This window comes from Burkholderia sp. 10_S31, assembly GCF_056930375.1.
Genome location: NZ_JBXOWK010000001.1, coordinates 510,075 through 625,417 on the forward strand (window position 1 = coordinate 510,075; position 115,343 = coordinate 625,417).

95 protein-coding genes and 2 pseudogenes (2 of these 97 cut by a window edge) are annotated in these 115,343 nt (G+C 65.4%); 44 read left to right on the forward strand and 53 right to left on the reverse strand.

Features of this window, described 5'->3' with window-relative positions:
* The 6 genes from cynR to AC1Z3W_RS02390 all read right to left on the reverse strand — a co-directional run.
* On the reverse strand, positions 1-354 hold the 5' end (the start) of the coding sequence (gene cynR, locus AC1Z3W_RS02365; RefSeq protein ID WP_242431812.1) for a transcriptional regulator CynR. The gene continues 594 nt to the left of window position 1, outside the view; only the first 354 of its 948 coding nucleotides appear in the window; its start codon is at positions 352-354; its stop codon lies off the left edge, out of view.
* 230 nt (positions 355-584) lie between these two features.
* On the reverse strand, positions 585-1,997 hold the full coding sequence (locus AC1Z3W_RS02370; protein ID WP_483506856.1) for an efflux transporter outer membrane subunit: 1,413 nt from the start codon (positions 1,995-1,997) through the stop codon (positions 585-587).
* A complete protein-coding gene (locus tag AC1Z3W_RS02375; RefSeq protein WP_057926273.1) occupies positions 1,991-2,890 on the reverse strand; it encodes an efflux RND transporter periplasmic adaptor subunit in 900 nt (299 codons plus the stop codon). Before AC1Z3W_RS02375 ends, AC1Z3W_RS02370 begins: the two co-directional genes overlap by 7 nt.
* A gap of 2 nt (positions 2,891-2,892) precedes the next feature.
* Complete coding sequence (locus tag AC1Z3W_RS02380) at positions 2,893-3,117, reverse strand: DUF1656 domain-containing protein (protein ID WP_057926274.1); 225 nt, start codon at positions 3,115-3,117, stop codon at positions 2,893-2,895.
* The gene (locus AC1Z3W_RS02385) at positions 3,114-5,180 is read right to left on the reverse strand and encodes an FUSC family protein (protein ID WP_483506858.1); all 2,067 of its coding nucleotides are present in this window, start codon (positions 5,178-5,180) and stop codon (positions 3,114-3,116) included. The genes AC1Z3W_RS02380 and AC1Z3W_RS02385 overlap by 4 nt, the downstream gene beginning before the upstream one ends.
* 497 nt (positions 5,181-5,677) lie before the next feature.
* Complete coding sequence (locus AC1Z3W_RS02390) at positions 5,678-8,044, reverse strand: DNA polymerase II (protein WP_124833982.1); 2,367 nt, start codon at positions 8,042-8,044, stop codon at positions 5,678-5,680.
* A 202-nt stretch (positions 8,045-8,246) separates the two neighbouring features.
* On the opposite strand from AC1Z3W_RS02390, the gene AC1Z3W_RS02395 reads away from it, so the two are divergent.
* Both AC1Z3W_RS02395 and AC1Z3W_RS02400 read left to right on the forward strand, forming a co-directional pair.
* The gene (locus AC1Z3W_RS02395) at positions 8,247-8,834 is read left to right on the forward strand and encodes a TetR/AcrR family transcriptional regulator (protein ID WP_057926276.1); all 588 of its coding nucleotides are present in this window, start codon (positions 8,247-8,249) and stop codon (positions 8,832-8,834) included.
* A gap of 82 nt (positions 8,835-8,916) precedes the next feature.
* On the forward strand, positions 8,917-9,657 hold the full coding sequence (locus AC1Z3W_RS02400; RefSeq protein WP_173938491.1) for an SDR family NAD(P)-dependent oxidoreductase: 741 nt from the start codon (positions 8,917-8,919) through the stop codon (positions 9,655-9,657).
* An 86-nt stretch (positions 9,658-9,743) separates the two neighbouring features.
* On the opposite strand, the gene AC1Z3W_RS02405 is transcribed toward AC1Z3W_RS02400, so the two are convergent.
* Entirely contained in the window at positions 9,744-11,390 is a 1,647-nt protein-coding gene (locus tag AC1Z3W_RS02405) for an EAL domain-containing protein (protein WP_124833981.1), read from the reverse strand.
* Between AC1Z3W_RS02405 and AC1Z3W_RS02410 the strand changes: the two genes are divergently transcribed.
* Entirely contained in the window at positions 11,376-11,741 is a 366-nt protein-coding gene (locus tag AC1Z3W_RS02410) for a hypothetical protein (RefSeq protein WP_162492266.1), read from the forward strand. The two genes, AC1Z3W_RS02405 and AC1Z3W_RS02410, sit on opposite strands and share 15 nt — an antisense overlap.
* 57 nt (positions 11,742-11,798) lie before the next feature.
* Here the strand turns inward: AC1Z3W_RS02410 and AC1Z3W_RS02415 are convergent, their stop codons facing one another.
* Positions 11,799-12,104: a hypothetical protein gene (locus AC1Z3W_RS02415; RefSeq protein ID WP_057926278.1), complete on the reverse strand. Its 306-nt coding sequence runs from the start codon at positions 12,102-12,104 to the stop codon at positions 11,799-11,801.
* Between the two features lie 521 nt (positions 12,105-12,625).
* Here AC1Z3W_RS02415 and AC1Z3W_RS02420 point away from each other — a divergent pair.
* The gene (locus AC1Z3W_RS02420) at positions 12,626-12,907 is read left to right on the forward strand and encodes a hypothetical protein (protein ID WP_057926441.1); all 282 of its coding nucleotides are present in this window, start codon (positions 12,626-12,628) and stop codon (positions 12,905-12,907) included.
* Positions 12,908-13,278: 371 nt separating this feature from the next.
* Here AC1Z3W_RS02420 and AC1Z3W_RS02425 read toward each other — a convergent pair whose 3' ends face one another.
* Positions 13,279-13,713, reverse strand: a complete 435-nt coding sequence (locus AC1Z3W_RS02425; protein WP_124833979.1) for an HAD family hydrolase — start codon at positions 13,711-13,713, stop codon at positions 13,279-13,281.
* 324 nt (positions 13,714-14,037) lie between these two features.
* Positions 14,038-15,396, reverse strand: coding sequence for an NAD(P)/FAD-dependent oxidoreductase (locus AC1Z3W_RS02430; protein WP_483506861.1), 1,359 nt, complete (start codon positions 15,394-15,396; stop codon positions 14,038-14,040).
* Between the two features lie 100 nt (positions 15,397-15,496).
* On the opposite strand from AC1Z3W_RS02430, the gene AC1Z3W_RS02435 reads away from it, so the two are divergent.
* Positions 15,497-16,450: a LysR family transcriptional regulator gene (locus AC1Z3W_RS02435; RefSeq protein WP_057926282.1), complete on the forward strand. Its 954-nt coding sequence runs from the start codon at positions 15,497-15,499 to the stop codon at positions 16,448-16,450.
* Between the two features lie 39 nt (positions 16,451-16,489).
* Here AC1Z3W_RS02435 and AC1Z3W_RS02440 read toward each other — a convergent pair whose 3' ends face one another.
* Positions 16,490-16,687, reverse strand: a complete 198-nt coding sequence (locus AC1Z3W_RS02440) for a hypothetical protein (RefSeq protein ID WP_082664682.1) — start codon at positions 16,685-16,687, stop codon at positions 16,490-16,492.
* Positions 16,688-16,879: 192 nt separating this feature from the next.
* Here AC1Z3W_RS02440 and AC1Z3W_RS02445 point away from each other — a divergent pair, with 192 nt between their 5' ends.
* Entirely contained in the window at positions 16,880-17,785 is a 906-nt protein-coding gene (locus AC1Z3W_RS02445; RefSeq protein ID WP_483506863.1) for an AraC family transcriptional regulator, read from the forward strand.
* 283 nt (positions 17,786-18,068) lie between these two features.
* Positions 18,069-18,962: an NAD(P)H-binding protein gene (locus AC1Z3W_RS02450; RefSeq protein WP_483506865.1), complete on the forward strand. Its 894-nt coding sequence runs from the start codon at positions 18,069-18,071 to the stop codon at positions 18,960-18,962.
* An 82-nt stretch (positions 18,963-19,044) separates the two neighbouring features.
* Here the strand turns inward: AC1Z3W_RS02450 and tssE are convergent, their stop codons facing one another.
* From tssE to tssK, 6 genes are all read right to left on the reverse strand, one after another.
* Complete coding sequence (tssE, locus tag AC1Z3W_RS02455; RefSeq protein WP_057926284.1) at positions 19,045-19,470, reverse strand: type VI secretion system baseplate subunit TssE; 426 nt, start codon at positions 19,468-19,470, stop codon at positions 19,045-19,047.
* Between the two features lie 15 nt (positions 19,471-19,485).
* Positions 19,486-22,209: a type VI secretion system ATPase TssH gene (gene tssH, locus AC1Z3W_RS02460; protein WP_483506867.1), complete on the reverse strand. Its 2,724-nt coding sequence runs from the start codon at positions 22,207-22,209 to the stop codon at positions 19,486-19,488.
* Positions 22,210-22,345: 136 nt separating this feature from the next.
* Positions 22,346-22,831, reverse strand: coding sequence for an Hcp family type VI secretion system effector (locus AC1Z3W_RS02465; protein ID WP_006494514.1), 486 nt, complete (start codon positions 22,829-22,831; stop codon positions 22,346-22,348).
* A 108-nt stretch (positions 22,832-22,939) separates the two neighbouring features.
* A complete protein-coding gene (locus tag AC1Z3W_RS02470; protein WP_244104887.1) occupies positions 22,940-24,661 on the reverse strand; it encodes an OmpA family protein in 1,722 nt (573 codons plus the stop codon).
* Entirely contained in the window at positions 24,658-25,389 is a 732-nt protein-coding gene (locus tag AC1Z3W_RS02475) for a DotU family type IV/VI secretion system protein (protein WP_124833972.1), read from the reverse strand. The genes AC1Z3W_RS02470 and AC1Z3W_RS02475 overlap by 4 nt, the downstream gene beginning before the upstream one ends.
* The gene (gene tssK, locus AC1Z3W_RS02480; RefSeq protein WP_483506869.1) at positions 25,386-26,738 is read right to left on the reverse strand and encodes a type VI secretion system baseplate subunit TssK; all 1,353 of its coding nucleotides are present in this window, start codon (positions 26,736-26,738) and stop codon (positions 25,386-25,388) included. The genes AC1Z3W_RS02475 and tssK overlap by 4 nt, the downstream gene beginning before the upstream one ends.
* A 598-nt stretch (positions 26,739-27,336) precedes the next feature.
* Between tssK and tssB the strand changes: the two genes are divergently transcribed.
* From tssB to tssJ, 15 genes are all read left to right on the forward strand, one after another.
* The gene (tssB, locus tag AC1Z3W_RS02485; RefSeq protein WP_124833970.1) at positions 27,337-27,849 is read left to right on the forward strand and encodes a type VI secretion system contractile sheath small subunit; all 513 of its coding nucleotides are present in this window, start codon (positions 27,337-27,339) and stop codon (positions 27,847-27,849) included.
* A gap of 73 nt (positions 27,850-27,922) precedes the next feature.
* Positions 27,923-29,455, forward strand: coding sequence for a type VI secretion system contractile sheath large subunit (gene tssC / locus AC1Z3W_RS02490; protein WP_483506871.1), 1,533 nt, complete (start codon positions 27,923-27,925; stop codon positions 29,453-29,455).
* Positions 29,456-29,538: 83 nt separating this feature from the next.
* Positions 29,539-32,007, forward strand: a complete 2,469-nt coding sequence (locus tag AC1Z3W_RS02495; RefSeq protein ID WP_483506873.1) for a type VI secretion system Vgr family protein — start codon at positions 29,539-29,541, stop codon at positions 32,005-32,007.
* Positions 32,008-32,037: 30 nt separating this feature from the next.
* The gene (locus tag AC1Z3W_RS02500; RefSeq protein ID WP_483506875.1) at positions 32,038-33,828 is read left to right on the forward strand and encodes an esterase/lipase family protein; all 1,791 of its coding nucleotides are present in this window, start codon (positions 32,038-32,040) and stop codon (positions 33,826-33,828) included.
* The gene (locus AC1Z3W_RS02505; RefSeq protein WP_483506877.1) at positions 33,825-34,727 is read left to right on the forward strand and encodes a T6SS immunity protein Tli4 family protein; all 903 of its coding nucleotides are present in this window, start codon (positions 33,825-33,827) and stop codon (positions 34,725-34,727) included. The genes AC1Z3W_RS02500 and AC1Z3W_RS02505 overlap by 4 nt, the downstream gene beginning before the upstream one ends.
* A gap of 205 nt (positions 34,728-34,932) precedes the next feature.
* The gene (locus AC1Z3W_RS02510; RefSeq protein ID WP_483506879.1) at positions 34,933-35,832 is read left to right on the forward strand and encodes a T6SS immunity protein Tli4 family protein; all 900 of its coding nucleotides are present in this window, start codon (positions 34,933-34,935) and stop codon (positions 35,830-35,832) included.
* A gap of 205 nt (positions 35,833-36,037) precedes the next feature.
* Positions 36,038-36,937 carry a T6SS immunity protein Tli4 family protein gene (locus AC1Z3W_RS02515; protein ID WP_483506881.1) on the forward strand — a complete coding sequence of 300 codons (900 nt, stop codon included), beginning with the start codon at positions 36,038-36,040 and terminating at the stop codon, positions 36,935-36,937.
* 515 nt (positions 36,938-37,452) lie between these two features.
* Positions 37,453-38,529, forward strand: coding sequence for a T6SS immunity protein Tli4 family protein (locus AC1Z3W_RS02520; protein ID WP_483506883.1), 1,077 nt, complete (start codon positions 37,453-37,455; stop codon positions 38,527-38,529).
* A gap of 10 nt (positions 38,530-38,539) precedes the next feature.
* Positions 38,540-39,793, forward strand: coding sequence for a hypothetical protein (locus AC1Z3W_RS02525; protein ID WP_483506885.1), 1,254 nt, complete (start codon positions 38,540-38,542; stop codon positions 39,791-39,793).
* 84 nt (positions 39,794-39,877) lie between these two features.
* The gene (locus AC1Z3W_RS02530) at positions 39,878-40,168 is read left to right on the forward strand and encodes a PAAR domain-containing protein (RefSeq protein WP_082664669.1); all 291 of its coding nucleotides are present in this window, start codon (positions 39,878-39,880) and stop codon (positions 40,166-40,168) included.
* A 99-nt stretch (positions 40,169-40,267) separates the two neighbouring features.
* Positions 40,268-44,047 carry an ImcF-related family protein gene (locus AC1Z3W_RS02535; protein ID WP_483506887.1) on the forward strand — a complete coding sequence of 1,260 codons (3,780 nt, stop codon included), beginning with the start codon at positions 40,268-40,270 and terminating at the stop codon, positions 44,045-44,047.
* A gap of 8 nt (positions 44,048-44,055) precedes the next feature.
* Positions 44,056-45,636, forward strand: coding sequence for a type VI secretion system protein TssA (tssA, locus tag AC1Z3W_RS02540; protein ID WP_483506889.1), 1,581 nt, complete (start codon positions 44,056-44,058; stop codon positions 45,634-45,636).
* A gap of 9 nt (positions 45,637-45,645) precedes the next feature.
* Complete coding sequence (tssF, locus tag AC1Z3W_RS02545; RefSeq protein WP_057926297.1) at positions 45,646-47,460, forward strand: type VI secretion system baseplate subunit TssF; 1,815 nt, start codon at positions 45,646-45,648, stop codon at positions 47,458-47,460.
* Positions 47,424-48,566: a type VI secretion system baseplate subunit TssG gene (gene tssG / locus AC1Z3W_RS02550; protein WP_483506891.1), complete on the forward strand. Its 1,143-nt coding sequence runs from the start codon at positions 47,424-47,426 to the stop codon at positions 48,564-48,566. Before tssF ends, tssG begins: the two co-directional genes overlap by 37 nt.
* A gap of 143 nt (positions 48,567-48,709) precedes the next feature.
* Positions 48,710-49,237, forward strand: coding sequence for a type VI secretion system lipoprotein TssJ (tssJ, locus tag AC1Z3W_RS02555; RefSeq protein WP_483506893.1), 528 nt, complete (start codon positions 48,710-48,712; stop codon positions 49,235-49,237).
* Between the two features lie 157 nt (positions 49,238-49,394).
* On the opposite strand, the gene AC1Z3W_RS02560 is transcribed toward tssJ, so the two are convergent.
* Together AC1Z3W_RS02560 and AC1Z3W_RS02565 are read right to left on the reverse strand one after the other, a co-directional pair.
* A complete protein-coding gene (locus AC1Z3W_RS02560; protein WP_057926299.1) occupies positions 49,395-50,603 on the reverse strand; it encodes a benzoate/H(+) symporter BenE family transporter in 1,209 nt (402 codons plus the stop codon).
* Positions 50,604-50,826: 223 nt separating this feature from the next.
* On the reverse strand, positions 50,827-51,852 hold the full coding sequence (locus tag AC1Z3W_RS02565; protein WP_483506896.1) for a fatty acid desaturase: 1,026 nt from the start codon (positions 51,850-51,852) through the stop codon (positions 50,827-50,829).
* 296 nt (positions 51,853-52,148) lie between these two features.
* Between AC1Z3W_RS02565 and AC1Z3W_RS02570 the strand changes: the two genes are divergently transcribed.
* Positions 52,149-52,973, forward strand: coding sequence for a phosphate/phosphite/phosphonate ABC transporter substrate-binding protein (locus AC1Z3W_RS02570; protein WP_483506898.1), 825 nt, complete (start codon positions 52,149-52,151; stop codon positions 52,971-52,973).
* A 40-nt stretch (positions 52,974-53,013) separates the two neighbouring features.
* Here the strand turns inward: AC1Z3W_RS02570 and dbpA are convergent, their stop codons facing one another.
* The 5 genes from dbpA to AC1Z3W_RS02595 form a co-directional block, all read right to left on the reverse strand.
* Positions 53,014-54,411 carry an ATP-dependent RNA helicase DbpA gene (dbpA, locus tag AC1Z3W_RS02575; protein WP_057926302.1) on the reverse strand — a complete coding sequence of 466 codons (1,398 nt, stop codon included), beginning with the start codon at positions 54,409-54,411 and terminating at the stop codon, positions 53,014-53,016.
* On the reverse strand, positions 54,408-54,605 hold the full coding sequence (locus AC1Z3W_RS02580; protein ID WP_057926444.1) for a hypothetical protein: 198 nt from the start codon (positions 54,603-54,605) through the stop codon (positions 54,408-54,410). The genes dbpA and AC1Z3W_RS02580 overlap by 4 nt, the downstream gene beginning before the upstream one ends.
* A gap of 420 nt (positions 54,606-55,025) precedes the next feature.
* Complete coding sequence (gene mqo / locus AC1Z3W_RS02585) at positions 55,026-56,687, reverse strand: malate dehydrogenase (quinone) (RefSeq protein WP_483506900.1); 1,662 nt, start codon at positions 56,685-56,687, stop codon at positions 55,026-55,028.
* A 583-nt stretch (positions 56,688-57,270) separates the two neighbouring features.
* Entirely contained in the window at positions 57,271-57,600 is a 330-nt protein-coding gene (locus AC1Z3W_RS02590) for a hypothetical protein (RefSeq protein WP_057926445.1), read from the reverse strand.
* A 61-nt stretch (positions 57,601-57,661) separates the two neighbouring features.
* Positions 57,662-58,150 carry an Lrp/AsnC family transcriptional regulator gene (locus AC1Z3W_RS02595; protein ID WP_057926304.1) on the reverse strand — a complete coding sequence of 163 codons (489 nt, stop codon included), beginning with the start codon at positions 58,148-58,150 and terminating at the stop codon, positions 57,662-57,664.
* Between the two features lie 125 nt (positions 58,151-58,275).
* On the opposite strand from AC1Z3W_RS02595, the gene AC1Z3W_RS02600 reads away from it, so the two are divergent.
* The gene (locus AC1Z3W_RS02600) at positions 58,276-59,313 is read left to right on the forward strand and encodes a histone deacetylase family protein (RefSeq protein WP_057926305.1); all 1,038 of its coding nucleotides are present in this window, start codon (positions 58,276-58,278) and stop codon (positions 59,311-59,313) included.
* A 70-nt stretch (positions 59,314-59,383) separates the two neighbouring features.
* Positions 59,384-60,529: a branched-chain amino acid ABC transporter substrate-binding protein gene (locus tag AC1Z3W_RS02605; protein WP_175825946.1), complete on the forward strand. Its 1,146-nt coding sequence runs from the start codon at positions 59,384-59,386 to the stop codon at positions 60,527-60,529.
* Positions 60,530-60,582: 53 nt separating this feature from the next.
* Here AC1Z3W_RS02605 and AC1Z3W_RS02610 read toward each other — a convergent pair whose 3' ends face one another.
* Positions 60,583-61,458, reverse strand: coding sequence for a mechanosensitive ion channel family protein (locus AC1Z3W_RS02610; protein ID WP_057926307.1), 876 nt, complete (start codon positions 61,456-61,458; stop codon positions 60,583-60,585).
* Between the two features lie 329 nt (positions 61,459-61,787).
* Between AC1Z3W_RS02610 and AC1Z3W_RS02615 the strand changes: the two genes are divergently transcribed.
* Both AC1Z3W_RS02615 and AC1Z3W_RS02620 read left to right on the forward strand, forming a co-directional pair.
* Positions 61,788-63,158 (forward strand): M23 family metallopeptidase, encoded by a 1,371-nt coding sequence (locus AC1Z3W_RS02615; RefSeq protein ID WP_124833960.1) that lies wholly within the window; start codon positions 61,788-61,790, stop codon positions 63,156-63,158.
* A 208-nt stretch (positions 63,159-63,366) separates the two neighbouring features.
* Entirely contained in the window at positions 63,367-63,888 is a 522-nt protein-coding gene (locus tag AC1Z3W_RS02620; protein WP_057926309.1) for an RrF2 family transcriptional regulator, read from the forward strand.
* An 85-nt stretch (positions 63,889-63,973) separates the two neighbouring features.
* Here AC1Z3W_RS02620 and AC1Z3W_RS02625 read toward each other — a convergent pair whose 3' ends face one another.
* The 4 genes from AC1Z3W_RS02625 to AC1Z3W_RS02640 all read right to left on the reverse strand — a co-directional run bounded on the left by AC1Z3W_RS02625 (position 63,974) and on the right by AC1Z3W_RS02640 (position 67,814).
* Entirely contained in the window at positions 63,974-65,179 is a 1,206-nt protein-coding gene (locus AC1Z3W_RS02625) for an NAD(P)/FAD-dependent oxidoreductase (RefSeq protein WP_483506903.1), read from the reverse strand.
* A gap of 357 nt (positions 65,180-65,536) precedes the next feature.
* The gene (locus tag AC1Z3W_RS02630) at positions 65,537-66,277 is read right to left on the reverse strand and encodes a fucose-binding lectin II (RefSeq protein ID WP_057926446.1); all 741 of its coding nucleotides are present in this window, start codon (positions 66,275-66,277) and stop codon (positions 65,537-65,539) included.
* Between the two features lie 192 nt (positions 66,278-66,469).
* On the reverse strand, positions 66,470-67,294 hold the full coding sequence (locus tag AC1Z3W_RS02635) for a fucose-binding lectin II (protein ID WP_124833959.1): 825 nt from the start codon (positions 67,292-67,294) through the stop codon (positions 66,470-66,472).
* 130 nt (positions 67,295-67,424) lie between these two features.
* The gene (locus tag AC1Z3W_RS02640) at positions 67,425-67,814 is read right to left on the reverse strand and encodes a fucose-binding lectin II (protein WP_057926312.1); all 390 of its coding nucleotides are present in this window, start codon (positions 67,812-67,814) and stop codon (positions 67,425-67,427) included.
* 678 nt (positions 67,815-68,492) lie between these two features.
* Here AC1Z3W_RS02640 and AC1Z3W_RS02645 point away from each other — a divergent pair.
* Positions 68,493-68,897: a hypothetical protein gene (locus AC1Z3W_RS02645; protein ID WP_057926447.1), complete on the forward strand. Its 405-nt coding sequence runs from the start codon at positions 68,493-68,495 to the stop codon at positions 68,895-68,897.
* A gap of 191 nt (positions 68,898-69,088) precedes the next feature.
* Here the strand turns inward: AC1Z3W_RS02645 and AC1Z3W_RS02650 are convergent, their stop codons facing one another.
* The 4 genes from AC1Z3W_RS02650 to AC1Z3W_RS02665 all read right to left on the reverse strand — a co-directional run bounded on the left by AC1Z3W_RS02650 (position 69,089) and on the right by AC1Z3W_RS02665 (position 72,337).
* Positions 69,089-69,409 carry an XRE family transcriptional regulator gene (locus tag AC1Z3W_RS02650; protein ID WP_175825942.1) on the reverse strand — a complete coding sequence of 107 codons (321 nt, stop codon included), beginning with the start codon at positions 69,407-69,409 and terminating at the stop codon, positions 69,089-69,091.
* Positions 69,406-69,744: a SymE family type I addiction module toxin gene (locus tag AC1Z3W_RS02655; protein ID WP_057926314.1), complete on the reverse strand. Its 339-nt coding sequence runs from the start codon at positions 69,742-69,744 to the stop codon at positions 69,406-69,408. The genes AC1Z3W_RS02650 and AC1Z3W_RS02655 overlap by 4 nt, the downstream gene beginning before the upstream one ends.
* 500 nt (positions 69,745-70,244) lie before the next feature.
* Complete coding sequence (locus tag AC1Z3W_RS02660) at positions 70,245-71,054, reverse strand: TlpA family protein disulfide reductase (RefSeq protein WP_057926315.1); 810 nt, start codon at positions 71,052-71,054, stop codon at positions 70,245-70,247.
* A gap of 299 nt (positions 71,055-71,353) precedes the next feature.
* Complete coding sequence (locus AC1Z3W_RS02665; protein WP_483506905.1) at positions 71,354-72,337, reverse strand: hypothetical protein; 984 nt, start codon at positions 72,335-72,337, stop codon at positions 71,354-71,356.
* Positions 72,338-72,635: 298 nt separating this feature from the next.
* Here AC1Z3W_RS02665 and AC1Z3W_RS02670 point away from each other — a divergent pair, with 298 nt between their 5' ends.
* Entirely contained in the window at positions 72,636-72,935 is a 300-nt protein-coding gene (locus AC1Z3W_RS02670) for an ArsR/SmtB family transcription factor (RefSeq protein ID WP_057926317.1), read from the forward strand.
* Between the two features lie 20 nt (positions 72,936-72,955).
* Complete coding sequence (locus AC1Z3W_RS02675) at positions 72,956-74,308, forward strand: pyridoxal phosphate-dependent decarboxylase family protein (protein WP_124833955.1); 1,353 nt, start codon at positions 72,956-72,958, stop codon at positions 74,306-74,308.
* Positions 74,309-74,360: 52 nt separating this feature from the next.
* Here AC1Z3W_RS02675 and AC1Z3W_RS02680 read toward each other — a convergent pair whose 3' ends face one another.
* A complete protein-coding gene (locus AC1Z3W_RS02680; protein ID WP_124834004.1) occupies positions 74,361-75,284 on the reverse strand; it encodes a LysR family transcriptional regulator in 924 nt (307 codons plus the stop codon).
* Between the two features lie 94 nt (positions 75,285-75,378).
* Between AC1Z3W_RS02680 and AC1Z3W_RS02685 the strand changes: the two genes are divergently transcribed.
* The 3 genes from AC1Z3W_RS02685 (at position 75,379) to AC1Z3W_RS02695 (ending at position 78,161) form a co-directional block, all read left to right on the forward strand.
* The gene (locus AC1Z3W_RS02685; protein ID WP_057926448.1) at positions 75,379-76,602 is read left to right on the forward strand and encodes a Zn-dependent hydrolase; all 1,224 of its coding nucleotides are present in this window, start codon (positions 75,379-75,381) and stop codon (positions 76,600-76,602) included.
* Positions 76,603-76,740: 138 nt separating this feature from the next.
* Positions 76,741-77,208: a cupin domain-containing protein gene (locus AC1Z3W_RS02690; RefSeq protein WP_057926320.1), complete on the forward strand. Its 468-nt coding sequence runs from the start codon at positions 76,741-76,743 to the stop codon at positions 77,206-77,208.
* Between the two features lie 131 nt (positions 77,209-77,339).
* Positions 77,340-78,161: an SDR family NAD(P)-dependent oxidoreductase gene (locus AC1Z3W_RS02695; RefSeq protein WP_483506908.1), complete on the forward strand. Its 822-nt coding sequence runs from the start codon at positions 77,340-77,342 to the stop codon at positions 78,159-78,161.
* Between the two features lie 69 nt (positions 78,162-78,230).
* On the opposite strand, the gene AC1Z3W_RS02700 is transcribed toward AC1Z3W_RS02695, so the two are convergent.
* The 4 genes from AC1Z3W_RS02700 to AC1Z3W_RS02715 form a co-directional block, all read right to left on the reverse strand.
* Positions 78,231-78,590, reverse strand: a complete 360-nt coding sequence (locus AC1Z3W_RS02700) for a TetR-like C-terminal domain-containing protein (protein WP_057926322.1) — start codon at positions 78,588-78,590, stop codon at positions 78,231-78,233.
* 46 nt (positions 78,591-78,636) lie between these two features.
* Complete coding sequence (gene surE / locus AC1Z3W_RS02705) at positions 78,637-79,416, reverse strand: 5'/3'-nucleotidase SurE (RefSeq protein ID WP_057926323.1); 780 nt, start codon at positions 79,414-79,416, stop codon at positions 78,637-78,639.
* Between the two features lie 188 nt (positions 79,417-79,604).
* Positions 79,605-79,907: an AzlD family protein gene (locus tag AC1Z3W_RS02710; RefSeq protein WP_082664671.1), complete on the reverse strand. Its 303-nt coding sequence runs from the start codon at positions 79,905-79,907 to the stop codon at positions 79,605-79,607.
* Entirely contained in the window at positions 79,897-80,634 is a 738-nt protein-coding gene (locus AC1Z3W_RS02715; protein ID WP_175825940.1) for an AzlC family ABC transporter permease, read from the reverse strand. Before AC1Z3W_RS02715 ends, AC1Z3W_RS02710 begins: the two co-directional genes overlap by 11 nt.
* 124 nt (positions 80,635-80,758) lie before the next feature.
* Between AC1Z3W_RS02715 and AC1Z3W_RS02720 the strand changes: the two genes are divergently transcribed.
* Positions 80,759-81,217, forward strand: a complete 459-nt coding sequence (locus AC1Z3W_RS02720) for an Lrp/AsnC family transcriptional regulator (protein WP_006486309.1) — start codon at positions 80,759-80,761, stop codon at positions 81,215-81,217.
* Positions 81,218-81,433: 216 nt separating this feature from the next.
* Positions 81,434-82,003, forward strand: a complete 570-nt coding sequence (locus AC1Z3W_RS02725; protein WP_057926325.1) for a hypothetical protein — start codon at positions 81,434-81,436, stop codon at positions 82,001-82,003.
* Between the two features lie 80 nt (positions 82,004-82,083).
* Here AC1Z3W_RS02725 and AC1Z3W_RS02730 read toward each other — a convergent pair whose 3' ends face one another.
* The 7 genes and pseudogenes from AC1Z3W_RS02730 to AC1Z3W_RS02760 all read right to left on the reverse strand — a co-directional run.
* Positions 82,084-84,921 (reverse strand): nitrate reductase, encoded by a 2,838-nt coding sequence (locus AC1Z3W_RS02730; protein ID WP_057926326.1) that lies wholly within the window; start codon positions 84,919-84,921, stop codon positions 82,084-82,086.
* Positions 84,918-85,316, reverse strand: a complete 399-nt coding sequence (locus AC1Z3W_RS02735) for a nitrite reductase (NAD(P)H) small subunit (protein WP_057926327.1) — start codon at positions 85,314-85,316, stop codon at positions 84,918-84,920. The genes AC1Z3W_RS02730 and AC1Z3W_RS02735 overlap by 4 nt, the downstream gene beginning before the upstream one ends.
* Positions 85,317-85,348: 32 nt before the next feature.
* Positions 85,349-87,799 (reverse strand): nitrite reductase large subunit NirB, encoded by a 2,451-nt coding sequence (gene nirB, locus AC1Z3W_RS02740; protein ID WP_483506917.1) that lies wholly within the window; start codon positions 87,797-87,799, stop codon positions 85,349-85,351.
* A 316-nt stretch (positions 87,800-88,115) separates the two neighbouring features.
* Positions 88,116-89,516 carry an MFS transporter gene (locus tag AC1Z3W_RS02745; protein WP_124833949.1) on the reverse strand — a complete coding sequence of 467 codons (1,401 nt, stop codon included), beginning with the start codon at positions 89,514-89,516 and terminating at the stop codon, positions 88,116-88,118.
* Between the two features lie 551 nt (positions 89,517-90,067).
* Positions 90,068-90,862 (reverse strand): hypothetical protein, encoded by a 795-nt coding sequence (locus AC1Z3W_RS02750; RefSeq protein ID WP_483507823.1) that lies wholly within the window; start codon positions 90,860-90,862, stop codon positions 90,068-90,070.
* A gap of 72 nt (positions 90,863-90,934) precedes the next feature.
* A complete protein-coding gene (locus AC1Z3W_RS02755; RefSeq protein ID WP_057926330.1) occupies positions 90,935-91,267 on the reverse strand; it encodes a DUF2322 family protein in 333 nt (110 codons plus the stop codon).
* 191 nt (positions 91,268-91,458) lie between these two features.
* Positions 91,459-91,719 (reverse strand): annotated as a pseudogene (locus AC1Z3W_RS02760) (flavin reductase family protein); the annotation flags it as partial.
* Positions 91,720-91,830: 111 nt separating this feature from the next.
* Between AC1Z3W_RS02760 and AC1Z3W_RS02765 the strand changes: the two are divergent.
* Together AC1Z3W_RS02765 and AC1Z3W_RS02770 are read left to right on the forward strand one after the other, a co-directional pair.
* Positions 91,831-92,157 carry a thioredoxin family protein gene (locus AC1Z3W_RS02765; protein WP_057926332.1) on the forward strand — a complete coding sequence of 109 codons (327 nt, stop codon included), beginning with the start codon at positions 91,831-91,833 and terminating at the stop codon, positions 92,155-92,157.
* A gap of 10 nt (positions 92,158-92,167) precedes the next feature.
* Positions 92,168-92,587, forward strand: a complete 420-nt coding sequence (locus AC1Z3W_RS02770) for a secondary thiamine-phosphate synthase enzyme YjbQ (RefSeq protein ID WP_057926333.1) — start codon at positions 92,168-92,170, stop codon at positions 92,585-92,587.
* Between the two features lie 54 nt (positions 92,588-92,641).
* Here AC1Z3W_RS02770 and atsR read toward each other — a convergent pair whose 3' ends face one another.
* The 3 genes from atsR to AC1Z3W_RS02785 are packed head-to-tail and all read right to left on the reverse strand — an operon-like array spanning position 92,642 to position 95,901.
* Positions 92,642-94,453 carry a hybrid sensor histidine kinase/response regulator AtsR gene (atsR, locus tag AC1Z3W_RS02775; protein ID WP_483506920.1) on the reverse strand — a complete coding sequence of 604 codons (1,812 nt, stop codon included), beginning with the start codon at positions 94,451-94,453 and terminating at the stop codon, positions 92,642-92,644.
* Positions 94,454-94,462: 9 nt separating this feature from the next.
* Complete coding sequence (locus AC1Z3W_RS02780) at positions 94,463-94,963, reverse strand: putative pterin-binding protein (protein WP_057926335.1); 501 nt, start codon at positions 94,961-94,963, stop codon at positions 94,463-94,465.
* A gap of 53 nt (positions 94,964-95,016) precedes the next feature.
* The gene (locus tag AC1Z3W_RS02785; protein ID WP_124833946.1) at positions 95,017-95,901 is read right to left on the reverse strand and encodes a response regulator; all 885 of its coding nucleotides are present in this window, start codon (positions 95,899-95,901) and stop codon (positions 95,017-95,019) included.
* 615 nt (positions 95,902-96,516) lie between these two features.
* Here AC1Z3W_RS02785 and AC1Z3W_RS02790 point away from each other — a divergent pair.
* The 6 genes and pseudogenes from AC1Z3W_RS02790 to AC1Z3W_RS02815 form a co-directional block, all read left to right on the forward strand.
* A pseudogene (locus AC1Z3W_RS02790) lies at positions 96,517-96,813 on the forward strand (hypothetical protein); the annotation flags it as partial.
* Between the two features lie 138 nt (positions 96,814-96,951).
* Positions 96,952-99,993 carry an ATP-binding protein gene (locus AC1Z3W_RS02795; RefSeq protein ID WP_082664672.1) on the forward strand — a complete coding sequence of 1,014 codons (3,042 nt, stop codon included), beginning with the start codon at positions 96,952-96,954 and terminating at the stop codon, positions 99,991-99,993.
* Positions 99,994-100,111: 118 nt separating this feature from the next.
* The gene (locus AC1Z3W_RS02800; RefSeq protein ID WP_244104882.1) at positions 100,112-100,297 is read left to right on the forward strand and encodes a hypothetical protein; all 186 of its coding nucleotides are present in this window, start codon (positions 100,112-100,114) and stop codon (positions 100,295-100,297) included.
* A 436-nt stretch (positions 100,298-100,733) separates the two neighbouring features.
* On the forward strand, positions 100,734-101,408 hold the full coding sequence (locus AC1Z3W_RS02805; RefSeq protein WP_057926340.1) for a response regulator: 675 nt from the start codon (positions 100,734-100,736) through the stop codon (positions 101,406-101,408).
* Positions 101,409-101,564: 156 nt separating this feature from the next.
* Complete coding sequence (locus AC1Z3W_RS02810; RefSeq protein ID WP_483506923.1) at positions 101,565-104,603, forward strand: ATP-binding protein; 3,039 nt, start codon at positions 101,565-101,567, stop codon at positions 104,601-104,603.
* A gap of 273 nt (positions 104,604-104,876) precedes the next feature.
* On the forward strand, positions 104,877-105,242 hold the full coding sequence (locus tag AC1Z3W_RS02815) for a fimbrial protein (RefSeq protein ID WP_260428284.1): 366 nt from the start codon (positions 104,877-104,879) through the stop codon (positions 105,240-105,242).
* Between the two features lie 292 nt (positions 105,243-105,534).
* Here the strand turns inward: AC1Z3W_RS02815 and AC1Z3W_RS02820 are convergent, their stop codons facing one another.
* The 4 genes from AC1Z3W_RS02820 to AC1Z3W_RS02835 all read right to left on the reverse strand — a co-directional run bounded on the left by AC1Z3W_RS02820 (position 105,535) and on the right by AC1Z3W_RS02835 (position 112,662).
* Complete coding sequence (locus tag AC1Z3W_RS02820) at positions 105,535-105,828, reverse strand: ESPR-type extended signal peptide-containing protein (protein WP_057926342.1); 294 nt, start codon at positions 105,826-105,828, stop codon at positions 105,535-105,537.
* Positions 105,829-106,005: 177 nt separating this feature from the next.
* The gene (locus tag AC1Z3W_RS02825) at positions 106,006-109,443 is read right to left on the reverse strand and encodes a GLUG motif-containing protein (protein WP_483506925.1); all 3,438 of its coding nucleotides are present in this window, start codon (positions 109,441-109,443) and stop codon (positions 106,006-106,008) included.
* Positions 109,444-109,615: 172 nt separating this feature from the next.
* Complete coding sequence (locus AC1Z3W_RS02830) at positions 109,616-111,268, reverse strand: ShlB/FhaC/HecB family hemolysin secretion/activation protein (RefSeq protein WP_260428283.1); 1,653 nt, start codon at positions 111,266-111,268, stop codon at positions 109,616-109,618.
* Positions 111,269-111,645: 377 nt separating this feature from the next.
* Positions 111,646-112,662, reverse strand: a complete 1,017-nt coding sequence (locus AC1Z3W_RS02835) for a 1-aminocyclopropane-1-carboxylate deaminase (protein ID WP_057926345.1) — start codon at positions 112,660-112,662, stop codon at positions 111,646-111,648.
* Between the two features lie 192 nt (positions 112,663-112,854).
* Here AC1Z3W_RS02835 and AC1Z3W_RS02840 point away from each other — a divergent pair, with 192 nt between their 5' ends.
* A complete protein-coding gene (locus tag AC1Z3W_RS02840; RefSeq protein ID WP_057926346.1) occupies positions 112,855-113,355 on the forward strand; it encodes an Lrp/AsnC family transcriptional regulator in 501 nt (166 codons plus the stop codon).
* Positions 113,356-113,771: 416 nt separating this feature from the next.
* Here the strand turns inward: AC1Z3W_RS02840 and mdeB are convergent, their stop codons facing one another.
* Positions 113,772-115,343, reverse strand: partial view of an alpha-ketoglutarate dehydrogenase gene (gene mdeB, locus AC1Z3W_RS02845; RefSeq protein ID WP_057926347.1) — the 3' portion only. It continues 1,167 nt past the right edge of the window; the window shows 1,572 of its 2,739 coding nt (coding positions 1,168-2,739); its start codon lies beyond the right edge, outside the window; it ends in the stop codon at positions 113,772-113,774.

Genomic DNA, 115,343 nt, shown 5'->3' on the forward strand with positions numbered 1-115,343 from the left:
CTCGATCACGGGCGCGACGAGATACTCGGTGAAGGTCGGCGTGAAGCCGATCCGCAGTTGCCCGCGCGACAGGTCGTGCACGTCGTGCAGCGCGCGCTGCGCGGTGAGCAGGTCGTTGTGCGCGCGGCGCGCGTATTCGAGGTAGACGCTGCCGAAATCGGTGAGCTGGACCACGCGGCCGCTGCGGTCGAACAACTGCGCACCGAGCTCGTCCTCGAGCTGGCGCACCTTCTGCGACAGTGCCGACTGCGACACGCTGAGCGCTTCGGCGGCCCGTGTGAAATTGCGATGCTCGTCGATCGCCAGCAGGTAGCTGATGTTGCGAAGCAGGGGGCTGCGTTGGGTGAACTTCATCTTCCGCGGATTGAGTCGCTGGTCACGTGGATCGGGCATCGCGTCATTATGCGCCGGTTGCGGCGCGGTGATGCGAGGCGGTGCGTTGCGCTGCCGGGTACCGCCGCGCGCGACGCCGCCGGTGCCGGGCGCATCCGCCGCCCCGGCGCGCGGATGCCCGGCCGCGGCGGTGGCATGGCGGCCCGCATCGGCCGTCGCCGGCCGTTCGATCGTCAGGTCGTCGGAGGCGCTCATTGCCAGCCGCCTCCGAGTGCCAGGAAGGTCGCGATCTGGCCGTTGTTCACGTCCTGCCGCGCGGCCGCGACGGCCGTTTCGGCCGCCAGCCACGTGCGCTGCGCGTCGAGCGCCGCGAGCCCGCCGACCCGGCCGCCGCGCCGCAGTTCTTCGGTCCGTTCCATCACGTCGCGTGCCGCGTCGCGCGACGCCTCGAGGCGTTGCAGCCGGTCGAGCGCGCCGGCGTAGGTGTCGAGCGACGTCTCGGTTTCGCGCAGCGCGGTGAGCACCGTCGAATCGAAATGCGCGAGGCTCGCGCGGCTGTCGGCCTGCGCGGCTTCGATGCGATCGCGGATCGCACTGCGGTGCAGGTCCCACGTGATCATCGGGCCGACCGCGAAGCGGTTCGTCAGCGGCGTGAAGAACGCGGCGGCGCCGCCGGTCGAACCGATGCTCGCGCCGAGCTTGATGTCCGGATACAGCGCGGCCGTTTCGACGCCGATGCGAGCGGTCGATGCGGCGAGCCGGCGCTCGGCCGCGCGCACGTCGGGGCGGCGCTTCAGCAGCGCGCGCCCGTCGCCGGACGGAATCGGTGTCGACAGTTCGAGCGGCTTGCTGCACGACAGCAGCGCGCGATCGTAGTTTTCCGGCGGTTGCCCGGTGAGCGTCGCGAGACGGAACGCCGCGTTCAGCCGGCGCGCCCGCAACGGCGCGAGCTGTGCGCGGCTGTTCTCGATGCCGCCCTGGTCGCGCTGCTGCTCGAAGGTCGGCGCGCGGCCGTTCGCGATGAGCTGGCGCGTCAGCGCGAGGCGCTGCTGCTGGACCGCGATCGAGCGCTGCAGCACATCGATCTGGTTGCCTGCATTGCACAGGTCCGAATACGCGCGAGCGACTTCGGCGGCGACGTTCACGCGCACGAGATCGCGCGCGGCGGCGACAACCTCGTTGTCCGCGGACGCCGCCTCGATCCCGCGCCGGATCCCGCCGAACAGGTCGAGGTCGTAGCTCATCGTGAATCCGATGTTGTAGATCTCGTGCCGCGGCGGCTCGACATGCGACAGCACCGATGCCGCGGACTGCTGCGTGTAGTTCGTCGATGCGTCGAAGCCTGCGCTCGGCTCGCGCGCGGTACGCGTCGCCGCGAGCAGCGCATTGCTGCGTTCGAGGTTCGCTTGCGCGGCGCGCAGGTCGACGTTGCTGGCCAGCGCCTTTTCGACGAGGCCGTCGAGCACCGGATCGTTGTAGAGGCGCCACCAGTGATCGGGTAGCGGATCGTTCGACGCGACAGATGCGCCCGCAACGAACGCGCCGTTGGCGGCCGGTGCGTTCGCGAGCGCATTCGACGGCACGCGATAGTCGGGGCCGACCGCCGCGCAGGCGGCGAGCGCGATGCACAGCGCGGCGACGGCAGGCGTGCGCAGGCTCACCATGGCAGGCTCCGGCGCACCGTGACGTCGCCGGCACGCGCGTGAATCTCGACCGATGCGGTCTGCCCCGGCACGAGCCGCACGCCGGGCGGCACCGAGTCGATCACGACGCGCACCGGGATGCGCTGCGCGAGTCGCACCCACGTGAATGCGGGGTTCACGTTTGCGAGCTGCGCATCGCCGCCCGCGCGCTCGCGGTCCTCGACACCGCCGGCGATGCTCTGCACATGGCCGCGGATTTCGCTCGCGACGCCCATCAGATAGATGCTGGCGGGATCGCCGACATGAATCGCCGGCAGCTTGGTTTCCTCGAAGTAGCCTTCGACGCGCAGCGACGTGTCGTTCACGAGCGCCATCGCGCCCTTGCCGGCGTTCAGGTACACGCCGGGCAGCAGCCCGACATTGGTCACCGTGCCGTCGATCGGCGCGCGCACGAGCGTGCGTTCCAGGTTCAGCGCGGCGAGGTCGCGTGCCGAGCGTGCCTGCGCGAGCGCGGCGCGCAGCTTCTCGACGCGCGTCGTGCCCTGCTGCGTCGATTCCTCGGCAACGACGTCCGGCATCGCGCGATTGCGGCGGTCCTCGCGAATCGCTTCGTCGAGTTCGGCCTGCTCGCTCGCAAGGTTCGCGTCGGCCTGCTCGAGTGCGATCCGGTAGCGCGACGGGTCGATCACGAGCAGCACCTGGCCCTTCGTTACTTTCTGGTTGTCGTGGACGCGCACGTCGGTGACGAGGCCGCTCACGTCGGGCGCGATCGGCACCACGTCCGCGCGCACCTTGCCGTCGCGGGTGAGCGGTTCGATCTGGTAGCGCACCCATAGGCCGTAGATCGCGCCGAGGATGCCGAGAATGATTGCGGCCGTCAGCACGGTACGTAACAGGGGGATGATTCGCTTCATGGTCAGGAGAGGAGGCGATACGGAAAATACGCGTCGGCGAGGCGGGCGATGCCCCACCACAGCAGGAAGAAGGTCGCCAGCTCGAGCAGCGCGGGTTGCCACAGCAGTACGCGCAGCGGCAGGCGCAGCAGCACGCCGCGCAACAGGAACGTGACGGCCAGCGCGACGACGGCCCACGCGAGCGCGGACGGCATGTAGATGCCGAAGATGTGGATTTCCTCGATCATCGCGTCGTTCCTCCGACGAGCTGCACATGCGGGAACAGGTTGCAGCGCATGCCGACCAGCGCGAGCAGCGTGGCGTCGTCGCGGCCGCTGGTGTTGCGCGCGGCCGCGCCGATCGCACGGTTCAGCGCACGCATCAGCGAGGCGGTGGCCGGAATCGGGTGATGCGCGTCGGCGCGGGCGCGATACAGGTTCGACACTGCCTCGAGCGCGGCTTCGATCGCGACGCGCGTCTGCGCATCGCCCTTGTCGAGGCCTTCGCGCACCTGGATGATGTTGCGGCCGATGCGCAGGTCGCTCAGCCCGTCGACCGCATGCAGCGCATCGCCCTGATTCGCGAACGCCATGCGCGCGGCGACCTGGCCGAGCCGGTCGACCGCGCGTGCGGTCCACGTGGGCGCGTCGAGCGGGCGGTGCGGATCGGCCATCTGCGCGAGATCGGCCCAGTTCTGGCGCACGATCCGGTAGGCGGTCCAGCGCGTGCTGGCCGAGCGGAAGAGTTTGGTCACGACGAGCGTCGTGACGATGCCGCCGACCTGTGCGAGCCCCGTATTGAGGAACAGCGCGAAATCGGCCTGGAAACGATCGAGAAAACCCATGGCGACGATGAAGCAGGAGAACATCGGGAGTGCGCGCGCGGTACGCGCGGGATCGGCCTGGATGTAGCCCATCCAGATGAAGGCCGGTGCGAGCGTCAGGATCAGCATCCCGGCGCCGTCGACGCGCGGCAGGATCACGAACAGGTACAGCGCCGCGAGCGGAAAGGTGACGAGTGTCGACACGAGGTAGCGGCCGATCACCGGTGCGGGATCGTCCTGCGCCGCGAACGAGCAGGTGACGAGCGCGGCGAACGCGGCGGTCGCCGCGCCGTTGGGCCAGGCGAGCAGGATCCACACCGCGCAGTAGATGATGATCGCCGTGGTCGTCGCGGCGCCGGCGAGCAGCGCGAGCCCGTGATCGCGCGCGAGCTTGAAGCGGCGCGTGCCGTCGGCGGGCGGCAGGTGGCGCTCGAGTTCGGCGTCGCTTTCCGCGAAGGTGCGCACGAGCCCGCGCGCCGCGTGGAGCGTGTCGATGAAATCGGCGGTGCGATCGAACAGGTTCGCGGCGAGCAGCGACGTCCAGGTCGGGTCGAGCAGGCGCTCGGCCGCCAGCGCGCGGCACCGCGCGGCGAGACCGACGTCGAGCGCTTCGCCCACGTCCTGTGATGCATGCAGGTCGTCGATCACGGCATCGACGAGCGCTGTGGTTTCCGCATCGACCGCGTTCAGCGAGCGCAGCTGGTCGAGCCGGTTCGCGGCGGCCGACGCGATCGACAGCAGCGCGGCGAGACGGTGCTGCAGCGCCGTGACCGTGTCGCGCGTCGCGAGCGCGAAGCGCTGGTCGAACGGCAGCGTCGTCGCGATCATCCCGAGCTCGGTAACGTCGGCCGCGAGCTTGCGGCGATGCTCGTGTTCGAGCCGCGTGTGGTGCGTGCCGAACGCCTCGGCCGTCCAGCGGCACGCATCGCCGAGAAACGACAGCGCGCGCTCGTGAATCACCGGCCGGCTGTTCGCGGGTTTCAGCAGCATGTGCGTGATCGTCACGCACAGGATCGCCACCGTCATTTCCTCGACGCGCGACACCGCGGTGATGAAGATGTTGGTTGGATCGTCGAGATACGGAAAGCAGATCACGGCCGAGCTGAACGCGGCCATCTGGAACAGGAACGCGCGCGGCGTGCGGTCGAGCACCGCGAGATAGATGCAGAAGCCGATCCACAGCGCGAGGCACAGCACCAGCAGCACCGGCGAGTTCTGCAGGTTTGGGGCGACCGCGACCGTCACGATCGCGCCCGCGGCGATGCCCGCGAGCCGGTAGATCGTCTTCGGGCGGAACGCGCCGGCCATCGGCTGCGCGGTCACGTAGACGGTCAGCAGCGCCCACCACGGACGCGGGAAGCTGACCGCGAACGAGATCAGCAGCACAAGCGCGGCGGCGATAAAAGTGCTGATCGAGAAAAGGAGCTTTCTCGGATCGATGGAGAATGGATCGCGCGGCCGTAGCGGCGCGACGGTGGCTTGCGACACGTCGGTTTCCTTGGGCGAGACAGGCGGAGAGTGTTGCTGCGGCTGCGTTACGGCGTCGGAGGCGGCGTGCCGCACATCATGTCGTGCAGCGCCGGTTTGCGGCATGCGCCGCGGCGAAGGGAGACGGGAAGTGCGGGAGCGGGAGACCGCACGAAAAGGAGGGTTGTTGCAGGCATTTGAAGCACGGCTTGCGCGCCTTTTCCTTTTTATTCAAGCGCATGGCGACACGCATCGGCGAGCGCGAATGCCACGAAAACTCGGTTGCGAAGGATCAGGGTTTCATTCGATTGCGATGGACGAAATTGTGCGCCGCGGCGCGCGCGGCGTCCAAGTCGGATTTCCGACCGGGTCGATCGGTTTTACTTATCGCTCGGCGCGCGGGCCCGCATGAATACCGATCGTGCGGCGCGTTGCCCGAAGGGAGCGGGCGGGGGATGCGGTTGCGAGTGCAACCGTATGACGAAATCGGCGGACATGATGTCGCCGCGCCGTCGGTCTCAGAACAATTGCCCTTGCCCCGAGATCACGCGTTCGAAATCGTCGCGCAGGAACGGCAGGATCGCGTCGGCGACCGGCTGCAACTGACGGCTTACGTAGAACGCATAGTCGATCGGCGAGCGCATCGTCTCGAGCGGCTCCGGGCCGGCCGTCGTCATCACGTAGCTGATCCAGCCGCCGCGCTGGTACTGCAGCGGCCGGCCGTGCGCGTGGTTGAATTCGTCGGCGATTCGCGCGGCACGCACATGCGGCGGCACGTTGCGCTGATATTCGCTCAAGGGCCGGCGCACGCGCTTGCGATAGATCAGTTGCGCATCGTATTCGCCGGCGAGCGTGCGGCGCACGTAGTCGCGGATGAAGTCCTGGTACGGCTCGCGCTTGAACACGCGCCGGTAGAGTTCGCGCTGGAATGCCTGGGCGAGCGGGGTCCAGTCGGTGCGCACCGTTTCGAGCCCCTTGAATACGAGGTCCTCACCGCCGTTCGCCGCGCGTGCGAGGCCCGCGTAGCGCTTCTTGCTGCCTTCTTCCGCGCCGCGCACGGTCGGCATCAGGAAGCGGCGGTAGTGCCGCTCGTATTGCAGTTCGAGCGCGCTTTCCAGCCCGAAGCGATCGCGCAGATGCGCTTGCCACCAGCGGTTCACGTGCTCGACGAGCGCGCGGCCCTTCGCGGCGGCTGCATCGTCGTCGTGCTCATGCCCGAGCCACACGAAGGTCGAATCGGTGTCGCCGTAGATGACTTCGTAGCCCTGCGCCTCGATCAGCTCGCGCGTGCGATGCATGATCTCGTGGCCGCGCATCGTGATCGACGATGCGAGGCGCGGATCGAAGAACCGGCAGCCCGTCGAGCCGAGCACGCCGTAGAACGAATTCATGATGATCTTCAGCGCTTGCGACAGCGGTGCGTTGCGCTGGCGCTTCGCTTCGTCGCGGCCTTCCGACACGCGCCGCACGATGTCGGGCAGGCAATGCGCGGTGCGCGAGAAGCGCGCGCCGAGAAAGCCGGGCACCGACGCGTCGTCGCCCGGATGCGCGAGCCCCTCGATCAGCCCGGCCGGATCGATCAGGAACGTGCGGATGATCGACGGATAGAGGCTCTTGTAGTCGAACACGAGCACGGAGTCATACAGCCCGGGCCGCGAATCCATTACGAAGCCGCCCGGGCTGTTCTGGCCCGTCACGTCGCCGAGGTTCGGCGCGACGTAGCCGAGCCGGTGCATGCGCGGCAGGTACAGGTGCGTGAACGCGGCGACCGAGCCGCCGGTGCGATCGGCCGCGAGGCCCGTGACGGTCGCACGTTCGAGCGCGAAGGACAGCAGGTCGGCCTTGTCGAAGATGCGCGTGACGAGCTCGCAGTCCTTCAGGTTGTAGTGCGCGAGCGCGGGCTTGTCGTGATCGAAGCGTCGCTGGATCTCGTCCATCCGCTGATACGGATTGTCGATCGACTTGCCTTCGCCGAGCAGCGACTGCGACACGTATTCGAGGCTGAACGACGGGAACGTCCACGTCGCCGATTTCAGCATGTCGATGCCGTCGAGGATCAGCCGGCCGGCCGCGCCCGCGAAGAAGTGATCGGGCTGCTGGCCGTGCGCGCGCCACTCGAGCACGCTGCCGCCGCGCCCGAGCTTCAGCGGCACGCCGTATTGCTCCGCATGCGCATGCAGGATGCGCAGGTCGAACTGCACGAGGTTCCAGCCGATCACCGCATCGGGATCGTGCGCGTCGAACCAGTCGTTGAGCCGCGCGAGCATCTCGGCGCGGCTGTCGCAGTAGTCGAGGCGGAAGTCGGCGGCCGGCGCGTCGCCGTTCGGCGGGCCGAGCATGTAGACCTGCCGCTGTCCGCAGCCTTCGAGCGCGATCGAGTACAGCTCGCCGTGGATGCTCGTCTCGATGTCGAGCGACACGCAGCGCAGCGTCGGGCGATAGCCGGTCGCGGGTTTCAGTTCGCCGTCGGTCAGCGTGTCGTCGCGGCCGGCCATGCCGCGAAACAGCACGGGCGCGGTGATGAAGCGCTCCATCGTGTAGCGGTCGGGCGGCTGGATGTCGGCTTCGTAGACGTCGACGCCAGCCGTGGCGAGGCGTTTCTGGAGCCCCGACAGATGGCGGTAGCGGCGGCAGTAGAGGCCGACGACGGCGCGCTGGCGGAAGTCGCGCAGCGCGAGCGGGCGCAACTCGGCATCGCGCTCGCCGGCCAGCGCGCGTTCGGCGAGCGCCTGCTGTTCGGCCGGAATGAACGCGACGGCTTCCTGCGGGCGCAACCGCACGCGGCGCGGACCGTGTTCGGTTGCCAGCCAGAACTCGATCTCGATGCCGGATGCGGTGTCCCGCCAGTGGCGGGTGAGAATGAAACCCTGCTCGAACGCCGTCAAAACGCTTGCTCGTGTGGATGCCCAGGCGGCGGATTTTAGCGCCTCTCGCGCGGTGCCGCGCGTCGAAGGATAAATGGGGGCGGAGCGTGCCGTCGCGCCACTCTACAACGCGCAAGGTGCCCGTTCCCGCAACCGGACAGGCCGTCGAGCCGTTGTCGACCATGTTATTGACTGATCTGTCCATAACAACTATCCTGCTGCCATGGTGAGACCACGTGAATTCGATCGGGACGAGGCACTGGAGCGCGCGCTGCGCGTGTTCTGGGAGAAGGGCTATGCCGGTACGTCCACGGACGACCTGCTCGGTGCGATGAACATCGGCCGGCAGAGTCTGTACAACGCGTTCGGCGACAAGCGCAAGCTGTACGTCGAAGCGCTCGAACGCTATCAGTCGGAAAGCGTGTCGGGCCATGTCGCGCGGCTGGCCGCGCCGGCATCGGCACTGGCGGGCATCGAGGCATTGCTGCTTGGCGTGATCGCGGGTGACGTGGCGGAGCGCATGCTCGGCTGCATGGGTGTCAATTCGATTTGCGAATTCGGCGCCGCCGACCCGGAGCTCGTCGAATTGCGCGAGAAGGCCGGCGCGATGCTGATGAAGCGGCTCGTTGCGCGGGTGCGCGAAGGGCAGGAAGCGGGCGAGATCGACCGCTCGATCGAAGCGCGCGAAGCAGCCGGCTTCGTGCTGACGATGATGCAGGGTATCCAGCTTGCTGCGCGTGCCGGCACACGGCCGCAGGCATTGCGGACGACGGCCGAATTCGCGGCAGAGCGGCTCCGCGCACGCAGCTAGGCGGAAGCTGAACGCGCCGGCGCATCGGCCGGCGCGTTTTTTTTGTTTGTTATTGACTGATCAGTCCATAAAGGAGCGAATCATGACGAAGCCTTCAGGTGCGGCACCCAGGGTAGCAATCGTATTCGGCGGTGCGCGCGGAATCGGCGCGGGTATCGCGCGCAGGCTTGCGGCCGACGGCGCGGACGTGGCGTTCACCTACGTGTCGGCACCCGAGCGTGCGCAGGAGACGGCAGCCGCCATCGAGGCCGGCGGCGGGAACGCGCTGGCGATTCGCGCCGACAGCGCGAGCGCGGACGAGATCCGCCAGGCCGTCGCGCAGACGGTCGAGCGCTTCGGTCGGCTCGACATCGTCGTGGTCAACGCGGGGATCCTGAAGATGGGCGACGTATCGGAAGTCAGCGTCGACGATCTCGACCGGATGCTGGCCGTCAACGTACGCGGCGTGTTCCTCGCCGTTCAGGCCGCTGCGGCGCATCTGACGCGAGGCGGACGCATCGTCACGATCGGCAGCAATGCCGCCGTGCGCAGCGGCTATCCGGGCTCGAGCGTCTATTCGATGACGAAGGCCGCGGTGGCCGTGATGGTGAAAGGCATCGCGGTCGATCTCGCGCCGCGCGGCATCACGATCAACAACGTGCAGCCGGGGCCGGTCGGGACGGACATGACGGCCGATCTGCTGGATCACGTCCGGCCGCTCATTCCACTCGGGCGTGCCGGCAGTCCGGACGAGATTGCTGCGCTCGTGGCATGGCTCGCGAGTGCCGAATCGGCCTACATGACAGGCTCCAGCCTGACGATCGACGGCGGGATGGCACTGTAGTGCGATGCGGCGGCACGTCGTCGATCGTGACGATGCACGACGATGCATGCGCGCCGAACGGTCGGCGCCGCCGCGCCGGCCTGCGCCTAAGCCGGCATCGGCACGAATTCCCGCCTCAGGTTTTCCGGCCGCTGTGGCCGCTGGTACAGGTAGCCCTGCGCATACTGGATCCCGACCGCATGCAGCGCGCGATGCTGCTCTTCCGTCTCCACGCCCTCGGCAATGATCTTCAGATCGTAGTGGTGCGCGAGCGCCGCAATCCCTTCGATCAGCCTTGCATTGCAGGTCGTCAGCTGCGAGATGAACTGGCGATCGATCTTGACGTAGTCGAACGGAAAGCGCGACAGCATGTCGAGATTGCTGTGATGCGTGCCGAAGTCGTCGATTGCGAACTTCGCGCCCTTCGTCCGCAGTGCGGCGAACATTTCAGTGGTGCGCGCATTCTTTTCGAGCAGGATGCGTTCGGTCACTTCGAGCACCAGCGTGAAGCCCGGCGGCAGCTGTCGGATCGAGTCTTCGACGACGGACACGAAGTGCGCGCGCTCGAGATCCTTCGGCGCGACGTTGATCGCGATGCGCAGCGGCATCGACGGCGTGAGTGCGGTCAGCTCCGACACGGCTGTCCGCAGCACGAATTCGGTCACCTTCGGCAGGATCGAACTCGATTCGATCTGCGGGACGAACACGGCCGGGCTGATGGCTCCCCATTTCGGGTGGTGCCAGCGCAGCAGCGCCTCGACGCCCACGGTCCGGCGCGTTTCGACGTCGACGATCGGCTGGTACACGACGTGGAACTCGCCGCGCTTCAGCGCATTGCGAACGGCCTTCAGCAACAGCCGGCGCGGCGCCATCGCAAGCAGGTACGCGGCCACGACGAGGCCGTTCATCAGCAGCGCGATCGTCACACAGATCAGCAGATAGTGCCGCTGCACCTGCGATACGTAGGATTCCGACGAGGTGACGGAAACCGTGAACGGCCAGGTGCCGGAAGCGAACGCGCTGCCCGCCGTCGGGGCCGCGCCGAATGGCGGCACGAACGTGCCATGCTGATCGATGCCGCCCGCACCCTTGATCGACAGCGTCGCCGTTTCCGCACCGAAGCGGGCACCGTGCGCGAGCATGTCCGCGACATAGTCGCCTTCGACCAGATAAAGGACGCCTGATTCGGATGCGGTCGCGCGAAATGCCGCCAGCACCGGCACGCGATGCTGAAACGGCGTCTGCCGAAGCAGCGTGATGGCCGTCATCCCCGGTTCGGGCGCGTGCAGGTACGCGTCGAGCGGGACATCGATCGGGCCCAGCGCCGACGAGCAGGTGACGCGCCCGTGGTTGGCCAGCGCGACGGCCCGAAGATAGCGCAGGTGAGTGCCTACTTCCGCGAGCGTCCTGAAGATCGTCGTGCAGGGCCGCCCGACCAGCGCGTTCAATTCCGCCGGGTGCCGCGAGCGGATTCCGTCGAGGATGCGGTCGACCGAGATCACGATGTCGCTTGCGACGACGCGTTCGTGCTGGGCAACCGATTCGCGCGCGAGGCGATCGGCAACGACGAACGCCAGCACGAGCACGAGCACGCAGATGGTCAGGGCAATCGAGAAGACAATGTGCGGCCACACGCCACTGCGCTGGAATGCGGGCTTCGGGCCCGGCGCGGGTGTGGACGTTCCTCGGGTCGCGCTTGTTGTTGTACGCATGGGAATGCAGATCGAACCGGTCGATGGATGGGCGCGAAGCATTCATCGTGCCTGGCCGGGGCACAACGGCGCGCGCCGATATCGGGACGCAAATCGATTCTACGCTTGCGCCACGCATGCCAAGGCATTGCGACGGGGGTACCGGCCTCGACGCGCATCGCTATGCATATAGACGCCACGCCCCGAAAAAAACCCGGCCGCATCAGTGTGCGGCCGGGACAGAAGACACCGTCTCTTGGCACGAGGATGGTGCGCGGCAAGTATAAGACGCGGCGCGCGATTACGAAACATGGATATTCAACAAACGGTGAAATCTTGCAATTGATGCTCAACAAGAAATATTTGCGTGGCACGTCACCTCTGGCGATTCAGGTGCCGGATCGTCATGAATGAGGCCACAACCCGCGTGGTGCGATTTCTTCAGCGCGAGCAGGCGGGGCCATCCGTGCTTCAGAAATCGTTTCGCATCTTGTGGAGCAGGTCGCGGGGCGATTGATGCGTGTCCACGGCGGTGAGGATGTCGGTCAGGAACCACGGCAGGTTCAATTGCGTGTCCGAATCGCCGACGCACACGCGGATCGGCGGGGCCTTCGACGCCGCACGGGCGCCGGGCGCCGTGCCGGTGGAGGCGGACGTGGAGGACGGTACGCAATTCCTCGCTTGCTGCGGAACCGGCGACGTGGTGCTGCCGGCGACCGCCGGCAAGCTGGCGGCGGCAAGCACGATCAGGATGGCGAAAGGGGCGGCGCGTTTCATGAGACTCTCCGGCGATGCACGTTCGACACCGCCGGCGAACCCGAGTTCGAGATCGTCGACGGCTGCCGGTGTTCCTGAGCCACGACGTGGACTGGACGCAGGTGCTCCTGATCGGCATGACGTTGGTGTTCCTGATCGCGATCATGATCGAGTTCGCGATCGCGACGAAGCGCGGCCAGCGCGCGCGGTTTCGCTGGAAGGAAAGCGGTCGAGCGGAACGGGGAGAAGGGCGACGCCGCGACCGACACGATCGAACGCGGTGCGTGACAAACCTCACGCGCCGGATCGATCGTTCAAACGTCAAGAATCGTTCGGATCGCCCGTGAGAGGCTTGCGATGTGGAATTCGCTCATTTATCGTGCCGCCACGACGGCGCCGACACGGCGCGTCGAGCCAGATCGCAAGGAGCATTCGTCATTACCGCATTCAATCGTCGCACGCATATTCGTGCCTTTCTCGTGGCATCGGTCGCCTGTCTCAACCTGTCACAGCCTGCGTCGGCTGCCTATACGGAATCGTGGATGAGCGATCACGACGTCAAGGCGTACGCGCAGCAGGTCAAGCATCCGCCCGTGGCGGCGAACCGTGCGACGACCGCGAAGCCGGGGCAGCATGCCGTTCGTTCGCCGTCGAAGGCGCCGGCCGCGGCGCATGCCGACGCGAAACCTGTGTCGAAGGCACACGCGGCGCCCGCGAAGGCCCGCAAGGTTCAACATGCGGCCGGCGCCGATCCGAAGGTGCACCCCGCAGCGAAACCGAAGGCCGTGCGGGCGGCACGCACGAGCGCGGCAATCCCGCATTGACGCGGCACGCCGTGGTGCGTCACCGATACCCGTAACAGTGCGTCAACCCCGCGTAGTCGTGGAAATGACTCGCCGGTGCGATCTTCCCGCCGTCGCATGCGGGCTGGAAATTCATCTCGCGTTCGTTGTACAGCATGCGAGCAGCAGGCAGACGAGGGCGGTGGCGGTGCGAGTAGGGCGTGTCATCGTGGCTTGAAGCGGGCGGGACGACGCAGGAAGGGCGTCGTTGCGTCCCCGGGGCGGGATCGGTCGAGCCCGGAGTGCTGCAAGCAGCATTGACGGCGGAATATCAGGATTCGGTCGGGTGATCGTCGGCATCGCGCCGGATCGCGACCGGCCGGCACATGCCGGCCCGTATGCAGATGCTCAGGTCAGTGCACGCCAGCCGATGCGATCGATCGCACCGTGTCGGTGATGCGCACGCAACGCGACAGGCCGAACGTCTCGGCTTCGCGACGTTCCGGTTCGCTGCTCGCGACGGCCACGGCGCGCTCGGGCGGCACGCCAAGCGCCTGCAGCGCAACGTCGAACGGATGCTGGTTTGCTACGGAGTCCTGCTGATGGGCGTCGGTCACGACGACCGAGAAGCGATCGAGGTTTGCACGGCCGAACTGGCCTTCGAACATGTCGCTGAGCCGGGCGGCCGGCAGCGTCGTGACGAGACCGAGTCGATATCCTTGCTCCGACGCACTGTCGAGCCACTGGATGATCGCATCGCGCTGGTTGCGCGATTCGTGCGAATCCGGTGTCGCTTCGATCTGCGCGAATGCGGCGTCGAGACGGGTGACGATGGCTTCGATGACCACGGTGATTCCTCTCCTGAGACGTGACGGTCCGTTCGCGGACGGGAATGCCCTACACCTTAGCGTCGATCCGGAATATGCGACCAATTAATATTTATATCCGACCCATACGATTCGACTAATTAATCGGGTGGCAAGCCATGGCTGGCGGGGAGATGCGCGATGCGATGTTTTCCACATGATCTGCATCGTGTCGATGGTCTTCAATGTGGTGCACCAAACGTGCGCACGCCATGAATGCACCGGACGTGTGCATCCGAAAAAAACGGCGTATCGGGCGATGCGCACCCGATACGCCGTCTTGCGATGCCGCGTGCGAACCGGCGATCAGTGCAGCTTGATCGACGGCTGGTTGCGGCTTTGCAGCCAGTGACTCAGCGACTGGAACAGCGCGCGCTTGAGGCCGTACACGCTGAACAGATGCTTGCGGTACAGGAACTTGTACAGCCCGATCGCGGCGAGCCCGTCGACGATCAGCGAGCGCGAACGCACGCCGAGGTCGGCCTGATACACGGCGCCGGCCCGGCCGAGCGACACGACGGTGCCCGCGTCGCGGAACGTGAAGCCCGCCACCGGCTTGTCGGCGAGGCGCCGCGCGAGCGCATCGCCCAGATACACGGCCTGCTGGTGCGCGACCTGCGCGCGCGGCGGCAGGAAGCGGCCCGCATCGGCCGACGGGCACGCGGCGCAGTCGCCGAACGCATACACGTGCGGATCGTCGGGCGTCTGCAGCGTATCGGTCACGATCACCTGGTTCGACCGGTTGAGCGCGATGTCGCCGAGTTCCCGCAGGATCGCGGGGCCCGCGACGCCGGCCGCCCAGATCGTGATGTCGCTCGCGAGCCGCTCGCCGGTCGCGGTCGTGATCGCGTCGGCGCCGACTTCAGCGACGCGCGTGTCCGTCAGCACGTCGACGTTCAGCGTGCGCAATTGCGCGTGCATCTTGGCCGACAGCCTTTCGTCGAGCGCCGGCAGGATGCGCGGGCCGCCTTCGATCAGCCGGATGTGCACGTCGCGTGCGGACACCAGCGCCTTGAAGCGATACGTCGTCAGCTGCTGGATCGCGTGGCGCAGCGCCGCGGCCAGTTCGACACCCGTCGCGCCCGCGCCGATCACGTTGATGCAGATCGGTGCCGCGCGCCGCGCCGGCTGCTGCTCGGCCAGGTGGTTCGCCTTCGTGCAGGCGGCGAGGAACTTGCGGCGGAAATCCTCGGCCTGGTCGAGGTTCTCGAGCGGCAACGCGTGGCGCGCGGCGCCCGGCACGTTGAAGAAGTTCGTCACGCTGCCGACCGCCAGCACGAGATCGTCGTAGCCGAGCTCGCGCTGCGGCAGGATCTCGGTGCCGTCCGCGTCCTGCACCGCGGCGATCGTCGCCGCGCGTGCCGCGCGATCGACCCGCTGCAGCGCGCCCTGCACGAAGCGGAAGCCGTGGCGCTTCGCCTGCGCCGCGTACTCGATCGTGTGCGAGGCCGGATCGCGATGGCCGGATGCGGCTTCGTGCAGGAGCGGCTTCCAGAAGTGCGTCGGGTAGCGGTCGACGAGCACCACTTCGGCTTGCCCGCGGCGGCCGACCGTGTCGCCGAGGCGCGTGGCGAGCTGCAGGCCGCCGGCGCCGCCGCCGACGATCACGATGCGCGGCACGCGCGGTGCGCGATCCGTTGCAAGGGTAGGCGTGATGTTGTCCATGTTGTGGCTCCCGCTGATGACGATTCGGATGACATTGCTCAGGAACCGACGATATAGTTTTGCACCTGCTCAAACAATTTAATGTTTATAAGCGACTCATATGTATTCACTTATAGGAAAGACCGCAACGTTCCGGCAGCTGAAGGCGCTGGACATGATTGCGCGGCTCGGCAGCGTGTCGCGCGCGGCCGAGGAGCTGAACCTGACGCAGCCGGCCGTGTCGCTGCAGGTTCGCCTGCTCGAGGAGGCGGTGGGCGCCGCGCTGCTGCAGCGGGTGGGGCGCGGCGTGCAGCTCACCGCGGCCGGTGAAATCGTGTCGCGCTATGCGCGCGAGATCCTGCATCTGTGGAGCGAGGCCGGCGACGAAGTGGCCGCGCTGACGGGCGATCTCGGCGGCACGCTGCGGATCGGCGCGATCACGACGGCCGAATACCTGATCCCGCCGCTGCTGGTGAAATTCACCGCGACGCGCCCGCACGTGAAGACGTATTTCAAGGTCGGCAATCGCGACGACATCATCCGCATGCTCGCGACGCATGAAATCGATCTCGCGGTGATGGGCAGCGCGCCGAAGGAACTGCGCACGCATGCGGTCGAGTTCGCGAAGCATCCGATGGTGTTCGTCGCGGCGCCCGGCCATCCGCTGATGCAGCGCAAGCGCGTCGCGCTGAAGGATCTCGAATCAGCGCACCTGCTCGTGCGCGAACGCGGCGCGGGCACGCGCTCGACGGTCGAGAGCCTGTTCAAGACGGCCGGCTACCGCTTCCATGTGGGCTCCGAACTGTCGAGCAACGAGGCGATCAAGCAGATGGCCGAAGCGGGGCTCGGCGTTGCGTTCCTGTCGTTGCACGCGTGTGCACTCGAGCTGCGCGCGGGGCTGCTCGGGCAACTGCCGTTTCCGGGCAATCCGATCGTGCGCGAGTGGTACGTGATCACGCTCGCCGATAGGCGGATCTCGCAGGTGACGGGGCTGTTTCGCGACTTCCTGATCAAGCAGGGCGCGCCGGTGATCGACGGCGCGACGGTCGCGCCGCACGAACGCCGGCGTAAGTAGGCGGATGAGGGCGGCATGTGCGTGCCGTGCGTTCGACGGTTAAACGATCCCGAAGTCGTCGTTGCTGTCGGGGATCGACGCGAGCAGCCGTTCGAGGCTGTACCAGCCGATCCTGCGCAGGCACCACGCGGCGACGGTGGTCCGGTCGGTGCGGTGAGTGGGGCGGGCAGGACGGCGGTCGGCGCGGGACGGTGAAGTGGGGGTGAACGCTGCACGTCGCGGGCAGTAATGGGGCATGACGGTCTCCGTAGGTGTCGGATGAGGCCATCGTAAGCGGCACGGTGCCCGGCGGCGCACACGCAAGGATGGGCCTGAGCAGAAACGGATGATCTTTTTCTGCCCGGCGCGGGCATGGCCGTGCAAGCCCGGCAAGCGGCCGGAAAAAGCGTCACAATGCGCGTTCGACACCTGATCTGGTGGAGGGAAACGATGAGCGATCCGATTCTCGCGGCGCCGACCGACAACGGCGTGCCCGTCAGCCTGCGCTCCAGCCGCGGGCTCGGCTGGCGCGGCTTCGGTGCGTCGCTGCTGGAGATTCGCGCGGGCACGTACCGGATCCCGGCCGCCGAGCATCACCGCATCGGCGTGCATATCGGCTCGCCCGTGCGTGCGGATTGCGTGTGCGACGGCGAACGCGTGTCGCGCATCCAGGCGCACGGTGACGTCGACGTGATTCCCGCCGGCCTGCCGGGGCAGTGGACCGACAGCGCCGACTGCCGGATTCTCCACATCGCGCTCAACGACGCGTTCGTGCGGCGCACGTTCGACCAGCTCGAGCTGAAGCCGGCGCAGGCGCAGATCCGCCGCCGGCTGCAGGTGCGCGATCCGCGGCTGCAGCACATCGCGTGGGCGATGGCCGCCGAACTCGAAGCGGAAGACGCGTCGGATCCGCTCTATGCGGAGAGCCTGTGCACGGCGCTCGTCGCGCGGCTGGTCGACAGCCAGCCGGCGTTCCGCGAGCGCCGGCGTATGTTGGCTCCGAAGGCGGCGGCGCGCGTGATCGACTATGTCGAGGCGAACCTCGAGCGCCGCATGACGCTGGCCGAACTCGCGGCGCTCGTGTCGATCAGCGTGCCGCATTTCAAGGTGCTGTTTCGCGAGACGCTCGGGATGCCGGTGCATCAGTACGTGGTGCGGCGCCGGGTCGAGCGCGCGAAGGCGTTGTTGCTCGAAGGGCGACTCAGCATCAGCCAGATTGCGCTTGAGGCGGGTTTCGCGCACCAGAGCCATATGGCGAACTGGATGAATCGCGTGCTGGGGGTGACGCCGACGGAGATCGCGCGGGCGCGCGCGCGGGGTGGGTTGAGGCTCGCTTCCGGCGGTGAGGACCGTTGATCGACCGTCACGCGAGACCGGTTCTCCGTGCAGGACGCCGAGACGAGTCTACTCCCCGTCAGGCGTAGGACTGCTCCAGCTTGGCCAGCAACACCAGGTTAGTCTCCGGTCCAGGACGGTTGTCCAGCGGCCTGTTGGAGAAGTGCCGGGTCCTGCCACGCAGCGGACATCGTCGACCATCTCCAAAGCCGTCATCCGTTCCTGTCCGGGGCATCCGTCCGTGCGCGCCACGTTGGCGGCGAGCGCCGACAATCGCTTCACCTTCATTCCCCAGGAGCGAATCGTGTTCGTGATTTTCGGAGCATCAGGCAACGTCGGCTTGTCGACCGTGACGACCCTGCGCTACGCAGGCCACCCCGTGCGCGCGGTGCTGCGCGACCCACGCCGGCGCGATCGCTTCGCGCAACTCGGCTGCGACGTCGCGATTGCCGACCTGACCGACGCACGCTCGGTCGCCGCGGCGATCGACGGCGCGCAAGCCGTGCAGATGCTGTGTCCGGTGCCCGTTGCCGACAGCGACCCGGCCGCGACGATGGAGCGGACGATCGACATCGTGACCGACGCGCTCGCCGCGAATCCGCCGCCGGTGCTGCTCGCGCTGTCGGACTACGGCGCGGAACGCGACGGCAACACAGGCATCACGCGGCTCTTTCATCGTCTTGAAGAAAGCCTGAAGGCGGTGCCGGCGCAGCTCACGCTATTGCGCTCGGCCGAGCATCTGCAGAACTGGACGCGCATCCTGCCGGTCGCGCTCGCAACCGGCACGCTGCCGAGTTTTCATCATCCGCTCGACAAGATGTTTCCGACGGTCTGGGCGCCCGATGTGGGTGTTGCGGCGGCGCGGTTGCTGCTCGATCGGACTGAATTCGGTAACGGACCGCGTATTGTCAGCATCGAAGGACCGCAGCGCGTGAGCGTGAGGGACATCGCGGAGATGCTCGGCGTGGCGGCTGATCGCCAGATCGTCGCGCGTGAACTGCCGCGCGATGCATGGACTGCGACGCTGTTACGCGCAGGGCTCAGCGAGCGTCATGCGCAACTGATCGTTGATTTGTACGACGTGCACAACGCGGGGCAGATCGATGTGGAGGACGGCGTGTCGGAGCGTGTGTATGGCGTGACGGCACCGGAGGAGGCGCTCGCTGTGCCGGTGCGCGAGCAGGCGGCGTCGGTGTGATGCGAGCAGCAGCTATCCGGGGTTGATGTTGATGGACCGGGTTGGCAAGTTACGAAACCCGGTCTGGACTTCAGGGCGCACTTTAACCGTGCCCCGAAGTCCTGCGTTTCAACCACATGCGCCCGGGCGGCTCGAAGTACGTACCGAATCGCACGAGTCCGGCCTTCTTCAGATGGCACGTCATTTCAAAACTCACCAGCACGCCAGGATCGTCGTTTTCGAGGATGTCGACGTCGATGGAGCGGATGCGCGGCTCATATTTCAGGAGCGTCGCCTCCATCTGCTGCTTGAGCATGTGGGCTGACGCGGGCAGCGCCTTGTAGATGTTCGTCAGATCCGGCAGACCATAGTCCGGCAGGTGTTTCAGCGCGCCGGCACGCGAGTTCAGGATGCGCTGCACATTTTGCTGGATGCTCATGCACTCGAGTGTCCGGTCGTCGTAAGTATCGAGCGGCTCACCACTGATCTGACCGAGCAGCGTGTCATGGAGAGAGGGGCGCGCCTGCATGATCCTGGCCTCCCGTTACGCGGTAGCGAGTGTCGGTTCCTTCGTGCCCACCGCGACGTTGCTCCGATCGACGAAATCGATCGTTAGGTTCCCCTCGGCCGAACTCGACAGCACGATCTTTTCGGGTGGGGCACCGGTGGCCATGCGCGCAAGCAGTTCGCGCGACACGCTCGGCAGGATTCGCTGATTGAGGAACGCATCGACGTTGCGCGCACCGGACTCGCGCGCGAGACAAAGCTCGGCCATCGCGTCGATCAACGACTCGTCGCACGCCAGCTCGACGTCGTGTTGCCGGCGCAGGCGATCGGCGACCTTCGACAGCTTGAGCCGCACGATCGACGCGAGTGCGGCGGCGTCGAGCGGCCGATAGACGAGCGACTGGAAGCGCGCGAGCAGGGCCGGCTGGAAGTGCGCCGCAAGCTGCGGGTGGATCGACTCGAGCAACGCCGCCTGAGCAATCTCCGGATCGTCGGCGGTCATCTCGTCAATCCGTGCGCTGCCGAGATTGGACGTCATCAGGATCACGCAATTGCGGAAGTCGATCTCGCGCCCTTCGCCGTCGCGCATCATGCCGCGGTCGAACACCTGATAGAACATGTCGAGCACGTCGCGGTGGGCCTTTTCGACTTCATCGAGCAGCACGACACCGTACGGCCGCTGCCGCACGGCTTCGGTCAGGATGCCTCCGCGGCCGTAGCCGACATAACCGGGCGGCGAACCTTTAAGTTGCGACACCGTGTGTGCTTCCTGATATTCCGACATGTTGATCGTCGTGAGCGCGGCCTCGCCGCCGAACAGCAGGTCGGCCAGGGCCAGCGCCGTTTCGGTCTTGCCGACACCCGATGGTCCTGCGAGCAGAAAGACACCGAGTGGCGCATGTTCATTCTTGAGGCCTGCCTTCGCGGTGCGCAGGCTCTCGGCGAGCGCAGCCAGCGCGTCGCCTTGTGCGACCACGCGCCGGGCCAGCTGCTGTTCGAGATTCAGCAGGCTCACCAGTTCGTCTTCGACGAGATTGCCGACCGGCACACCCGTCCATTCCGCAACGACACGTGCGATGGCTGCCGCATCGACATCGACAGAGATCAACGGCGCCTTGCCTTGCCGGTCGGCCAGTCGGCGTTTGATATCGTCGAGCGGGCCGTGGCTGGCCGCCGAGCGGTCTTCGGCGATTTCGGCGCGATACTGGTGAACGAGGCGGACCAGCTCGAGTTCGGTGACATGGTGCGCCTGCAAGCCCGTCAGGATGTTCCGCGCCTCGGACAGTGCGCTCTCCAGCGCCGCGCGCCGAGGCGCAGCGTCGTCGATACCGGCCTGCGCGTCCGCGTCGAGCGTCGCCTGTTCGAGTTCGAGAGCGGAGACCGCGGCGCGCGCGCGCTGCAGTTCCGCGGGCGGCGATTCGAGTCCCATTCGCACCCGCGCGGCAGCGGTATCGATCAGGTCGACTGCCTTGTCCGGCAGTTGCCGCGCGGGGATATAGCGTCGCGAGAGTTTCACCGCCGCGATGAGCGCGTCATCCCGAATGTGCACGTTGTGATATTCCGCATAGCGACTCTTCAGGCCTCGCAACATCAGGCACGCCGCATCGTCGTCGGGTTCGCCGACCTTGATGATCTGGAAGCGGCGCTCGAGCGCGGCGTCGCGCTCGAAGAATTCCTTGTACTCCGACCAGGTAGTTGCCGCGATCGTACGCAGTTCGCCACGTGCGAGCGCCGGCTTGAGCAGGTTGGCAGCATCGGCGCCGCCGGCGGCGTTGCCCGCTCCGATCAATATGTGCGCCTCGTCGATGAAGAGCAGGATCGGCTCGGGCGAAGACTGGACCTCGTCGATGACGTTCTTCAAGCGTTGCTCGAACTCCCCCTTCACGCCGGCGCCGGCCTGCAGCAGGCCCAAATCGAGTGTCAGGATGCGCACGTCACGAATCACGTTCGGGACGCTTTCCTCGGCGACGCGCAGCGCGAGGCCTTCGACGAGCGCGGTCTTGCCGACGCCCGGTTCGCCGACGAGAATCGGATTGTTCTTGCGCCGACGCGCGAGCACGTCGACCATCTGCTGGATTTCACGATCGCGGCCGAACACCGGATCGATGGTGCCGCGTCGAGCCTTGTCGGTCAGGTCGATCGTGAAGCGGGAAAGGGCGTCGCCGTCGATGGTTTGCCGGGGCGCGAGCGTTGCTGCCACGACGGGCGGGGCCGATGCTGGCGTCTGATCGGCTACGGGAGCGATCGGATGGTCACCCGCTCCGGCTTCGATATCCTCCGGACGCAAGCTTTCGCACGAACGATGGGCAAGGCGCGGCAGGACGCGCTGGATCTGCGTGCTGCTGACGGACAGCAGAGGCCAGGCGTTCTCTGCACGCAATACATGGGGACGATCGACGATCGCCTGCAGCAGATCGCCGGACCTGATGGCCGCGTCGTCGGTGTTGGACGCTGCACGGAGCCATGCGTCTTGCAGCATGGTTGCCAGTTGCGGAGAGAGGGCCGGCTTGCCCCGAAGGTTGCGCGGAAGATGCTCGATCGAGGCGAGCAGCGCATCCCAGACGGTGTCGATGTCGATACCGTAATGCCCCAGAATTGCAGGGATGTCTCCGTCACCGGCTTCGATCAGTTTCAGCAGCCAGTGCTCGACGGTGATCTCGTCCGCGAGACGCGTCTGGCATAAGCTCACGGCCGCTTCGAGCGCCTTCGCGCAGTGCGGATTGAGTCGACGGAGCAGGTGGGTCGTGTCGCGCGGAATCATGTCGAGGTCTGAAGAAGGAAGGGGCGAGGCACAGTCATGGACCGAACTCGGTCTCGAGGACAGGAAGGGCAGCCTGAACCGGCCAGGCTGTCAAAGGAACCGCGCGAGGAGCCGGCGGTTCGACCATCGATCGGTATCAGGACCGCTCGTTCCAGGTGTCCTTGTGGATAATGTTGCCGTCCTTGTACGACCAAGTGATCGTTTCGTAGCGAAGCTCCACGTTTTCGAGGTGGTTGTGCTTCTCGTAGTCCGGGTTCTTGATGTCATGCATGACCGGATTTACGGCGACGATCTTCACGTTGTCGAGCTTCGTGTTGAAGTACTCCTTCTCCTTGCCCGCGTCGTCGATCTTGTACCACTTGATCTCGACCGACTTGAGCGTCTGGCCGCTCGTCACGGCCTTGTACAGGTACGGCGTCGAGGCGTCGGTTTCCTTCGTCAACGTGATCGGCTTGTGGACGCGCGTGCCCGTCAGCTTGCCGGTGTTGCCGTCGGTCGGGATATGCACGCCGTGGTCGAACGCGACGAGTTCGACGCTGCCTTCGCGGTCCTGAACCGTCACCGAACCCTTGATGTCGGCGCCGCCGTCGTCCTTGAGCCACATATAAGCCGGAATTGCCATTGCCTTACTCCTTTTTATTTCACTGTACGCACTACTAAACTAGCCAGGAGCGCGCCCCTGAGCTTGAGAATCCCGAAGCGAGTTGCTTTGGGGGCTAAACCTGGATCGCTACTTTCCCGTGTCCGGTACCAGGGTAATTTCCACGCGACGGTTTCGTGCGCGACCGTCGGGTGTGTCGTTGCTCGAAAGCGGGCGCGTCATGCCGTAGCCTTGAATCGCGAACCGGGTCGCAGAAATGCCGGATGCGTCGACCAGCCAGTCGCGCACGGCTTCCGCGCGCGCGGTTGACAGCTTCAGATTGCTGTCCGGATTGCCCACGTTGTCGGTGTAGCCCGCGACGAGGATGCGTTTATCGGGATGCGCGTTGATCATGTCGAGTGCGCCGACCATGGCACGGTTCGACCCCGGCTTCAGCAGTGCCTTGCCGCTGTCGAACAGTGACATGCTGTCGAGCGAGACGACGGCAGGCGGGGGCGGAGGCGGCTCGTAAGATGCGATCGCGTTGTTCAGCACCGGCATCAGCTGCGCGCCCCGATACATGCCGAACGACAAGCGCAGCGGAACACCGGTGCGTGCGTAGCGGTCGAGTTGATCCCGATCGGCCACGAGGGCGTGTAGCGCGTCGCGCTTCGCGGCGTCGTGCTTTGCCGGGATCGTCGAATAGCGGCCGAGATCGGCGGCGATACGATCCAGCAGCGCTTCGTTGTTCCTGGCTGCGCCCCAGAAGGCAACGGCGGCGGCGCAGGCGAGCAGCGCGAATGCATGGCCCACAGAGGCCTGACGAGGAGACATCCAGTATCGCCGCGGCATCGCTTCGATCAGCGACTGCGGGAGCGGCCAAGGCGTCGGCGAGGCGGCGGAGACCGTACGTGCCACGCACGTCTGCATTTCGACATCGCGTTCCCACAGGTTTCCGGACGCACTTGCCGGACCGCAGTCGATCCAGCCGGCGCCGAACTGCGCCCACGGCGCCGCCAGCAGTCGTCGGTCCGTCAGTGCGCCGAGAACGACGCGCTGCGTCCAGCCGACGATGGAGGCCAGTGAGGCGGCGCGTGTTGCGGCGATGCGATCGCCGGCCGCGCGTTGAACCTCGTTTTCCGCTGCGCGGACCACGGATTCGAAACGTTCGCCACCCGCCAGGCGCGCGGCCGACGACACGCCGTACCACACCGGCGTCGAGAGGTCGACAGGGCCGGTGGTGAGCCGCTGGTAGACCGCGACGTAACCGGGTAGTCGCGTACCCAGCATGCGGGCGGCATCGGCGACGGCCTGCCGTACGGCACGCAAGTTCTGCGTCAGCGTGTCGGTTTCCGCGTGCAACGCAGGCGCGACGGACAGCACGACGCCGTCCGGCGCCCGCCCGTCGCGCCACTGCCTGACCGCAACGGCCAGGCGCGGCAGATCCTGTGGGCGATCGACGCGCAGCCAGATGCCGCCGTCGCCGAGGTGCACGTGCCGGGCCTCTCCCGCACGGTCGAACAGTGCGGGCAGACCATCGCCGGTCACCAGCACGAGCGGCATGCGCGTGCGCAGCTTGACCGGAATGTCAGCCGTCGCCGTGCCCAGCGCGGTCAGCACATGCGCGCTCTGGCTACGCGCGCGGCCAAGCCTGCACGTACACCACACCATTAGCGCGAGCGCGACAATCCCGGCGATGGCGGAAAGTGTCCAGGCGACGCCGGAACCGAGTGGAAGCACCAGCCAGATCACGGCGAGCACCAGCACAGTTGCGAATGCGACCATGAACCGGGATGGATACCCGAGCCCTTCGTGGCCACGATCGGGCGGCCGTTTCGATTCTGCAGAGAGAGCAGGCAGGTCGGATTTCACGGGCGAATGGCCTTTGTCGCCACAAGGTGTGCGAGCTGCCCGTCGAGTATGGTCGACCAGACGCCCCATACGATCGTGGCGGCGATGCACGCGAGTCCGGCGATCGCCCATGGAGACAGCCGGTGGAACCAGTCGGACACGCGCCGTTCGACGCGATCCGCGATGAATGGCCGATCCGGGGCAGGGCGCAGCGCTTCCAGTCTGGCGTTCAACGACGCGATCAGCGCAGCCCGCTTGGCTTCACCGTCACGGGCGTACCGGCCCACGAATCCCATCCCGAGGATGGCCGAGTAGCACTCGAGCAACGCGACGGGCGGCGCTGGTTCGCGCATGCGCGCGTCGATCCGCTCGAATACGCGTTCACCGGCTTCGTGCAGGTTGAACTGCTCCACCTGCAGCGGCTCGCGCTCCCATGCGGCCCGGGATTCGCCGGGCAGGTGCCGCAGCGCTGCCTCGTCGAGCAGCCCGCACTGCGCAATCAGTACCTCGTTGCGCACGTCGTCCGGAAAGCCCCGGTGCTGCAGGGCACTCGAGAACTGTTCGACAAGCTGCTTGCACCGGATCCGCAATGCGACCGCGTCCTGAGCCCGTCCGCCCGAGGCGAGCGTCGTCACAAGCAGCGCGGTGTCGCGCAGCAGATCGCGCATCCCGTCGCCGGGCGGGCTGATGGCGCCCGTCGCGTTCGGCATCAGCGCCGTGTCGTTTCGGTTGGAAGTCAGGGCATTCATGAATGCAACACGGCGTAAAGTTCGAGCGAGGCGTCGGGTACCGACGCGGGCAGGTAGATCTGGCAGGCTCGCGCGGCGAGCATCTTCGCGTGCACGGCACTGGACGCGTCCAGTGCGAAATACTGATTGTCCAGACGCACGGGGATCGCGCCCGGCACGCGCTGGACGGCCTTGAGCGGGACGCCCAGCAGAGCCGAATTGATGATGTGTTCGACGTCGTCGGGAGCGCCGATCTTGCAAAGCCGTGGAAACTGTTCGACCAGCTCGAACGCGGGCATCGGCGCGTTGACCGACAGATACCAGTCGGCGGCATCCGCGACGATCCGTTCGTCGAGGAACTGGCCGGTCCAGGTGGTCGGCCCCTTGCGGGTGAGGCCGATCGACACGACCCGCGACGGAATGATGGCGTCGAGCAGATTGCGGATCAGCGATTCCAGTCTCGCGAACACCTCGTCGGCTCGCGCATGGTCGTACGCTGGAATGTCGGTGAGCTGCGCTTCGGTCGAGAACGTCATCAGTGCGCTCGTCAACTGCGCGAGTGTCGTGTACAGATGCTCGGGAGGGCGACCCGGATGCGCGGCGAACAGTCGCAACTGCGGCCAGGCCGTGTGGATACAATGCAGCAGCCAGAAGAGTTGCACGTCGGCCACGCCGTATTCCGCGACCTCGGCGATGCGTTCGCTACGACGCGTACCGAGCGCGAGCGTCTTGGCGTGCAGGATGTCTGCCAGACGATTGATCCGCTCGATGTGCAGTGGATGGCCGCCGAGCGTGAGGCACGGCGGCACGAATTGTCGATCGACCTGGAACTGGCCGCCAGATCCGCGCGTCAGTCGCGCGATCGCACAGACCGTGTCGTCGGCGTGCGACTCGAAGTCGAAAACCAGCCGCACTGCACGCCGTTCGACGGCGATTTCGGCGTCGCCGGTTCCGTTCAGGTCCGCGACCTTGACGAATTCACGGTAAGCGCGCCGTGGGCGAGCGAGCGACGTCTCGTCGAAACGGCAGTTGCTGCCATTCGCATCCGGCAACGCGAGCGCGGCGAACACAACGACGCTCTGCATGTCCGCTGGCACGCCTTGCGTCAGATCGCGCGCAGACGGCAGCGTATCGGCGACGGTCGTATCGATCGGCGTGCCGTCCGGAAAACACAGCCTCAGGCGGGCGAGTTTCAGGCGCCCTGTCGACAGCGCCTCTTCGTCGATCTCTACTCCAAGCGTTCCCCACGGCTGCGCCATAGCCGCGCAGGCGTACTGACGTAGCGCAAATTCAGCCCATCTATCCTGTTGCTGAAAATGCTGCTGCGTCAGGATGAGGCCCTCGTGCCATAGCGGCTTCGCGATTCGCATGGTCTCTCGTGTGGTGTGTCTGTTCGTTATTCGGTCCAAGGGCGTAACCTATACATGACATTTTTTGCAATGTACAACCAATTTTGGAAAATCCAACTAGTTTGGTTTACTAATTTGAAATCCGGGAAATGTGAACAAATGAGACGCTTCGTCGGGCGATTATTTTTGGGATATATGGTTTTTGATGAATTTGCGTGTCGCTGGAAAGGGTGACGTGTGAATAGTGGGGAAGGCGACGGTGGCCCGCCTGATAGGGGATTGGGGCGAACGTGAATGAATTGAGGTGGCGTCTTTCGGGGCTGGCATGTCAATCATCTCGAAAATAATCGATGTCTTTCGAATTTGTTAATTGTTTCGGGATGTTTGCGATTTTTTGCATTTGGTGATTGTGGTTTTTGAGCGACGCGCTTTGACTGTCCAAGCGTTTGCCGTGTATAAGTCCCATGCGATTCAGTCATACGAGCGGAGGCCATGCGATGAAATATCGATCGAGACATCCTGCGCATTGAATCCCGTGCGTGATGTATCGACGAGGCCATCGTGTTGAATACGCCGTGCTCCTGCCCAACGCTTGACCACCACTAAATAAGGATTGCAAATGGATAGCTTCCAGAGGGAAATTCCAAAGAGCCGTGTCTCGATTACGCTGGATTTGCATACGGGCGGGGCCCAGAAGAAGGTCGAGTTGCCGTTGAAGCTGCTCGTCGCGGGCGACTTCAGCGCGGGCCGTGAACAGGCGCCGCTGGCCGAACGCAAGAAGGTCAATATCGACAAGAACAACTTCGATGCAGTCCTGGCCGACTACGCGCCGGATCTCAAGATTGCTGCGGAGAACACCCTGACCGGCGACGGCTCGGAACTGCCCGTCAATCTCTCGTTCCGCTCGATGAAGGATTTCGAGCCCGAGCAGGTTGCTCGCCAGATTCCCGAGCTGCAAGCGATGCTGGCGATGCGCAATCTGTTGCGCGACCTCAAGTCGAATCTGCTCGACAACGTCATGTTCCGCCGTGAGTTCGAGAAGATCCTGAAGGACCAGCGCCTCTCCGACAAGCTGCGTGGCGAACTGGGGCAAATCGCGACGGCCACCCTGCAACAGGAAGGCCGTGCGTGAGCGCGGCCGGCCCAAGACGGCCGTCACCGCCTCCCGCAACCAGGCAGCCATACCAAACGTGACTGAGAGACACATGAACCAGAATGAATCGCGCCAGGGCGCTACGGAAACGATGGTGCTCGAAAACGACAGCGTCTACGCCACGCTGTGCAACAAGATCAACCTGAAGCCGGTCGCCGAGGCGCGGCCGCTGGAAGCATTCCGCGACAACGACGCATTGTCGGAGGCATCGGCCGACGAACGGGTCGCGCGCGGCATGGACGCGCTGCTCAACCTGATCGCGAAGGAAAGCAAGCCGGTCGACCGGCTCGACAAGTCGCTGCTCGATTTTTACATCGGGCAGCTTGACCGGCAGATCGGCCGCCAGCTCGACGCGGTCATGCATGCTCCGGATTTCCAGGCGCTCGAAGGTCGCTGGCGAGGCCTGAAGATGCTCGTGTCGCGCACGGACTTCCGCAAGAACGCTCGAATCGAGGTGCTGGATGTATCGAAGGATGCGCTGCAGCGCGACTTCGAGGACTCGCCGGAGCTGATTCAGAGCGGCCTGTATCGTCTCACGTACATTGAGGAATACGACACGCCGGGCGGACAGCCCATCAGCGCGATGATCAGCGATTTCGAATTCGCGAACTCGCCGATGGATGTCGCGCTGCTGCGCAATATTTCGAAGGTTGCGGCGGCGGCGCACATGCCGTTCATCGGCTCGGTGGGCGCAGCGTTCTTCGGCAAGCATTCGATGGAGGAAGTCGCGTCCATCCAGGACATCGGCAACTACTTCGATCGTGCCGAGTACATCAAGTGGAAGAGTTTCCGAGACACCGACGATGCGCGCTATGTTGGCCTGACGATGCCACGCGTGCTCGGCCGCCTGCCGTACGGCAAGGATACGACGCCGGTGCGTGCGTTCAACTACGAAGAGGCGGTGAAGGGCCCGGACCACGACAAGTATCTGTGGGTCAACGCGTCGTTCGCGTTCGCGGCCAACATGGTGCGCAGCTTCGTCAGCAACGGCTGGTGCGTGCAGATTCGTGGCCCGCAGGCAGGCGGCAAGGTGGAAGACCTGCCGGTTCACCTGTATGACCTCGGTACCGGTGTGCAGCCGAAGATTCCGACCGAAGTGCTGATTCCGGAAACGCGCGAGTTCGAGTTCGCGAATCTCGGCTTCATTCCGCTGTCGTTCTACAAGAACCACGACTTCGCATGCTTCTTCTCGGCCAGCTCGACGCAAAAGCCGGCGTTGTACGAGACGAAGGAGGCGACGGCCAATAGCCGCATCAACGCGCGCTTGCCGTACATCTTCCTGCTGTCGCGCATCGCGCACTACCTGAAGCTGATTCAGCGCGAGAACATCGGCACGACCAAGGACCGGCGTCTGCTCGAACTCGAGCTGAACAACTGGATCAAGGGGCTTGTGACCGAGATGAAGGATCCGGGCGACGAGCTGCAGGCGTCGCACCCGCTGCGCGAGGCGAAGGTGACGGTCGAGGACATCGAGGACAACCCGGGCTTTTTCCGCATCAAGCTCTTCATCATCCCGCACTTCCAGGTCGAGGGCATGGACATCGGCTTGTCGCTCGTGTCGCAGATGCCGAAGGCCAAGGGCTGATCCGACGTTTCATGCATGACCCGCCGGGGCGCCGATGGCTGCTCCGGCGGCACCGTTGTGTTCGTGCACCTGAGAGAAAAACCATGTCGATGATCCTGCCGTCGCAGGCTTATGAATTGAAGCTGGCGCCGCACCCGGCGCCGACGTCCGTGCTGCGGTTTACGGGCCGGGACGCCGTGAGCGAGTTGTACCGCTACGACATCGAATTCACGAGCCCGATGGCGGGTATTCCAATGGATCAAGTGGTCGGCCGCCCCGCGAAATTCATCGTCGCACCGGTCGATCCGAACCTGGACTATCTGCGCAGAATGTTTGGCGAGAACGCCGGGCAATTCAGTACGATGTCGCCGGCATATACGATCCACGGCGTCATCACGCAGTTCGACGAGTTCGGCAGTTCGGCCGATCAGACCCACTATCGGGTGCGGCTCGAGCCGAAGCTCGCCAACCTGAACCGAGGCGCGACGAGCCGGCTGTTCCAGAAGCAGTCCGTCGAGGAGATCGTGACCGACACGCTGCGCCATTACGGCTACCGGGCCGGGGTCGACTTCCTGTTTCAGCTGCGCGGCGAATACAAGCGGCGCGAGTACATCACCCAGTATCACGAAACGACATTTGTCTTTATCCAGCGTATTTGTGCGGAGGAAGGGATCTGGTTCCGCTGGGAGCAGAAGAAGGATCACGCGGTGCTCGTGTTTGGCGACGATCTGGATGCCTACGCACGCAAGCAACGCACCGTGTCGTACCGGCGAGACGGCGGGCTCGAGAGTGCCGGCGCGGACGCAATCAAGACGCTCGAGAAGCGGACGCGGCGTGTACCTGAAGCCGTGCGTCTGCACGACTACAACCATCGGCAGGCCGGTGTGTCGCTGCTGGTCGAGGAAAACGCCGCGCGCGACGACACGACGACGAGCGGCATTGATTACTGTTGGGGCGAGCATTACGAGACGCCGGAAGAGGGTAAAGGTGTGGCCCGCCGGCGTCACCAGGAGCATCTCGCAGCGCAGATCGCGTTCAAGGGCACGGGCAATCCGTTCTGGCTCGAAGCGGGTGAAGTCATGCGGATCGAGCCGAACCTGGCCGACGCGAAGCATGGGATCTTCATCACCGCGGTGGAGTCGCAGGGCGGGCGCGATCAGTCGTATTGGATGACCTTTGAGGGGGTTCCGTCTGATCGTGTGTGGCGCACGCCGATCGATACCATCAAGCGACCGGCCATCGACGGCATTTTGCCCGCGCGCATTACATCCCCCGGTGATTACAAGTATGCGTATCTGACCGAGCAGGGCTGGTATGTGATCAAGCTGCCGTTCGATCTCGATGAATGGAGCCCGGGTGGGACAAGCCGGCCCGTGCGGTTCGCGAAGCCGTATAGCGGTGACAACTACGGGCATCACTTTCCGCTAATCGATGGGGCGGAGGTGGCCGTTGTTTTCACGCAAGGTCATCCGGATCGGCCTGTGATCATCGGGGCGATGCATGACAGCCTGCATCCTGATCTCGTCACCAGTCAGAACCATACCCGGAATCTGATCCGCACCGCCGCGCAGAACGAACTGCGGATGGAGGATAAGGAAGGTGTCGAGCACGTTCATCTGACGACGCCGTTTCAGACCAGTGAGCTCAATCTGGGGCACGTGGTTGACGGTGAATGCGAGGAACGTGGGCGTGGCGCGGAGCTCCGAACGGACGGCCACGTCGCCATTCGCGGTGCAAAAGGCGTTCTAGTCACGGCAGAGGCCCAACCGGCAGGCAATGGTCAACAGCTCGCGATGGAGCGTGCGCAGGGATTACTCGATCTGGCGCTTCAGCAAATGCGTGGGCTCGGAGAGGCCGCGCAAACCGCGCAGGCCGTGGCGGCCGACTACGACCGCCAGCGCGTGTTGCTTGACGAGACGTTGAAAGAACTCAAGAAGGCAGGGGTTCTCGTGAGCGCCCCGGACGGCATGGGCCTCACATCCGGAACGGATCTGCAACTCACCGCGAACGACAATTTGATTGCCACTACCGGCGGGAATGCCGATTTCGGCGTCATGAAGCGGTTTACCGTGTCAGCCGGTGACCTCGTATCGATCTTCGCGCAGAAATTTGGCTTGAAGCTCTTTGCCGCCAGGGGAAAAGTTGAGATCCAGGCACAAAGTGACGACATGCACCTGATGTCCGACAAGGACATGCGAATGACGAGCGCGAACGGGCGGGTCATGATCGAGGCGAAAGAGGAGTTGCTCCTCAAGTGTGGTGGATCGTACGTCCGCATCGCTCCGACGGGCATTGAGGACGGCACGCGTGGCAATCGCACGATCAAGTCGGCCGCGTTCAGTCGGCAGGGGCCGAGTTCGCTCGCCGAAACGATGAATACGTGGAAGCACGCGAAGTTTGACGATTCCTATGTCGTGCGAAACCCGTCCACCGGCGAGCCGCTGACCAATGTGCAGGCCGAGATCAAGCGGGACGACGGTAGTGTGCTCAAGGTGTTGACGGACGAGCTCGGTAAGACGCCGCAACAGAAGAGTCTCTTCACCGAGCATGTTCGCATTCGGCTGCTGGACTGAATTCACCGACCTATTTTTCGGAGCAACATCATGACAGATGCTACATCCGTTTTGCATCATAGCGTGGTCGACGAAAACGGAGACCAGTACAGCATCGCGACACTGACTTCCACGGAAGATCAGCGCGAAAAAATAGTGCTTGCCAAGCCTTACGTGATCCCGATTCTCTTTCTGCCCGGGATCATGGGAACGAACCTGCGCAAGACGGTTGGCAAGGCCAGCGTCTGGCGACCGCCCAACAAGGATCCGCGCGGCGCGGCCGATCTGATCGGACAGTTGTTCAGCTACCTGTTCAAGAGTACAAACGAACGTGCCGGCGATCTGGTGACCAACTCGGTAGAGATCGATCCCAGCGGGCCTATCGATGCTGGCGAGAGCGGCCTGCCGAAGAATGTGCTGGTCGCTCGTGGTTGGGGCGCCCTGATGCGCTCCAGCTATCACCCGTTCATGGCAAAGCTTCAACATCTACTGAACGATCTGTCTCGGTACGACTTTCAGCGTTGCGAGGCCGATCTCCGGAAATGGGCCGCTGAAGCTGGGCAGGACGCGCCGACCGAATGGGGCGCTAAAGAAGGCGATGCCCTTACGCGTGAAGAGATCCTGCATGCGGCCAACTATCAGTTCGATGTCTGGGCAGGAGGATACAACTGGCTGCAAAGCAACCGGGACTCCGGCGCTGCCATCAAGGAGCTCATTGAGCAAACCATCCTGCCGTTCTACAACGAAGGCAAGAGCGTCATCGTGAAGGACACGCCGGATGGCAAGGGCGGATCAAACTGTACCAACGAGCGCCCGGCCCCAAGCCGGCCCATGGCGGAGAAGGTGATCATCGTGACTCATTCGATGGGCGGGCTCGTCAGTCGCGCGCTTACCGAGCTGCATCAATGTGACAAGGTGCTGGGCGTCTCGCATGGCGTGCAGCCGGCGACTGGCGCGCCCGCTACTTATAAGCGCATGCGGTCCGGTTTTGAAGGCGCGGAGCAAGTGTTCCTCGGGCGCAATGCGGCCGATGTCGTGGCGATTCTTTCTCAATCACCGGGCGGGCTGGAACTGCTGCCTACAGCGGATTACAACGACGGTAAGCCTTGGCTTAAGGTGCGTGATAAGGAGACGGGTAAAGAGCTTCTTGCGCTGCCGCAGAATGGCGATCCTTATAACGAGATTTATTGCTCGCCTGCGTGGTATGGGTTGGTGCCGGAGGGGAATTTGGGGCTGGTGAATCCCATGGAGAAGAAGGCGCGGTCGCAATCGACGGGTAGTTCCAAGTCTGAGGACGAGACATTACGTAACGATTTGAATAAGGTCGTCGCGAAAGTCCGCAAATTTCATTCAGACATTCAAATTCGTTATAAATCTCCGACTTATGTGCATTATGGCGCACAGGGCAGACGCGAGAGAGAGAAGGATTCGGGTGGCCTCTTCGGCACCGGGATGTTAGCGAGCAATAACCGTTTCAGTTGGGGCGAGGTGTCATGGGAGGGGCGCGGTGTGGACGGTCTTGAAGCAGTCGGAGTGGCTATTGCGAGTGATGATGGAAATGGCACGCTCAAAACTACCTCGGGCATCAAGTTGACCATTGGCGAACCCGACTGCCCTGGAGACGGCACCGTGCCAGTGTATTCCGGCGAAGCGCCAGGCAAAGCAGGTATTGCGATGAGTTTTGCCCACGGACAGGGCTATCCAGGCAAGTCCAATGAGCATTTCGGTTACGACCATCAAGGCAGCTATGGCGATGAGCATGGGCGGCCGCTGTACGCCACCATGTATGCCATCGTCAAGATCGCCCAGCAAGCACACTGGCATAAGAAGGAGTCTTCATGAGGCAAGGTTGGAAAACACGAGCAATTGGGCGGCATCTTGTAGATGTACCCGATGAAGCGGCAGTTGTCGAAGCGTATAAATACAACAACGTGAAAATTGAGCTGTTGCCGAAGATAACAACGCAAGCGCGCTTTGACGATCAGATATCCCGAAAAGAGCGGGAGCTTCGCGAGGCCAAGCATATTTCGCGAGGAAATATGTTTGTCGAACGGGTGCCACACGCCAATGGCTCTGTTACTTTGATATCGTGGAGCGACCCGGACTTGGACTACGAGTACTATCGATTCGACACTTACTTTCGGGCAGGCTCAAATAGCCTATTGTATTCTGGAGAGGTGTCGCCGGACCGCGAAGCTACGGCGCTGGCGTTACGGCAGGAACTGTCACGCGAATGGCACGAAATTCCATCCGGCGAACTGCCGGAAGGTATCGGCTTTGTGGCAGGCGATACCATCTTGGTAGACAAGGACTTCAACCGCGAAAGCTGGGAATTGAACATTCGGCTGCCCAATAGACCCGATGTCTGGTTCCGACTAACCGCCTACGCGCAAAAGAGCGTTGGGCCCGGCCTGCGCACGCGAGCGGGCGGCATTTTGCCAGCATTGCTCGGGACAGTGGCGGGGGTTGGGCAACTGCGCAACCGAGCCCGGCCGGTTGGCCCGATAGAAGCCGACGAGATTCTGGTGGCCGGCACGCAGGACGGAAAGCGGACCTACGGCTTCAAATGGGAAGCGCCTGGCAAAGCGTATTCATTGGCCGAACCCAATCTGAACGCATCGCTGCGTGTCGGCGAGAGCGCATACCTCACGAACAAGGAATCGTTCGCCAACGACAGCGAGGCACTCGAGCTATGGGATGGCGTCGTGGACTCGATTCGGCTGCGTCCGGGGGCGGTATGAAAATGTTGTCTCGCCGCGAAGTTTTGATGGCGCTTCTTGTCACGCCGGTTGTCACGATGTTTCCTCGCGTCTCGGTGGGCGCACCTCGCATGATGACAGTGAACGAGGCGATGCGTTACTTGTGCGATGAGGTATTTCCGTCTCCGCGTCAGAAACAAAGCGAATCGCATTGCGCTTCCGAGCACCGACCCAAGACGGAAGTGGTATGAAACAAGACTGGAAAACGCGTGCTATCGGACGGCATCTGGTGGATGTACCTAATGAGGCGACAACCGTTGAGTCATACAAATACAACGAGGTAAAGATTGAGTTGCTGCCTGCGATCCAGACGTTGACGAGCTTTGACGACCTGATAGCCCGGAAAGAAAAGGTGCTTCGTATGACGAAGCATATTTCAAACGGCAGTTTGTTTGTTGATCGAGTACTGCACGCCAACGATTCAGTGACGTTGATCTCGTGGAATCGCCCGACGAACGACATACAGTACTTCTTTGACACCTACATTCGTGCAGACTCAAGAAGCTTGAAGTATTCGGGAACGGTGTCGCCGGACCGCAAAGCGACGGCGTTGGCGTTACGGCAGGAACTGTCACGCGAATGGCACGAAATTCCATCCGGTGAACTGCCGGAAGGTATCGGCTTTGTGGCAGGCGATACCATCTTGGTCGACAAGGATTTCAACCGCGAAAGCTGGGAATTGAATATTCGATTGCCTAATAGACCCGATGTCTGGTTCCGACTAACCGCCTATGCGCAAAAGAGTGTTGGGCCCAGCCTGCGCGCGCGCGCGGGTGGCATTTTGCCAGCATTGCTCGGGACAGTGGCGGGGGTTGGACAACTGCGCAACAGGGTTCGGCCGGTTGGTCCGATCGAAGCCGACGAGATTCTAGTGGCTGGCACGCAGGACGGAAAGCGGACCTACGGCTTCAAATGGGAAGCGCCTGGCAAAGCGTATTCATTGGCCGAACCCAATCTGAACGCATCGCTGCGTGTCGGCGAGAGCGCATACCTCACGAACAAGGAATCGTTCGCCAACGACAGCGAGGCACTCGAGCTATGGGATGGCGTCGTGGACTCGATTCGGCTGCGTCCGGGGGCGGTATGAAAATGTTGTCTCGCCGCGAAGTTTTGATGGCGCTTCTTGTCACGCCGGTTGTCACGATGTTTCCTCGCATCTCGGCGGGCGTACCTCGCATGATGACAGTGAACGAGGCGATGCGTTTTTTGTGCGATGAGGTGTTTCCGTCGCCGTGTCAGAAGCAAAGCGAATTGTATTGCGCTTCCGAGCGCCGACACAAGACAGGAGTGGTATGAAGCAAGACTGGAAAACATGCGCTATCGGACGGCATCTGGTGGATGTGCCTAATGAGGCGACAACCGTCGAGTCATACAAATACAACGGAGTAAGGATTGAGTTGCTGCCTTCGATTACGACGCAGGCAATGTTCAATAACATGGTTTCGCAAAGAGAGAAGGACCTTCGAGCTGCGAAGCACGTCACGCGCGGCAACCTGTTTGTCGAGCGAGTACCGCACGACACTGGCTCAGTGACGTTGATCTCATGGAGTCGCCCGACGGGAGAAATACTTTATCTCTTCGACACTTACTTTCAGGTAGGCTCAAAATACATGTTGTATTCAGGGGAGGTTTCGCCAGACCGCAAGACGGTCGCGTTGGCTACGGGCCAAAAACTTTCCGGCGAATGGCACGAAATCCCGTCCGGGGTGTTGCCGGAAGGGATGGGCTTCGTGGCGGGCGACGCTATCTTGGTAGCGAAACGCTTCAACCTTGAAAGCTGGGAGTTGAACATTCGACTGCCGGACAAGCCCGATGTTTGGTTCCGGTTGACGGCCTACGCGCAGGAACGAGTAGGCCTAGGCTTGCGTGCCCGGGCGGGCGGTGTTTTGCCCGCATTGCTCGGGACGGTGGCAGGTGTAGGCCAGTTGCGCAACCGAGTCCGGCCGGTCGGGCCGATCGAAGCCGACGAGATTCTGGTGGCCGGCACGCAGGACGGAAAGCGGACCTACGGCTTCAAATGGGAAGCGCCCGGCAAGGCGTATTCGCTGGCCGAACCCAATCTGAACGCATCGCTGCGTGTCGGCGAGAGCGCATACCTCACGAACAAGGAATCGTTCGCCAACGACGGCGAGGCGCTCGAGCTATGGGATGGCGTCGTGGACTCGATTCGGCTGCGTCCGGGGGCGGTATGAAAACGCTGTCTCGGCGGAAAGTTTTGACGACGCTTCTTGCCATACCGGTTGCGACGATGCTTCCTCGCATCTCGTTAGGCGCACCGCGCGTGCTGACGGTGAATGAGGCGATGCGTTACTTATGCGATGAGGTGTTTCCGTCGCCGCGTCAGAAGCAAAGCGAATTGCATTGTGCTTCCAATTGCTTGCACAAGAAGGGGGTGGTATGAAGCAAGACGTGAAAACGATGCGTCATCGGGCAGCATCTGGTTAACGTGCCCGTAGAAACGAAATCTATTCGTCTATGACCGTGAGGGCCAGTATTCGGCGTGTAATTAATCCCGCCAAGTAAACAGCGACGGTACGATTCATTTCCGGTCGGGTCGTGCGCCGGCAATCTATGCAAGATCTTGCGTAGCTTTCGAATGAGTTGAATATGAGGGTGTATGTAACCCGCTACCGTGCCGAATGTTCGCTCCCCGCGCAATTGCGCGGTTGGTAAGCAACGTCAAGGGCACGTCCATGGAATACATAGCATGTTGAAATCAGGCTGGTTGATCTGTGCATTATTGCTGGCGGCGTGCGGTGCTAAGAAATCGGCGCTCACGGAGCAAGAGAAGAAGGCGGTAATAGGAGCGACAACGGATATCAAGTCACGCTGTATTGGACGTTACCTGATTGATTTTCCAGCCAGCGCACAGCCGATCGGCGATGCTAAGTTTGATGACGTGAGGGTCAATGCGAAAGCTATGTCATTGGAGCAATTCAAGCACGACATGCTTGCACTCGAAGCAGAATTGAAAGCAACTCACAGCACGCTTGGATATCAATTTTTCTTCGATGCCGGCACGGTGGGCGGGATGGAACATACCAAGTATTTTATTTCACTTGGCGATCCTGGGGCATCCAACGATGCAAGGCGTGTGATCGAGGCCTACAGATGGGATCGAGGTTATCAGCTCAGCTTGAAGATTCAAGCCGTGGACTGGACCAATTCAAAATTCAAAGATGCATCAATTGTGAAGAGTGGCCCCGTTAAGACCAACGTACCTGAAAAAAAGCAGCTTGCTTTCGACCTGATAACGAAACTTCAGGGGCGTCCCGAAGACGAGATTCCGACGGAGCCTGGAACATGCTTCGTCGGGGGATTCATGCCGGGCAAGGCAATTTCAGAAAAAGAAGAGGTTTCGACTAGCTACGTACTCGCGGACAAGGCGGATGTGTCATTCACTTGGGACAGTTTCGCCGGTTTGCAGGCGACCAGCACATTGCTGCCTCGCATACGGAGTACGGACGTCCAGGATGCGTTGAAGACGGCCCAGGGACGTGTGATTCGATCCGGGAGTATCGAACTGCCCAGTGGCATGAAAGTGGACGAGGCGTTGATATCGTCACTTACGCAGGTGAATGTGCAGGGAAGTCATGGCTCGCTGGAAACGAATTACCAGGGTAGCCCGCAAGCGCCTTACATCGTTTTCGACATGCTAACCGCGAGTCCGAATTTTCTGGCACAGGCCGATACAGTCAAACGATCCTCACTCACGGAGGGGGAGGCCCTAGCCTTGTGGGATGCGGTGTCTCGTAGCCTTCGGCCTCGTCCCAATGCTTTTTGAGAAATGATCGATGCCTATTGACTTCGACAAACTGCCACCAGAGAAACCAGTACCGGACCGCCCTCCGTCGCGCCTCGTCTGGACGATTGTGTTTTTCGTCATCGTGCTTGCTGGCATATTCGCGGTGCTGCTTCTCTGGCCCAAAGGCGAATCGACGCAATCCCTCTGGTTCCGGATATGCATCACGGTGTATCCCGTTGGCGTTGCGACCTTCGTCGTGTTACGGCGCTATAGCGTTTTCGAGGGACGACGTTTGGACGCGATCGCATGGAACGAAGCTCGAGAGAAATACCTGAATCGCGTGTTCGAGGAGGCCAGCCATCCGCTTGCGCTGGTTGCCGCGGCATACCGATTCACGAGCGACGCGAAAGAAGACGCGTTCGACAAACTGCTGGGTGGTTCAATCAAACTCGAACCGCGAATCGCGCTGAAACACGATGCGCCGCCTGTGAATGCGCGCTGGTTTGATCAACCCGAAACGGACGAGGATGGCAATCGGTTCAATAGTGACGACGAGCGGCGGCGCCACGTGCGCGAGTGGGTATTCGGTGCGTTGATCAGTGATGTTGCCGATGCCATCCGCGCGTTGCCGTCGGAGTTGAAACTGGCGATTCAGTTGGTATTACCCGGCGTTGCGAACCTGGATGAGGCTTTAGCGTCGTGGGACAAGCAATGGGCGAAATCCAATCTCCAGCCATTGAAAGTCGAGGTCCTGCCCGATCCGCCCGACTTGATGGCCCTCGACGCGTGGCTGGATCGAATCAACCAGACGCGTGATCAGGAAGCGCGCCTGCTCGTCTTCGTGCGGTTGAATCCGGTTCTTCAAACGCTTCCGCCGGACGGTAGCGCGGAAGCCGGTGTCGCGCTACTCGTGGTGCCGGAACCAATGCAGCGTCGATTCAAGATTGACTCGATTGCAAGGCTGCATCGGCCAAATGACACCGACAACTGTCCGGCGGATGTTGCCCTTGCACGCGCATTGCGCTGGGGGCGTATGGAACCCTCTGCTTTGAGTCGTATTTGGCAGTGCGCCCTTGACCCAGCCGCGACAAACGCAGTGACAGCCGCAGCGGTCAAGGCGGGTATCGCCGCGAAGGTGGCAAACATCGACTACATGGTGGGGCACGCAGGTGAAGTCGCGTCCTGGCTTGGCGCAGCTTGCGCAGCCAAGGCGGTTGCTCGGGATGGCACGCCCCAGCTTCTGGCAACGACCGGGAAGACGGGGGTTTGCTTCTCTGTTTTGCGGAATGGCGATCCGCAATGACCGAGGCCCGAGCGGGTTTCTGTCTCTACATCCTCACATAGTCGCGCAATGCACAACTTATCTCTGAATTGGGGAACGCAGATCATGGTCAGGCGGTACGACATTCTGAAAGGCGACAAGACAACGTCGAATGGCATTGTCCTGGGCGGCGATTCGAACGACAGAATCGGGAATCGCGAACAGGCTTACGAGCGTGATGATGTCTGGTGTCCCGCATGTGATACGACGGGGCACATCGTATGCGACGGCCCTCGCTTCTCGATGAAGGGCCCTGACGGCAGAGAAGGTGCCCTGAGCGATGATCTGTGCGTATGCAAGTGCGATCCACTGCCGCGCTTGCTTCCCTCGCAATACGCCTCCTATGTCGATGTCTGAGCGTAAGCGTCCTAACCGATCGAACATTGGCCAGGACCACTGCCAACGAAATGCGGAGCGGCATTCATCCGGTCAATCTCGATTCAATTTCTATTCCAAATGCGCAAGTTCCGGATCGACACACTAAGCATCGTCATAGCGGTTATCCTGCCTGGATTGCTGGTCTGGTTCGCCGGCGATACCTGGGTGGGCCTGTACTCGGTCGGAAAGCGTGCCGGATGGATCGTCGTGCTTTGCATCGTATTCGTCGTGCTGTTCCTATGGAATAGCTTCGATTCGTCATCTCGCCCGGCGGTAGCAGCACGGCGTCTTCTGCATTGGGTCAAGAAACAGACAAGCTCGTCATCCGAGCGGCGCGATACGGGAACTCCTGATGGCGGCACACGCGTTGCGGCTTTACGTAGCCGTCTTCGCGACCGCCACGGTTGGCGCTGGCGCTATCGCGAACGATGGGTGCTCGTTGCCGGCGACGTACCGTTGGTGAAACGCCTGGCACCGGGTCTCGTCGACGCGGGATACCTGATCATCGGCGATACAGTCCTGCTGTACGCCAAGCAAACCCGCGACACGCTCGACACCGAATGGCTCGACCAGATCCGCCGCCTACGCCGCCGTCGCCCGGTCGATGCAATCGTCGCAGTCACACGCAACCGCAATTCTGTCGATGCCCCGTTCGACACCGACAATCTTTCCCAGCGACTCGCGCGCCACGCGCGCGCGCTGCGCTGGTCCGCGCCGGTCTATCTGCTCAATGCGACGGATTTCGGCAGCGAGGCGTCGAGTCCCGACGAGGCGATCGGCTTCACGTGGTCCAACGCGCGCGTCAGCGCCGAGGCGATCGACGCGTCGCTGCAAGCCCTCACCGACAACCTGGCGGATGCCGGTGTCGTGCGCCTGACGAAGGACGCAAACGACCGCTACCCCGCCGAACTGTCGCAGCATATTTCGAACATCGGAAGTGCACTGTCTGGCCTGGTGCTGCAAACCTCGCAGTCACGTATCCGGCGGCACGCAGTCCACGGCCTTCTGTTCGCACCGCTATTCAAGGAACGGGAACTGACGTCGCCGCAGGCACCCGCCGGCGCGAGCGACGACGAACCGCCGGTCGGCCCGCGACACCGCACGATATGGCAAACCGTCGCCGAACACAGTCGCAAGATCCACGGCCGCCGAGTGGGCTTCTCGTTGTCGACCGCGGCCGCGTGGTTCACAACCGGCCTGATCGGCTGCTGGATCGCCGGCACGATGCTTTCCGGTTTCGTCAACCGTGCAACGATCCGGAGCACCGCGGACACGATCGCGACTCTCTCCACCGTGCAGGACAGCACGCAGGCCTTGCAGGCCCTGAACACTCTGGATCGCCAGATCGACACGCTCGAAGTCCATCAGCGCGAAGGCGCGCCCTGGGCATCGCGATTCGGCCTGAATCGCGACGGCGTACTGCTCGACGCCTTGTGGCCGAGCTATGCCCTCGCGGCGAACCGCATCCTCGTCGCCCCCATTCGCCAGAAGCTCGAAGCGCGTCTGCAGCAGCTTGCATCCCTGTCCGACGCTCAGATTGCCGACGGCGGCAACGCACAGATCCAGGCCGCCTACGACACGCTCAAGGCCTACCTGATGCTCGCGAAGCCGGAGCGTGCCGTGGCTGCGTTTTTGACGCCGCAGCTTGCCGCGACGGCCGTACCCGCGCGTCCGTCCAATTCGTCCTTGTCGCCGGGCGCCTGGGAAGACCTGCGTCTGCACGCCATCGCGTTCTTCGCAAACCATCTCGGCCAGGCCCCCGCTTCAAATGCTGCCGCGTTCGCGATCACACCGGATGGCAACCTGATTGCGTCAGCCCGCCAAACGGTGATTGGTGTGCGGGGCATCCAGAACTCCAGGGATGCGCTCTACCAGCAGATCATCGATGAGGCGACCCCGAAGTATCCGCCGGTCTCTCTCGCGACGCTGCTCGGCGACACGACGAGTCGAGGCCTGTTCAATACGACCGCGACCGTTCCCGGCGTTTTCACGCGTGCGGCCTGGGAGGAGCGGATCTCGAAGGCGATCGAGGACGTCAGCGCACAGCGTGACGTGTCGGGCGACTGGGTGCTGCGCCCGGAAGGTAGTCCCCGTGGAGAATCCGACACCAACGCCGGCAACCCGCCCCCGTCGACATTGAAAGCCGAATTGCGTCAGCGCTACTTCGATGACTACGCGCGTACGTGGGCACTGTTCCTGAACAGCGTGCGCTGGCAATCCGCGCCAACGCTGTCAGCTACGGCCGACCAGCTGACGCTGCTGGGCGACTCGCAACGCTCGCCGCTCGTTGCGCTGATGAACGCGATCGTCTACCAGGCAGGCGCGGGTGCGAATGCGCAGTCGCTCTCCGCGAGTCTGATCAACAAGGCGCAACAACTGGTCGGCGCCGACGAGAAGGATCCGTCGAAGCAGGCTCAGCCGCAGCTTGCGCCGCTTGCGTCAGCCTTTGGCCCGATCCTGCGCCTGACCGGTAGCGACCTGGTGTCCGGCGCGCCGGCCAACGGCAAGGCCGCCGCTCAACTGGCCGCGACCGGCGACCTCAGTCTCGCACGCTATCTCGAGCGGGTCACGGCGATGCGTCTGAAGGCATCGCAGATCGTCTCCGGTGCCGATCCGGACGCGATCGCGCGGCTGGCCGCTCAGTCGGTTCTGCAGGGCAAGACGTCCGATATCTCGGATAGCCGCGACTACGCGAGCCGTGTGGCCGCGAGCCTGGGCGAACGGTGGGCAGGCTTCGGCGCGCTGTTTCGGGCACCGTTCGATCAGGCGTGGCAGGTCGTCGTGCAGCCTGCCGCGTCGAGCCTGAACGAAATCTGGCGGACGGCGATCCTGGCCGACTGGAACAAGTCGTTCGGCGGCCGATATCCGTTCTCGGACGCCGACAACGACGCGTCGCTGCCCGAGATGGCGCGCTTCATGCGGCCCGACAATGGCGTGATCGCCCAGTTCGTTGCAACGCAGCTCGCCGGCGTGATTGAGCGGCAGGGCGACCGGTGGGTCGTCGCGCAAGGGGCCGACCAAGGCGCGCTTACGATCGATCCGGTTTTCCTGAGCGGCCTGAACAAGCTCACGCGGCTCTCGACCGTGCTGTTCCCGTCCGGAGATGCGCGTGTGCGATACGAAATGCAGGCAGTGCCGACGCCGGGCGTCACTGACATGAAATTTGTGCTCTCCGGGCGCGAACTGCGCTATTTCAACCAAAAGCAGGAATGGGTGCCGTTCGAGTGGCCGGGCCAGGCGCTCGAGAACCTGTCGCATATCGAATGGCAGACGGAGAAGGGCGGGTTGCGCACGGCGCTCGACGCGCAGGGGCGCTTCGGCCTGATCCGGTTGCTGGAGCGTGCGAAGGTCGCGCAGCAGGACAACGCACGTTACTTGCTGACCTGGATGCCGGACACGAGCCAGGGCATTCCGCTGAAGGTGCAATTGCGCAGCGAGGCGGGCGCCGGGCCGCTCGACGTACTCCAGTTGCGCAACTTTGCGCTACCGGCGCGGATTTTCGTGACCGGGGCGGCGAGTACCGGGTCGAAGGTGTCGACGGCCAGTCCGCCGCCGTTGCCTGCTGCGGCAATCGCAGCGGCAAAGCATGCAGCGGTGCCGCTGCCGCCGGGGCTTCCGGGTGCGATGTCGTTGCAGGATGAGCCGCTGCCGGCGACGCCGGACCCGGCGCCTCGTCGAACCGCCGCGGTGGACTCGCCTCCGGCGGACGCGCAGCCGGCTACGTCCGGCATGAAGTCGCTCAGGGCCAATCCGGGGATGACAGTGTCGTCGCTGGCGACGACTTCGATGTCCGCCGACGCGTCCTCCCAACCGTTCGGACACGCCCTCCGGTTGCTGGGCGACGCATTTGCGTTTTGAGACCTGCGATGACACTTGCCAATTTCGTAAAGACACTCGTCGGCGGTCCACGCATCGATTCGCTGCAGGAAGCGCGCCGGAATACCTGGGCGGCATGGCTTGCCCCGATACCGGGGGAGCACGCGCATGGCCGCGATCCCGGCTACGAGGATGCATTCTTCGAACTGAAGGACGAAGCGACAAAGCTGTCCGGAATCGACGACGGACTGATCACCCGCGCATGCGAACAGCTTCTCAAGGAAACCGGCAAGGATCTGCGTCTGGTCGGTTACTACGCATTTGCGCGGCTGCGTCAGGAGGGTCCCGCCGGGTTCGCCGACGGCCTTGAACTGGCCGCTTCACTGGTCGACCGGTTCGGCGAGACCCTGCTGCCTGCCCGGGCCGAGGCAAAGCGGGCGGCGCTGGAAATGCTGTCGACCGCGCGAATGATCGAGACGCTGGACAGCCGCGGAGACTTCGCACCCTTGGATCTCGAGCGCGCGATGGCGGCGCTCGACGTGCTCGTCACCCGCACGGCTGCGTGGCCCGACGCCGCCCGTCCGAACCTGCATCCGCTTGCTTCCCGCTTCGGGAACAAGGATGAGCCGGTGCGCAACGTGAGCCCGGACATGGCGATGCCGCAGACGTCAGCTTCGACAAGTGCCTCGATCGGATCGATTGCATCGGCGCGCGACCTGCTCGATCAGGTCCGCGCGATGTCGACATGGCTTCGCGATCAGGAAAACGGCTATTTGCCGTCAGTGCGTATCGCACGCAGCGTTCGTTGGGACACCTTGCACGATGTGCCGCCGTCGGATGCCGCGTTGCACACGCGGCTGACACCGCCGCGCGCCGAGTTGCGCCAGCAGATGAAGCGGCTCGTGCTGCAGAAGCAGTGGCACGAACTGCTCGAGCGCGTCGAAGGTGCATTCATGGAAGGCGTGAATCATCTTTGGTTCGACCTGCAGTACTTCCAGCACGTCGCGCTCGATCACGTCGGAGCGCCCTACCACACGTGGGGCGAATTGCTGCGCGCGGACTTTGCGTGGTTTCTCGAGCGATTGCCGGGCATCGAGCGCCTCTCGTTCAGTGACGGCACGCCATTCTCCGACGACACGACGCTCGAGTGGATCGCCCGGCACGCCGTCGTGCGCGACCTCGAAGCGGGCGAGACCGTGGCGCCGCTGCCCGTGTCCGCGGATAGCGACGGCGATGCCGGCGACTGGCCGGAAATCGAGGCTCAGGCTCGCGAGCTGGTTGCGCGCGACGGCGTCGAGGCGGCGTTCGCATGGCTCGATGCGCTGCCCGGCATGAAGACCGAGCGTCACCGTTTCCTGCAGCGGCTCGTGATGGCGCGCCTGGCCGATCATGCCGGTCGACCCGATACGGCCCTCGCGCTGCTGGCCGAACTCGACACGTCGTCGCGCTCGCTGCCGGTGATGCGCTGGGAGCCCGCGCTGGCGTTCGAGGTCAAGCAGCAACTCGTGCGAGCGTTGAAGGCGACGAGCAACCGCAAGGATGCCGACAAACCGATGCTCGCGCGCCGCATCGGCGAACTGCAGGCGGAACTTACCGTGCTCGACCCGGCTCGAGCGCTGACTCTTTCGTAACGAGAATCCATGGCAAACGACGATCCCATCCTGCGCTACTACGAAGCGGAAATGCGCTATTTGCGCGAGTCCGGCAAGGAATTCGCGAAGGCGCATCCCGATCGCGCACGGCTGCTCAATCTCGACCGTGTCGGCGATCGCGATCCGTACGTCGAGCGACTGTTCGAGGGTTTCGCATTCCTGACCGGGCGCCTTCGGCAGAAGCTCGACGACGAGTTGCCGGAGCTGACGGAAGGGCTGGTCAGCCTGCTATGGCCACACTACTTGCGAATGATTCCCTCGTTGTCGGTCGTGGAACTCATCTCGCTGTCGGAAAAACTTCAGAAGACCGAAATCGTGCCGGCGGGCGTATCGATACGCTCCGCGCCGATCGTCGTACCGCCGCCCGCGGGCGCGGAAGGTTTGTCGCCGAAAACCGTGCAGTGCGTTTACCGGACCACGCAAGCGGTCGCGCTGCAACCGGTCACGGTGACGCATGCCGGGCCGGCCGTGCGTCACGATGGCCGCTCGGTGATCCGGCTCGGTTTCTCGCTTGGCGGGTCGGCGCGCCGGATGGAAACGGATCTGTCCCGGTTGCGCCTGCACCTGAACGCGGATTTGCCGACGGCGTTTGCGATGCACCTTGCCCTCACGCGCCAGGTCGACACGATCCACTTGCGCATTCCCGAGATCCGCGACGGCGAGGCGATGCCGCTCGCCGGTGTCACGATCGAGCCGGCCGGCTTCTCGACCGAGGAACGACTGTGGCCGAAGGCCGATGCGGCCTTCTCCGGCTATCAGTTGCTGCTCGAGTACTTCACGTTCCGCGAGAAATTCCTGTTTGTCGATCTTTGCGGACTGGACGTCACGAAGCTGCCCGAACGTACCACCCGGTTCGAGCTGGAGATTGTGCTGACGCAGACCTATCCGTCGGACCAGCGCTTCAGCGCGGAAAACGTGCGGCTATTCTGCACGCCCGTGATCAACCTGTTCGAACTGGACGCCGAGCCGATCGAGATCGATCACCACGAAACCGAATATCGTGTGGTGCCGGCTGGCCATCAAGGCGAGCATGTCGAAACGTATTCCGTCGACGCGATCGAGGCTTTCGACCACGAAACGGCCGAGCGATATGAATACGTGCCGTTTGCGACGTTCCGTCACCGCGGCGGCATGCTGCGCCACGAGGCGCCGGAGCGGTATTTCCATTCGCGCGTGCGCTCGGGTGCGGCCGGGTTGCACGAAACGTGGGTGGTGCTTGGTGGCCATGCATGGGAAACCATGGATGCACTGCCCGAGGAAAGCCTGTCGTTGCGCGTGACCGGCACGAACGGAATGCTGCCACGCAAGGGGCTACGGGAAGCCAGTCTCGACGAAATCGCGACCAGTTCGCAGAACATTGCCGGGGTGCGCAATCTCGTCTCGCCGACGCTGCCGCTGTATCCACCGACGGAAGACCGGTTCCAGTGGCGCGTACTGTCGCATCTGGCGCCGAATTTCCTGTCGATGATGGACGCGGAAGTGCTGCGCGGGGCGCTTGCGCTCTACGACTGGACGAATGACGAGCTGAACCGTCGACGGCTCGCCGGCATCCTGTGGGTGTCACAGGCACTGATCGAGGAGGTGTCGGGTGGTTCGGTCGAGCGGGGCGTGCTGATCGAGGTCACGATCGACAGCCATGCGTTCGCCGGGGACGGTGACGTGATGCTGTTCGGCGAGCTTCTGCATCGGTTCTTCGCGCTCTACGCGGACATCAACCTGTTCACGAAGCTCGCGATCGTCAGCATGCCGTCGCAGGCCCGGATCGAATGGCCACGCAGCAAGGCCGAGCGGGCGCCGCTATGAAGGCGCACGACTTCCCGAATCTCGATCCGCTGGTCGCCTCGCTTCTGGCGCGCGCACCGCGGATGAACTTCATGCAGCTTTGCCGGTTGCTCGAGGTGCGTTTTCCCGACCAGCCCGGCTTCGGCACACGGGATGCGCTCGATCATGAACCGGTGCGCTTCCGGCCGCGGCCGCGAATGGGCTTTCCGGCGAGTGAAATCGCGTCGGTCGAGTTTGACGATGGGTCGGACGCATTCGGGCCTGGATCGCCTCCGACCGTGCGCACGACTTTCATGGGGCTGTACGGCGTCGATGCGGCGATGCCTGCGCACATGATCGACGAAATCGTGCTGCGCGAGGAAGGGCACGAAGCCGTCGAGGCGTTCCTCGACCAGTTCAATCACCGGTATGCCACGTTGCTGTATCGCGCCTGGCGGAAGTATCGCTATCCCGAGCACTTCCGGCCTGGCGGCATCGACGCGCATTCGCGCAACCTGCTGTGTCTGGCAGGGTTCGGCTGGGGCGACAAGCCGAAGCGCGCCGGCCTGCCCGATTCGCGGATGCTGGCGCTGCTGGGACTGCTGATTCAGCGCACGCGCACGCCGGAAGGGCTCGCAGGTGTCGTTGCGCTGGCCATCCCGGGAGTTGAGGTCCGGGTCGACGAGTTCTGGCCGGTCGTGACGTCGACGGGGCGGCCGCGGCCGCTCACCGCGGCCGGGACTGCTGTCGGGAAAGCGGGAACCAGTCAACGTGGCGGGTTGGGCGGCGGTTACGTATTGGGAAAGCGGATGGCGTATCGAAGCCGGGCGGTACGGGTGACGTTGCGTCCCGCGGATGCTCGGCAGGCGCAGGACCTCTTGCCCGGTGCAGGGCTGCATCGCGATTTGATGGCCTTCGTGCAGCTATATGTCGGTGTCAAGGCGGACGTACACCTGCGTATGGAAGTGTCGTCGCGATACACGCCGGAGCCGGCGATTGGTCATGGAAACGCCGGGCCCGCGCCACGGCTCGGCTGGACCACCGTGCTGCCCGCTGACGAGGAACGTATCGTCAATATTGCGCTGGGCGTGTACGAGGCTTTTCCCGCGCCCGCGCCGAATCCCCACCTTACCGCATCGCATGCTTGACCAGGAATGACCCATGACCTTCAGATTTGTCGGTTCAGCCGTTGCATTCGTTTTGATGCTATCGGCTTGCGCTCTGCGTCGGGCCGACGACGCTTGACGCCAATACGCTCGTGACCGACACCATGTATTGCCGAGGAGTATCAATGTCCATTCGTTTCGCCATTTCAACCGTCTTGTCGGTCTTGCTGCTGTCTGCATGCGGCGCCTGGCAGTCCGTCTCGGACGCCTCGACGAGCGCGTATCGCTCGGTGTTCTTCAAGCAGGTCAAGGTGCTCAACGTCGATCTGTCTGCCCGGGAGGCGTTGAACCCCGACGACGCCGGCCGCGCGACATCGGTTGCGGTGCGCGTGTATCAGTTGAACGATCGAAAAATGTTCGACGGCGCGTCCTACGAGGACCTGCTGAAGAATGACCGGACGGTGCTTGCGCAGGACCTGCAGACGAACCTTGCCGCCGTGTTGAACCCGGGAGCGTCGGCGAGCCTTTCACAGCCGATGCAGGCCGATACGAAATACGTCGCGATCGTGGCGTTCTACCGCAATCCGGGCAACGGTGACGGGTGGAAGTATGTGATCGAAAAGAAGAAGCTCGACGCGGACAAGCCGTTGAAACTCGAGCTTGTCGATCAGCTTTTGCTGGTCAGCGGCGCTCGTCGCGACACATCGAGGTAGTGGCTGACTGGCCGGTCGTCGTGACGATCCTCGAAATGCAAAGGACATTATCTGACCTGATCCGCGCACTGGGTGAACCGAATCGAGAGATCCGACGATCCCGTGCCCGAGCCGGCATTGCATCGAGTGTTTGAGTGCGGCGGCACTGTGCGCCTGCTCAATCCCCCCGACGCCGCCGCACCCCGCTCAGCACCGCATACGCGACCGATCCGATCACGATCCCCCAGAACGCGGAGCCGAGCCCGAGCCAGGTCATCCCCGATGCGGTCGCGAGGAACGTGATCACCGATGCTTCGCGATGGTCCTCGTCCTCGAAGATCCCGTGCACGTTCGCACCGATCGCGCCGATCAGCGCGAGCCCCGCGAGGATCGCGACGAAGGCCTTCGGCAGCGAGAAGAACAGCGTGACGATGGTTCCCGCAAAGAGCCCGCCGATCAGGTAGATCACGCCGTTCGCGATGCCCGCGATGTAGCGTCGGTCGGAATCCTCGTGCGAGTCCTTGCCGGTGCAAAGCGCCGCGGTGATTGCCGCGACGACGATCGTGATCCCGCCGAAGCACGCGACGACGAGCGACATCACGCTGGTCGCGGTGATGATCGGCCGGGCGGGCGTGTGATAGCCCGACACGCGCAGGATCGTCATCCCCGGCAGGAACTGGCCGGTGAGACTGACGACGACGAGCGGCAGCGCGAGGCTGAGCGTGGTGCCGAGCGTCCATTCCGGCGCGATGAAGATCGGCCGCGCGACGCTTGGCGACACGTTGCCGAGATGCGTCATGCCGAGCAGCGTCGCGAGCGCGGCACCCGTCAGCAGCACGAGCACGATGCTGTAGCGCGGCAGCAGGCGCTTGAAGATCACGTACGCCGCGATCATCCCGAACCCGAGCACCGGCTGCGCGGTCGCGGCGGAGAACGCGTGCATGCCGAACGGCAGCAGGATGCCGGCCATCATCCCGCAGGCGATGCCGCGCGGAATGTGGCGCACGAGCCGGTCGAAGTAGCCGGTGATGCCGATCACGAGGATGATCAGCGCGGCCGTGATGTACGCGCCGACGGCCTGGTTCAGCGTCAGCTGCGGAAAGAGGCCGACGAGCAGCGCGGTGCCGGGCGCCGACCACGCGGTCACGATCGGCACCTTCAGCTTCCAGCTCGCGAATAGCCCCGAGATGCCCGCGCCGATCGAGATCGCCCAGACCCACGACGTCACCATCGCGTTGGACGCATGCGCGGCCTGCGATGCCTGGAAGAAGATCGCGAGCGGGCCGGCGTAGGAAATCAGCACCGCGAGAAAGCCCGCGGTGATCGCGGAGACGGACCAGTCGTTGCCGATCGAGCGGATCGCGCCGGGCGAGGTGTTCGGTTGCATCGTCGTAGCGGAGTGCGGCGCGCGGCCGGGAGGCAGGGCCGGGGCGAATGATTGTTGGAAGCCCCGGACGAGCCGTCATTCTGGGCATTGCCGACGGAATTGGCAATTCGTCGACGCAGATCGGTGTTGTCGGCTTTTCGTAAGGAATGCGTGCTGCGTCGGCTAGGCGCGTGCGTCGTGGGGAATCGGGCGGCTTCACGAGGAAGCGAGGTGCGATCGGGCGCTACGTACTGATCTGCAGATACCCGTCGACCGCAGCCACTTTCGCGCCGCTGCCGGTCGACAGCGACGCCGTACCCTGATCGAACGGATGCACGGGCGCATCGGTCGGCGTCCAGGCATGGCGCGTGAGCAGTTCGCGATATCCGCCGCGAATCACGAAGCCGCCGCATTTTTCCGCATACGCGTCGCGCCGCATCCGGTACGCGCGCGGCAGGTCGTACCACGGCAGCTTCGGCAGGTCGTGATGCACGAGGTGGTAGTTGTTGTTCAGGTACAGCAGCCGCATCGCGAAACCGGCTTCGTTGATCGCGATGCGCGCCTTCGGATGCCGTGCGGCACGATGCTCGAAGAGCGACCGGATCATCGCGAGCGACAGCGCCGGCCACGTGACCGCCAGCAGGTAGTACCACCACGGCACGCCGATCGCCCACTGCAGCCACGCGAGCACAGCGACCACGCAGGCCGCGTGCGTGATCCACATCCGCAGATAGCGGAAGTCGCCGCGCCGGAATGCGCCGAACGCGTTGGCGAACATCGCGGCGACGCTCGTCGGCGGCCCGACCACGAGACGTCCGACGAAGGTGGTGCGCGCAACCGTCAGCGCACGACGCCAGCTCGGCAACCGTGCCCACCGTTCGCGCGACACGTAGTTCGTTTCCGGGTCGACGCCGGGCACGGTCAGATCCTCGTCGCGGTGATGGTCGAGGTGCGTGTCGCGATAGAGCGTGTACGGATACCAGATCGTCAACGGCGGATAGCCGAGCAGGCGGTTCACGAACGCGGAACGCGTCGGATGGCCGTGCAGCAGTTCATGCTGCAGCGACATGTGCCACGCGCCGAGCAGGATCAGCGGCGGCGTCGCGGCCGCGAGCGGCAGGCGTCCGGCGCGCACGAGCAGCAGCACGGCGAGCCAGCCGCCGTAGATCGCGACGACCAGCAGCCAGGTCGGCCATTCGGTGCGGGCAATGAAGCGGGTGTCGAGCGCGGCGATCGCGCGTGCGTGGTCGACGTCGAAGTATTCGGCCATGGTGCTGGGGCGGGATGAAACGGGTGATGCGGGTAGCGGACGATCGCGCCGGTACGGGGCGCGATGCGATTGGCCGACATGCGTCGCGGCTTGCGGTCAGTCGCGAAAGCAGCATCCGACGAAATCGCGACACGGGAACGCTACCCGGGCCGCGTAGTCAGGCCAACCAAGCAATTCGCATTTGCTTATCGCTGCGCGGCCGATAAGCATCGACGTCCCCCGCCGCGCATCGGCTCCCACCGAAGCGCAAGCGAACGGGCTTTCTCGAAGGCACCGCCGATGCGTAGAATGCCCGCATGAGCCAATGGATCGCCGGACTGCCGATGTACAACGTGACGCCGCGCCACGCCGCACTGTGGCGTGCGTTGCTGCGTGACGCGCTCGATGCGTTCGCGCGCACCGGCGGGCCTGCCGGCGTCGTGCTGCTCGACGAGCCATTCGGCGATCTGCACGCGCTGTGGCGGCGTAACGACCTGCTGTTGTCGCAAACGTGCGGTTATCCGTACCGGATGCTCGGATTGCGCGATGCCGTGCACCTGATCGCGACGCCGGCCTTCGATGCGCCGGGCTGCGACGGCGCGCGCTACAGCAGCGTGCTCGCCGTATCGGCGCGCGTGCATGCGGGCGGCGCGACGACGCTGGCTGCCTGTCGCGGGCTGCGCGCCGCGTTCAATGGTGCGGATTCGCACAGCGGGATGAACGCGTTCCGGCATGCGGTCGCGCCGTATGCGCCTGACGGACGTTTCTTCGGATCGGCCGTGTCGTTCGGCTCGCACCTGAACGTGCTGCGCGCACTGGCGTGCGGCGACGCCGATTGCGCGGCGCTCGACTGCGTGACGTTCGCATACGTGCGCGATGCGCTGCCCGAGCTGTTGAACGAGATCCGGATCATCGGCATGACGGCGTCGGCGCCGGGGTTGCCGCTGATTGCGTCGAAGGCGCTGGAAGGCACGCGGGTGGAGGCGTTGCAGGATGCGCTCGATCACGCGGTCGCGCTCGATCCGGAACGGGCGGGTGTGCTGCGGCTGAAGGGATTCGAGCGCCTGCCGCCGGGCGCGTACGACACGATTGCCCGGTTTGCGGAGGACGCGGCCGCGCACGGGTATCCCGAGCTGGGGTAATGCGACGGCGCGGCTGCCGTGGCAGCCGCGCCGCTTGAGATCACTCCTCGTCCATCAACCGGACCTTGACCCGCTTACCCTTGATCTTCCCCGCATTGAGCTTGCGCAGCGCGTCTCGCGCAACACCGCGTTCGATCGCGACATAGGTCGAGAACTCGGTCACGTTGATCTTGCCGATCTGCTTGCCGTCGAATCCCGCATCGCCGGTCAGCGCGCCGAGCACGTCGCCCGGGCGGATCTTGTCCTTGCGCCCGCCGAGGATCTGCAGCGTTTCCATCGGCGGCGTCAGCACGCCGTCGTCGGCCGGCTTCAATTCTGCGAGCGGATGCCATTCGACCTCGCGCTTCTGCGCCTGCTCGATCCCGCCGACGCGGCCCATCTCGTCCATGCTGGCGAGGCTCAGCGCCCAGCCGTCCTGATCCGCGCGGCCCGTGCGGCCGATGCGGTGCACGTGCACCTCGGGGTCCGGCGTCACGTCGACGTTGATCACCGCTTCGAGCTGCGCGATGTCGAGCCCGCGCGCGGCGACGTCGGTTGCCACCAGCACGGAGCAGCTGCGGTTCGCGAACTGGATCAGCACCTGGTCGCGCTCGCGCTGGTCGAGCTCGCCGTGCAGCGCGAGCGCGTGGAAGCCCTGCGCGTGCAGCACGTCGAGCAGGTCGCGGCACTGCTGCTTCGTGTTGCAGAACGCGATCGTGCTTACCGGCCGGTAGTGGTTCAGCAACTGGCCCACCGCATGCAGCCGCTCGTTTTCCGTTACTTCGTAGAAGCGCTGGCGGATCTTGCTGTTATCGTGGCGCTCCTCGAGCTTCACTTCCTTCGGGTTGCGCAGGAACTGCTGGCTCAGCTTCGCGATGCCGTCCGGATAGGTTGCCGAGAACAGCAGCGTCTGGCGCGTCGTCGGGCACATCCGCGCGACCTTCGCGATGTCGTCGAAGAAGCCCATGTCGAGCATCCGGTCGGCTTCGTCGAGCACGAGCGTGTTCAGCGCGTCGAGCTTCAGGTTGCCACGGTCGAGGTGATCCATGATGCGGCCCGGCGTGCCGACGACGATATGCGCGCCGTGCTCGAGGCTCTGCGCCTGCGGGCGCATCGGCGTGCCGCCGCAGAGCGTCAGCACCTTCACGTTTTCCTCGGCGCGCGCGAGGCGGCGCACTTCCTGCGCGACCTGGTCGGCGAGCTCGCGGGTCGGGCACAGGACCATTGCCTGCACGTCGAAGCGGCGCGTATCGAGGCGCGAGAGCAGCGCGAGCGAGAACGCGGCGGTCTTGCCGCTGCCCGTCTTCGCCTGCGCGATCAGGTCGTGGCCGGCCAGCGCGATCGGCAGGCTCGCGGCCTGGATCGGCGTCATGTCGACGTAACCGAGCTGCGCGAGGTTCGCGAGCGCGGCGGGCGTCAGCTGCAGCGCGCTGAAGGGCGTGGCGGTCGGCTGGGTCATTCCAGGTCTCCGAGGTAAGGGCGGCCTTCCAACTGCTCGTAGACGACCGTGCCTTCGTCGTCTTCGAAGCGTTCGAGATAGTTGCGCGCGCCGCACAGCGGGCAGCGGAACAGCAGCCCCTGGCCTTCGTCCTTGATGACGACGTCGGACGTCTCCCACTGCGTGCCGCAGCTCTGGTTTCGGCAGGTAAACACGGTCTTTCTCCAGCTGAATTCGGTTGGTGGCGCGCCCGGCGGGCGCGGCAACGGCGTGCGGCGCTCGCGCGGCTCGGGCGCGGGCCGCACCGGCGGTCACGTGGACCGCGTCGATGCGGGTGGTGGATCGGATGGCGACGGCGTCGCGCGTGCCCGCAATTCTAGCGGATGCGGGCGGCAGCGGACGACCGGTAGCGGGCTATTGGCGGTGGGGCGGCCCGGCAAAGGCAACCGGCAAAGGCAACCGGCAGAGGCAACCGGCAGAGGCAACCCAGCGAAGGCAACCCGGCGAAGGCAACCCGGCGAAGGCAACCCAGCGAAGGCGCAGCCCGCCGGCGCTCGCGGCGCCGCCTGCATCGCCATGAAAAACGGCCGCCTCGGAGGGCGGCCGTGCGGTGCGGCGAAACGGGGCCGGACGCGTTACAGCGCCATGTCGGCCGATGCCTTCGCGGGGCGCGCCGGGGCAGCGCCGGTTGCCTGCGACGGCGCGTTCATGTCGATCTTCGGCGGCGGCGACAGCTGCAGCACGCCGCTCGTATAGGTCCATTCCTCGACGACCTTCACCGGGCTGTCGTTCAGCTTCGTGCCGTAGCTCGGCACGATCTGGCGGATCTTCTGCTGCCATTCGGGCGTCGCGACCTTATCCTTGAACACCTTCTGCATCAGGTTCAGCATGATCGGCGCGGCCGTCGATGCGCCCGGCGATGCGCCGAGCAGGCCCGCGATGCTGCCGTCCTGCGAGCTGACGATCTCGGTGCCGAGCTTCAGCACGCCACCCTTCTTCGGGTCGCGCTTGATGATCTGCACGCGCTGGCCGGCCTGCCACAGGCGCCAGTCTTCCTTCTTCGCGTCCGGGAAGTATTCCTTCAGCGCGTTGAAGCGGTCGTCGTCGGACAGCATCAGCTGGCCGGCCAGGTACTGGACGAGCGGAAATTCGTCGACGCCCACGCGCATCATCGGCGCGACGTTGTGCAGGTTGGTGCTCTTCGCGAGGTCGAAGTACGAGCCGTTCTTCAGGAACTTGGTCGAGAACGTCGCGAACGGCCCGAACAGGATGATCTTCTTGCCGTCGATGATTCGCGTGTCGAGGTGCGGCACCGACATCGGCGGCGAGCCGACCGACGCCTTGCCGTACGCCTTCGCGAGATGCCGCTTCACGACCTCGGGGTTGTCGGTCACGAGGAACGAGCCGCCGACCGGGAACGCGCCGTAGTCCTTCGCCTCGGGGATGCCCGACGCCTGCAGCAGGTGCAGCGCACCGCCGCCCGCGCCGATGAACACGAACTTCGCGTCGACGGCCTGCGGCGGCTCATCCGAGTGCAGCTTGACCCACGACACGTGCCACGTGCCGTCCGCGTTGCGCGAGATCTCGCGCACTTCGCTCGACAGCGACAGCGTGAAGTTCGGCTGCGTCTTCAGGTAGCCGACGAACTGGCGCGTGATCTCGCCGAAGTTCACGTCGGTGCCGATCGGCGTCCAGGTGGCGGCGACCTTCTGCGAACGGTCGCGGCCTTCCATCATCAGCGGCACCCACTGCCTGATCTGGTCGTAGTCTTCCGAATACTGCATCCCGCGGAACAGCGGGCTCGCCTGCAGCGCGTCATAGCGCTTCTTCAGGAAGCGGACGTTGTCGTCGCCCCATACGAAGCTCATGTGCGGCGTCGAGTTGATGAACGAATGCGGATTCTTCAGCACGCCCTGCTTGACCTGCCACGCCCAGAACTGGCGCGAGATCTGGAAGGACTCGTTGATCTCGATCGCCTTCGAGATGTCGATCTTGCCGTCGGCCTTTTCCGGCGTGTAGTTCAGCTCCGCGAGCGCCGAGTGACCGGTGCCCGCGTTGTTCCAGCCGTTCGAGCTTTCGAGCGCGACGCCGTCGAGGCGCTCGACCATCGTCATCGACCAGTCGGGCTGCAGCTCATGCAGCCACACGCCGAGCGTCGAGCTCATGATGCCGCCGCCCACCAGCAGGACGTCGACCTTCTTCGTATCGGCGGCATGCGCGGACGACGCGGCGATGCACAGCGCGAGCGCCGACAGTATTACCCGTAACGTTTTGATCACAGCAGATCCCTTTTTCAACTTGGATGCATCGGTTTGCCATGCCGCCCGGCGGATGCGGATTCGCAACCGGTTCGCGTATCCGGAGATCCGGACCGCGAATCCGGAATTCCGGATCGATCGCGTTCGCCGTTGCATTTGCGCACGCGAAACCGTTGCGAAGGACACCTTCGGATCGACTTCATGCACTCGGCAATCGCATGCTTTCCGGTCGTGCGACGGGCGCACAGGCCCTTGCCGCGAGCCTCGCCGGCTGGCGCTTCGGGCTGCGTCGCAAGAGGCCGCGGGCAATGCGTTTCGCGGGGTGGGGTGGCAAGGGGCGCGTAATATAACCGAACTCGGTCAACGTGTCGCACGCGCAAAATATCCTTGTTTTCGTGGGGTTTTTTGCGCGTCCGGGTTTCCGGAACGACGGTGCGAGGAACGGGAAAATGCGCAGGGACCGGAGCGGGCGATGCACGCGCTCGACATGCGTCGCACCGATGCGGAGCGACAAAACGAAGGAGCGCCGTGCCGTCCATGCGCCATTCAATGCGCGACGAGCGCGCGTAATGCGTCGCAGCGGTACTTCATCGTGATGTCGCGGCATGGCGCCGCGACCCGGTCATTTCGCCAGATTGTTCCGGCAGAACTGCTCGAACGCTTGCGCCGAATTCGCGAACCCCTTCTGTTTCGCGAGTTCCCACGGGCGTTCGCATTGTTGCGTCTGTTCGCACCATGTGTAGCCGGCCGAGCCGATGCAGCCGTGCGTATCGCGATCGCCGCCGACGACTGGCGGCGCGGCCTGCGCGGTCTGCGTATCTTGCGTGTGCTGCGTGGATTGTCCGGCGACATCGGCCGGCAGAGGGGTAGGCGGCTGCGTCGCGCACGCGCTCAATGCAAGCGTAGCGGCAATCGTGGCGGCAAGCGACGCGGAAGGAATGACCTGTTTCATCGGGTAGCGCTCCATGGGATGACGATCGACGGCGGATGCCCGTGCATGGGCGAAGGGGCGTTCACGCATCCGGCACCGGCACGCGCGACGAGAACTTGACCTCGCGCAGCGCGAGGCTCGACTGGATCGACGACACGCCGGCCTGCTTTCTCAGCACGCGTTCGACGAATTCCGCATACGCGTCGAGATCGGTGGCGACGACCTGCAGGATGTAGTCCGCCGCGCCGGTGATCTTGTGGCACGACGTCACTTCGTCGTGACGCCGCATCACGTCCTCGAAGTGATCCGAATCCTGGTCCGAATGCATGTTGAACGTGACCTGCACGAACGCGAACACGTTCATCCCGAGCGCGCGGCGGTCCAGGTTCGCCTGGTAGCCGGTGATCACGCCTTCGTCCTCGAGCCGCTTGCGCCGCCGCCAGCACGGCGTGACGCTCAGCGACAGCCGTTCGCCGAGCGTCGCGTTGGACAGCGCGCCGTCTTCCTGCAGCAGGCGGAGCATCGCGCGATCGACGCCGTCGAGTTCCACTGAAGCGCGATTTTTGCTCATTCCCGGGTCTCCGTAGACGGTTTTCTCAAAATTGTATGAAACGAAGAGGTGAAAAGCAAAGTTATTGCCGGCTGGCGTCAATAGACTGTTGCCATCCCTCACAGCCTTCACTGCAACGGTCAACCATGCTCACGGTCTACAGCAGCGATCATCATCTGCATCGCGGCGTCGAACTGAAGGACGGCGCGATCACCGATTCGTTCGAGAACCCCCTTCGCGCCGAGACGGTGCTCGCGCAGGTCCGCGCGGCCGGCCTCGGCGACGTGATCGCGCCGCGTGCGTTCGACCGCGCGTGCTATGCGGGCGCGCACAGTGCGCGCTATGTCGAGTTCCTCGCCGGCGCATGGGACGAATGGACCGCGACCGGCCGCACCTGCCAGGCGCTGCCGCTTGTGTGGCCGGTGCGCGCGATGCCGTCGTCGGCCGCGCTGCCCGACTTCATCGACGGCAAGCTCGGTTTCTTTGCAATGGACGCCGGCGCGCCGATCAACGCCGGCACGTGGGATGCCGTGAGCGCGAGCGCGAACTCGGCGCTCACCGGCGCCGATCTGCTGTCGAACGGCGGCGCGCGTGCGGCATTCGCGCTGTGCCGCCCGCCCGGCCACCATGCGGGCCGCGAGTACATGGGCGGCTACTGCTACCTGAACAACGCGGCGATCGCCGCGCAGCACGGCATCGCGAGCGGTGCGGCGCGCGTCGCGGTGCTCGACGTCGATTTCCACCACGGGAACGGCACGCAGGACATCTTCTACGACCGTTCGGACGTGCTGTTCGCGTCGCTGCACGGCGAGCCGGCGGTGTCGTATCCGTACTTCTCCGGCTATGCCGACGAGCGCGGCGCGGGCGCGGGCGAAGGCTTCAACCTGAACCTGCCGCTGCCGAAGGGCACGCAGTGGGACACCTACTCCGCGGCGCTCGGGCAGGCCACTGCCGCGATCGCGAAGCACGCGCCCGACCTGCTCGTCGTGTCGCTCGGCGTCGACACGTTCGAGCACGACCCGATCAGCCATTTCAAGCTGCGCTCGCCCGACTACCTGCGAATCGGCGAAGCGCTCGCACGCCTGCATCTGCCGACGCTGTTCGTGATGGAAGGCGGCTACATGGTCGAGGAAATCGGTATCAACGCGGTGAACGTGCTGCTCGGTTTCGAAGGGCGCGCGTGAGCGCATCGCTTTGCCTGCAATCAACGATGGTCCGGATCACGAACCCACAGCGACAAGGAAGGAGACGAACATGAATCGATATCGGAAGAAGACGGCATGCGCGACCGCGGCCGCGCTGGCATGCGCATTGTCCGCGCTGTCCGCGCATGCGGACGAAGTCGCGCGCATCGGGCACGTCGCGCCGCTGACCGGCGCGATCGCGCATCTCGGCAAGGACAGCGAGAACGGCGCACGGCTCGCGGTCGACGAGATCAACGCGAAGGGGCTCGTGATCGGCGGCAGGAAGGTCACGCTGCAGCTCGACGCTCAGGACGACGCGGGCGACCCGCGCACGGCGACGCAGGTCGCGCAGCGCCTCGTCGACGACAAGGTGGTCGGCGTCGTCGGCCACCACAACTCGGGCACGTCGATTCCGGCGTCGCGCGTCTATCGCGACGGCGGCGTCGTGCAGATCTCGCAGGCCGCGACCAATCCGATGTACACGCAGCAGGGCTTCAAGACGACTTATCGTGTCGTCGCGACCGATGCGCAGCAAGGGCCCGCGCTGGCGATGTATGCGGCGAAGAACATGGGTATCAGGACGGTGGCCGTGGTCGACGATTCGACCGCGTACGGGCAGGGCCTCGCGACCGAGTTCGAGAAGGCGGCGAAATCGGCCGGGATGAAGGTGATCTCGCGCGACGCGACCAACGACAAGGCGATCGACTTCCGCGCGATCCTCACGAAGATCAAGGGCGAGAACCCCGACGCGATCATGTACGGCGGGATGGACGCCACCGGCGGCCCGCTCGCGAAGCAGGCTCGCCAGCTCGGCATGCGCGCGAAGATCCTCGCCGGTGACGGCGTGTGCTCGACCGACCTGCCGAAGCTCGCGGGCCCGGCGTCGAACAACGTCGTGTGCTCGGAAGCCGGCATCGCGCTCGAGAAGATGCCGGGCGGCGCGGCGTTCGTGAAGCGCTACGAGGCGCGCTACCACCAGCCGATGCAGGTGTATGCGCCGTTCTCGTACGACGCGGTGTACATCATCGTCGACGCGATGAAGCGCGCGAATTCGACGGATCCGGCGAAGGTGCTGGCCGCGATGCCGGCGACCGACTATCGCGGCGTGATCGGCGAAACGAGCTTCACGCCGCAGGGCGACCTGAAGCACGGCGCGATCTCGGTGTTCACGTACAGGAGCGGCAAGAAGGCGTTGCTCGACATCGTCAGGATGTGACGCAGGCGGGGCGCACGCGCTGCGCGGCATGCGCGGGCGTGCGCCCCGACACGTTACGACGCTTGTACGCGGCGCGGGTCGGCCCGACGCTGCTGTTCGGCATCGTGCACGATGTGCAGCTCGCGCGTGCGGATCGGCAGCGCGCAGTCCGCGTCGTCGAGCGTCTTGCGGACCTGGCGCGCGAGGCGCCAGCGCATCGCCCAGAACGTGTCGGTATGCGTCCATACGCGCATGTTCGCGATGGCCGTGCTGTCGTCGAAGCGCATCACCATCACGTCCGGCGCGGGATCCTTCAGCACGTCGGGGTCGGCTTCGGCCAGCGCGCGCAGCGCGTCGAGCGCACGATCGATGTCGTCGTGCACGGACACTTCCACTTCGAGATCGAGACGGCGCGTCGGATTGCGCGTGTAGTTGCGGATCGAGCTGCCCCACAGCGCGCTGTTCGGCACGTATTCGCAGATGCCGTCCGGTTTCGTCAGTCGCGTCATGAAGAGCCCGACCTCGTCCACCGTCCCCGCGACGCCCGTGCCGCCGTCGATGTAGTCGCCGACCTTGAACGGCCGCAGCAGCAACAGCATGATGCCGGCCGCGATGTTCTGCATCGTGCCCTGCAGCGCGAGCCCGATCGCGAGGCCGGCCGCGCCGAGCACCGCGACGATGCTCGCGGTTTCGATACCGAGCTGCGACAGCGCGCCGACGATCGCGACGATGCGGATGCCCCACACGGCGACGTCGCAGAGGATCGGCCGCAGCGTGTCGTCGACGCGTTCCTTGTTCGCGAGCAGACGGTTCAGCCAGTTGCCGATGCGTTTCGACAGCCACCAGCCCGCGACGAGCAGCGCGAGGGCCGCGCAGAGCCTGAGCGAAAGCGTGGACAACGCGTTCCACAGGAACGTCCAGCGTTCCGGATGAAGATGATCGAGAAACATGACGGGATTCCGGTTTGAGGACAGAAGGCGCAACGGGCGGCGGCGTCCGCCGTGATCGGACGGGCATGCGCGCGTGCGTCGGCCGCCCTCGACTGTACACGGCATGAGGTGTTTCGCGCGAATGCACGGGGCTGGATTCCGCGCGTCTTCGCCGTGAAATTGCGCGTTGGTTCATGTACTAAGAGGTTCTAATAACAAATAGGACTTGTCCTATTCAGCCATGTTGGCCCTGCCGATACACTCGCTTCCAGGCTACCGGATCGCGATGAGCGTTTCTCCGCGGCAACCGGTTCTTTTCCCGTTTTTCATTGATAGCGAGTGACGACGCAATGCGGTTCGACCTGTGTTTACGTCTCGCACGCGAACAAGGTCGATCCGCGCAATGCGGCGCCATCCGCTTTCCGCTCCGCCGCGCGCTGGTGCGCGGTGTCGCTGTTGCGGCGTGGCTTGCCGGCATGCCGGGTGCGGTGGCGTGGGCATCTTCCGATGCCATGCCGTTCACGCCCGTGACGGCGCAAGCGGCCGACCTTGTCGACGTGCCTTTCTTCAGTTCCGCCCGGACCGTCTGGGGCGGCTTGCCGGCGTCGGCGGTGGTGCCGGGCATCGCGCCGGGTTCGCCCGCGGCCCGTGTGCATGCGGACGTCTATGCCGGCATGTTCGTCGTGCGCGCAGGCGCCTGTGCGCCGTACGTCGTCCTCTGCGACGCGGCACGCGATGCGATCGAGCGCAATTACGCGGCCCGTTTCCACTACGGTTTCGCCTCGCCGCTTCCGGCAATCGGTGTGCGGCCTGCATTCGAGCCGCGTCATGTCGATCTGGCGTCCGCCGAGCCGTTCGTGCTCGCGGAGCGGCAGAGCGGCACGCGTGTCGGCGCGATCACCGGCAGCCTGCGCGCGTCGCTCGCGCGTGCCGATCTGCCGGCCGGCGTCGCTGCGCAGGTCACGCGCATGATGGCCGGGCGGCTCGATGTGACGCAGCATGGCGCGGTCGGCGACACCTTCCGCGTCGCGTTCGAACCGGACGACAGTGCAGTCGTGCCGGGCGACGTGCGTGTGACGGCGCTCGATGTCCGCTTTCGCGGCCAGCACGTCGAGGCGGTGTGGTTCGCTGCGGAAGCGGGATCGTCGGGCGCTTACTACGACCTCGACGGCGTACCGCTCGCTGGTGCGCGGTTCGCGATGCCGGTTCGTGCGACGCGAACCAGTTCGCGTTTCGGTGCGCGCGTGCATCCGGTCACCGGCGCGCGTCACGTGCATTCGGGCGTCGATCTCGCCGCGCCGGCGGGCCGCGCGGTCCATGCATCGGAGCGCGGCGTCGTGTCGTTCATCGGCACCGAGCCGGGTGGCTACGGCAAGTACGTGGTGGTGCGCCATGAGGGCGGCTATGCGTCTTACTACGCGCATCTGTCGGCGTTCGAGCCGATGCTGCGCACGGGCATGCGCATCACCCGCGGCCAGCGCGTCGGTGCGGTCGGAAGCACGGGGACGGCGACCGGCCCGCATCTGCACTTCGAGATGCGGCGGCACAATCGTCCGGTCGATCCGGTCGCGCTGGTGCAGGCGACGAATGCGGCCGTGCTGAAGGGCCGGCAGCGCGTGGCGTTCGATCGTGTCGCGCATGACGCGCGTACGCGGCTCGCTTCCGCAGCGTGGTCGCAGCCGGTCGCGATGTCGAAACCGGCTGTGTCGCCCGCCGGCTGAGCGCGCGGCTTCGTCCTCGGTCGGCTGCATCGCCGTGCTCGCAGCGATATGCATGCCGGCGCCGGGTCGACCGGCCGTGGCGTGCATCGTCGCTGCCGATCGGTGGACCCGACCGCGTTGCCGCCGCGCGGCCGATGCAAGCGAAACGAGTGACTTTGTCGCCATCCTGGGCTACGCTCCCAACTCCGATACTCCGAGTCGCAATAACATGTCGTTCATCAGCACCGGCGTCGAGTATGGCCTGCATTGCCTGCTCTACCTCGCCGACACTTCCGCAGGCGTGCGTGACGCGAGCGTGCGTGATCTTGCCGAGATGCAGGGCATCTCCGTCGATTACGCGGCCAAGCTGTTCACGCGTCTTGCGAAGGCCGGGATCGTCGTCTCCAGCGAAGGCATACGTGGCGGATTTGCACTGGCGAAGCCGGCTCGGGACATTTCCGTGCAGGATGTCGTCGAGGCGATCGACGGCGACAAACGGCTCTTCGATTGCCGCGAGGTGCGCGGCCAGTGCGCTGTGTTCGAAGGCGATGCGCCCGCGTGGGCCACGCGCGGCACCTGTTCGATTCACGCGGTGATGCAGGCGGCCGAACAGGCGATGCGCGAGGAGTTGAAAAAGCAGTCGCTCGCCGATCTGGCCGAGCGGGCATGGTCGAAAGCGCCGGCCAGTTACGGCCCCAAGGTGGTTGGCTGGTTTGCCGATCGCGCGGCCAGTCGCGGCAGCGAGCGCTGATTCGCAGATTGGCGGATCAGCGCGGTACGGCAACACGCGGGGCGCATCGAGTGCCCCCCGCATATCGTCGGCGCAAACGCGCCGCTCAGGCCACGACGATCCGCAACGGATCCGCGGCCGCCAGCGCTTCCGCGCGATCCGCGCGCGGCGGATAGATCCACTCGGAATTGATCTGGTGCTTGAGCTTCTTTGCCTCCGCACCCGACAGTTTCACTTCGCGATCCCAACCTTCCGTATACACCGCGCCCCACGGGCCGAGGTCCAGGCACGTCACGTATTTCGGCTGGCTGTACGGAATCTGTTCCAGACCCAGCAGATCCGCCGCTACGTTGTGTCCCGCCGAACGGCCCAGGTTCATCGCGTGCTGGCACGACATCATCGTGTGGTTGCCGTCGTCGTCGGTTGCCGCATACGCGACGTCGCCCGTCGCATAGACGTCCGGCACGCCGTCGACCGCGAGGTTGCGATCGACATGCAGGCGGCCCGTCGCATCGCGGCGGCCCGGAATCTGTTCGGTCAGCGTGCTCGCGCGCAGGCCGGCCGTCCAGATCACCGTGCTCGACTCGATGCGCTCGCCGTCCGCCGTCGTGATGCCGCCAGCGTCGACCGACGCGACACCCGAGCCGAGCTTCCACGTCACGCCGAGCGTGCGCAGCGCTTCCTCGATGACGGGGCGCGGACCGGCACCCAGATCCGGGCCGATGGCGTCGTTGCGCTCGACGATCACGACCCGTACGTTCGTATCCTCGCCCAGCGCGGCTCGCAGGCGGGCCGGCATTTCCGCCGCCGTTTCGATGCCGGTGAACCCGCCGCCCGCGACCACGACCGTGTTGCGCGCCACCGAGGGCGGCTGCAGCGCGAGATCGCGAATATGCGCTTCGAGTTCGACGGCTTCGTCGGTCTGATCCACGCTGAGCGTATGCTCCGCGAGACCTGGAATCGCCGGACGGAACAGGCGGCTGCCGGTGGCCAGCACCAGGCGGTCGTAGTCGAGCGCAGACGCCTGGCCGTTCGTGCCGAGCACGTCGACGGTGCGGCGCGCCACGTCGATGCGCTCCACCGTGCCCTGGACGAACTTCACGCCGACTGCATCGAAGATTTCGCCGAGCGGTGCCCGGAAGTTCGCGGGGCCTTCTTCATAGAGGCGCGGACGCACATGCAGATGGGCGTCCGGCGCCACCACGGTAATTTCCACGTCTGTCTTGCCTTGCTCGTCGAGCAGGCGTGCCGCGCTCAGCGCGCTCCACATGCCGGCGAAGCCGGCTCCGATCACAAGAATTCGCTTTGCCACTGTTCAACTCCGATTGAGTGATGCCTGAGGTCGGTGGAACACCGACGTTACCTGGCGCATCGATGCGCTCGATAACTACGATTCTATGAGTCGTAGTTATCGAGCGCAAGTCCTGTGTTCGGGACGGGCTGTTGAAAAATCAGGGCGTGACCAGGAGAAAGCCGAGGCGAGAACAGGGGAATCGGGTTGATATGAGGGCGATCGATGCTCGGTCGCACAAGCAACGCAGCCTTGCTGCGGCGAACCGGATGCGCCGATTTGCCACGGCGGCGGGCCGTATTCGGAGAGACCGGTACGCCGTGCCAAAGCAAACCGCCACGCCGGGCGGCGTGGCGATGGTCTGCAGGATGCGCGTGCTTAGCCCAGCGGCCAGTTCAGGATCGCGATGCCGTCGTTGTAGTCGCCATCCGTGCCGTCTTCCGACCCGACGAGCCCGAAGTAGGTCTTCTTGAAGATGTCGACCTGACGCGAACCGATCTTCGACGGCTTGCCGTTCGCCGTCACGACCACGCGCACCTTCCCCTTGCCCGAGTTCACGATCTGCGTGTTCAGGTTCGCGTCCTGCGTGCCGGCGCCCTGGAACGTTGCGGCCGGCTTCGCGTTGTCGTCGACGTAGACTTCGATCGTCTGCTGCGCGGACGAATTGACCAGCGCCGTCACGCCGAATGCGATGTTCGGCGGCAGGTTGAAGATGCCGTCGCGTTCGCCGCCGCCGGTCGTCGTGGTATCCGGCTGCGTGGGCTGCGGTTGCGGCGTCGCCTTCGAGAAGTAGTTGACCACCGCACCGACGCCGAACTTCGCCGCGGCTCCGGGCAGCACGCCGGGCGCGCCGGCCCACGTCACCGTGCAGGCGAGCACCTGCCCGGCCGCATCGGCCTTCACCTTGTTCTGCCAGCTACCGACGTCGAAGCTGTACGGGATGGTCGCAATGTCGACGAACACATCGTATTGCGGCAGCTTTTCCACGAGCTGCGCGGTCATGAACTGGCGCATCCGGTCGAGCACCGCCTGGTCGCCGTTCGCCTGTACGGCGGTTGCATCGTTGCCGGCCAGTTGCAGCAGTGCGTACAGATCGTCATGGGTAAACGGTTGTGACATGTCGTCCTCGTCTCGATGAAAGGTCTCGCGTCGCGCGGCCGGCGAGTGGATCTCGCCGTTGTCGCGCACGGAGCACAGCGTGGAACTGCTGATGACTGCTCGAATGAATCGAACCGCAATGTGTGGTTGGCCTCGTCGCCATTGCAGGTTCGCAGCGGCGCGCATGCCATGCCGCGCCGCGCATCGCCGGGTTCAGCCCAGCGGCCAGTTCAGGAACACGATGCCGTCGTTGTAGTCGTCGTCGGCGCCGTCTTCCGACCCGACGATCCCGAAATACGACTTCTTGTAGAGATCGACCTGCCGCGAGCCGAGCCGCGATGGTTTGCCGTTTGCCATCACGATCACGCGCACGCGCCCCTTGCCGGAGTCGAGCACCTTCGTGCCGAGGTTCTCGTCCTGCATACCGGCGCCCTTGAACGTCGCGGCCGGTTTCGGGTTGTCGTCGATGTAGATGTCGATGGTCTGGTCGTGCGCCGCGTTGGTGAGCGCGGTCACGCCGAACTTGATGTTTGGCGGCAGGTTGAACGTGCCGTCGCGTTCGCCGGTGCCACCGACGTTGCCGCTACCGGCATTGCCGCCCGCACCGGTTTCGCCGCTTCCGCCGCCCTGCGACGACGATTGCGCGGCCGTTTCACCGATCGCGGAAATGCTCGCGTACGAATCGATATGCATCGCACTGCCGCGCACGCTTCTCCATTGGCCTTTCACGAACGTGACGCCGCTGCCGACGTCGATCGTCGCAACCAGCGTGAACGGCATGCGGCCCGTGGCTTCGGGCACCTTCGACGAGTAGGTGAAGCAGCCGTCCGCGACGACGCCCTTATCGGTCGCGATCGCAAAATAGATGCCGGGGAAGTTGTTGCCGGTCGCATAAGGCGTCGGCACGTTGAGGATGACCTGCAGTTTCCCGTCTCGAATCTCTGCTTTGGCGATGTCGATACGCAGGCCGGGGATATCGACGTAGGTCTCCGATGTCGCGACGGGCGCGCTGGTGATCGAAGCCGAAAGGAGCGGCATGGAAGTCTCCGGTGGTAAGGTGGTTTTCGATTGGGGTGTGGCGTGAGAGTCCGCTGAACGGGGGCGCAGACCCGCCGGCCGGCGCAGATGCGGCCAACCGGCGGGGGGCGGTCGCCGATCGTGTGTCAGGTCAGCCGATCGGCCACTGGAGCACGACGATGCCGTCGTTGTAGTCACTGTCGTGACCGTCTTCCGACACGACGATCCCGAAGTTGACCGTGAACGGCGAACCGTCCGATTTCTTGCCGTTGATCGGCGCGAGCCGTGCGTCGGTGGCCGACGTCTTGCCGTTCACCGTCACTTCGAAGCGGAGCTTGCCGTTGCCGGAATTCAGCGTGGCCTCGCGCGGGCCGTCGCGCGTGGTCAGCTTGTGATAAGCGGCCGGTTCCTTGCTGTCGCCGATGAACAGCTTGATATGCTGCTGCTCGGCGGCATTCGCGAAGAAAATCGCGCGGAAGTCGGTGTTTGGCGGGATCGAAAACTCGCCGGCGCGATTCGAGGACGTTTGAGAGTCGGCCATGCTTTCCTCCTGAAGATCGATGGATAAGGCGCTTCACCGTGTCGCGCAAACGTTTGCTGTTTTAAACACGGTTCGGCCAGCATGGCGAAAAATAAATAAAAAAATATTCGATCTGGAATGGAAATTGTTCAGAAAATCGAAAACTGAAACATTCAGATTTAATGGCGCTAATTCGATTGATTGTTATTCGATATATTCAAGAAATTATATCGATGCATGTGACGATTTTCTGAATAATGGATGGCCTGCAGGCGGGAAGGGCGGGGGAGGATCCGGCTGCGGAGCAGGCGCTCGACGTTCGCATATGGCAGCGTGTAGTTTCAACATCGTCTTTCTCTGTCGTGGCCGCGCCCACCGGCCACCACCGAACGCCCACGCCGAAGCCGGATCGCAACGGAGGGGTGTGCGGTGCCGGCGAAGCTCGATGACCGGCTCACTCCGAACTTGAACAGGGCACTCCTCCGGCACCGCACCCGGGAAGCATATCGACCGGCTGTCGCGGTGCCTATCGGACAAGGCTGATTTTTGCGTGCGATGTTGCGATGCGCTGGCCTGACACACCTGACAGGCGTTCAATTTCGAGATTTGCAGTATCGTGCAAGCGGCGCGCGCGCCCGACGTTCGGCGGCTTTTTTCATTTAACCGGCCCGTGTGCCGGGCTCTCACGAGGACAGTGCGATGACGAAACCCGATATTCTGAAAGGCGAAATCAAGGGGCAGGCGCAGGATGCAGACCGCCACAATCTGGCGCGGCCCGCGGTGAATGGCGCACTCTGGGCGCGCGGCTTGACGACGCAGCGCGTGGCCGATCTGTTCAGAACGCTGCCGGGCCTGCCGGGGCACTGGATGCAACTGCAGAACGAGGTCAACGCCGGGAATCGCTATTTCTATGGCGTCCAGAACGGTCACCAGACTACCGACGAAGGAAAGGAACTGATTCGCTGGATCGCCGATGCGGTGGTCAGTGCCGCGCAGAAGGCGGGATTCGATTTTCCGTTGCAGCAGCTTCGGTTTACGGCGGATACCGGGTGGCTGAAGCTGCAGCGGGTGTCGGGGCGGGTGATGGTGTTGTCGCGGCCTTGAGGTCGGAGATGCGTGCGGTGGCGCGCTGCGATGCTGCGACCGGCTCCGGCCGATGATCTTGGCGAGTGCCGCGCACAAGCCGGATTGCACGTAGTCGGGCTGGCGAACGCAGCGGGTGTTGTAGTCGATGACGAGCGTCTTTCCGATTCCACCGGCGAAAGACGCTCAGTTCGCGCGAGCCTGTGCGCAAGTCAGATCGATACCGTGATACCCGCCGGACGCGATTGTCCTACAGGCCGCACTACGATCTCCACATGCTGGCCAAACGATACGAGTGTCTGCATCAGCAGATCCAGCGAAACGTTCCGGATCCTGTCGCGCTGCTCCGGGGTGACAACCGGCCGCGCCATCTCGGCAAGCGCTGCGGCCTCGGCCTCGCTCAGGCCGCGCGACGCAATCAGCGCGTTGATCTTGAGCACGAGCGCGGACTTGGCCGACAGCGTGTCGGCATCGTCGAAATCGAGGTCTGTTGGCGCGTTGCCGGCGTATTGGTGTGAGTCGCTGTAATTCATTGCGCGTCCCCCGTGATCACCGAAAATTTCCGTCGCGGCGGTTCCATTGCGGGATCGACGTCGGGCGGCCCATCCTTCCCGAAATGCGCGCTGTTTTCTTCGTCGATCGGCGTAATCACCAGCCGCTTGTGCGTCACCTCGATCCGCAAACGCTGGTTGGGTTCGAAACCCGCTGCCTCGATCCATCGGCCGGACAGCTTCATCCACAGATAGAGGACAGGTGCCATGTCGGTGAGCCTGAGGTGCGGGACAATGCGACGAGTTTGACAAGACGTCTGAGCGTTGACGAAAAAATCTTGGAAACGAACCGGTGCGATATGATTCGCGTCAGCCATGGCTAACTCCTGGTTAGAGTTGGTGGTGGTCAGCGGCTCGCAGGTGTTAGTGGCACTTGCGGGCCGCGCTCGTTTACGCAGCGGATTCGGATCGTCATCTCGTCATATGCTTGGCATATCGAAATGAAGTGATCTTCCACGCGAAAACGTGCAACCACTCTAGCCGAGGTGGGGCACTTTCAGGTGCTGGTTAGGTGCGTTTTCATCGAAACGGATCATCAGCCGATGTCTTGCATGCCTGAAACCCAATGCTTTCGGGACGGACGCGTTGGCTGGCCAAATCGCTACTTCATTGCAGATGTGTCAGAAATCGTGTCGGTCGAATGCTTCGGCTCGTCAGCCGCACGTCGCATGAGGATGTCATTCGCGTCGTGCCGATAGCGTTCCCATTCACGCGCGAACGTCGCCGCATCGTCCGCCAGCGCAAGCGCTTCCATCGCCGTACAGAGGCCCGATATATCGGGCTCGCCGATCCCTGCTTCACGCGTAAGGCGCCGCCGTCAGGGGCCGAAGCGTGCATTCACCGTGTCCTTCAACCGCGCGGCGGTGATCTCGCCCATATGCGATTCGACGAGATTGCCTTTCGCGTCGAAGAAGAGCGTTGTCGGCAGCCCGCGCGAACCGTAGGCCTTCATCGTGTGCAGCGTGCGATCGAGCAGCACGTGATCGAACCGCAGCCCCTTGCGTTCGAGGAACGCGCGAACGGTCTGCGCATCTTCGCCCTGGTTGACCATCAGCACCGTCACGTCCGGATGATCCTGCTGCGCCTGTGCGAGGATCGGCATTTCGCGTTGGCACGGCGCGCACCAGGTGGCCCACAGATTGACGACGGCGGGTTTGCCGGAAAAACGCTGCGGCGCGACGGGCGTCGCGTCGAGCGCTTCGAGCTGCATCGCGGCAAGCGGCGGCGCACTGTGCTGCAACGACGCGAGCGTGCCTTGCGCGATGCCCCATGCGGCGAGCCCCGCCAGCATGCCGGCCATCACAGGGCGACGCAGCGCGGGCAGGCGGCGCAGTCGCCAGCCGGCGAATAGGAATGCCGCGGCGAGGCCGATGCGCCAGTCGAAGCCGCCGTCGCCAAGCGCGACGATCGAGCGCGGTGCGGCCGAATACTCGGACCACCATTGAGCGACATAACCGACGCGTGCGGCGATTAGACCCAGCAGCAGCGTGTCGAGGATCAGGCTGGACGCGGTCTTGTGCTGGCCGTCCGGCGGGCGGCGCTGCATGAAACGGGCGACGAGCCACGCCAGCAGCGCGGCGGCGGCTACGGCGACGACGCGGATCGAGAAGGGACCGATGCTCAACATAGGAAGGAAAGGAAGTGACGTGACCGGGGCAGGCGGGACGATTGTCGGCCGGAGACGGTGAAACCATCAACGGGCAGGCGGCGTTTCGACACGAGGTCGTGCATGCGGGTTCCCTTCGCGCTCGCGACCGGGTGTTCTACATCCGGCCGTTCCGGTCGCCACCGCGTGCGCATCGTCAGGAGCACGTCATTTTCATCCGCCTGCAGTGCGAATCAGACTGGGCTGATGAGCAGCGGACGGCCGTTCGTCAACAATGGGCCGGCCGGATCGGGGTGGTGTTACCGGCGCTGGCCCGATCGCTAGCCGCCGAGCCGATATGCGGTAAAGAATTCGTACCACGGCGAGCCTTGCGCCGTCGGTACTCCGAGCGCCGACGTTCGCCGCTTCAGTGCCGTGAACACGTCGTTGATGCGCGCGGTTTGCGCGGCATCGCCGAACGGATGCGGCTTCGCCCTGCCGGCCGCGAACGCGCCGTAGGCGATCGCGAGCAGGCGCACGCTGTCGTCGATCGAGAATATCGAGCCGTTGATCGCTTCGACGAAGCGCGGCCGGTCCTCTTCACGCGCTGCGGCGATGCACTGAAACACGATCGCCGACACTTCGTGAAGGTCGTTCGCGCGCAGCAATGCCGGCAGGCGCGCGGCGATCCGGTCAGCCGGCTCTTCATGCAGCGCGGCGCCGAAGTCGAGCACGGCAGTCATCGGATTGCGGTCCTGCTTCACGCGAGCGAGCGCCGACGCAGGCGAAGCGGCCGCCGCTTGCGCGTCATCGCCGGGCGAGGCCCGCAACGCGTCCGCCACCTGCTGCGTCCACTCGGGAAAGATCATCCGCACGTTGCCGAACTGCTCGCCGCCTTGCGCGGCCGGGTTCCATCGGTAGACGATCGTGCCGCCGTGAATGAACGGCGAATACAGGTGCTCGGGCGTTTGCGGCAGCGGCCGCCGGTTGATCGGCAGCCACGCGAGCGTCAGCCAGTCGTAGCGGCCGGTGGCGGGCACCGACGGGCTGGAACTCGCGACGACCTGCCAGGTGCCGCGGTTCGCATAGCGTCGGCGGGCATCGGGCACCGCGACGGTCTGCTGTTTCGCGGTATCGAAGTAGGTGGCGCCGGTCACGTTCGCGCCGCTGTCCGGGGCCGGCGTGAGGGTGGCGATGACCCACGACGCACCGTCGGCCGAACGATAGTCGGACGGCTGCAGCGTGGCGACATCGTGCACCATGCGCGTTTCGGCGGCGACGGGGCTCGGCGGGAGATGGGCGGGACCGGCGACGATACTCGGCATGGATTTCCTCGGAATCGGGTGCGTATCGGCGAACGCGAACCGAACGCAAACGATATGCGGCGGCGCAGGTTGTTTTCCGTAACTGTAGAACGTCGTGGCCGGAAACGGAAACCGGCCGCAGCGGCTACAGGTCGCGCAACCCGCTCACACGCTCTGCCGCTCGGGCTTGCCGTGCCGATCGGCGTCGACGCGCAGGGGCTCGCACCGCATCCGGACGACTGGCGCGATCGTCCGCCAAACCGGTTGTCCACGTTTCGTCATTTAGCTAATATTCAAAACGTCAAACGAGGCCGAACCCATGGACGACGTCACCCGCATCAGCGCACTGGCCAACGAAAGCCGTCTGGCCGTGATGCGCTGGCTCAAGCAGCCGCGCAAGCACTTCCCGCCGCAGCCGCACGGCGACTTCGACGAACTCGGCGTGTGCTGCACCTACATCACCGAGAAGCTCGGCATCGCGCCGGCGACGACTACCCGCCACATGCGCATCCTCGCGGATGCCGGGCTCGTGCAGGCGACGCGCGTCGGCAAGTTCACGTACTACAGGCGGATCGACGATGCGCTGCATCAGTTGGGCCGCGATCTCCTGCAACTTTGACCTTCACCGAGGCAATCGACATGGATGAACTCGCCCTGCTGGCCGACGCCGACCGGCGCGCGCACGCGTATCTCGCCGCGACGAACGACCGGCGCACGTATCCCGACGCGGCCGCGCTCGCCGGCCTCGCGGCCTTCGACGAGCCGCTGCCCGACACGGGCCGCCCGGCCGGCGACATGCTGCGCCTGCTCGACGAACGCGGCACGCCCGCGACCGTCGCATCGAACGGCCCGAACTACTTCGGCTTCGTGATCGGCGCGACGCTGCCGGCCGCGGCGGCGGCCGAGCGGCTGATGCTCGCATGGGATCAATGCGCGTCGTCGTTCGTGAATTCGCCGGTGGCCGCGACGATCGAGCGGCAGGCCGCGCGCTGGGTCGTCGATGTACTCGGGCTGCCCGAGGGCAGCGCGGTCGGCTTCGGGACGAGCGCGACGGCCTGCACGCTGGTCGCGCTGGTTGCCGCGCGGCGTGCGCTGCTCGCGCGCAAGGGCTGGGACGTCGACGAGGACGGCCTGATCGGCGCGCCCGAGGTCAAGGTCGTGGTCTCCGAGCTCGTGCACGTCACGGTGAAGAAGGCGCTGCGCGTGCTCGGCTTCGGGATGAAGCGCGTCATCGTCGCGCCGGTCGACACGCATGGCCGCATCGACCCCGCGGAACTGCCGCCGCTGGACGACATGACGATCCTCTGCCTGCAGGCCGGCGAAGTGAACACCGGCGAATTCGATCCGTTCGCGGCGCTGATTCCGCCTGCGAAGGCCGCCGGCGCGTGGGTGCACGTGGACGGTGCGTTCGGGCTGTGGGCGCGCGCGTCGTCGAAGCGCGTGCTGACCGAAGGCATCGACGGCGCGGACAGCTGGACGACCGACGGCCACAAGTGGCTCAACACGCCGTACGACGGCGCGATGGTGATCTGCCGCGACGCGGCCGCGCTCGCGAGCGCGATGAACAGCGATGCCGTCTACCTGAGCGGCGCGCAGGATGCGCAGAAGAACCTGAACCTCGAATTCTCGCGGCGGGCGCGCGGCATTCCGGTGTGGGCCGCGCTGCGCGCGCTCGGCCGCGCCGGCGTGGCGACGATGGTCGAGCGGCATTGCGTGCAGGCCGCGCGCGTCGCGGACGGCCTGCGTGCGGCCGGCTACGACGTGCTGAACCGTGTCGTGCTGAACCAGGTGCTCGTGCGCGCCGGCACCGACGACGAGACGATCGCGATCCTTCAGGCCGCGCAGGATTCGGGCGAGGTCTGGTTCGGGCAGACCGTGTGGCAGGGGCGGCCGGCGTTTCGGATCAGTGTGTCGTCGTGGCGCACCGAGGATGAACACATCGACCGCCTCGTCGCACTGCTGACGAAGCTGCGCGGCGTGCACGTGGGCTGAGCGGCAGCACTGCGCGCGCCCAGCGCGCGGCGCTTGTTGTGCGCTGCGTCGATTACGTGCCGTCGTCGTCCTTCCCCGGCACGCTCGCCGAGGCCGCCTTCAGGCATTCGATCAGATGCAGCGCGGCCGGCGTCAGCAACGCATGCCGCCGCATCACGATGGCGACGGTCAACGCCGGCAGCGGCTCGACGAGATCGAGCGCGACGATCCCGCGCGACTTGCGTTCGACGTCGGCGAGCGGCCGTGCGAACACGCCGAGCGCATCCGTCTGCGACACAAGCCCGAGCGTCGCGGCAAACGACGGGCAGTGAAGCACCCGCTTCGGTGGCTCGAGTCCGGACGGCGCGAAGATCGAGCGCACCAGATCGTCGCCGCCTTCCCCGTAACGCGGCACACACCATTGCGCATCGCCAAGCTCGCGCAGCGAGCGCGCACGCGCCAGACGATGCCGGCTTCGTGCGACGACCACGAACGCCGTGCGGAACAGCGCAATGCTCGCGAATTCGTCGGGGTCCGGCATCGCGTTCGACAGTTGATGGGTGACGATGAAATCGAGCGAACCGTCGCGCAGCCGCGCGAGGTCCGTCGCGGTCAGCGCATCGTCGACGTTTACGGTCGCGCCGGGCAGCTTGCGCGTGAACGCGTCGAACGCACGCGGCAGGATCGTCAGCGCGACGGTCGGGCTGACCGCGATCGATACCGATCCGGTCGTGCCGAGCCGCAACTGCTCGATTTCGTCGCGCGTGCGCTGGAGCTCCTCGACGATCAGCCGTGCGCGAATCGCGAATGCGCTGCCGTAGTCGGTCAGCGCGACGCCCTTCACGCTGCGCATTACGAGCGGCACGCCGAGCTCGCCTTCGAGTTCGCGCACGATGCTGCTGACGGCCGGCTGCGTGACGCCGAGCGCGCGGGCCGCGCCGCGAATGGTGCGGTGCTCGGCGACCGCGAGAAACGCGTTGAGCTGCTTGAGCTTCATAGGTGACAAGGAAAAGTTATCGTATGAAACGAAATCTTGGATTTTTCTTATCGGATCGAGTGTATATGCTCGGGGCTTTTCGGGAGTGACCGCGATGATTCTCGTGAACCAGCAACGGCTGTGGGATTCGCTGATGGAGATGGCGAAGATCGGCGCGACCGCGCACGGCGGCAGCTGCCGGCTCGCGCTGAGCGCCGACGAGGTGCTCGGCCGGCAACGCTTCATCCGCTGGTGCGAGGAGGCCGGCTGCGAAATCCGCATCGATCCGATCGGCAACGTGTTCGCGCGCCGGCCCGGCACACAGCCCGACGCGCCGGCCGTGATGTGCGGCAGCCATCTCGACACGCAGCCGCTCGGCGGCCGTTTCGACGGCGTCTATGGCGTGCTCGCGGGCCTCGAGGCGATTCGTGCGCTGAACGAGCACGGCATCGTCACCCGCCATCCGATCGACGTCGTCGCGTGGACCAACGAAGAGGGTTCGCGCTTCACGCCGGGCATGATGGGCTCGGCCGTCTACGCGGGCACGCTGGATCTCGACTACGCGCTGGCCCGGCCGTGCATGCAAACGGGCGTGCTGCTCGGCGACGAACTCGAGCGCACCGGCTTCGCCGGCCGCGAGCGCGAGCGGCAGATGCCGAAAGCCTATTTCGAAGCGCATATCGAGCAGGGCCCGGTGCTGGAGAACGCCGGCCTGCCGATTGGCGTCGTGACCGGCGTGCAGGGCATCTACGAACTCGACGTCACGGTGACCGGCTTCGAGTCGCATGCGGGCACGACGCCGATGAGCGTGCGCCGTGATGCAATGGGCGTGGCGGCCGCGATGATCGCCGCGATCGTCGACCATGGGCACGCGTTCGATGCCGATGCGCGCGTGACCGTCGGCCATGTCGCGTGCCAGCCGAACTCGCCGAGCACGATACCCGGCCTGGTCAAGTTCAGCGTCGACGTGCGCCATCCGTCGCTGCCGGCTCTGAAGCGGCTCGTCGCCGATATCGAGGCGATCTGCCGGGAGCGCATTCCGCTGCGCGGCACGCAGGTGCAGGTGCAGACCATCGCCGAATACGAGCCGGTGGTGTTCGACGCCGGGTGCGTCGCGCGCGTGCGGCAGGCGACGTCCGCCGCCGGCTATCCGTACATGGAGATGTGCAGCGGCGCGGGGCACGACGCGGTGAACCTGTCGTACGTCGCGCCGAGCGCGATGGTATTCGTCCCGTGCAAGGCCGGGCTGAGCCACAACGAGGCCGAGGATGCCGATCCGGTGCACCTCGCGCAAGGCGCGTCGGTGCTGGCGAACCTGCTGGCGGATTGCGCGCGGTAGCGGTGTGCGTCGGGTGTGCGCCGGCATGCGCGCACGCCTTTCTCGTCTGCGCGAAAATGTCGGACAATAGCGCGGCATGCGCGCCGCGCCGGCCCGGGCGGCCCGTTCAATCGCTGCATTCACGCTGACGAGATCCCCATGTCCACGACACCTCCCCGGGAACTGCTGAAAGCTGCCGACATCGCGAAGATGGAGCCGACGCGCGCGGTGCATTCGCTGAATCCCAATGCCGTTCGCCTCAAAAGGCAACTCAGCGACCTGACCGGCCTCACGCAAATCGGCGCTCACCTGCTCACGCTGATGCCCGGTCACGAATCGGCCGAGTATCACCGCCACCTTTACGAGGAAGAATGCGTGTACGTGCTGTCCGGCACCGGCATCGCCACGATCGGTGAGCGCACTTTCGACATCGGGCCCGGTGATTTTCTCGGCTTTCCGCGTGGCGGCGATGCGCACACGTTGCAGAACACCGGCGATGTGCCGCTGCAACTGTTCATCGCCGGCCAGCGCCTCGAACACGACGTGTGCGAATACCCGAGAATCGGCAAGCGGCTTTACATCGCCGGCGAACTCGAAGCATTCGTCGATCTGCCGAAACAGCCGTAACCGCCGCGCCTTCGCATCGGCAGGCGGTACCGGCCGCGGCCGCGAGGCCGCCCCGGTTTCGCCGATGCAATCCCTGCGGCGCTTGTCGCCGCGCTTATGATGCGGGAACGCCACTGACAGGATTTCACGCCATGGACGCGCCGCATCCGCCGATGAACGCCCCGATCTCCGACACGGAACCAGAAACCGAAACCGTCGCCGCGCCGCGCGCATCGCGCGTGCATCGGCCTGTCGCACTCGTCACCGGATCGACGTCGGGGATCGGCGCGGCCATCGCGCGACGCCTGTCGGCGGACGGTTACGCGGTGATCCTGCATTCGCGCAGCTCCGCCGAGACCGGCCGCGCGATGGCGCGCGAACTCGGCGCGGCCTACGTGCAGGCCGATCTCGCCGACGATGCGCAGCGCGTGCGGTTGATCCGCGACGCGCTCGCCGTGCACGGCCGGCTCGACGTGCTGGTCAACAATGCGGGCGTCAGCCGCGTGATTCCGCACGACGATCTCGCCGCCGCGACGCCCGACGTGTGGCGCGAGATGCACGAGATCAACGTGATCGCGCCGTTCCGGCTCGTTGCCGAAGCGCAGCCCGCGCTGCTCGAAGCGGCATCGAGCGGGCGGGCCGGTTGCGTCGTGAACGTCAGCTCGCATGCGGGCGTGCGGCCGAAGGGCGCGTCGATTCCGTACGCGGCGGCGAAGGCCGCGCTCAATCACACGACGCGCCTGCTTGCGCGCACGCTTGCGCCGGCAATTCGCGTCAACGCGGTGGCGCCGGGGCTCGTCGATACGCCGCTGACCGCCGACTGGACCGACGCGCAGCAGCTCTGGCGCGAGCGCGCGCCGATGCGGCGCGCGGCGACGCCGGACGACGTCGCGCAGACGGTCGCGATGCTCGTCGCATCCGACTACGTGACGGGCGAGATCGTGATGCTCGACGGGGGAATGAACCTGACGTGACGGGGCGCGGTCGACGCATGACGCGGCGCGCACCACCAGCGCCGGACGCCGCGTGCACGCATTCCCGCCTCATTGCCGCCCGGTGTCGGGAAACGCGTGCATCGAGAATTCGAAAGCGGCTTCCGCCAGCGTTTCGATATCCGATTGGCTGCCTTCCAGATGGCCATCGATCCATAGCACGGCGAAGCCGTGCACAAAACTGCGCACGCCGACGCTGAACGCGAGGATCTCCTGCTCGTCGAGCGTAGCGCCCACCATTCTCCGGATCGCCTCGGTCGTCACCACGCTGTTTTCGCGCCTGGCCTCGATGCGTTCGGCATGGTCCTTGTGCTGGGCCGCGAAACCGCCGTACCTGAGCCGGAACAACTCGGCGTGCGCATGCGCGCCGGCAAGCGCGAAGTGAAGGGTGCCGGCATCATGCGCCGGCACACGAAGCCGCCTGCCGGTTTCGCGGCTGGCTGGCCGGCCGCGCCGCTCAGCCCAGGCTCGACCGCAGCCGCGCCAGCGCCTGATCGTGCGTGCGTTCGAACTTCAGCGGCGTGACGGCGATATGGCCTTCGCCGAGCGCGACCGTTTCCGAATCCGCATCGTCGTCGCGCGGGGCGCGCGCCAGTTTCAGCCAGTGGTATTCGATGTCGCGCGGATCGCGCCCCGACACGATTTCGACGCCCTGCAGCGTGCCGGCGCCCTGGTTCGTCACCTTCAAGCCGCGCACGTCGTCGGCCGGCCGCGCCGGGAAATTCACGTTGAGACACGCGTCGCGATCCCAGCCGGCCGCGACGAGCCGGCGAATCACGTCCGGCGCGTGCGTGCGCGCCGTATTCCACGGCACCGCGTTGCGGTCGCTGAATGCCTGGCTCAGTGCGATCGCTGGCACGCCGACCAGCATGCTCGTCATCGCGGCGCCGACCGTGCCGGAGAACACCGTTTCGGTGCCGAGGTTCGCGCCGCGATTCACGCCGGACAGCACGACGTCGGGCCGCGCGTCCTTCATCAGGTGGCTGACCGCGATCGCGACGCAATCGCCCGGCGTGCCGCGCACGGCGAAGCGGCGCTCGCCCTTGCGATGCACGCGCAGCGGTTCGTGCAGGCTCAGCGAATGCGACGTGCCGCTCTGGTCTTCCGCCGGCGCGACGATCCAGACTTCGCGCGCCAGTTGCGTGGCGACCTGTTCGAGCACTTCAAGGCCGGGGGCGTCGAATCCGTCGTCGTTGGTGAGCAGGACGCGGTCGAACAGCGGGTGGGTTTCTTGCATCGGGACGATCCTCGCAGATAGGTAATGAGAGGGGAAACGCATCGCGGGTACACCCGCAAGGCTAGCATTGCATCGCGCTGCGTGTCGTGCCATGCGGTGCCGCGCCCGGTGCGCGCATGTGAAAACGGGCGCATGGCGCGCCCGTTTTGAGGTTCGATGTACCGCTCGCGCGGCGGGCAGGCGTTGCGCTATCCGAGCAGATACCGCAGCAGGCCGGCCGACGCGACACCGACGATGACGGTCGGCAGGATCGACAGGCGTGTCGCCGCGACCAGCGTGACGGCGAGCGCGAGCAGGTCGGCCGGGCGCGTCGATACGAAGGCCGGCGCGATCACCGAGATCAGCACGCAACCGGGCACGTTCTCCATCACCGATGCCATCCGCGGGCTCAGCGTGCGGTTGCGCAGTAGCACGTAGCCGAGCACGCGCGACAGATAGGTCGTCGACGCCATCAGCACGATGGTCGCCACCGTCGCGAAATCAGGCAGCATCGCGCGGCTCCCACAGCAGCGCGGCGATCAGCCCCGCGCACGCGCCGGCCGCGACGTACCACGCGCCGGGCACGGCCAGGTGGGTGGCGGCTGCGACGACGAGGCTCACGAACCACGGACGGCTCGCGCGCGCGCCCTTCCACATCCCGCGCAGCAGCACCAGAAACACGGCCGTAAACGCCATGTCGAAGCCGTACTGCTCGACGTTGCCGATCGTCGGGCCGACCGCCGCGCCGAGCGTCGTCATCGAGATCCACGTCAGGTAGAGCCCGGAACACACGCCGGCGTAATAGGGGACGCTGATATGCGTGGCCGAGCGCGAGCGCGCGTCGGCGAGCGACATTGCCCAGCTTTCGTCGCACATGAAGAACAGCGCGGCGAACGCGCGGCGGCGCGGCAGGCGCCGGATGGTCGGCTCGAACGCCGCACCCATCAGGATGTGGCGCGAATTCACGAGGAACGACATCGCGACGATCAGTGCGATGTGCGGCGGCGACGTCCACAGATGGATCGCGGCGAATTCCGAGCCGCCACCGAAATTCAGGCCCGTCATCATCGGGACCTCGAACAGGCTCAGCCCTTTTTGCGCGGCCTGCGCGCCGAGTACCAGCGCGAACGGCACGAAACCCAGCATGACGGGCAGCGCCGCGCGCAATCCGCGACCCATCTCGGCGACATAGGCGGGCTTGTCGCGAAGCCCGGACGACGTTGAAACGCTACTGCTCATTACTCCTCCTTGGGGAGGAGGATTGTCTGCTTTTTTGACTCGAATCGGGTTGCGTTATAGCCAGAACTTCATGAGAATTTGGCATTGAACGAACGATTTTTGATTTTTTTGGAATTCAATGCCAATGAAGCTTGACGCTATCGATCGGCGGATCCTGAGCGCGCTGCAGCGCGACGGACGCATGCAGAACGTGGAACTCGCGCACGAGGTCGGGCTGTCGCCGTCGCCGTGCCTGCGGCGCGTGCGGCTGCTCGAGGAAGCGGGCGTGATCGAGAAATACGTGGCCGTGCTGAATCCGGCGAAGGTCGGCAAGGGGCTGACGATCTTCACGCGCGTGTGGCTGAAGGGGCAGGACGCGGAATCCGTGAACCGCTTCGCCGAGGCCGTCCAGCAGATGCCGGAAGTGGTCGAGTGTCACCTGATGGCCGGCGACTGCGATTTCCTGCTGCGCGTGGTGGCCGCCGACATCGACGACTACCGGCGCTTCCAGATGGAATACCTGACGCGCATTCCGGGCGTGCTGAGCGTGAAGACCGACATTCCGATGCAGAAGGTCAAGCTCACATCGGCGCTGCCGACGTAACGCGGCACGAGTGCGCAACGCCGGTTCGGCGAGTCGTCACCGGCCGGTGACAATCGACCGATACACTGGCGGGACAAGCCGCTTCGCCGCGCACCGGCTGCATCACGGTGCGACTTCGATGCGCAAGCAACTAACGGTCAACCGCAAGGCGATCGGGCAGGCGCGCTGCGCGCGATGCGATCCGCCGGGCGGTGCCTTTTCTGGGGCGAGCCATTCATGCAGCCATTCAACACGCCGTGGAATTCGCTGGAAATCGTCAAGCTCGTGCTCGGCGTGCTGACGCCGTTGTCGGTCGCGTGTCTCGGCTGGCTCGTCGCGCGCCGGCTGAAGCGGCTCGAGCTCGTGCAGTGGACCAACCAGCGGCTGATCGAGAAGCGGCTCACGCTGTACGACACGGTCGCGCCGCAGCTCAATGCGCTGCTGTGCTTCTACACGTGGATCGGCTACTGGAAGGACATCTCGCCGGACGACGTGATCCGCGCGAAGCGCGAGCTGGACCGCACGTTTCACATCTACCGCTACCTGTTCGACGACGACGTGTACGACGCGTATCACACGTTCATCCACGCGCTGTTCGAGATGCATACGGGGCCGGGGCGCGACGCGCGGATCCGTTCGCTGATCCAGGCGCCGGACGGCGACCGCAGCGTGCACGGCACGTATGAATGGAAGGCGGCGTGGGCCGAGCGGTTCTCGACCGCGAACGTGACGGACAAGGCCGACGTGCTGCGGCACTACACGCGGCTGATGGAGCGGCTGCGCGTGGCGCTCGGCGCGAATCGCTGACGATTGCGCACGCACATTGCGCGCCGGTACCGGAATTCGTGACCGGGCGGCGCGCATCGATCCTCTGTCGCGCGAGCCCGCTAAGACACGATCGCCTCGGCGCTCATTCGCCGCAACTCGGGTACGCACGAGCCGCACTGCGTGCCGCACTTGAGTTGCGCCTGCAAGCCCGCGAACCGCTCCGCAGGCGTCGCGGCCGCGGGGCATGCCGACAGCGCCGCACGAATCTCGCTCTCGCTGACGCCCAGGCAATTGCAAACCGCGCGGCCGCGTGCGGGTGCCGCCTGCAACGGCACGCGTCCTGCGAACAACAGCATCCGGCCGATCGCGCCGACGCTGGTACCGCTGTCGACATAGTCGCGCAGCACGGCCGCACTGTCCTCGGTTGCGCCCGCCGCGCCCGACACGGAGAACGCGGTCAGCACGCCGTCGACCACGCGCACGCGGCGGGCGGTGCCGCGCCGTGCGTCGCCGTAGCTCATCACGTCGATCGCATGTTCGGGCAAGCCGAGCAGCGCCTCGATCTCGCGGTGCAGTGCGACGGGCACCGGCTCGTATGCCGCCGCGCGCCATGCGAGCCCGCCACCGGCGTCGGTGCCGAACGGCACGCAACTCGCATACGGGAATCGCGCGAACAGCGCACGCACCTCGCGCTGCCGCGCCAGCAGTTCGTCTGCGGCCAAGCGCGCGGCGATCAGCCAGCGCCACGGCAGGTCGGCCTTCAGCAGCTTGATCGCGGCGTGCTTCAGTTCCGGCTGGCGCGAGTGCGGGTCCAGCGCGGCCGAGGTCACCGTATTGACGCCGGCGCCGATGCGATTGCCAGCCACGCCGGACACGAACTCGTCGCCCCAGTGCATCGGCGTGAACGCCTGGCCGGGCGCGATCGCGTCGTCGGCGCGCGCGGGCAGCAGCATGCTGCCGCGGCGCGACGTCAGGTGCACGAAGTCGTGCGGGCCGATGCCCAGGCGCGCACAGTCCGCGGCGTTCAGGTCGACGCTCGGCGCCGGGGCGTGCGAGAACAGCTTCGGCACGCTGCCCGTGCGGCTGCAGCCGTGCCATTGGTCGCGCAGCCGGCCGGTGGTCAGCGCGAAGCGGAAGCGCGAATCGACCGGTTCCGCAACCGGCTGGTACGGCGTCGCGATGAAGCGGGCGCGGCCGTCGGCGGTCGGAAACCGTCCGTCGGCATACAGCCGGGCGGCGCCGTGCGTGGCGCCCGGCGGAAAGGGCCATTGCTGCGGGCCGGTGGCTTCAAGCTGCGGCCACGACAGGCCGCCGATGTCGCAATCGCGCCCGGCCGTCGTCGCGCGATGCTCGTTCCATACCGCTTCCGTATCCGCATACGGAAACAGCGTGGCGCGGCCCGGCGCGAGCCGTGCCTCGAGCCGTTGGCCGACCTCCGCGGCGATCCGCCAGTCCGCGCGCGCGTCGCCGTACGGTTCGACGGCTGCCCGCACGCGCGAGATGCGCCGCTCCGAGTTGGTGACGGTGCCGTCCTTCTCACCCCACGTCGCCGCGGGCAGCAGCACGTCGGCGTACGGCGCGGTGCCGGTATGCGCATACGCATCCTGCAGCACGACGAATTCCGCGCGGGCGAGCCCCGCGCGCACGGCCGCCTGGTTCGGCAGCGAGTGAGCCGGGTTCGTGCAGACGATCCATACGGCCTTGAGATCGCCTGCGGCGAGCCGGTCGAACATCTCGACCGCGGTCAGGCCGGGCTGCGCCGGCACGTCGTCGACGCCCCACAGCCGCGCGATTTCGGCACGATCGGCGGGGTTCGCGAGATCGCGATGCGCGGACGCGAGCGTCGCCATCCCGCCCACTTCGCGGCCGCCCATCGCGTTCGGCTGCCCGGTCAGCGAGAACGGCCCCGCGCCTGGCTTGCCGATCTGCCCGGTGGCCAGATGCAGGTTGATCAGCGCGACGTTCTTGTGCGAGCCGTCCGCCGACTGGTTCAGCCCCTGGCAGTACAGCGACAGCGACGGGCCGTCGGCGAACCAGCGCGCGGCTTTCACGATGTCGTCCGCGCGCAGCCCGCAGACCTGTGCCGCGACGGCCGGCGACCATTCGCGCACGCTGTCGCGTACCGCATCGAAGCCGTTCGTGTGCGCGTCGATGAATGCGCGGTCGAGCGAGCCGTCCCACACCAGCACGTGCAGCATCGCATTGAACAGCGCGACGTCGGTGCCGGGCTGCAGCGCGAGGTGCAGCGTCGCGTCGCTTGCGGAATCGGTTCGGCGCGGATCGGCGACGATCACCTTCATCGCCGGATTGCGCTCGCGCGCGGCTTCGAGCCGGCGGTACAGGATCGGGTGCGCGAACGCCGGGTTCGCGCCGGCGATCAGCACGGTGCCCGCGTGATCGAGATCGTCGTAGCTGCATGGCGGCGCGTCGGCGCCGAGCGATTTCTTGTAGCCGACCACGGCCGAGCTCATGCACAGCCGCGAATTCGAATCGATGTTGTTGGTGCCGATCAAGCCCTTCGCGAGCTTGTTGAAGACGTAGTAATCCTCGGTCAGCAGTTGGCCGGAAATGTAGAAGCCGACCGCATCGCGGCCGTGCTGCTCGACGATCCGCGCGAAGCGCGCGGCGACGTGATCGAGTGCGTCGTCCCACGACACGCGCGTGCGCGACGCGTCGCGCGCGTGCCGCAGTTCGGGATGCGTCGCACGGGTCTGCGCATAGCGTTCGGGCGCGGCGGTCAGGTGCAGCGTGCTGCCTTTCGAACACAGCCGGCCGAAATTCGCCGGATGGTCGGGGTCGCCACGCACGCCGACGATCTTGCGCCGTCCGTCGCCATCGCCGGTCGTCTGGATGATCACGCCGCAGCCGACGCCGCAGTAGCAGCAGGTCGAATGCGTTTCGCGCAGGTCGGCGTCTTGGTGAGCGTTGCGATCGAGTACTGCTGCCATTCCCGTCATGCAGCGTGCCCTGGTGCGACGCACGCGGGTGCGCCGGATGCGTCGTCGCCGATCGCGAGCGACGCGAGTTCGCTGCGCCGGAGCAGCACGGCGTCGCCGTCGCACGCGACGCTGAACACGGGCGTACAGCCGTCGTCGGGCGGCAGCGCGCAGCCGTTGCCGAACGCGACGTTGAAGCCGTGCAGCGGGCACGTCACCTGTTCGCCGTGCACGATGCCCTGCGACAGCGGGCCGCCGCGATGCGGACAGCGGTCGAGCAGCGCGAACACGCGGTCGCCCGCGGTGCGAAACAGCGCGACGGGCGCGCCTTCGGGCCGCTTGACGACGCGTGCGCCGAGCGGGGGAATGTCGTCGATCCGGCAGACCGCGATCCAGTCGGGTTCGAAAGTGGTCATCTTGAGGTTTCCTGGCGGTGGCAGTGGCGGCGTCAGCGGCCGGCCGTCTCGACGGCGATCGGGATGAACTGGCGCAGGTCGACCTGTGCGTCGTCGGTGTCGTGCCACGGATCGGGCTCGTCCTTCAGCGCGAACTGCAGGCGTTCCCACAGCGCCGAGCGGTTGTCGGCATCGTCGAGCACGCGCGCTTTCACGTAGTCGAGCCCGACGCGTTCGAGATAGTGCACGGTGCGCTCCAGATACCAGCCTTCCTCGCGATAGAGCTGCAGGAACGCGCCAGCATGCTCGAGCACTTCCTCGTGCGTCTTCACCTTGCAGAAGAACTGCGCAACCTCGGTCTTGATCCCGCCGTTGCCGCCGACGTAGATTTCCCAGCCGGAATCGACGCCGATCACGCCGACGTCCTTGATCCCCGATTCCGCGCAGTTGCGCGGGCAGCCCGACACAGCCAGCTTGACCTTGTGCGGCGCGTACATCCGCCACAGCGCGCGTTCGAGCTGCTGGCCCATCAGCGTCGAATCCTGCGTGCCGAAGCGGCACCATTCGGAGCCGACGCAGGTCTTCACGGTGCGCAGCGCCTTCGCATAAGCATGGCCGCTCGGCATCCCGAGGTCGTGCCATACGCCCGGCAGGTCCTCCTTCTTCACGCCGAGCAGGTCGATGCGCTGCCCGCCCGTGACCTTGACGGTCGGAATCGCATACTTGTCGACGACATCGGCGATGCGGCGCAGCTCGTCGGCGGTCGTCACGCCGCCCCACATGCGCGGCACGACCGAATAGGTGCCGTCCTTCTGGATGTTCGCGTGCGCGCGTTCGTTGATGAAGCGCGATTGCGGATCGTCCTTCGCCTCGTGCGGCCAGGTGCTGATGCAGTAGTAGTTCAGTGCAGGGCGACAGGTCGAGCAGCCGTTCGGCGTGCGCCATTCGAGGAAGTGCATCGCGGCCGGCACCGACAGCAGCTTGTGCTCGCGAATCGCCGAGCGCACTTCCGCATGCGTGCGGTCGGTGCAGCCGCAGACCGGCTTCGCCTTCGGCGACGCGGAATAGTCGCCGCCGAGCGTCGACATCAGGATCTGTTCGACGAGGCCCGTGCAGGAACCGCACGACGCGGATGCCTTCGTGTGCTTGCGCACGTCTTCGAGCGTGAAGAGCCCCTTCTCCTTGATCGCGCCGACGATCGTGCCTTTGCAGACGCCGTTGCAGCCGCATACCTCGGCGGTGTCGGCCATTGCCGCCGCGTGCGTGACGCCGCTGTGCCCGGTGTCGCCGAGGCTCGTCTCGCCGAACATCAGCGTGTCGCGGATGTCCGCGATGTTGCGGCCCTCGCGCAGCAGCTTGAAATACCACGCGCCGTCGGCGGTGTCGCCGTACAGGCACGCGCCGACGATCCGGTCTTCCTTGACGACGATCTTCTTGTAGACGCCCGCGAGCGGATCGGACAGCGTGATGTCTTCGGTGCCTTCGCCGCCGAGGAAGTCGCCCGCGGAATAGAGATCGATGCCGGTGACCTTCAGCTTCGTCGACGTGACCGAGCCGGCGTAGCGGCCGATGCCGAATTCCGCGAGATGGTTCGCCGCGACCTTGGCCTGCTCGAACAGCGGCGCGACGAGCCCGTACGCGATGCCGCGGTGGCTCGCGCATTCGCCGACCGCGTAGATGCGCGGGTCGTAGGTCTGCATCGTGTCGCTCACGACGACGCCGCGATTGCAGTAGAGCCCCGTGCTTTCCGCGAGTTCGGTGTTCGGCCGGATGCCGATCGCCATCACGACGAGATCGGCTTCGATCGAATCGCCGTCGGCGAAGCGGACCGCGCGCACCCGCTTGCCGTCCGGGCCGTTGGCCTCCAGCGCGGCAGTCTGCTTCGACATCAGGAATGCCAGGCCGCGCGCTTCCAGCGACTTGCGCAGCAATTCGCCCGCGGTCGCGTCGAGCTGCCGCTCGAGCAGCGTTGGCGCGAGGTGGACGACCGTCACGTCCATGCCGCGCAGCTTCAGGCCGTTCGCGGCCTCGAGGCCGAGCAGCCCGCCGCCGATTACGACCGCACGTCGATACTGCGACGATGCGTCGATCATCGCCTGCGTGTCGGCAATGTCGCGATAGCCGAGCACGCCGTCGAGCCCGATTCCGGGAATCGGCAGCATGAATGGATTCGAGCCGGTCGCGAGCAGCAGGCGGTCGTACGGTGCCTCGGTGCCGTCGTTGGCCACCACGACCCGGCGCACGCGGTCGATCTTCACGACCTTGCGGCCGGTCAGCAGCTTCACGCCGTGCCGTTCGTACCACGCGTAATCGTTCAGGACGATCTGTTCGAGCGTCTGCTCGCCGGCCAGCACCGGCGACAGCAGGATCCGGTTGTAGTTCGGATGCGGCTCCGCGCCGAACACCGTGACGTCGTACAGATCCGGGGCCAGCTTGAACAGTTCTTCGAGCGTGCGTACGCCCGCCATCCCGTTGCCGACCATCACCAGCTTCATCTTCCGCATTACGACGTCTCCTTGGCGTTCAGCGTGCAGGTCGCCCCGCTTGTCAAGGAGTCAAAAAGCAAACGGCGTGCCAATGCGCCGGGCCGCGTCCCGGTGCAATGTGCGCCGATGGGCGCGCACCGCGTGCATGCGCGGTACGGGCTACATTGGTGCATTGCAATGCAAGTCGGTGCACCGGAGCGGCAACGATCGATTCGTCAGTTGTTTGCCGTCACACGGCGTGCAGGCGCATGCAGCACGACCGCCCGTTCGACATGTCGCCGGCGGCATGGGCCGCGCCGGTCAAGCGGGCCGATGTGGCGGCCCGCTGGGGTGCTCACTCGGCAACATGCGTGATGCCGCTCGCCGGGATCGCCGGCAGGGCGGCCGCGCGTGCGTCGGCGGGCATGGCCCATTCGAGCCATTGCGCACGCAGCAGCACGAGTGCGCCGCATGCACCGGTGGCGAGGGCGCCGAACGTCATGAAGCCGAGCTGGTAGCTGCCGGTGCTTTCCTTCGCGATGCCCATCACGACGGGCAGATAGAAGCCGCCGATTCCGCCCGCGGCGCCGACGATGCCGGACAGCAGGCCCGTCTTGCCCTGCCAGCGGTGCGGCACGAGCTGGAAGGTCGCGCCGTTGCCGAGCCCGAAGGCGACGTACAGGCAGATCAGCAATGCGATGCCGCCCGCGAGCGGCGGCATCCACGCGGCGAACGCGAAATCGGCGGCGGCGATTGCCGCGAGCAGCACGATCAGTGTGCGCACGCCCGTGACGCGGTCCGCGATGAAGCCGCCGAGCGGCCGCACGATCGCGCCGAGGAACGCGAGCAGCGACATGAACAGGCCGGCGTCGATTTTAGGCATCTGATACAGCGACGTCAGCAGCAGCGTCACGTATGACGACATGCCGACGAAGCCGCCGAACGTGATGCTGTAGATCAGCATGATGACCCACGTATCGCGCTCGGCGAGCACCGCGCGGTAGCGCGCGGGCAGGATCGCGATCGCGAGCAGCGCGCCCATCACCGGCAGCAGCAGCACGCCCGTCTTGCCGGCACCGAACAGCCCGCCGTGCACGGCCAGGACCAGCGCGACGAGGCCGGCGAGCGTGATCGCGAACGCACCGAGCGCACGCGGCACGCTGCCGGATTTTTCGCCGCGGTCGTCGGCCCACGCGGCGATCGCGAAGCCGGCAATCGCGAGCAGCGGCAGCGCGGCGGCGGTCGACAGCTTCCAGCCGACGGCGGCCGCGATATGCGGAAACATGAAGCCGTCGAGTACCGCGCCGATGTTGCCAGCCGCGGCAAGGCCGAGCACGAGGCCCTGCACTTTCGGCGGATAGCTGCTGCCCGCCATTGGCAGCGCAACCGCGAAACTTGCGCCGCCCATCCCGAGGAATACGCCGAGCACGAGCAGCAGCGCGTACGACGGCGTGCCGGGCACGCACGGCAGGACGATTGCCGGCAGTGCGGACAACACGACGCCCATCAGCGCGATCGTGCGTCCATTCGTGGATTGGTACAGGTTGCCGAGCGTCACGCGCAGGATCGCCGCGGCGAGCACCGGTACCGCGACGAGAAAGCCTTGCTGCGCGGCGGACATCGCGATGTCCTTGCCGATGAACGGCGCGAGCGGGCCGTACAGCACCCAGACGGTGAAGCCGGTGTCGAAATACAGGAAGCACGCGAGCAGCGAGCGCCAGTTGCCGCTCTGCAAGGAGGTGCGCAAACGCGTCATGGTGATGACCTCTGCGGATTGCCGGTCGGACACCGGCTGGATCGGTCCGAACATCGCAAGACGCCGGCATGCGGCGTCAGGTCCTCGTTGGCAATATGCATGCCAGCCGCGGCAGATGTCGATGGATGGGGCGCTCAGCCTTGTCGGTAGCGGGAGAGGGGGATCCACGGCGTTTGATGCGACGCGGGGGGAGCGGCACTGTCAGCGTGCGCTCGGGCGCAGTGGCGGTGCGGCCATGCACCGGGAAGATTCGGGGTACTACCGTTGATCGAGCGAGGTTGCCGGATGGGACACGCCGTACGGTGACGTGGGCGACCAGGTTCGAGAGCGACGCGTGGCGGGTGGTGGGAGAGACGCGTGGCCGCGATACCGGGGGAGCGGGAGCCGCGAGGTTCGGAAGATGCGGAAATCGGCGGCGCCTACGATCGCCGGCGCGGCATGTTCAGGATTTTGAACAACAGTGGCGACTGCCGGTGGTTCAAACGATGAACGACTGAGGGTACGACGAATCAAGCGAACGAGATCACGAGTTTCTTGCTGCCTCGCGTCGGTTACTGCTGCCTGCAAGCCACCTGATAATCGATCACGGTATTCGCGGCCGGCGTGTCCGGCTCGCCGCCGACCGTCGTCACGCCGAGCACGCCGGCCGCATTCCGATATCGCAGCGCGCAATACCCCATGCCGGTGCCCGAGCACGCTTCGGCTTCGATGATCCCGTGCTTCGCGAGCGTCGCCGCGCCGTCCATCGCGTCCGGTTTCTCGTGCGGGCGCAGCGGCTGCCAGCCATGCGAGATCAGGATCTTGCGCGCCTTGTCGAGCGGTTTGCCGTACACGTTGGGCACGATCGCGCGGCCGTGACAGTACGTGCGTTCGGCGGCAACCGCGGTCAGCCGCAAGCCGCCATTCTCTTCGCGCAACTCGCCGACGGGCGCCGACGGACCATCACCGCCCCAGACCAGCAGCGCGCCGCTTTCCAGCGGCTCGACCGAGCCGAGCTGCCAGCCGGACGCGCGCGCCGTATAGCCGAGCGCGACGAGCGTCGTGCCGTCGAAGACGCCGATGTTTGCGTTGCGCGCGAAGCAGATCGCGCTGGTCCCCGACTTGAACCCGCTCGCGAACGTGACGACCGTGTAGCGGCCGAGCGGTGCTTCGGACGTCACGATCCAGCCGAGCTTCGCGACGTCGCGGCCGGCCGCGGTTGCAGTTTTCGCACGATATTGCGCGCAAAACGTGTCGAGCGCGCCGTTCTCCGGCGAGTGCGGCAGCGCGCCGAGCGGAACCAGCGACGCACCCGCGATATCGGAAGCCGTACGCAGCGTATCGGCCGACGCCGCGCCGCCGAGCATGATGCACGTGAGTGCCGCGAGCGATGCGACGCGGCGGGCAAACGGCCGGGCAGCGATGCGCCGCATGTGGACTCAGCCTTGCGCGATCACGTCGATCCGCAGTGCGTCGCCACCGTCGACGATCGCCAGCAGACGATCGACGTTCGGGTGTGCGCCCGGGCGGTTGCGTGCGTCGGCGGTATGTTCCGCGAATACCGCGAGGCCGTGTTCGGCGGCCTTCGCATCCAGCGTGCCGAATGCCTGCTTCAGGTAGTTGTACACCGCGAGCGAGCCTTGCTTGCCCGGCTGGTTCTCGATGCTGGCGACCACGTCGCCGTTCGCGCCGACGAGATCGATGCGCGCGATGCCGTCGATGGCCGGCAATTGCGCGAGGTTGTCCTTGAATACTTGGGTCGGTTGAATCACTGAAATACTCCGTCGGTTCGATCATGGGTCAATCGGCCCGTATCTTATCCGATCGTCGCCGCGGCCAGCCGCCGCGTACCCACCGGCGCACCCACCGGCGCACCAGCCGGTGCACGAGAGCCGGACGTGAGCAGGACGCGAGCAGCGGCACCGCGTACGCGAGGCGTTTGCGTGACGCGGGCCGCCCTGCGTTATCGCCGCGCCGTATCCATCGTCATGCCCGCTTCGCGCGAGCGCTCGATGTCGGGGCTGCGATATGCGCGCTCGGGAATGTCGGCGAGCCGCGACGCATGCGGCTGATGCGGTGCGAGGCCGTAGAACTTCTGAAAACTCATGATCGGTGGCGACCACTTGTCCGGATCGACGTGGTCCGGATGGCCATCCATCAGCAGGTCCGGGTGCCCGTGCACGCGCTGGATGCGCACTTCGAATACGCGAATGTAGCCGCGCACCACCATCGGCATCGCGCGCGCTTTTCCGCTACAGTGGGAAATCACCGGCCGCACCTGCCGCCCACGCCGGCACGCGGCGGCCACGTTCCGCCATTGCACACGAGGGCCCCGATGGACACTGAACAACGCTACACCGCCAATGCGCCGACGCGCGCGGAAGTCGACGCACTGGCCGGTGCCACCGTCATCGAATTCGGCGCGAACTGGTGCGGGATCTGCGCAGGTGCGCAGCCTGCGATCGTCGCGTCGTTTTCCGCGCATCCGGCCGTGCGGCACCTGAAGATCGAGGATGGTCCGGGCCGGCCGCTCGGCCGGTCGTTCGGCGTGAAGCTGTGGCCGACGCTGGTATTCCTGCGCGACGGGGTCGAAGTCGCGCGCGTCGTGCGCCCCGCCGACGCGAAGCAGATCGAAGCCGACGGCTTCGCCGCACTTGCCTGAGGGCGTCATCATGCAACAGGCCATCACGCACATCGGCGTCGACACGCGCGGGAGCGGCCTCGTCGAGTTCACGCCGCAGGTGCGCGCATTCGTCGACCAGCAGGCGATCCGCACCGGGCTGCTGACCGTGTTCTGCCGCCATACGTCCGCGTCGCTGCTGATCCAGGAGAACGCGGATCCGTCGGTGCAGCGCGATCTCGAGCGCTACTTCGCGACGCTCGCACCCGAGGACGACACGCGCTACGAGCACGACACCGAAGGGCCCGACGACATGCCCGCGCATCTGCGCACGGCGCTGACGCAGGTGCAGTTGTCGATCCCGGTCGAGCATGGGCGCATGGTGCTCGGCACCTGGCAGGGCATCTATCTGTTCGAGCACCGTCGCGCGGCGCATCGGCGCGACATCGTGCTGCATTTGATTGGCGAGTAGAAGCGGCAACGCGAACGGGCGAGCAGGCGGGCCCGCGCCGCATTTCGGCCGCGTTCAGCCGAGCAGCTTCTCGACGAGCGCGCCGAGTTCGCGCAGATGAACGGGCTTCGGCAGGAATTCGTCGAACACCCGCTGGTTCTCGCGCAGCGCGGCCGATTCGTACGCGCTGACGCCGAGAATCGACGGAAGCCGTCCGTCGTTGTCCGGTTGCGCGGCGATCCGGATGCGATGAGCGACTTCGAAGCCGCTCAGGTCCGGCAGCTCGAGGTCGAGCACGACGAGGTCGTAATGCGCTTCGCCGAAACGGGCGACGCCTTCTTGTCCGGTGCCGCACAGATCGGTGTCGAGGCCGAGCGCCGACAACATTGCGCCGAGCGTTTCGCGCGCGTTGTCGTTGTCGTCGACCACGAGCGCGCGGCGGTTGCGATGCGCGGCGGCAGCCGGCCATGCGGGCGCGTCGCCGGCCGTTTCGCCGGCATCCGGCACTTCGGCCGGCAGCGTCACGACGAACTCGCTGCCTTCGCCAACGGTGCTGCGCACGTCCACATGGCCGCGCAGCGTCGTCACGATCTCGCGCACGACGGCGAGCCCCATCCCGATCCCGTCCACATGCAGGCCGACCGCGTCGTTCGCGCGATAGAACGGCTCGAAGATCTTCGACAGATGCTGCTTCGCGATACCTGCGCCGGTGTCCCGCACGGCGAGTCTCAGCTGCCGGCCGGCCGGCGCGTCGACGAGCAGGATCGATACGTCGATCGATCCGTCGACGGTGTATTTCACCGAATTCTCGATCAGGTTCGACAGCACCTGCCGCAACAGCTTGCGATCGGAGCGGATCGCGAGATCATGCGGCTCGACCTGCTGCGAAACTGCAATCCGCTTGGCCGCGATCCTCTCGCGCAGCGGATCGATCACCTCGGCGAGCAGCGATGCCATGCCGACCGTCTCGGTTTCGGCGAGGCGCTTGGTCGAGCGCAGCTTGATGTAGTCGGTCAGGTCCTTGACCAGCGCTTCAAGCGACGACGCGGAATTTTGCAGCCGCCGGATCGTCTTCAGGTTCGCGTCGGACTGCGGCCGCGCGAGCAGGATCTCGATCGACCCGCAGATCGCCTGCAAGGGCGTACGCAGCTCATGACTGACCATCCCGAGGAACGCGTTCTTCGCCTCGATCATCTCGAACGCGCGATCGGATGCCTTGCGCTCCGCATCCAGCGCCGCGTCCTGGCGCTCGAGCAGGTCGTCGCGCGTACGCATCGTATAGAACAGCAGCAGGAACAGCGCGCCGAGGATCACGCCGAGGATGATGCCGAGCGACAGGATCGCCCGCTGCTTTTCCTTCAGCTGATGGAACGTGAAGTCGCGCTGCGCCATCTCGATCGCGCGGAAGTAGTTCGCGAGGCCGTTGACCTTCGGCCAGTACGCATTGACCTCGTCGATCACGCGCGGCGCATCGTTCGGTGCATGGTGCAAGCGCGGCACGTCCTGCTTCAGGCGCGCCATGAATTCGCCGAGCACCGCGATCTCCTTGCGCGCGCGCGGGATGCGCAGCCAGTATTCGGATACCTCCGACGGCCGCTGCAGGAACCCGAACGACACCGACAGGCTGTCGAGCTGCATCTGCACGTGGTCGTAGTCGTCGTCCACGTGCGTCGCGTAGAGGATCAGCTGGCGGTCGAAGCGCGTGTAGACGTTGCGGTATTGCGCGGCGGTCCAGAACACGCCTTCACGCGGCCCTTCGAGCACGCCCTCGTTGACCGACGTCGCGAGCAGGTCCCACAGCAGGAATGCCCACGCGGCGAATCCCAGGATCCACAGCGATCCCAGGACCAGGATGACTTTTCTGTTCTTCCACCGCCCGCGCTTCATGTCGCGCGCTTACTTCACGGTCAGGCCGATGATCTGCCACGCGAACTTGGCTTCGCCGAGCGGCGTCTTCAGCTCGTCGGGATACTGGTCGCGCGGATACATGATCCACAGCGGCCCGTAGTTGTCGTTGCCGAGCACCTTGCCGTTCATCGTGCGCGCGAGGATCACGCCGTACTTGTCGGCATCCGACACGGGGATCGTGAACGTGTACTCGTCGATGCAGCGGAACTCGATTTGCGTGCCTTGCGCGTCGACGGTCTTCAGCACGTCGGACAGGCGCGGGCCGGTGAAGGTCGCCTTCGGCGTCCAGCTCGTCGACGTGACGATCGTGTGCTGCGGCAGCGCCATCAGCGCCTGCTCGGAAAAGACGAAGGTCGTCTTGCCGGGCTGGTTGCTGCGGCCGATCTTGCCGTCGACGGTGAACGTAAACGACGCGGCGCAGCACGCGGCAGCCATGCCGAGCAGGCCGGCCGTGACCAGGCTCTTGATCCAGATCGTCGAAATTCGCATGTGTTTCCTCGTTCGTGTTCGTGTTCGTGTGATGGTCGGTCTTTGTTGTGGTCTCAGCTCGCGGCGGCGGCGGCGGCCGGGCCGGCCGGCAGCGCGATCTTCAGTTCGCGCGCGACTTCGGCGAACAGGATCGGCAGGCGCACCGGTTTTTCCTCGCAGCGCGCGTTGTAGTGCGACACGATGTGCGCGATCTCGTCCTCGCTCGCTTCGCCGGTGGAGATCTTGCCGGTCAGCAGGAAGATCGGCGCACCGCCGTTCTCGCTTGACCGGATGCCGCGCACGAGCTCGGCGGCCGTCTGGTCGCCAAGCATCCAGTCGAGGATGTAGCCGTCGAAATCCTCGACTTCCAGCGCCTTGCGGAACGACGCGCCGTCATAGTAAGGGACCGCGTTCACGCCTTTTTCGATGAAGTACTCGCACACCGTTTCGGCGACGTCCTGCGAATCGTCGACCACGGCGATCCGAGCCGCATAGACGGTCGGCTGGCTCGAGCGCAGTTCGATGACATCGACCGGATAGGTGCGGCCTTCGCGCGCGTGCTGGCGTTCGGTGACGATCCATTCGCCCTGCCACTGCAGCGCGACGAAATCCGTTTCGATCTGGCTGCTGGCCTTCGCCGAGATCGCCGCGCGGCAGCGAAAGCGGCGCGACTCGATCACGAGCGTCGCGTCGATCATCTCGGCGGCGGCCGGCTGCGTGCCCTTGTCGTCGAGCAGGATCGCGGGCGGCACGCCGAAGTGCGTCGCGATGTCCTGCAACTGCGACAGGTTCCACGGAATCAGCCCTTTCATCTTGCGCGTGACGACCGAGAAACTGAGGCCCAGCACGTTCGCGATCGTCGTGTTGTGGCTGCGCGGCGGAATGCCGTTGCGCGTCAGCAGATCGTGCACCTTGGTGGCGGTAATGAGATCGGCGTTGGCCTGCTCGCTGGTGGACATCTCGAAGGGGTCTCCTGGGTTTTCGCGACGAAGAGCATATTCAAAAGTGACGTGATACGCAAACTTTGAAATCACGAATCACCTTGACATGCCATATTTCTCCATTATTATTGCTCACCACGTCACTATTGTTTGTCGCGTCAGGTCTGGAGGCCGGTGTCGACCGCGGTCGGCCCAGCGAAAAGCGGCAGCAGCACGTGACAGAACGATTCGAAGAGAGAGCCTGAGAGAGCCTTGGACTGCGCGTCGGCGTTGGCGAATTGTATTCGCCTCGCCGTGCGCGAGCCGGGTGCGCACACGGCTACTGGTTTCGGGTTATCCGTACTACGGCGTCTGGCAGCAGACGTACTGGTACTACCGACCGGGCCTGAAGCAACGGGGGCAGCCGCGGGGAGACCACCATCGCGCGCCAGCCGGATGGCTTATCGAAGTTCGCACGAACCATAAGCCGAACAACGACGCTATCGATCGATAACGACACGAAGGCCATTCTTTCCCAACGTCTCACTCAAGCTGCGCTGGTTGCAGCGCTTTGCGCGTCCGTCGCCGGCTGCGGCGGAATGGTGACGAAGCCGGCCGGAACGCGGGTGTGACCGGGGCCGCGACGAACCGAACGTCAGCGACTTCATCGCGCAGGCCAACAGCGAAGGCGCGAAGGGCTATCGCGCGAAGGGCGGGCGAGTGTTCGGCAGCACGCTGTCGTGGATCTACGTGAAGGACCAGACGCAGTCGCCAATCTTCACGTACCCGTTGACCGGCGCGAGCTTCGTGCAGCAGGCGAACGATTACGGCGCGCAGGGCGCCGCTTACCTGAGCGATCTCGTGACTTCGGACAGCACGTCGTGTGCGATTTCGCCGCGAAGATTCGTTCGAGTTCAAAACAAGCATAAAAACAAATCGGACGTGTACTAAAAGGATAATGCACGACTGATTTTCACCGTGTCGTTTGGCATGATCGGGATATCGCTATCCCGAATGTATCCATCGTGACGCCCAGCCCGGCGGGGAATTTGCCGCATGTCCGCATCCCGGGCGCCGTCACGTCGAGTCATGCCATACAGCACGCTTCAGTCCATTCGCCGCTACCAGAGCATTTCGATGTTCGGGGGCGGCATCGTCGTCACGATCCTGATCCTGATCGCCTGCGGGCTCGGGATCACGTCGATCGTCTACGGCTATCTGGATGCCGAGCGGCGTAATTTCCTGAACGGCGTCGAGGAAGCCGTCGACGAGGTGCAGGTGGCCGAGACGTCGTTCCGCAACGGCGTCGCGAATACACAGTTGGTCTGGCATGAACTCGGCGCGGCGCCTCCCGACGTCGTGAACGCGTTTTTCGCCAACGGCCAGCAGTTCGCGATCAAGCCGTATCCGTCGCTCGTGGTCGGCGTGCCGGGGCAAACCGCGCAGCGCGACGAGGTGGCGCGCTATCTCGCGCTGTCGTTCCTGCTGTCGCGCATCGGCGCGGCGAGTTCGCTCAATCGCGGGCGCACGCTCGAGGGCTACCACTACAGTACGCGCACGGGGGTGTTCGGCTTCGTACCGCATCTGGCGCGCGACAATCCCGCACTCGCGACGGCCGAGGCGCGCGCGCGTGTCCTCGCGGCCCTGCACGTCAATTTCGACGGCCCGGCACCGACAGACGGTCGGCCGCACGTTCGCTGGCTGTCGCCCTACATCAATCCCGTGACGGGGCAGGCGCGCATCCGGATCGCCGCCGAAGCGCGCGCCGGCGGCCTGCCGTTCGCGGTACTCGTCACCGAATACGCCCCGGAATACCTGTTGTCGTGGCTGCCCGAACGCAACCCGGCCGGCGTGTTCTTCGTCGTGTCGGCGGACAACCGGCTGATCGCGATCGATCCCGGCGTCGAGCGGACCAATGCGCTGACCGAGCGCTTGCTGAACCTCGATGTCGCGCAGCGCGGCCAGGCAGCCGGCGAGCCGCTCTTTCGCGACGGCGCGATCGTGTTCCGCTCCCGCCTTGCGGCGACCGGCTGGACGATCGCCTATGTGCTGTCGTGGGCCGACGTGGCGGCCGGCATCGGCGTGCAGGCAGGCGCGCTCGCGGCGTCGACGCTCGTTGCGATCGTCGTGATGTGGCTGCTGCTCGTGCGATTCCACCGGCGCGTGCTCGTGCCGGTCTACGCGCGTTCGGCCCGCGTGTTCGAGAGCGAGGCGCTGTGTCGCAGCGTGATCGCGATGGCACCGGTCGGCATCGGTCTCGTGTCGCTGTCCGATCGTCGCGTGATGCTCGCGAGCGACGTGCTGGCGCAGATGCTCGTGCCGCACGGCGGCGATCACCATGCGCTGAGCGCGCAGGTGCTCGAGCAATACGACGCGTTCATCGCGCACGGCGGCGCGGGTCGGACGATGATGACCGAACTCGTGCTCGATGCACACGGCGCCGCGCCGCTGCATCTGGAGATCATCGCGCACAGCGCGCGTTATCAGGGCGAGGACGTGCTGATCGCGACTTTTGCCGACACGACCGCGCAGCGCCGGCTCGTGCATCAGCTCGAGGAGGCCGTGCGCGCGGCCGATTCGGCGAATGCGGCCAAGTCGTCGTTTCTTGCCGCGACGAGCCATGAGATCCGTACGCCGCTCAACGTGATCCTCGGCAACCTCGAACTGCTCGGGCGCACGGCGCTCGATGCGTCACAGCAGAGCCGCGTGCAGACGCTGCGTGCATCGGCCGAGGGCCTGCTCGCGATCGTCAGCGACATCCTCGATTTCTCGAAGATCGAGGCCGGTGCGATGTCGGTCGAGTCGATCGAGTTCGACGTGATCACGGTGATCGAGCGTGAACTGGCGGCGTTCGCGCCCGTCGCAAAAGCGAAAGGGTTGCCGCTGTTCGCCGATATCGATGCGAGCGACGCGCAGCGGATGCGCGGCGATCCGACCCGGCTCGGGCAGGTGCTCGGCAATCTGTTGAGCAACGCGATCAAGTTCACCGCCAGCGGGCATGTGCTCGTGCGCGTGTCGGTTGCGTTGGACGGATGCGGCGACGCCGCGCTGTCGATCGCCGTCGAGGACACCGGCATCGGCATTGCGGGCGCCGATCGGCACAAGCTGTTCAAGGCGTTCTCGCAGGTCGACGCGTCGATCACACGCCGCTACGGCGGCACCGGGCTCGGGCTCGCGCTGTGCGATCGTCTCGCGGCCGCGATGGGCGGACGGATCGACGTGGCGAGCGTGCCGGGCGCCGGCAGCCGCTTCACGTTGACGGTGCCGCTCGGGATGGCGGTCGTGCCGCTCGATACGCATCCGGCGCGCCGCGCGCGCACGCCGCTGATCGTCGTTGCGCGTACGGAATGGCAGCGCTTCGCGTTGCCGCATCTGCGTACATGGGGCTTCGACGTCGACGCATACGAGCGCCCGGCGCGGATTCCGGCCGACCGTCGTGCGCGGGCCGTCGCGATCGTCCTGTTCGGCGAATCGGATGCCTGGTCGCGCGCGGAGCTCGACAGCCTGGGCGGCGACAGCCTTGTCGTGTTCGCCACGCCGGACGGCCCGCCGCAAGCGTATCGGGCAGGCAGGACGATACGCGTGTCGAGTTATGCATTGGGTGGCTTCAAGGCCGCACTTGCGCAGGCGATGGCCGACACCGGCGGCGTTGCCGCGCAACGGTCGGCGAGCACGCATGTGGAAGCCGTTCGTCCGCGCGCGGTGCGTGTGGCGCTCGCCGGCATCGATTCCGTCGGCAGCACGCTCTTGCGGGAGCAACTCCACGTGCTGGGCTGCGAGGTGCAGACGGCGGGTACGGCCGAAGCGGCGCTCGACCTGCTGGCCACCGGCGCGTGGCACGTGCTGCTGGCGGATGCCAGTCTGCCGGACATGTCGGTCTGCACGCTGGCGAATGCCGTGCGCGATCTCGGCACGGGCTGCGACGTGATGGTCGTGGCGTCGCATGTCGCGCCTGTCGACAGGCAGCGGTATGCCGACGCAGGAGTCGGCTGCGTGTTGACCAAACCGGTGACCCTCGCGCATCTGCGCGGCGCATTGGCCGGCATCGCTCGGCGGCGTGGTGCGCCGGGGCATGGAGCGGGAATACAAGAACCGGACGTCGCGCGCTTCGCACACGGTGGCATGACATGAACGCGTGTCGATGGCCGTGGGCGGTGACGACGAGGTCCGAAGAATGGAAGGCAGCGCGACGCATCGGCAACGGTGGCGCAGATCAATCAGGTGAGAAAAGGGGAAGACCGTGCGCTACATGGTGAAAGTCTTCGTAATGTTGCTCGATTTCGCCACGCTTCCCGAGAAATCCAGAAGAGACTTTCTCGGCAGGATGAACGAATTCCTGATCATGTCGCCCGTGCAGAAGCGGCGCGCGATCAGCGAATGGAAGCAGGCAGTCGAGGAACGGGGCGAATCGGGCGAAGGTGCCCACAGACCATAACGACGATCCGGATGCGGGCAAGCGGTCGATGCGCGGCAGGCTCGCTGCTGCGCGAGTGGTTGCGGTGGCAGGGGATGGGGCGGGGCGACGCGCGATGCGGCGTTCAGGTCCGGGAAGCCGACCTATGTGTCGGCGTGTGTCCCGATCACCATGCGTGCTGCCGGCCCGGAAGTGCATGCCGATCGGTAACACCCGCTCATGTTCGGCCGGCGCGCCCATGCTGGGCATGCCACGGGGCGACGCGACATGCAGCCTGCTTCGACCTGTCGGCCAATGCTTACGGTTTTGCACTCGTTTTATCTTAAAATCGAGTCGCGCTTGCATTCTTCGATGTGTCGAATGCGACGGGTCGAATCGACGGCCTGTCGACTGGATGGCCCGCATCCTGCGGCTGTTGGCGGATGCGCGATCAAAAGCCTCGGGGAGAAATGGGACGATGGATGAATTCTTTGTGCGCGTGATGGTGGCCGACGACCACCCGTCATCCGCGATCGGGATGTCGCAGGCGCTCGCCGATAGCAGCACGATCCGGCTCGTCGACTCCGTGTCCAATTCGACCGATCTCGTGGCAGCGCTCGACGAGAAGCCGAGCGACGTGCTGGTGGTCGACTACGTGATGCCCGGCGGCAAATTCGGCGACGGGCTCGTGCTGCTGTCGTTTCTGCAGCGCCGCTATCCGGCGCTGAAGCTCGTGACGATCACGATGATCGACAACCCGAGCGTGCTGCATGCGATTCGCAAGCAGGGTGTCGGCTGCATCCTGAGCAAGTCGGATGCGATTTCGCATCTGGTCGGCGCGGTCCACGCGGCGTATGTCGGCGCCAACTACCTGTCGCCGCATATCAAGCAGTTGCTGGAGTCGACGGGCACGTCCGATACGGCCCGCCCGCTGACGACGCGCGAAATCGAAGTGGTGCGCCTGTTCGGTGCCGGTTATACGGTCGGCGAGATCGCCACGCAGCTTCATCGCAGCAAGCAGACGATCAGTTCGCAGAAAACCAGCGCGATGAAGAAGCTCGGCATTGTGCGCGACGCCGACCTGATCCGCTATGCGAGCGACGGCAACCTGGTCGACTCGGCGGCGCCCGATGCGCCGGCCACAAGCGAATAGCCGGCGCTGAACGTGACCGCGCCGAATGCATCGACGATCGCATCGCGCGACTGCGTGCGATTCGTCCGCTCGGCATGCACGTCGGGGCAAGCGGCGTGCGAAGTGCCCGACGCGCAGGGGTGTGCCTTCCTCGTTCCGCGCTAACGAAAACGATCCATGCCCGCAAAACTGAAACGACTTCTCGCGCATGCGGCCGCGGTGGGCCGCAAGCCGTTCGATCCCGGGCGCGTCCGGCGGCAGCAGCAGATGCTGCTGTACGGCGGCGGTTGTGCGGTCACTGCGTTCATTGCCGTCTGCGCGGCGCTGGTTATCCGGCTCGACATCCAGGACAGTCTGGCACGGGCACGCTCGACGTTTCTTCAGCGCGAAACGCAGTTCTACGCAAGCCTGCAAACTGCGGACCGCATGCTGATGATGCTCGGGACCCGCACGGAACTGCTGTGGCGCAAGGGCGCACAGCCTCCGCTGGATGCGCTCAGGGCATTCTCGGCGGAACACGGCCGGTTGGCCGCCGGCAACGCCGGCGGCGGGACGCCGTTTTTCGCGATGGCCGAGGTGGCGACGACCCGACCGGCCGAATCCTATGGCCGATATCTGGGTGCGGTACTTGGGCAAATCGACCGGGGCGCGCGCTACCCGTTGAATCCGCCGGACGCCGAGCCGATCGGGGGCTACCTGATCGGGCTCGATGGACCGTTTCTTGGTGTGTTGGGGGCGGGGGTCGTCGCGCGCGCGCGGGCACTGCCACCCGACACCGACCTGCGGGCGTTGATTGACAGCCTGATGCCCACCGGCGCAACGAAGCAGAAGCCGGACATGCAAGGCGCGACATTCATGCTCGATCGTCGCTACGACCCGATCGTCGGGCGCACCGTCGTACGGTTCGCACGGCGGCTCGACGACGCGGACGGTCGCCCGTTCGGATGGCTCGTCTTCAACGGCCGGTTCCGTCTCGACGACATCATGTCGCCGCAGTCCGACGACGAGGACGTCGCAGTCCTGGATGAGCGTGGCCGTGTCGTGTTCGGGCGGCTGCGCGATCCAGCACTGATCGAGCGAGCGATGGCCGATGCAGGTGCGCAGTCCGGTAAGCATGTCGTCGTACGCCGGATAGGCATGCGGTTTGCGATCATGGACAGCCTGCCCGATACCAGCCTGACCATAGCAACCACCTTCTCGTGGCGAAGCGTGGCGAGGGCGACTGCTGTCGGCGTGAGCGTGACGCTCGGGGCCGCGTTGCTTGCCGTCGTGACGCTGTGGATCACGATCGTGACGTTCGATCGTCGTGCGCTGCGCCCGGCACACCGGCGCGCGATCCGTCTGATCGAAAGCGAGGCGTTCAACCGGACGTTGATTCGCACCGCACCGGCCGGCCTGCTGCTGCTATCGGCGGCCGATGGAGAAACAATGGTGCGCAACGACGCCGCGCTCGCGTACGACGACGGCGCATCGGGGCTCCCGCTCGGCAAGCGTATCTGGCAGGCCTGCCGCGAGCGACAGCAGACAGGCACGGGCGAGCGGCGCTTCGTCATGCAGCAGGAACTGGCGGTCGAGCGCGCCGGTCACGACACGACGTATCTCGCGGCGCACGTCGTCCGCACCAAATTCCGCGGCGTCGACGTTCTGCTCTGCACGCTGACCGACGTCACCGCACGCAAGCTGACCGAAGACAAGCTGCGCGAAGCGCGTGTGGCCGCAGACTACGCCAACAAGGCGAAATCGACGTTCCTCGCGACAATGAGCCACGAGATCCGCACGCCGCTCAACGCGATCGTCGGCAACCTGGAGCTGATGGAGCGCGCCGACCTGCCTGCGGTCGAGCGGCAGCGCCTGAAGACGATCGTGTCGTCGTCGGACGCGCTGCTGCGCGTGATCAACGACGTGCTCGACCTGTCGAAGGCGGAATCGAACCAGATGGCGCTGGAGCACATGCCGTTCGACCTGCGGCGCGTGCTGAAGGAGGTCGCGGCGATCTTCCGGCCGCTCGCCGAAGCGAAGGGGCTGGCGCTCGAATGCCGTATCGCGCCCGAACTGGCCGACGGCTACCTGGGCGATCCGACGCGGTTGCGCCAGCTCGTGTCGAACCTCGTGGGCAATGCGATCAAGTTCACGGAGCGTGGCGGCATTGCGATCGACGCGCGGCTCGCGGGCGGTGGCACCGGTGCGGGCGGCGTCGAAATCGCAGTGCGCGATACGGGTGTCGGCATTCCCGAGGACGCATTGCCGACGTTGTTCGACGTCTATATGCAGGCCGATGCATCGATCTATCGTCGGTTCGGCGGCACCGGGCTCGGCTTGCCGCTGTGTCGCCGCATTGCGCGGCTGATGCAGGGGGAGCTTGCGGTCGAGAGCCGGGTGGGCGCGGGTTCGACGTTCGTGGCAAGACTGCCGCTGCCCGACGCGCCGGCCGGCTGGCGGGGCACTGAACCCGACACGGATGCGGCGTATGCCGCGCAAACGCCGGATCGGCACGATGACGCGGAGCCGCTGCGCGTGCTGGTGGCCGAGGATCACCCGGCCAGCCGTGTGCTGCTGCGGGATCAGCTCGACGCGCTCGGTCATGACGCGACGATCGTCGAGAACGGCGTCGAAGCGATGCGCGCGTACTTCGTGCATCCGTTCGACGTCGTGCTGACCGATCTCAGCATGCCGCAGCTCGACGGTTTCGCGCTGGCGAATTTCCTGCGCGAGCAGGGCGCAACGGTACCGGTGATCGCGATGACCGCGCATGCGACCGATGAAGATCGTCGCCGCTGCGCGCAGGTCGGGGTGGCGGAAGTCGTGCTCAAGCCGTTGTCGATCGATGTGCTTGACGCGGCATTGCAGCGGCATGGGGGACAACGCGGCGCGCGGGCGGAGCATGCTCAATCCGGAGCGTGTGAGCCGGCGCCGGTCGTAACCGATGAAATTCGCCACGCGTTGCGCGAAGCCACACTGCGCTCGCTGGGTGCGATCGAGGCGACACTGTCGAGCGGCAACACGAACGCGCTTGCGATAGAACTGCACTCGATGCGCGGCGGTTTCGCACTGGCCGGCGACAGTGTCGCGCGAGACGCGTGCGCTCAGATGGAAGCGACTGTGAACTCGGGTGGTGCCGCGGCGTTTGAATCGCACTGGGTCGCGTTCCGGGGCACGATCGAACACGCGCTGGAGCGGATCGGCCATCGAGGAGGCGCGGCGTTCGTCAAGGATTGATGCGTCTCCTGCCGGACAGGTCGACATGATGTCGGTCCGTGCGAGGAGGGAAATGACCCGAAGCCAATTCGGGCAGCGGCGCGTTCATTAAAAGAAAACAAACGCGTCGCACGGAGACGGGCGCGATCGCGTGGTCGCGCGGCGCAACGCCGGATTCGATCGTTCGACGGCCGGTCGTGCCACGGCCGTGGCGTCAATCTTTTAAATGGAGATCCATCGAGGAAACTCAGCAAACTCGTTCTGGCAAGGGGCGTCACCGCGGCACTGTCCGGCATGGCACACACGGCGCAGGCCGACCCGGTGTCGAAGAAGATCACGCTGACCGCGCAGATCAACGACGGCATCTTCGTGTCGGAGCCGGACGGCTCGACGTGGTACGGCACGGAAGAACTGCAGGCGACCGACTACACGCAACGCAAGTTCGAAAAGTCGCTGCCGGTTCGCATCTGGTCGACGAGCGCCGATGTCAACGTCTCACTTGCGCAATCGCTGAAGCTGACGAGCGGCAGGTACGAAATGGCGAACCCGATGGTGTCGCTGTCGCCCAACGGGGGGGGACAAGGAAATCAAGTTCGGCGGCGCCGAAAAGATCACGCAAGTGACGATTGGCCTCGGCGGCAAATATCCTTCGCGGACTGACTCAGGACTTATGGCAGCGCGTCAGCGCCTCTGGTGTGCGAACCGAATTCGACAGTGAACGGAACGCGAATACAGGTTCTCGAAGGCGATATCGTTTTAAAGCCGCCACGGGGTTGGCATACTGACTGACGGCTCTGATTATGCCGCCCGTCATCGATTTTCCAGCAGCCGCTCTTGAAATGAGCGGGTGCCGTCATGTAGAGCCCAACGAGCCCAACGAGCCCAACGCGTTCAACAGGCTATCGCCAGCTGACTGGGCCGTTGCGCCACTGCCCGCCGATCTTGCCGGTGTTCAAGCCGACCGTGGAATAAGGCTGGACCGGATAACAGATACCAGATGCAGACGACTGCTCAACGTCGACGCGCGGATCCTGTTGTCGTCTTCACGAAAGATGTCGGCGTTGCCGGCGGTGACGTTCCCGTTGGTGGGCAGCGCGAAGGCGGGCAGCGCGGTAAAGCCGAGCAGCGAGAGGGCGGTGGCGATGCGCTTGGCGCTGCCGGGTTTGGTACGTCGGCGCGCGGTCTCCCTGACGGCACTCCAGCATCCTTGGGCCTGATTCCAGGCTGTTGCGGAGGTCTTGTTCATCCTTCGGTCATCCTGGTTGACTTTTGGAAGTCCGGCCGACCTTGAAGGCCGATCGGCCGGCGGGTGGTTGCCGACGGCCTCGCGGCCGCCGGCGACGAGCGGTCAGGCCACTCGTAACAGGCGACGGAATCCGGCCTGCCGTTCAGGCGGCGCAGCCGGAACCGTCAGGGTTCACGCTCAGGGCTTCACCAGGCCGTAGTCCAGGCCGACCAGCGCGCCGTAAAACTGGTCGTAGCCAGCCTTTACGTCGACGCGGCTGGTGCTCGACGAGCCGTAGACGCGGCCGAAATTGCCGCCGACGAGGCCGCCGAGCCGCGCGTACCGGCCGCCGGATACGGTGCCGTTCGACGACGACGACGCGGTGATGGTGCCGCCGTTGTTGCCGACGAGGCCGCCGACGTAGCTGGCGTCGCCGCCCCTGGCGGAGCCCGTCGCGCGCGACTGGTCGATATTCCCGGTCAGGATGCCGACGAGGCCGCCGACATTGCTCTGCATGCCGGCTTCGACGTCGCCCGACGCCGTCGACCGTACGATGTCGCCTCTCTCGCTGCTGCCGACGAGGCCGCCGACCGACGAGAAGTCGCCCGCCCTCACCAAGCCAGTAGCACGGGAATCGGCGATCGTCCCGAAGTTGCGGCCGACGAGGCCGCCTGCACGGCTCGAAGACCCGGCCGACACGTTGCCCTTGGCGCTCGACGTGAGGATGCGGCCCGCGTTGTACCCGACGAGACCGCCTGCCGAGCTGTTGTCCAGCGCGGCGACATTGCCTGATGCGTTGGAGGAATCCAGCGTGCCGGCGTTGGTCCCGGCAAAGCCGCCGACCGTGCTGTTGTCGCCCGCCGCTACGTCGCCGGATGCGTCGGATGCCTCGATGCGACCGGCATTCACGCCGACAAAACCGCCGACCGTGGCGTTGTGGTCGCCGGCCACGTTGCCGCTGGCCAGGGACGTTTCGATGAAGCCGTCGTTCGAGCCCGCGAAGCCGCCGAGCGTCGATTTGCCGATGGCCCGGACATGGCCTTGCGCGTCGGACGCATGGATGCGGCCCGCCGTGCCGTTGCGGCCGACGAAGCCGCCGGCGAGGCTGTCGGCGCCGGTGACGACGTTGCCCGTCGCAGTCGACGCGTCGATGTCGCCGTCGTTGTAGCCGGCAAAGCCGCCGGCCACCGCCTTGCTGCCCGCCGTCACGTTGCCGTTGGCCTGCGACTTCCGGATCCGACCGCTGTTCGTGCCGACGAGGCCGCCGATCGTGCTCGATGCGGCCGCGAACACGTCGCCGTCGGCCGTGGACGAGTCGATGTCGCCGAGGTTCACGCCCGCGAGGCCGCCCGCGACGCTATGCTCGCCGACGCTCACCTTGCCGCCGGCGCGCGATTCCGAGATGGTGGCCAGGTTGAGGCCGACGAGCCCGCCTGCGATGGCGTTGTTGCGCGCAGTCACGATCGCGGACGACGACGACTGCTTGACGATGCCGTCGTTGATGCCGACGAGTCCGCCGACCTTCGCGTTGGCGGCCGTCGCGTTGATGGAGCCCGCACTCGACGAGCGCTCGATCATGCCCGTGTTGTGACCGACCAGGCCGCCGGTGGCGCCATCGTGCGCGGCGTCGATGCGGACGTCGGCATGGCTGTCGCGAATCGTTGCCGATACCGGCGGCTTGTTCAGCAGCGTCAGGTTCTCGCCCACGAGGCCGCCGATCGCGTACGCGTAGCGATCGCCTTCGATGCGGCCGGATACCTTGGCGTGTTCGATCGTGCCGCCATAGTTCGAGCCGACGAGACCGCCGATGATCGCCGGCCCCGTGGCCGAGACCGCGACATTCGTGGCCGTCACGTTCGAGATCGTGCCCGAGTTGCTGCCGGCGAGCGTGCCGACCGAAGTTTGCCAATACGGCAGACCCGATGCGGTCGTCACGATGTCGCTCAGGTTGAGGTTGGCGATGCGGCCGGCGTTGTGCGAGAACAGGCCGACGGCCGTCTGGCCCGGATTGGAAATCCGCAGGCGTGTCACCGTGTTGCCGAGGCCGTCGAACACGCCGTAGAACGCCTGGTCGCCGCCGATGCTGCGCAGGCTCGTGTTCGCGCCGTCGATCGTGTTGCCGATCACGTAGCGGCCACCGCGGTTCGCATCGACGTTACGCAGGTCGGCGATGGTATGGAGAACCTTGTAGTCCTCGCCGTTCGAGCGGAACGACGCGTTGTCGCCGGACAGCGTCACGGCAGCGCCGTTGTTCAGCGTATGGCCGTTCTTCGAATTGAGTTCGAGGTGCGCGTTGCGGCCGGTGAGCTTGACCGCATCGTTGATGCGGATCCTGTCGGCGGCGTTGACGTTCAGGCTCGCGTTCGCGCCGGCGGACGACACCGTTTGCTGCAGATCGACGTTCCCCTTCTGCGACGTGAGCGTGAGCGCGCGATCGCTGTCCCACGCGACCGGGCCGCCGACGGTGAGATCGCCTTGCGTGTTCGTCAGTGCGACGTTGGTGGTGCCGAGGTTGTCCGACAGCGTGTCGGCGTCGATCGATGCGCCGGCCGGATAGAGGCTGTCGGTCTTGTTGTTTGCGACGCCTGCATTGGCCGCTTCGATGGTCCAGGTGCCGGCGGTGTTGCCCGCACGCGTGTCGACCGTGGTGCCGCGTGCGACACGAACCTGTTCGCCGCGCGTGACGACGGCACCGGCCGGCGCATCGGCGTCGGCCGCGCTCGCGTCGAGTTTGCCGCCGACGAGGACGGTGCCGCCATCGAGCGTGATCTTGCCGGCGTGGCTGGCGAGCCCCTTCGCTTCGATCGTGCCGGTGTTGTTGACGACGGCGTTCAGCAGGTTGCCAGCGGCGCGTGCAGTCATCAGCACTTCGCCGCCGTCGGCCTTGAGCAGGCCGCCGTTGTTGGCCTGCGCATCGACCGCGCCGCCTTCGACCTGGAGGCTGAGCAGGTCGTTGCCGTCGAAGTTGACCTTGAAGGTGTTGCCCGCGCCGAGCGCAATGCGGCCCATCTTGGCCTGGATCACGCCGTTGTTGGACACGCGTGCGCCAAGCAGCGCGACGCTGCCGCCGTCGGCGGCGGTGATGTGGCCGTCGTTGACGATCGATGCGGTGGAGTTGCCCGAGAAGCGGTAGTTGCCGGCGAGGAAGTCGGCGTCGGCGATGTTCCGGGTGGATGCGACGAGGCCGCCGACGTTGATCTGCGCGCCGGCACCGAACAGCACGCCGTTCGGGTTGACGAGGAAGACCTTGCCGTTGGCGTCGAGCCGGCCGTGGATCTGGCTGCCGTTGTTGCCGACCACGCGGTTCAGGGCAATCGACGTGGTGCCGGGCTGATGGAACGACACGCGCTCGTTGCCGGCGATGTTGAAGTCGTTCCAGTTGGTGATGAGCTTGTCGGTGTGCTGGTTGATCGACATCGACTTGCCGTCGTTCTCGCGGATGATGTCGGCCTTGCCGGACGTGATGTTCTCGCCGGTGGGCAGCGCGAAGGCTGGCAGGGCGACGATGCCGAGCAGGGAGAGGGCGGCGGCGACGCGCCTGGCGCTGCCGGGTTTGGCGCGGCGGCGCGCGGTTTCCCCGACCGCACTCCAGCATCCCTGGGTCTGGTTCCAGACCAGTGCGTAGGTCTTGTTCATGTTTTTTCCTCTGGAAAAAGTACTGGGATATGGCTTCGTATTGGTACGTATACCTAACGAAGCGGTGAAGACGGAAATGCGTGACTTGCACGCTTCCGACGGTGCGGGCAGCTACGCCGCCCGCGCTACTTGCGGCCCTGCCATGCCTGGCGGGCCGCTCGTCGAATGCCGCTCAGAAATACTGGGCGGCCTGCAGCCAGACACTCGGTGAGCGCGTGGCCGACGCGACCGGATCGGCGTAACCGACCGGCAGCGCGGCGGTGACGCTGACTTGATGACGCGAGCCGAACCAGCTCGCGCCGATACCGAGCGACGACAGCTGCACGGTGTTGCGCTCGCGCGACCAGCGCTGCTTGCTGAGCTGGATGCGGCCCGTGTCGGCGAACGCGCTCAGTTGCCAGCCGGGTGCGGCGAGATAGCGCAGTTCGGCCGTGGCCTGCCACCCTTGGTCGCCGCTGCCGGCGCCGAGTGCGAACGCGCGCACGCCGTACGGGCCGCCGAGGCTGAATTTTTCCGACGCGTCGAGGTTGCGCGACGACAGTTGCGCACTGAATTGGGTGTAGAGCTGGAATCGCGGGCCGAGCGCCTGCAACCGCAGCGCATTGATGTTCAGCTTCGCGAACTGGCCCAGCGTATGGACGTAGTAGTCCATGTCGAGCGGATCGTTGCCGCCGAGGTGACCGATGCCGACGGTCGCGGAGAAGCCGGTGCGGCCGCCGCCGTCGAAACCATCCTGGTTGTTGCCGCTCACGCCGAACGACCACAGATCGACGGTCTTGTCGCCGACCACGTCGAACACGCCGTACACGTCGCGCAGGTGCTTGTTTTCGTAGGTAACCTGAGCATCGACACTCGTGCGCCGGCTGCGCAGCAGCGGCTGCGTGACGAATGCGGAGCGGACGTCCGCTCCGCCGTGGTAGCGAAGCGCTTTCAGGCTGCCGCCGATCCGGTAGTTCATGTCGGAATACGCGATGCCGACACGCGTGGACGCGGGGCCGACCGGTACCTGATACGACGCGCGGTAGTAGTGCTGATTCGTGTTGCTCGTCAGGCCGCGCAACGAGAAGCGATCGCCCACGCGCAGCGGCGCGTTGACGTCGATACTGCCGGTTGCGCGGTAGCGGCCGGTCAGCGGATCGCCGAAGTTGTCGAGCTCGATCGAGCCGGTGGCGAGCCTGGCCGGGTCGGCGTCGATCACGAGGTCGGTCGTGCCGGGCTCGGCGCCGGGCCGCAGCGTGCCCTTCGCATCGACGCCGGGCATCTCGTTCAGCAGCGTGAGGCTGCGTTCGAGACGGCCGCCGTGCGCGATTTCGCCGGGTTGCAGCGACGTCAGCGGCTGGCGCAGCGCGCGGTCCAGCACGCGCGTGCGGTTGTGCAGTTCGATCTGCCCGTAGCGGCCTTCGACGACGGCGATGCGCACGACGCCGCGTTCGATGTCCTGACGAGGCAGATAGGCACGGGCGAGGACGTAGCCGTGCTCGCGGTAGTAGGTCGTGATTTTGCCCGCGGCCTGCTGCAGATCGTTGAAACTCAGGTCGCGGCCGACGAGATCGGTGAGCAGCGCGTCGAGCTGCGCTGCCGGAATGGCCGCATTGCCGTCGATGACGAATGCGCTGACCGTGACGCGCGGGCCCGTTTCATCGCTCGCAGCGGGCTCGGGTTCGGCGGGCGCGACGTCGATCTTCGGGCCGGTGGCCGCAGGTAGTGACGGGCGCACGGTTTCGATGTCGCGCATCGATTGTCCCGCGCTGGGCATCTGCGAGAACGCGTAGCCGGGGAGCAGCAGCGTGGTGGCGACACAGCCGATCAGGCTGCGTCCCGTCATGACGCGCCATGCATGAGCACTGGTGCGTGCGGTGCAGCGGGAGAAGGTACCTGCGGTTGCGCGTGGCGCACTCGCGTGCGAGCCGGAGACGGTTGCCGATTTGCGCGCGAATGCGGGCACCTGAATGTGACGAACGATACGAATATCCCACCCCGGATAGGAAATCAGGACCGGTCTCGGACGTTGGAGCCGATCGGTTGGTATAGGCGGGGATATTACGAAACGGTTTCACGCGTGAATATTGAACAAGTACTAGCGCACGTGCGAAATCAGTCAGTTTTGCACGATTTTTTGTGCCGGCTGCGTTTGGCTTCGCAGATCGGCGTAGAACGGCGCGGCGCGATCGACCGCGCGCCGCGTCGATATCGGGGTGCGCGTCACCCGTTGCAGAAAATCTCGCTATACGCGCTCAACGCCGGCACGCCACCGAGATGCGCATACAGCACCTTCGATCCCGGTTCGAATTCCCCACGACGTACCTTGTCGATCATCCCGTGCATCGATTTTCCTTCGTAGACGGGATCGGTCAGCATGCCTTCCAGTCGTGCACACAGGCGAATCGCCTCCAGCGTGCCATCGTTCGGCAGTCCGTATTCCGGCCCGGCATAGCGCGTGTCGAGCACGACGTCTGCGTTCGTGATCGGCCGACCGAGATCGACCAGTTCGGCCGTATGCCGCGCGATGCGCGTGATCTGTTCATGGGTGCGCTCGGGTGTCGCCGACGCGTCGATGCCGATCACGCGGTCGGCACGCCCGTCGGCCGCGAAGCCGACGACCATTCCCGCCTGCGTGCTGCCCGTCACCGAGCAGACCACGACGTAATCGAACTTGAATCCGAGTTGTGCTTCCTGCGCACGCACTTCTTCCGCGAAGCCGACGAACCCGAGCCCGCCGAGCGGATGCTCGGAACAGCCGGCCGGAATCGGGTAAGGCTTGCCGCCCGCCTGCCGCACGCTCTCCATCGCGTCCTCCCAACTGCGGCGAATGCCGATGTCGAAGCCGTCCGACACGAGCCGCACGTCCGCGCCCATCATCCGCGACAGCTGGATGTTACCGACGCGGTCGTACACCGGGTCTTCATAGTTGACCCAGTGTTCCTGCACGAGCACGCATTTCATCCCGAGATGCGCGGCGACAGCCGCGACCTGGCGCGTCTGGTTCGACTGCACGCCGCCGATCGACACGAGTGTGTCGGCGCCTTGCGCGAGTGCGTCGGGGACGAGGTATTCGAGTTTGCGCGTCTTGTTGCCGCCGAACGCGAGGCCGCTGTTGCAGTCCTCGCGCTTCGCGTACAGCTCGACCTTGCCGCCGAGGTGCTCGCTCAGGCGCTTGAGCGGCTGGATCGGCGTCGGGCCGAACGTGAGCGGATAACGAGGGAAACGTTGCAGGTTCATTGGCGTGCTCCGGAAAGCGGTGGGCGGGAAATCGGATCGTTCGGACACAGCCGGCAAGGCATGTCCCGACGAGAAAAATGATAGGCAGAAGCGCGCGAAATGAGCTTGCGAAGTAAATAGAGATGGCCTACGTTATCGATGGTATGTGGGAGAGACAAACAATTTTGATTCGTCGATAAGGAAGATCGCGCAATGAAATTAGATCGAGGTAGCGCATCGCTGGCCGACGCCGCACCGGCGCTCGATCGCATCGATCGCGCGATCCTGCGGCAACTGCAGCAGGACGCGTCGATCTCCAACGTGAGCCTCGCGGCGAAGGTGAAGCTGAGCGCGCCGGCGTGCCTGCGGCGCGTCGAGCGGCTGAAGGAAATGGGGCTGATCCGCGGCATCGTCGCGTTGCTCGATCCGAAGCCGCTCGGTGCGGGGATGCTGGTCGTGATCGGCTTCGTGCTGGATCGCTCGACGCCCGAAGCGTTCGCCGCGTTCGAGAAGGCCGCTCAGAAAGTGTCGGGATGCGTCGAGTGCCATGTCGTGACCGGTGAATTCGACTACTTCATGCTGGTGCGCACGCGCGACAACGACAGCTTCAACCGGCTGCACGCCGAGCAACTGCTGTACCTGCCCGGGGTGCGGCAGGTACGTTCGTTCATGGTGCTCAAGGAGATTCTGTCGACGCATGCGCTGCCGTTGTAGACGCCTGCGACTGGCGAAGATGTGGCCGGCGGATGCGCCGGTGTCGGTAAGCGGACATGCGCTGCCGTTGTAGACGTGTGCGACCGGCGAAGATGTGGTCGACGGATGCGCCGGTGTCGGTAGGCGGACATGCGCTGCCGTTGTAGACGTGTGCGACCGGCGAAGATGTGGCAGGCGGATGCGCCGGTGTCGGTAAGCGGACATGCACCGCCGTTGTAGACGTGTGCGACCGGCGAAGATGTGGCCGACGGATGCGCCGATCGAGATAAGGCGACTTCAGCGGATGAGCGGCATGCGTCGAAGCACGCCGCGCGTGCGCGGTTCGTCCGCCGGCGATGCGGAAAGGGATGCCCGCCTGTCGGGCGGCAGCCGTGCGGCCGCCCGGCCGGGCCGAGCAAAGTCGAACGATGTACCGCTCAGCGCTGCCAGGGCGCCGCGCCAGGCTGCTGTTCGGTCTTGCCGAGCCGCTCGCGCGCATCGCGCACGATCTGCGCATCGATCTCGCCTTCGTCCGCAAGCGCCTTCAATGCAGCGAGCACGATGCTCGCCCGATCGACTTCGAAGAACGCGCGCAGCGCCTCGCGCGTATCGCTGCGGCCGAACCCGTCGGTGCCGAGCGTCACGTAGCGGCGCGGCACGTATGCGCGGATCAGCTCGGGCACCGCGCGCACGTAGTCGGTCGCCGCGATCACGGGGCCGCGCGTCGCGGCAAGCTGCTGCGTGACATAAGGTTCGATCGCCGCGTCGCCGAGCCGCGACAGCCGTTCGGCTTCCATCCCGTCGCGCTGCAGCTCACTGAAACTCGTGACGCTCCACACGGCCGCATCGATGCCCCAGTCGTCCTTCAGCATCCGCTGCGCGGCGAGCGCTTCGCCGAGGATCGCGCCCGCGCCGAGCAACTGCACGCGCGCGGTGGCGTTCGCGTCGGACGGCAGCCGGTGCATACCCTTCAGGATGCCTTCGCGTCGCGCGGCCGGATCGTCGTCGGGCATCGACGGCTGCCCGTAGTTCTCGTTCGTGACGGTCACGTAATAGAACACGTCGTGCTGCTGCTCGACCATCTCGCGCATCCCCGCATCGACGATCGTCGCGACTTCGTACGCGAACGCCGGATCGTACGCGCGGCAGTTCGGGATCGTGGACGCCGCGAGATGACTGCTGCCGTCCTGGTGCTGCAGCCCCTCGCCGCCGAGCGTCGTGCGGCCCGACGTCGCGCCGACGAGGAAGCCGCGCGAGCGCTGGTCGGCAGCGGCCCAGATCAGGTCGCCGATGCGCTGGAAGCCGAACATCGAGTAATAGATGTAGAACGGCAGCATCGGCAGGTCGTGCACGCTGTACGCGGTCGCGGCGGCGATCCACGACGACACCGCACCGGCTTCCGAAATCCCTTCCTCGAGAATCTGCCCGCGCGTGTCCTCGCGGTAGTACAGCATCGAGCCGAGATCCTCGGGTTCGTAGCGCTGCCCGAGCGGCGAATAGATGCCGACCTGCCGGAACAGGTTCGCCATGCCGAACGTGCGTGCTTCGTCCGCGACGATCGGCACGACGCGCGGGCCGAGCGCCGGGTCCTTCAGCAGCGCGGCCAGCATGCGCACGAGCGCCATCGTCGTCGACATCTCGCGGCCCGCCGCGTTCAGCGCGAACGCACCCCAGGCTGGTGTCGGCGGGACGGTGAGCCCCTCCGACGCCACCATCCGCCTTCTGGGCAGATAGCCGCCCAGGGCAGCCCGGCGAGCGTGCAGGTAGCGCATCTCGGGGCTGTCTTCGGCTGGTTTGTAGAACGTGAGCTGCTCGACGTCGAGATCCGACAGCGGCAGCCGGAAGCGGTCGCGGAACGCCTTCAGGTCGTCGACGTCGAGCTTTTTCTGCTGATGGGTCGTCATGCGCCCCTGGCCGGCTGCGCCCATGCCGTAGCCCTTCATCGTCTTCGCGAGGATCACGGTCGGCTGGCCGCGGTGGGCGAGCGCGCGCGCATACGCGGCGTGCAG

Bases quoted from the DNA above. Each gene is read 5' to 3' on its own strand.
- AC1Z3W_RS02710 (WP_082664671.1), bottom strand. From the start codon at position 79,907: ATGCTGCCTGATTTCGCGACGGTGGCGACCATCGTGCTGATGGCGTCG.
- AC1Z3W_RS02770 (WP_057926333.1), top strand. From the start codon at position 92,168: ATGCAACAGGCCATCACGCACATCGGCGTCGACACGCGCGGGAGCGGC.
- AC1Z3W_RS02605 (WP_175825946.1), top strand. From the start codon at position 59,384: ATGAATCGATATCGGAAGAAGACGGCATGCGCGACCGCGGCCGCGCTG.
- dbpA (WP_057926302.1), bottom strand. From the start codon at position 54,411: ATGACCCAGCCGACCGCCACGCCCTTCAGCGCGCTGCAGCTGACGCCC.
- AC1Z3W_RS02655 (WP_057926314.1), bottom strand. From the start codon at position 69,744: ATGGCTGACGCGAATCATATCGCACCGGTTCGTTTCCAAGATTTTTTC.
- AC1Z3W_RS02395 (WP_057926276.1), top strand. From the start codon at position 8,247: ATGGTGAGACCACGTGAATTCGATCGGGACGAGGCACTGGAGCGCGCG.
- AC1Z3W_RS02415 (WP_057926278.1), bottom strand. From the start codon at position 12,104: ATGAAACGCGCCGCCCCTTTCGCCATCCTGATCGTGCTTGCCGCCGCC.
- AC1Z3W_RS02595 (WP_057926304.1), bottom strand. From the start codon at position 58,150: ATGAGCAAAAATCGCGCTTCAGTGGAACTCGACGGCGTCGATCGCGCG.
- AC1Z3W_RS02825 (WP_483506925.1), bottom strand. From the start codon at position 109,443: ATGAACAAGACCTACGCACTGGTCTGGAACCAGACCCAGGGATGCTGG.
- AC1Z3W_RS02660 (WP_057926315.1), bottom strand. From the start codon at position 71,054: ATGTTGAGCATCGGTCCCTTCTCGATCCGCGTCGTCGCCGTAGCCGCC.
- AC1Z3W_RS02735 (WP_057926327.1), bottom strand. From the start codon at position 85,316: ATGACCACTTTCGAACCCGACTGGATCGCGGTCTGCCGGATCGACGAC.
- AC1Z3W_RS02445 (WP_483506863.1), top strand. From the start codon at position 16,880: ATGAGCGATCCGATTCTCGCGGCGCCGACCGACAACGGCGTGCCCGTC.
- AC1Z3W_RS02435 (WP_057926282.1), top strand. From the start codon at position 15,497: ATGTATTCACTTATAGGAAAGACCGCAACGTTCCGGCAGCTGAAGGCG.
- AC1Z3W_RS02400 (WP_173938491.1), top strand. From the start codon at position 8,917: ATGACGAAGCCTTCAGGTGCGGCACCCAGGGTAGCAATCGTATTCGGC.
- AC1Z3W_RS02690 (WP_057926320.1), top strand. From the start codon at position 76,741: ATGTCCACGACACCTCCCCGGGAACTGCTGAAAGCTGCCGACATCGCG.
- AC1Z3W_RS02680 (WP_124834004.1), bottom strand. From the start codon at position 75,284: ATGAAGCTCAAGCAGCTCAACGCGTTTCTCGCGGTCGCCGAGCACCGC.
- AC1Z3W_RS02535 (WP_483506887.1), top strand. From the start codon at position 40,268: ATGCGCAAGTTCCGGATCGACACACTAAGCATCGTCATAGCGGTTATC.
- nirB (WP_483506917.1), bottom strand. From the start codon at position 87,799: ATGCGGAAGATGAAGCTGGTGATGGTCGGCAACGGGATGGCGGGCGTA.
- AC1Z3W_RS02560 (WP_057926299.1), bottom strand. From the start codon at position 50,603: ATGCAACCGAACACCTCGCCCGGCGCGATCCGCTCGATCGGCAACGAC.
- AC1Z3W_RS02730 (WP_057926326.1), bottom strand. From the start codon at position 84,921: ATGACGGGAATGGCAGCAGTACTCGATCGCAACGCTCACCAAGACGCC.
- AC1Z3W_RS02515 (WP_483506881.1), top strand. From the start codon at position 36,038: ATGAAGCAAGACTGGAAAACATGCGCTATCGGACGGCATCTGGTGGAT.
- tssH (WP_483506867.1), bottom strand. From the start codon at position 22,209: ATGATTCCGCGCGACACGACCCACCTGCTCCGTCGACTCAATCCGCAC.
- AC1Z3W_RS02615 (WP_124833960.1), top strand. From the start codon at position 61,788: ATGCGGTTCGACCTGTGTTTACGTCTCGCACGCGAACAAGGTCGATCC.
- AC1Z3W_RS02695 (WP_483506908.1), top strand. From the start codon at position 77,340: ATGGACGCGCCGCATCCGCCGATGAACGCCCCGATCTCCGACACGGAA.
- tssG (WP_483506891.1), top strand. From the start codon at position 47,424: ATGGCCACGCAGCAAGGCCGAGCGGGCGCCGCTATGAAGGCGCACGAC.
- AC1Z3W_RS02835 (WP_057926345.1), bottom strand. From the start codon at position 112,662: ATGAACCTGCAACGTTTCCCTCGTTATCCGCTCACGTTCGGCCCGACG.
- AC1Z3W_RS02475 (WP_124833972.1), bottom strand. From the start codon at position 25,389: ATGAATGCCCTGACTTCCAACCGAAACGACACGGCGCTGATGCCGAAC.
- AC1Z3W_RS02650 (WP_175825942.1), bottom strand. From the start codon at position 69,409: ATGAATTACAGCGACTCACACCAATACGCCGGCAACGCGCCAACAGAC.
- AC1Z3W_RS02715 (WP_175825940.1), bottom strand. From the start codon at position 80,634: ATGAGCAGTAGCGTTTCAACGTCGTCCGGGCTTCGCGACAAGCCCGCC.
- AC1Z3W_RS02765 (WP_057926332.1), top strand. From the start codon at position 91,831: ATGGACACTGAACAACGCTACACCGCCAATGCGCCGACGCGCGCGGAA.
- AC1Z3W_RS02785 (WP_124833946.1), bottom strand. From the start codon at position 95,901: ATGTCCACCAGCGAGCAGGCCAACGCCGATCTCATTACCGCCACCAAG.
- tssE (WP_057926284.1), bottom strand. From the start codon at position 19,470: ATGCAGGCGCGCCCCTCTCTCCATGACACGCTGCTCGGTCAGATCAGT.
- AC1Z3W_RS02495 (WP_483506873.1), top strand. From the start codon at position 29,539: ATGTCGATGATCCTGCCGTCGCAGGCTTATGAATTGAAGCTGGCGCCG.
- AC1Z3W_RS02815 (WP_260428284.1), top strand. From the start codon at position 104,877: ATGGCACACACGGCGCAGGCCGACCCGGTGTCGAAGAAGATCACGCTG.
- AC1Z3W_RS02375 (WP_057926273.1), bottom strand. From the start codon at position 2,890: ATGAAGCGAATCATCCCCCTGTTACGTACCGTGCTGACGGCCGCAATC.
- AC1Z3W_RS02635 (WP_124833959.1), bottom strand. From the start codon at position 67,294: ATGCCGCTCCTTTCGGCTTCGATCACCAGCGCGCCCGTCGCGACATCG.
- AC1Z3W_RS02610 (WP_057926307.1), bottom strand. From the start codon at position 61,458: ATGTTTCTCGATCATCTTCATCCGGAACGCTGGACGTTCCTGTGGAAC.
- AC1Z3W_RS02420 (WP_057926441.1), top strand. From the start codon at position 12,626: ATGAGCGATCACGACGTCAAGGCGTACGCGCAGCAGGTCAAGCATCCG.
- AC1Z3W_RS02370 (WP_483506856.1), bottom strand. From the start codon at position 1,997: ATGGTGAGCCTGCGCACGCCTGCCGTCGCCGCGCTGTGCATCGCGCTC.
- AC1Z3W_RS02565 (WP_483506896.1), bottom strand. From the start codon at position 51,852: ATGGCCGAATACTTCGACGTCGACCACGCACGCGCGATCGCCGCGCTC.
- AC1Z3W_RS02410 (WP_162492266.1), top strand. From the start codon at position 11,376: ATGGGCGCGAAGCATTCATCGTGCCTGGCCGGGGCACAACGGCGCGCG.
- AC1Z3W_RS02670 (WP_057926317.1), top strand. From the start codon at position 72,636: ATGGACGACGTCACCCGCATCAGCGCACTGGCCAACGAAAGCCGTCTG.
- AC1Z3W_RS02750 (WP_483507823.1), bottom strand. From the start codon at position 90,862: ATGCTCGGCGGCGCGGCGTCGGCCGATACGCTGCGTACGGCTTCCGAT.
- AC1Z3W_RS02590 (WP_057926445.1), bottom strand. From the start codon at position 57,600: ATGAAACAGGTCATTCCTTCCGCGTCGCTTGCCGCCACGATTGCCGCT.
- AC1Z3W_RS02805 (WP_057926340.1), top strand. From the start codon at position 100,734: ATGGATGAATTCTTTGTGCGCGTGATGGTGGCCGACGACCACCCGTCA.
- AC1Z3W_RS02675 (WP_124833955.1), top strand. From the start codon at position 72,956: ATGGATGAACTCGCCCTGCTGGCCGACGCCGACCGGCGCGCGCACGCG.
- AC1Z3W_RS02620 (WP_057926309.1), top strand. From the start codon at position 63,367: ATGTCGTTCATCAGCACCGGCGTCGAGTATGGCCTGCATTGCCTGCTC.
- tssA (WP_483506889.1), top strand. From the start codon at position 44,056: ATGACACTTGCCAATTTCGTAAAGACACTCGTCGGCGGTCCACGCATC.
- AC1Z3W_RS02810 (WP_483506923.1), top strand. From the start codon at position 101,565: ATGCCCGCAAAACTGAAACGACTTCTCGCGCATGCGGCCGCGGTGGGC.
- AC1Z3W_RS02630 (WP_057926446.1), bottom strand. From the start codon at position 66,277: ATGTCACAACCGTTTACCCATGACGATCTGTACGCACTGCTGCAACTG.
- AC1Z3W_RS02405 (WP_124833981.1), bottom strand. From the start codon at position 11,390: ATGCTTCGCGCCCATCCATCGACCGGTTCGATCTGCATTCCCATGCGT.
- atsR (WP_483506920.1), bottom strand. From the start codon at position 94,453: ATGAAGCGCGGGCGGTGGAAGAACAGAAAAGTCATCCTGGTCCTGGGA.
- tssF (WP_057926297.1), top strand. From the start codon at position 45,646: ATGGCAAACGACGATCCCATCCTGCGCTACTACGAAGCGGAAATGCGC.
- AC1Z3W_RS02840 (WP_057926346.1), top strand. From the start codon at position 112,855: ATGAAATTAGATCGAGGTAGCGCATCGCTGGCCGACGCCGCACCGGCG.
- AC1Z3W_RS02600 (WP_057926305.1), top strand. From the start codon at position 58,276: ATGCTCACGGTCTACAGCAGCGATCATCATCTGCATCGCGGCGTCGAA.
- AC1Z3W_RS02380 (WP_057926274.1), bottom strand. From the start codon at position 3,117: ATGATCGAGGAAATCCACATCTTCGGCATCTACATGCCGTCCGCGCTC.
- AC1Z3W_RS02505 (WP_483506877.1), top strand. From the start codon at position 33,825: ATGAGGCAAGGTTGGAAAACACGAGCAATTGGGCGGCATCTTGTAGAT.
- surE (WP_057926323.1), bottom strand. From the start codon at position 79,416: ATGCAAGAAACCCACCCGCTGTTCGACCGCGTCCTGCTCACCAACGAC.
- AC1Z3W_RS02530 (WP_082664669.1), top strand. From the start codon at position 39,878: ATGGTCAGGCGGTACGACATTCTGAAAGGCGACAAGACAACGTCGAAT.
- AC1Z3W_RS02510 (WP_483506879.1), top strand. From the start codon at position 34,933: ATGAAACAAGACTGGAAAACGCGTGCTATCGGACGGCATCTGGTGGAT.
- AC1Z3W_RS02465 (WP_006494514.1), bottom strand. From the start codon at position 22,831: ATGGCAATTCCGGCTTATATGTGGCTCAAGGACGACGGCGGCGCCGAC.
- AC1Z3W_RS02830 (WP_260428283.1), bottom strand. From the start codon at position 111,268: ATGACGGGACGCAGCCTGATCGGCTGTGTCGCCACCACGCTGCTGCTC.
- tssK (WP_483506869.1), bottom strand. From the start codon at position 26,738: ATGCGAATCGCGAAGCCGCTATGGCACGAGGGCCTCATCCTGACGCAG.
- AC1Z3W_RS02430 (WP_483506861.1), bottom strand. From the start codon at position 15,396: ATGGACAACATCACGCCTACCCTTGCAACGGATCGCGCACCGCGCGTG.
- AC1Z3W_RS02665 (WP_483506905.1), bottom strand. From the start codon at position 72,337: ATGCCGAGTATCGTCGCCGGTCCCGCCCATCTCCCGCCGAGCCCCGTC.
- AC1Z3W_RS02780 (WP_057926335.1), bottom strand. From the start codon at position 94,963: ATGCGAATTTCGACGATCTGGATCAAGAGCCTGGTCACGGCCGGCCTG.
- AC1Z3W_RS02440 (WP_082664682.1), bottom strand. From the start codon at position 16,687: ATGCCCCATTACTGCCCGCGACGTGCAGCGTTCACCCCCACTTCACCG.
- tssJ (WP_483506893.1), top strand. From the start codon at position 48,710: ATGTCCATTCGTTTCGCCATTTCAACCGTCTTGTCGGTCTTGCTGCTG.
- tssC (WP_483506871.1), top strand. From the start codon at position 27,923: ATGAACCAGAATGAATCGCGCCAGGGCGCTACGGAAACGATGGTGCTC.
- AC1Z3W_RS02645 (WP_057926447.1), top strand. From the start codon at position 68,493: ATGACGAAACCCGATATTCTGAAAGGCGAAATCAAGGGGCAGGCGCAG.
- tssB (WP_124833970.1), top strand. From the start codon at position 27,337: ATGGATAGCTTCCAGAGGGAAATTCCAAAGAGCCGTGTCTCGATTACG.
- AC1Z3W_RS02685 (WP_057926448.1), top strand. From the start codon at position 75,379: ATGATTCTCGTGAACCAGCAACGGCTGTGGGATTCGCTGATGGAGATG.
- AC1Z3W_RS02800 (WP_244104882.1), top strand. From the start codon at position 100,112: ATGGTGAAAGTCTTCGTAATGTTGCTCGATTTCGCCACGCTTCCCGAG.
- AC1Z3W_RS02795 (WP_082664672.1), top strand. From the start codon at position 96,952: ATGCCATACAGCACGCTTCAGTCCATTCGCCGCTACCAGAGCATTTCG.
- AC1Z3W_RS02820 (WP_057926342.1), bottom strand. From the start codon at position 105,828: ATGAACAAGACCTCCGCAACAGCCTGGAATCAGGCCCAAGGATGCTGG.
- AC1Z3W_RS02500 (WP_483506875.1), top strand. From the start codon at position 32,038: ATGACAGATGCTACATCCGTTTTGCATCATAGCGTGGTCGACGAAAAC.
- AC1Z3W_RS02520 (WP_483506883.1), top strand. From the start codon at position 37,453: ATGTTGAAATCAGGCTGGTTGATCTGTGCATTATTGCTGGCGGCGTGC.
- AC1Z3W_RS02725 (WP_057926325.1), top strand. From the start codon at position 81,434: ATGCAGCCATTCAACACGCCGTGGAATTCGCTGGAAATCGTCAAGCTC.
- AC1Z3W_RS02745 (WP_124833949.1), bottom strand. From the start codon at position 89,516: ATGACGCGTTTGCGCACCTCCTTGCAGAGCGGCAACTGGCGCTCGCTG.
- AC1Z3W_RS02570 (WP_483506898.1), top strand. From the start codon at position 52,149: ATGAGCCAATGGATCGCCGGACTGCCGATGTACAACGTGACGCCGCGC.
- AC1Z3W_RS02525 (WP_483506885.1), top strand. From the start codon at position 38,540: ATGCCTATTGACTTCGACAAACTGCCACCAGAGAAACCAGTACCGGAC.
- AC1Z3W_RS02640 (WP_057926312.1), bottom strand. From the start codon at position 67,814: ATGGCCGACTCTCAAACGTCCTCGAATCGCGCCGGCGAGTTTTCGATC.
- AC1Z3W_RS02720 (WP_006486309.1), top strand. From the start codon at position 80,759: ATGAAGCTTGACGCTATCGATCGGCGGATCCTGAGCGCGCTGCAGCGC.